We start from the raw sequence: 115,343 nt of genomic DNA on the forward strand, positions 1-115,343 counted from the left end.
TCCAGGCGTGGAAGGGCGAATCCACACCGGGATAGAACGCCAGCACCTTCACGTTCTTCGTGTAGCTGTTCTTGTCCCACGTGGTCATCTCGCCGGGGAAGCGCTGGCCCTGGTGCACTTCGGGCGTCGCCTTCGGCCAGACGAACTTGCCGGTGGCCGGGTCCATGCCATAGTCGACGCCGGGCTTGAGCGGCACCGGGCGGCGCTCGGGCGTGAGGCGCAGCCAGCCCGCGAGCCAGGGATCCTGAACGTTGGGCTCGCCCGGCGTGCCGCTCGCTTGCGGCGCGCTGGCCGCCGCAGCGGTGTGGGCGGCGGCTGCTTCGTCGGCGCTGGCCGTTTGTGCGCTTGCGGCGAACGTCGCGGCCGCGGCCGCGATGAGTGCGAGCGTCGAGCCTCTGGCCAGCACGGCCTTGAGATCTTTCAAATCCTTCGGGTGCCGATGGTGCCAATGTTGCCGACGGCGGATGACTTGCATGTGTGCTCCTTTTATCGTGTGGCGCGGTGCTTGGCGTGGCGCGCGCCCTGAATCAGAATGCGTGACGAATGCCAAGCTGGAAGCCAGACGGATTCTGGCCGGCGTTCGGGTAGGCCTGGAACGTGACCGGATACGGCACGGCCACGTTATGGCGGTTCCAGACGTGCGCGAAGGTCGCGTACAAATCGGTGCGCTTCGAGACGCCGTAGAGATAGCCAACCACGGCGCCCGTCGCGGTGCCCACTTTCACGTTGTTGTCGTCGTGGCGGTGGACCACGCTCGCGTAAAGGCGGTTGCGCCCGTCGATGTTCCAGCGCGCGCCGAGTTGCACGTCCCAGCCCTGCGAACTGAACGCGACATACGGCGGATACGCGTAGTAGCCGTTATAGGTGTGATAGATGAGCGTCGGCTCGAAGCCGCCGAAGCGATAGACGGCCGAGAAATAATTGTCGCGTGACGAATGAATCTCCGACGCGTTGAAGATGTCGCGCGTGTACTGCAGCTCGCTCACGGCGCCGAGGAACACCGGGCCGTTGCGGTAGTCCGCGCCGGTGCTGAGGAAGCGGCCCGCGCGCGTGCCGTCGCCCACGCCCGTGGTGTACATGATGCGGCCAGTGAAGCCGTAGAACGTAGGCGTCTTGTACTGCATCGCATTGTCCACGCGATACGACGCGTAGAAGAACTCCATGTTGTCGACCATACTGAAGTCGGCGGCCCAGCTCGGGTCGGCGTAGCCCGCGATCCAGTACGAAGGCGTGAACTGGCGGCCAAACGTAATCTCGCCCCAGTTGCCCTTGAGCCCGACGAACGACTGACGAAATTGCGCGGACTGCACACCGGTATTCGCGGAGAACATGGGCTCGATCGTGAACACGGCCTTGTTGCCGCCGCCAAGATCCTCCACGCCGCTCAGGTTGAAGCGCGAGTTGTTCAGGCCGCCGCTCGACATGCGCCACACGTTGCCGCCGGAGCCCGAGGAAATCAGATGCTCGATGTTCAGGTCGACGTAACCGGACAGCCAGATGCTCGACTGGGCGTACGCGCCGGCGCTGGCACAGAGTGCGACGCCCGCCACGAATACCTTCTTTTTCATTCGATCTCCAGATGATTATCGTTCTGTGTGTGTGCGCGCAATGGGCTTCGCGCACCGGGCGTCGATGCGCCTCGTCGTCGTCGGTTGCGGCTGCTTTCGGCTTTCGCTGCGAGCGCCGCACCGTTCTGGCTTGCGTCCGTTTGCGTGTGACATCCTTCGTGTATACACAAACGTGAAAAATTATACGGACAGAAAATAATAAATTCGTAGCGTTATTTTTTTATACAAAGCGGCGATTTCGTTATAGCGGGTTCACCCTGATACGCGGCACGCGCACGCGGCGCGGGGGCATGCGCAGCGCGCCGCGCCACGGTTGCGGGCACGGCAAGTGCGAGCCTGCTGCTCGCGCGAACAGGCCGTGGATCGTGAAGGAAAGCGCGCGCATGATGCAGGCGCGCCATGGTGTCTCAACGCGGGGAGACGGCTTGCTCGACGCGCTCGCCATGGAAATGCTGTGCGAGGCTCGCGAGCAGCGCATCGCGCTGCGCGAGCCACGAGGCGGGCGAGCGGCCCGCGACGTGGGGCGTGACGAGCACCTCGGGGTAGGCGAGCAGCGCGGGCGGCACATGGGGCTCGTCTTCGATCACGTCGAGTCCCGCGCCCGCGATTTCGCCTGCGTGCAAGGCGTCGAGCAGCGCCTGCGTGTCGATCACGGAACCGCGCGCGACGTTGATCACGTAGCCGCGCGGCCCCAGCGCGCGCAGCACCGCGCGGTCGATCAAATGACGGGTGGCCGGCCCGCCATGGCATGCGGCGACGAGAAAGTCGCTAGTGGCCGCGAGCTCAACGAGGCTGGCGTAGTAGCGGCCGGGCGCATCCGCATGCGGCGAGCGCCCGTGATAGCCGATCGACATTTGAAAGCCCTGCGCGCGCGCCGCGATCAGCCGGCCGATGCGCCCCATGCCGATGATGCCGAGCGCCGCGCCCGCGAGCGTGGGCCGCGCATCGCGCGAGGCCTGCCATTGCCCGTGCCGCACCGCCTGCGTGAGCGGGGCGTAGCCGCGTGCGAGCGCGAGCATGAGGCCGAACGCATGATCGGCGACGGTGGCCGCATTCGTGCCGGGCGCATGCGCGACGACGATCGCGCGCCGCGCGGCCGCCGCGACATCGACGTTCTCGTAGCCCGCGCCAAACGCGCAGACGATCTCGAGCGCGGGCAATGCGGCCATGCGCGCTTCGTCGAGTCCCGTGGAGCCGTTCGTCACGACGGCGCGCACGGTGTGGGCGCCGTCGTTGCCGGGCAGGCTGCCGTCCGGGTGATAGTCGACCGTGTAGTCGCGGCGCAGCGCGTCCAGCGTCGCATCCGGCAGCGCGATCAGCGCGAGAACTCTGGGCGGCGCGCTCACGGTTGCGCGCCGCCCGGCACGACCTCCTTGACCGCGCCTTTCCAGCCGTTCGCGGTGATGTCGAACACGGTGCCGTCCGGCATGCGGTACTTCACTTCGTAGAACACGTTCGGATCCTGCTCGTGGCGGCCGGTCAGGTAGGTGCCGCCCGCGGCCACGACGCGCGCGGCCGTGGCCTCGACGTCGTCGACCCACATGCCGAAGTGAATCACGCCGCGCACGTCCTTCAGGCCCGCGTAGCCGGGCACCGTCTCGTCCTTGAAGTTCAGCAGCGCGACGTTCATCGTGCCGTCCGTCATGTAGATCCCGCGCATCGCGTTGCCCGCGCGGCGCATGCCGAACGCCTCTTCGAAGAAGCGCGCGGCGGCCTCGGGGTCTTCGACCGAGAGCGCGATATGACGAAGCTTGTCCATGGAAAGTCCTCGCAAAAAGGTGTGGGCGGCGCGCGCCGCCGAGGGAGTTTCCGCGACTGTCGCGCAAATCGGCTCAAAACTTCATTGGGTATACTACGTACGTCTTGTGTATACACAAAAGAATTTTTCTATACCAGAATGACTCCCGTTCGCCGCTCGAGGTCATGCAACGGAGGTCTGGGATGCACGCTGTACGGGAGCCGCTGGGTAATTTGTCTGATGAAATTCGGGAGCGCTTCGCACAGATCGGGCGTATCTGGGGAGGCGACATCAATGCGCATCGCGATTGCGTGATCGAGGCGTACAGCCCGCTCGTCGCGGCGGCGAGCGCGGCCGACAGCACCTGCGAAATCACACGCGACCGTGCTTACGGCCCGCACGCACGCCAGCGCCTCGACGTGTTCGTGCAACCCGCGACGCACGCCCAGGGAGGCGCTGACGTCGTGCTGTTCGTGCACGGCGGCGCGTTCGTGCGCGGCCGCAAGAGCGTGAACGGACTCATTTACGACAACGTGCCGCGCTGGTTCGCGCGCCAGGGCTGCGTGGCCCTCAATGTGGAATATCGGCTCGCGCCCGAAGCGCCATATCCGGCGGGCGCCGAGGATGTTGCCGCCGCGCTCGCGTGGGCGCGTGCGCACGTGGCCGAGTTTGGCGGCGACGCAGGGCGGATCTTTCTGGTCGGCCATTCGGCGGGCGGCGCGCATGTTGCGGCTGTGCTCGGCGATCCATTGCTCGACGCGCAGCGAAAGGCCGGCGCGTACGCGCCGCCGGCGGGCGCCGTGCTGATCAGCGCGCGCCTCGTGGCCGACGTCCTCGCCGACAACCCCAATGCCGCCGGCGTGCGCGCGTACTTCGGCGCAAACGAAGCGGACTATGCGCAGCGCTCGCCGCTCGCGCACGCCGCGCGCATCGACGTGCCGCTGATGATCGTGGTGGCCGAATTCGAGAATCCGTATCTCGACGCCTACGGCGCCGCTTTCTTCGCGCGCGTGGCCGAGGCGCGCCAGCGCGGCAAAAGCGCAGGACAGCGCGCGCAGCCGCTGCGTTTCATGCAGATGGCGCGCCACAACCACACTTCGGTGGTCGCCCATTTCGACTCCGGCGAGACGCTGCTCGGCGACGCGATGCTCGCGTTCTTCCGCTCATGAACGGCCGTCTTCCTCTTTCCATCTTCAGGAGAACAGAATGTCCGCTTTCGCCGCGCCGCGCGTGTTCGCGCCGGTTCTCACGCCGTTCGATGCCACGCTCGCCGTCGACATCCCGCAACTCGTTGCGTACTGCCGCTGGCTAGTCGGGCAGGGCGCGGGTCTCGCGCTATTCGGTACCAACAGCGAGGCCAATTCGCTGAGCGTGGCCGAGCGGCGCGCCGTGCTCGAGCGCGTGTGCGCGGCCGATATCGATCCGGCCCATCTGCTGCCGGGCACGGGCGCATGCGCGCTGCCCGACGCCATCGAGCTCACGCGCCATGCGACGCAGGCAGGCTGCGCCGGCGTGCTGATGCTGCCGCCGCTCTACTACCGGGGCGTGAGCGACGACGGGCTCTTTGCCTACTACTCGGAGGTGATCGAGGCGGTGGGCTCGAACGACTTGCGCGTGCTGCTCTATCACATCCCGCAACTCTCTGGCGTGCCGATCTCTCACGCGCTGATCGAGCGGCTCGTGGCCGCATACCCGCGCACCGTGGTGGGGATCAAGGACAGCTCGGGCGACTGGGCGAACACGGCGGGGCTGCTCGCGCGCTTTCCGGGCTTCAAGGTGTTTCCCGCCTCGGAGGCGCTGCTGGGCCTCGCGCTGCCGCTGGGCGCGGCGGGCTGCATCTCGGCCACGGCGAACCTGCAGCCCGCCGCGATTGCGGAGGTGCTCGCGGCGGCCACGCTGGAGGCACGCAGCGCCTGTGTCGAGCGGGTCTCGACGATCCGGCTCGCGTTGCAGGCGCTGCCGATGATTCCCGCGCTCAAAGCCGTCGTGGCGCATTACTCGGGACATGCCGGCTGGGCGCGTGTGCGGCCGCCGCTCGTGCCGTATGGGGCGCTCGATGCGCGCGCGTTGCTCGCACAACTGCGGGCGCTAGGCTTCGCGATGCCCGCGCTCGCGCAGGCGGCGGCGCGATGAAGACGCGGCGTGCGGGCTGCGCGGGCTCAGGCGCGCTCGCGCTCGCTGCGCTGGCGCTTCAGGCGCCCGAGCACGACGATCGAGAGCCGCGCGGTGTGGTCGCGCATCGCGTTGTAGGCGCGCTCGGGGTTCGAATCGAGGATGGCGGCGACGATCTCGCGGTGCTCGCCGGCCGCCGCCTCGAAGCGCGAGGGCGACGCGGGCTGCGCCGCGCGAAAGCCCGCGAGCCGCTGGCGCTGCACCGCGATGATCGACGCGAGCGACTTGCTCTGTGCGCCCTTGCAGATCAGCTCGTGGAATTCGCGGTTCAGCTGCAGATAGGTGGCTTCGTCGCTGCGCGCGATGGCCGCGTTCATTTCCGTTTCGAGCTCTTCGAGCTGCTTTTTCTCGACGAGGCTCATGCGCTGCGCGCTCAGGCGGCAGCACAGCGCTTCGAGCTCGCACATGGCCTCGAGCATGTCGGCCAGCTCGTCGAGGCTGAATTGCGCCACGACCACGCCCTTGCGCGGCGTGAGCTCGACCATGCCGCGCGCGGCCAACTCGCGCAGCGCCTCGCGGATGGGCGTGCGCGAGGCGTTCAGGCGCTCGGCGAGCACGGCTTCTTCGAGCTTCTGGCCCGGCTCGAGCGTGCCGTCGATGATTTCGTCGAACAGCAGGCGATAAATCTTGGAGGAGAGCGTCGTCATCGTGTCGGTCGTGGGTTGGGCGCCGTAGCCCGGGAAGCGGCCTGGTGCGGAGCTGGAACATTATGCGCCAGCCGCCAGAGCGGCTCAATCGGGCATGCCGGTCGGCCAGCTGGGCTCCAGTGTACGCGGCGGCGGGAGAATGCCCGCTTGGTGTATACCTGAATATTATTAAAAATACACAATGTCATCATTGTATACGAGAAGCGACGATTCGAAGATCAGCCTGACGATTGAACAAGCGAGGACACAAGTGATCTGGTACGCGATTGCAACGTATGAACGGGACGGCCGCACGGCGGCGGGGATCGTGGTGGACGGCGCGCTGTACGACGCCGAGGCGCTGCTCGCGCGCACGGGAGGCGCGAACGCGCCGCTCGACGTCGACACGCTCGTCGCCCACTGGGACGCAACGAGTGCGGCCACGCTGGCGGATCTCGAGCGCGCGGCGCGCGCCGTGGCCGAGGGCACCGCGGGCGTCGCGCCGCAAGTGGGCTACCGGCTGCGGGTGCCGTTCACGCCGCGGCGCATCTTCGCGGCGGCGTCGAACTACTACGAGCACGCGCGCGAAATGGGCACCGAGCTCGCGCCGCGCGAGGAAAGCACGCCTTACATGTTCATGAAGGCCGAAACGAGCGTGGTGCCCACGCTCGCCGACGTCGTGATGCCGGCCGAAGCGCAACGCGTGGACTGGGAGGTGGAACTGGCCGTCGTGATCGGCCGCGGCGGCCGCCACATCGCCGTGGCGGACGCGTTCGAGCACGTCGCGGGCTATACCGTGCTCAACGACGTGAGCGCGCGCGATCTGAACCGCCGCACCGACTATCCGTTCAAACACGACTGGTTTCGCGGCAAGAGTTTCGATACCTTCGGTCCCTTCGGCCCCTGGCTCGTGCCGCGCGCGTGCATTGCCGAGCCGCAGAACCTGCGCATGCGCCTCGCCGTGAACGGCGAAACCATGCAGGACGGCAGCACGTCGGAGATGATCTTCAGCATTGCCGAGCAGATCCACTATCTCTCGTCGATCCTGACGCTGCAGCCCGGCGACGTGATCGCGACCGGCACGCCCACGGGCGTCGGCATGGGCCGCGGCATCTTTCTGAAGCCGGGCGACGTGATGGTGGCGTCGATCGACGGCATCGGCTCGATCGAGAACGCACTCGTGCGCGCCTGAGGCGCGCGCGAGACAGGGCAGCGGGCCCCCCAAATCGGAGGCAGACATGTTTGAGCGGGTAGGCGCGTGCATGCGCGCGCTGGTGCTGGCGGCGGGACTCCTGGCTGTGTCGGGCGCGCAGGCGACCGACACGGTGCGCGTGAACCTCGGCTGGCTGCCGCAGGGCAGCACGGGCGGCATCCTGCTCGCGCAAGCGCAGGGCTATTACCGCGACGCCGGGCTCGACGTGAGCATCATGCGCGGCTACGGCGGCCAGCGCACCGTCAACGAAGTCGACGAAGGGCTGTTCGAGTTCGGCTACGGCGACCCCGTGAGCGTCACGCTGAACCGCGCGCAGGGCGGCCACGCGGTGCTCGTGGGCGCCGTGAACACGCGCTGGCCGGGCGCGATCTGCTATCTCGAGCGGCCCGGCTTCAAGGTGAGCTCGCCGAAGGATCTCGCGGGGCTCACGCTCGGCGGCGGCGGCGCCTCGGCCGTGCAGAACATCGTGCCGGCATGGCTCAGGCAGAACGGCATGGCGCCCGGCGCCATCAAGCTCGTGCGGCTCGATCCGGCCGTGATCAACACGGCGCTGCTGCAAAAGCGCATCGACCTTTCGGAATGCTGGGAGGGCGCGAGCCTGCCCGTGCAGGCCACGATCGCCGAGCGCGCGGGGCAGCGGCTCGGCAAGCTGCTGTATCGCGACTTCGGTCTGGACATGATGGGCAGCGGCCTCGTGACGACCGATACCTATGTCGCGCAGCATGCGGATGTGGTCAAGCGCTTCGTCGATGCGACCTACCGTGGCTATGCGTTCATGCGCGACCATCCGCAGGCCGCCGCCGACGCGATCGCCAGGCAGTATCCGATGCTCGACCGCGCGATCCTGCTGCAGCAGATCGAACAGAGCAACGTGCTGATCGCCGACGACCCCGCGCATCACCGCATGGGCTGGCTGCGGCCCGAGCGCATGGACGCGACCGCGCAGTTCGTCTCGCAGGCATTCGGCCTGAACGGCAAGGTCAAGGCGAGCGACCTCTACACGAACCGCTTCGTGCAATGAACGACAATCGGGCGCGGTGCGCGCGCCCCACAGGAGAGTGGCTATGAACAGCTTGCGTCCCCGGCGCCTCGGACACATGGTGCTGATGGTGCGGGACATTCACCGTTCCGCGCAGTTCTACACCGAGGTATTGGGCCTGAAGGTGTCCGACTGGATCGGCGACCAGATGGTGTTCCTGCGCGCGGGCAGCGATCACCACGACCTCGCGCTCTCGCAGTTGCCCAAGGACAGCCCCGACTTCGACGATCTGCCGCGCTACACGCGCCCGGGCCTCGAGCACTTCTCGTATCTCGTCGAAAGCTACGAGGAGATGGAGCGCTCGGTGCAGGTGCTGCAGTCGCACGGCGTGGAGATCGTGCGCGGGATCGGCCGGCATGGGCCCGGCAACAATCTGTTTCTGGTCTTCAAGGACCCGGACGGCAACAACGTCGAGATCTACTGCGAGATGACGCAGATCGGCGAGCACGATCCGCACGAGCCGCAGGTGTGGGAGCGCACGATCGAATCGTTCGACCAGTACCGGTTCGAGCGCTTCGTCGTGCCGCCGCCGCCGCATCTCGTCGCGCAGAAGGCGGGCGGCGCAGGCAAGCCGGCCGAACCCGCCGCAAGCCAGGGCGCAAGGCCGGAAGCAAGGCAAGAAGCGGCTCGCGACGGCGACGACTGAAACGGAGCGCACATGAAAAGGCTGATCGAAGTGGTGGCGTTCTGGGTGGCGGTAGGTCTCGTCTGGGAGTTCGGAGTGCGCTGGAGCGGCACGCGCGAGTACATCCTGCCGCCGCTCTCGACGATTTTCGCGGCGGGCTGGGCCATGCGCGCGCAACTGCTGGCCGATACGCTCACGACCGCATGGGAAGTGTTCGCGGGCTTCGCGCTCGCGCTCGCGGGCGGACTCGCGCTGGGCTTGCTCGCGAGCCTCTCGCAGATCGCGCGCCGCACGCTGCTGCCGTTCGTGACCGCGCTGCAGAGCATGCCCAAGATCGCGCTCGCGCCGCTGCTGATCGTCTGGTTCGGCTACGGCTTTGCGTCGAAGCTCGCCGCGGCGGTGCTGTTCGCGTTCTTCCCCGTCGTGATCGCGACGATGGGCGGCCTCGCAAGCGTGCCGCAGCATCTCGACGAGCACCTGCGCGCGCTCGGCGCCTCGCCCGCGCGCACGTTCTGGCATCTGCGCCTGCCTGCCGCGCTGCCCGCGCTGATGGACGGCCTGAAAATCGCGATGCCGCTTGCCGTGATCGGCGCGATCGTCGGCGAATTCATCGGCTCGGAGGACGGTCTCGGGCATTTGATCGTGTTCGCGACGTCGAATGCGCAAACGGCGCTATCGTTTGCGGCAATCCTGGTGGTCACGATGCTCGCGATGGCGTTCTACGGCGCCGTCGATCTCGTGTCGCGTGCGGTCTGGTGGAGAGGAGTCACGGTGTGATGGCACTCGTCAATCTGTTGCGCGCCGGCGAGCGCGCGAGCGCGGCCGATGCCGCGGAGCCCGGTGCGCGCAGCGCGCAAAGTGCGCGCGATGAACGCGCGGCCGCGCTCATCGAGGTCCAGCATGCGGGCAAGCACTATGAGGCGCGCGGCGGCGCGCAGGCCTTCAGTGCGCTCGAGGACGTTTCGCTCGAGGTGGGCCAGCGCGAATTCGTCTCGATCCTCGGGCCGAGCGGTTGCGGCAAGAGCACACTCCTGCGCATGATCGCGGGCCTCGCGCCGTGCGACACGGGCAGCATCTGCGTGGGCGGGCGGCGCGTGAGCGAGCCGGGCGAGGACATTGGCGTGGTGTTCCAGACGAGCAACATGTTGCCGTGGCTCACCGTGGGCGCCAATATCCGGCTCGGCGCGAAATTGCGCAAGCTGCCGCGCGCGCAGGTCGAGGCGCGTCTGCCCGCGCTGCTCGACACGCTCGGCCTTGCGCAGTTCGTCGACCGTTATCCGCACGAGCTTTCGGGCGGCATGCGCCAGCGCGCGGCGATTGGCCAGATCCTGCTGCTCGAGCCGCGCGTGATGCTGATGGACGAGCCGTTCGGCGCGCTCGATGCGCTCACGCGCGACCGCCTGAACGTCGAGCTGCTGCGCATCTGGCAGCAAAGCACGCTCACCGTGCTGCTCGTCACGCACAGCATTCACGAGGCCGTCTTTCTCTCGGACCGCGTGCTGGTGATGTCGGCGCGTCCGGGCCGCGTGCAGCACGACGTGAAGATCGACCTGCCGCGTCCGCGCCAGCCCGACCAGACGCGCAGCGACCCGCGCTATGGTCGCTACGTGACCGAACTTTCAAAAATGATGGGCGTGTTTTGAGCGCGGCGCGCCCGCGCACACTCGATGTGAAAACCAGCCATGCCAGTGAATCCCCTCAGTGAGCTCTCCCTGATCCGCCGGCTCAAGCTGAGCCAGCTGATGGTGTTCGAGCGGGTGCTCGAAACCGGTTCGGTCGTGCGCGCCGCGAACGAGATGCGGCTCACGCAGCCCGCCGTGACCAAAGTGATACACGAGCTCGAATCGTGTTTCGACGGCGAACTGTTCTCGCGCTCCAACCGCGGCGTGGTGCCGACCGAGCTCGGGCTGCTGCTCGGCCAGCGCGTGAAGTCGCTGATGGCGGAGCTGCGCTACATGACCGACGAGCTGAACGACTTCCGCCTCGGCACGAGCGGGCACGTGATCGTCGGCACGCTCATTTCGGCTTCGGCGCGGCTCTTGCCGCAAGCCATCGCGAAGCTCAAGGCGCGCGCGCCCAACGTGCTCGTCACCGTGCGCGAGGGCACGCCCGCCCACCTGTTTCCCGCGCTCGCCACCGGCGACGTCGATATCGTGGTGGGCCGCCTGCCCGAGCGCGAGCTGCCGATCGCCAGCGCCTTTCCGCTCACGCACGAAGCGCTGTTCGACGAGTCGCTCTGCGCCGTGATGGGCGGCAAGGGCGGCGCGCCGGTGCCCGAGGGCGTCGTGCACCTGGCGGCGCTGGTGGATTTGCCGTGGATCCTGCCCACGCCCGACTCGCCCGCGCGCCTTGCCGCCGAGCATCTGTTCCGCGCGGCCGGGCTGCCGTTGCCGACCGATATCGTCGAGTCGCTCTCGCTGCTCACGAACATCGGCCTGCTGCTGGAGACGCCGCGCATCGCGCTGATGCCGCGCGTGGCCGCGCGCCAGTTCGCGGACGCGGGCCTGTTGCGCATCCTCGATCTGCCGGAGACGGGGGCGTTTGGCACGATCGGCTTTTCGGTGCGCTCGAACAAGGCCCAGAGCGCCGCGTGCCGCGGCTTCATCGAGTGCCTGCGCGAGGCCGCCGCGGGCTGAAACCCGCGTGGCGGGGCGCGCCGCCCGGTATTCCAGATTGGCATATCGAGCGCCGAATGTTTGATTGTCGCGAGTCGCGCGACTTCCCTAGACTGGTGTGAACACATCAATCGAGCAGGAGGCGTTGTGATTCCAGAAGCATCCGACACCGCGCATGCGCCGCGGCTATTGCGACACTACATCGACGGTGAGTTCGTTGCCAGCACAACGACATTCGACGACTTGAGCCCAGTGGACGGCACGCTCGTCGCACGCGTGTGCGAAGCCGACGCGCAGAGCGTCGGGCGCGCCGTAGAGGCGGCGCGCGCGGCACAGCGCGCGGGCTGGGGCGAGACCACGCCGGCCCAGCGCGCGGCGTGGCTCACGCGCATCGCCGACGGCATCGAAGCGCGCTTCGAGGACTTCGTCGCGGCGGAAGTGGCCGACACGGGCCGCCCGCTTGCGCAGGCGCGCGCGCTCGACGTGGCGCGTGGCGTCGCGAATTTCCGCACTTTCGCCGAGCTGATCCGCAGCGCGCACAGCGAATGCTTCGAGACGCACACGGCGGACGGCGGCCAGTATCTGAACTACGTCACGCGCAAGCCGCTCGGCGTGGTCGGCATCATCTCGCCGTGGAATCTGCCGCTGTTGCTGCTCACGTGGAAGGTCGCGCCCGCGCTCGCGATGGGCAACTGTGTCGTCGCGAAGCCTTCGGAAGAAACGCCGGGCTCGGCGGCGCTGCTGGCCGAGGTGATTCATGAGGCCGGTCTGCCGCGCGGCGTGTTCAACCTGATCCACGGGCACGGCCCGAACGCGGCCGGCGAGTTCCTCACGCGGCACCCGGGCATTTCGGCCATCACGTTCACGGGCGAATCGCGCACGGGCAGCGCCATCATGAAAGCCGTGGCGGACGGCGTGAAGGAGGTGTCGTTCGAGCTGGGCGGCAAGAACGCGGCCGTGGTGTTCGCCGACGCGGACTTCGATGCGGCCGTGGAGGGCGTCCTCAAGTCGAGCTTCACGAACGCGGGGCAGGTGTGCCTGTGCAGCGAGCGCGTGTACGTCGAGCGGCCGATCTTCGAGCGCTTCGTCGCGGCGCTGAAGGCGCGCACCGAAGCGCTGCGCGTGGGCGCGCCCGACGACCCCGCGGCGACGATGGGCCCGCTGATCTCGCGCGGCCATCGCGACAAGGTGCTGTCGTATTTCCGCCTGGCGCTGGAGGAGGGCGCGCAAGTGGTGACGGGCGGCGGCGTGCCGGCATTCGGCGACGCGCGCGATAGCGGCGCATTCGTGCAGCCGACCATCTGGACCGGCCTGCCCGATACGGCGCGCTGCGTGCGCGAGGAGGTCTTCGGGCCGGTGTGCCACCTCGCGCCGTTCGATACGGAGGACGAAGTGATTGGCCGCGTGAACGACAGCGCCTATGGGCTCGCGGCCAGCGTCTGGACCACGCAGCTCGCGCGCGGGCATCGGGTGGCCAGACGCATCGAGACCGGCATCGTGTGGCTCAACGCCTGGTTCGTGCGCGACCTGCGCACGCCGTTCGGCGGCACGAAGCTCTCGGGGATCGGCCGTGAGGGTGGGCGACATTCGCTCGACTTCTATTCGGAACTGATCAACGTCTGCGTGAGGGTGGCATGAGCGCAATCGACCTGAACGCGGCGCACGCGATCGCGCGCCGGCTGCGCGAAGCCGAGGCGTCCGGCATCCCTTGTGCGCCCGTGCGCGGCGACATCGCGGCACTCGGCGGCGACGCGCTCGCGGCCGCCTACGCGGTGCAACGCATCAATACCGGGGAGCGGCTCGCGGCGGGCCGGCGGCTCGTGGGCCGCAAGATCGGGCTGACCTCGAAGGCGGTGCAGGCGCAACTGGGCGTCGCGCAGCCCGACTTCGGCATGCTCTTCGACGACATGGCGATTGCCGACGGCGAACCCATCGCGCTCGCGCGCACGCAGCAGCCGAAGGTGGAAGCCGAGATCGCGCTCGTGCTTGCCGACGACCTGCCGCACGAGCGGCACACGATTGCCGACCTGCTGCGCGCGACGGCCTATGCGTTGCCGGCCATCGAGATCGTAGGCAGCCGGATCGCGGGCTGGGACATCCGTCTCACCGACACCGTGGCGGACAACGCCTCCAGCGGTCTTTTCGTGCTCGGCAACCGGCCCGTGAAGCTCGACGCGTTCGACGCGATCGCCTGCGGCATGGTCCTCGAGCGGCGTGGCGAGCCGGTGAGCGTGGGGGCGGGCGCGGCCTGCCTCGGCAATCCGCTCTACGCGGCGCTCTGGCTCGCCGACACCATGGTGCGCGTGGGCGCGCCGCTCGCGGCGGGCGACATCGTGCTCACGGGGGCGCTCGGGCCCATGGCCGCGGTCGCGCCCGGCGACGTGTTCACCGCGCAGATCGAAGGCCTCGGCAGTGTGAGCGCTTCCTTTACCCTCGAACCGGAATCCGCGTCATGAAAGACAACGACAAGCTGGCGGCCGCCATCATCGGCTCCGGCAATATCGGCACCGACCTGATGATCAAGGTCCTGCGTCACGGCAAGCACCTGCGCATGGGCGCGATGGTCGGCATCGACGCGGCCTCGGACGGCCTCGCACGCGCCGGGCGCCTGGGCGTGCCGGTCACGGCGCAAGGCATCGAAGGGCTCGTGGCGATGCCCGAGTTCGAGGACATCCGCATTGCCTTCGATGCGACCTCGGCCGGCGCGCACGCGCACCATGCGCAAGTGCTGCGCCGCCATGGCGTGCGCGTGATCGACCTCACGCCCGCCGCCACCGGGCCGTTCGTGGTGCCGGTGGTGAACCTGTTCGAGCATCTGGACGCGCCGGACATCAACATGGTCACGTGCGGCGGCCAGGCGACGATTCCCGTCGTCCACGCCATCTCGCGCGTGGCGCCGGTGCACTACGCCGAGATCGTCGCGTCGATCGCGAGCCGCTCGGCGGGGCCGGGCACGCGTGCGAATATCGACGAGTTCACGCAGACGACCGCACGCGCGCTCGAGACCGTGGGCGGCGCCGCGCGCGGCAAGGCGATCATCGTGCTCAATCCGGCCGAGCCGCCGCTCATGATGCGCGACACCATCTACTGCCTGACCGACGAAGACGCCGACACCGGCGCCATTGAGCGCTCGGTGCGCGCGATGGTGGCCGCCGTGGCGAGCTATGTGCCCGGCTACCGGCTCAAGCAGGCCGTGCAGTTCGACCGGCTGCAACTCGATCAGCGGCTGTTCGGCCAGGGTAAGGAGGCGAACTCGCCGGAGGCCCGGGCGAACGGGCGCCGCGCGGGCCTGAAGGTGAGCGTCTTCATCGAAGTGGAGGGCTCGGCGCATTACTTGCCCAGCTACGCGGGCAATCTCGACATCATGACCTCGGCGGCGCTGGCCGCCGCGGAGCAGATCGCGGCAAGCCGCGTGGCGGCATGAAGGGGACGACGGCCATGACCGGAAACACGAAGAAGATTTATATCTCGGACGTGACGCTGCGCGACGGCATGCACGCGATCCGCCATCAGTATTCGCTCGACCAGGCGGTCGCGATCGCGCGCGCGCTCGACGCGGCCGGTGTGGACAGCATCGAGGTCGCGCACGGCGACGGTCTTGCGGGATCGAGCTTCAACTATGGCTTCGGCGCGCATACCGACCTCGAATGGATCGAGGCCGTTGCGGGGGCGGTCGAGCGCGCCCGCGTGGCCACGCTGCTGTTGCCCGGCATCGGCACCGTGCACGACTTGCGCGCCGCGTGGGATGCGGGCGCGCGCACCGTGCGCATCGCGACGCATTGCACCGAGGCCGATGTCGCGAAGCAGCACATCGAATACGCGCGCGAGCTCGGCATGGACACCGTAGGATTCCTGATGATGGCGCACATGACGACGCCCGAGGCACTCGCCGCGCAGGCGAAGCTCATGGAAAGCTACGGCGCGCAATGCGTGTACGTCGTGGATTCGGGCGGCGCGCTCAATATGCACGAAGTGGCTGCGCGCTTCGACGCGATGAAGGCCGTGCTCGACCCCGCGACACAAACGGGCATGCATGCGCATCACAATCTCTCGCTGGGCGTGGCGAATTCGATCGTGGCGCTCGAACACGGCTGCGACCGCATCGATGCATCGCTCACGGGCATGGGGGCGGGCGCGGGCAATGCGCCGCTCGAAGTGTTCGTGGCGGCGGTGGACCGCATGAAGCTCGATCACGGCTGCAACGTGAAGCTGCTCATCGACGCCGCCGACGACATCGTGCGCCCCCTGCAGGAGCGGCCCGTGCGCGTGGACCGCGAGACGCTCGCGCTCGGCTATGCGGGCGTTTATTCGAGCTTCCTGCGCCATGCCGAAGCGGCGGCCGCGAAGCACGGGCTCACGGCGTTCGAGATCCTGGTCGAGCTCGGCCGCCGCCGCATGGTTGGCGGCCAGGAGGACATGATCGTCGACGTCGCGCTCGACCTCGTGAGCGCGCGCAATGCCGCGAAGGAGGCGGCATGAGCGATCTCGATGCCATGGCCGCCCGGCTCGACGCCGCCGCGCGCGACGCCACGCCGATTGCGCAGCTCGCCGAGTTCACACCGGGCGCGAGACTCTCGCTCGACGAAGCGTACGTGGTGCAGCGCGCGTCGATCGAGCGGCGCATCGATCGCGGCGAGATCGCGGTGGGGGTGAAGCTCGGCTTCACGAGCCGCGCGAAGATGCTCCAGATGGGCGTGGACAGCCTGATCTGGGGCTGGCTCACCGATGCGATGCTCGAGGAGGACGGCGGCCGCGTCGCGCTCGAGCGCTTCATCCACCCGCGTGTGGAGCCCGAGGTGTGCTTCCTCACGAGCCGCGACATCGACCGGCCGCTCACGCTGCTCGAAGCCGCGCAGTATCTGGATGCCGCAGCGCCGGCGCTGGAGATCATCGATTCACGCTACCGCGATTTCAAGTTTTCGCTCGAAGACGTGGTGGCCGACAACTGCTCCTCGGCGGGGCTCACGATCGGTCCGTGGACGCGCCGCTTCGACGCGCTCGCCAACGCGGGCGTGCTGATGCGCATGAACGGACGCATCGTGCAAACAGGCTCCACGGCCGCGATCCTCGGCCACCCGCTGCGCTCGGTCGTGCAGGCTTCGCGCCTCGTCGCGCAAAGCGGGCTGGTGCTGCCGGCCGGCTCGCTGATCATGGCGGGCGCCGCCACGGCCGCGCATGCGCTGGCGCCCGACACCCACGTGCACTGCCTCGTCAACGAACTCGGCAGCACCGAATTCACCACCGCATCCACGAACCACAGACTCTCATGATGAACCAACCGACTCCTCAGGCGCGCGTGGTACCCGGCAAGGCCAAACCGCGCGGCCGCTTCCCGCACATCACGCGCGCGGGCGACTTCCTGTTCGTCTCGGGCACGAGCGCGCGGCGGCCCGACAACAGCATCGCGGGCGCCGCCGCCGACGAGCTTGGCGCCGTGACGCTCGACATCCGCGCGCAAACGCGCGCCGTGATCGAGAACATCCGCGACATTCTTCGCAGCGAGGGCGCGGACCTGTCGAACCTCGTCGAAATCTCGTCGTTCCTCGTCAACATGAACGACTTCCTCGGCTACAACGAGATCTATGGCGAGTACTTCGACGAGACCGGGCCCACGCGCACGACCGTGGCCGTGCATCAGCTACCGCATCCGCATCTGCTGATCGAGATGAAAGCGGTGGCGTACTCGCCGAATCGATAAACCCCAGCCGCGTGGAGCGAGGCAGACATGTTGACTTACGGCAGACCGTTCAACTTCCCGCGCTGGATCGACGAGCATGCGCATTTGCTCAAGCCGCCCGTCGGCAACCAGCAGGTATGGCAGGACAGCGACTTCATCGTGACCGTGGTGGGCGGGCCGAATCATCGCACCGACTATCACGACGATCCGCACGAGGAGTTCTTCTACCAGTTGCGCGGCAACGCGTATCTGAACCTGTGGATCGATGGACGCAAGGAGCGTGTCGACCTGCGTGAGGGCGACGTGTTCCTGCTGCCGCCGCATGCCCGGCATTCGCCGCAGCGGCCCGAGGCCGGCAGCGCATGCCTCGTGATCGAGCGGCAACGCGCGCCGGGCATGGTGGACGGCTTCGAGTGGTACTGCGACGCCTGCGGCCACCTCGTGCATCGCGTGGAGGTGCAGCTCAAGAGCATCGTGAACGACCTGCCGCCGCTCTTCGAGGCGTTCTACGCCAGCGAGGCGCAGCGCCGCTGCCCGCAGTGCGGCCAGATTCATCCGGGCAAGGCCGGGTAACCGGCACCGGGTCTGCATGGCGATCCCCCTGGGCGCCGCCGCAGGGGCCGCCGAAGCGTTCCAACCGATCAACAGACAATGACACTTCGAATCGACATGCACTCGCACTTCTTCCCGCCCGTGACGCGGGAAGAGGCCGCCGCCCTCGATGCGCAGCACGCGCCGTGGCTGCGCATCGACGCGGACGGCAAGCAGGGCACCATCATGACCGGCGAGCGCGCATTCCGCCCCGTGCATCGCCCCTTGTGGGACCCGGCGGCGCGGCTCGCGGAGCTGGACGCGCTGGGTGTGGACCAGCAACTGATCTGCGCGACGCCCGTGATGTTCGGCTACCGCCACGACGCGGCCCGCGCGCACGAGTGGGCGGCGCGCATGAACGACCGCGCGCTCGAACTCTGCGCCCACGCACCGGCACGCCTGCTTGCGCTTGCCCAGGTGCCGCTGCAGGACGTCGACCTCGCGTGCCGCGAAGCGACGCGCGCGTGCCGCGCGGGTCATCGCGGCGTGCAGATCGGCAATCACCTCGGGCCGCGCGATCTGGACGACGCCCACCTCGTGACCTTCCTCACGCATTGCGCCAACGAAGGGATTCCCGTGCTCGTGCACCCGTGGGACATGATGACCGACGGCCGCATGAAGAAGTGGATGCTGCCCTGGCTAGTCGCGATGCCGGCGGAGACGCAGTTGAGCATCGTCTCGCTGATTCTCTCGGGCGCGTTCGAGCGCATTCCGAAGACGCTGAAGCTGTGCTTCGCGCATGGCGGCGGCAGCTTTGCCTTCCTGCTCGGGCGCGTGCAGAACGCGTGGGAGCAGCGCGACATCGTGCGCGAGGATTGCCCGCATCCGCCCATCTCCTACCTCGAACGCTTCCACGTGGACAGCGCGGTTTTCGATCCGCGCGCGCTGCAACTGCTCGTGGACACGATGGGGGAGGAACGCGTGATGCTGGGCTCCGATTACCCGTTTCCGCTTGGCGAGCAAAAGATTGGCGACCTGGTGGCGGGGCATCCCACACTCACGGCGAGTGCCAAGGCGAAGATCCTCGGCGGCAATGCGCAACGTTTCTTTGGCTTGACGGAGCCGGTCACAGCAAAGACGCTTTGAAACCCGAGGCGCGGTGTCCTTACTCAGCCAGCCACTTATGCAATATATATTGGAATCCTAAGCAAAATGATCACACGGGAACAGTGCGCCGCGCTAGACGCGGCCGACCCTCTCGCGCATTGCCGCGCACGCTTTAACCTGCCGGCCGATACGATTTACCTCGACGGCAACTCGCTCGGCGCGATGCCCGCGAACGTGCCCGCGCGCATGAAAACCGCGCTCGAGGACGAATGGGCGCACGGCCTGATCCGCTCGTGGAACGACGCCGACTGGTACCCGGCGCCCCAGCGCACCGGCAACAAGATTGCGAAGCTGATTGGCGCGGGACCCGGCGAAGTCATCGTGGCCGATTCGACCTCGGTGAATCTGTTCAAGGTGCTGGTGGCCGCGACGCGCATGCGGGCGGAGCGCCGCGTGATACTCGCCGAACGCACGAACTTCCCGACCGACGTCTATATCGCGTCGAGCGTCGCGCAGATGACGGGATGCGAGCTGCGCTGCGTCGACCCAGAGGAGGTGATGTCCAGCATCGACGACTCGGTGGCGGTCGTCTCGCTCACGCACGTGAACTACAAGAGCGGCAAGCGCTACGACATGGAGGCGGTGACGCGCAAGGCGCACGAAGCGGGCGCACTGATCGTCTGGGACCTGTGCCACTCGGCCGGGGCCATGCCCGTGCATCTGAACGGTTGCGAGGCGGACTTCGCCGTGGGCTGCGGCTACAAGTATCTGAACGGCGGCCCCGGCGCGCCTGCGTACGTGTTCGTCGCGAAGCGTCATCTGGCGGACCTGAATCAGCCGCTCACCGGCTGGCACGGCCATGCGAAGCCGTTCGAGTTCACCCACGACTACGCGCCGCACGCGGGCATCGACCGCATGCTCACGGGCACCGCGCCGCAACTGGGCGTGATTGCGCTGGAGGCCGCGCTCGAGGCGTTCGAAGGCGTCGACCTCGAGGTGTTGCGCGCGAAGAGCGTGGCGCTTGGCAACCTGATGATCGAACTGGCCGACCAGCACCTCGCGGGACTCGGCTGCACGCTTGCCTCGCCGCGCGACGCCGGCCAGCGCGGTAGCCAGGTCTCGCTCGCGCACGCAGAAGGCTACGCGGTCATGCAGGCGCTCATCGCGCGCAAGGTGATTGGCGACTTCCGCGCGCCGGACATTCTGCGTTTCGGCTTCGCGCCGCTTTACGTGCGCTACGCCGACATCTGGGACACAGTCTCGGCGCTCAAGGACATTCTCGAAACATGCGCTTGGGATAACGAAGCATTTCATGCACGTAAATCGGTGACCTGACCCATCCACGGCAGGACGACAGAGGAGACACATGATGACGCAACATAGGGGCTTCGACGCGATCGTCGAACGTGAGAAGGGCTTGCGGCGCGGCCTGTCGACGGCGCAGCTTTCGATGATCGCCATTGGCGGGGCCATTGGGACCGGGCTCTTTCTCGGCAGCGGCTTCGCGATTGGCTTCGCGGGCCCGAGCGTGCTCGTGAGCTATGCGATTGGGGCGCTGATCGCGCTGCTGCTGATGGGGTGTCTGGCTGAGATGACGGTCGCGCATCCCACATCGGGCTCGTTCGGCGCTTATGCCGAGCACTATATCGGGCCATTGGCCGGGTTTCTGGTGCGCTACGCGTACTGGTCGTCGATCGTATTTGCCGTGGGCACGGAAGTCACTGCGATCGCGGTCTACATGAAGTACTGGTTTCCCGCGATCCCGGGCTGGTACTGGATCGTGGGCTTCTCGGCGGCGCTCATCGGCGTCAACATCGTGAGCGTGAAGGTGTTCGGCGCCGTCGAATATCTGTTCTCGATGCTCAAGATTGCTGCCATCGTGGCGTTCATCGTGCTCGGGGCGTGGGTGGTGTTCGGCGCGCCGGCCGGCTCGGGTATTGGGTTCGCTAACTACACCTCGCACGGCGGGTTCTTTCCGAAGGGTGTGTGGGGCATGTGGGTGGCGGTGATCGTCTCGATTTTCAGCTATCTGAGCATTGAGATGATTGCTGTGGCGGCGGGGGAGGCGCAGGATCCGCACCGGGCCGTTACGCGCGCGTTTCGGGCGACTATGGTGCGGCTTGTGTTCTTTTATTTGCTGACGCTTGCGCTGATGCTTGCGATCGTGCCGTGGACGGCTGCGGGCGCTAATGAAAGCCCGTTCGTGAAAGTGATGGCGGCTACGCATGTGCCGGGCGCGGCTGGCGTGATCAACTTCGTGATTCTCGTGGCGGCGCTTTCGGCCATGAACAGTCAGCTCTATATCACTACGCGGATGATGTTCAGTCTTTCGCGTGCGGGTTATGCGCCTGCTCGATTTGGGCAGCTTAGTGCGAACGGTGTGCCGGTGGCTGCGCTGTTGCTCTCGGCTATTGGTATTGCGCTTGCGACGGTGCTCAATGTGATCTATCCCGATGCATCGTTTATGTTGATGATGTCGGTTTCGATGTTTGGTGCCATGTTTACCTGGCTCATGATCTTTGTGACGCATCTGTTTTTTCGTAGAAAGGTTGGCGCGCGCGCGCTGGCATTTCGGATGTGGGGGTATCCGGGGACCTCGGTTGCCGGTGCGGTGCTTATGGGCGCCGCGTTGGTTACGACCGTTTTTACTCGGGAGTTTCGGATGACTTTGATGTGTGGGGTGCCGTTTCTTGTGGTGCTGGCGGTTGCTTACAGGGTTTGGTATCGTGGGCGCGCGTTAGGTGTTCAGCGCGCTGGTGCCGAGGGCGAGGCTGCGCAGGGCGAGGCTGCCCAGGCGTCTGGGAATTGAACGGGCGTTCGGCTCGCTTGCTCATGTTGTTTGGCCTTAACTTGTATTCGCGGCGGGCCGCAGGCGTTGCCCCTGTGCGGGGCGGCACCTACTTTTCTTTGCCGCGGCAAAGAAAAGTAGGCAAAAGAAAGCCGCTCAAACCGCCAGTGTGACGCAGTCCACCACTGCCCTGTATATCGGAGCGGCTCCGGGGCGTCTGTCACCACTCGCCGTTTATCGGAGTGACTAAGGGCTCATTCATCCGGCGGCGCTACGCGCGCCGTGGGGCATAACAAAAACCATTGGGATATACACGTATTCGCAGAACTCCACGTATTCAAATGGAAGCAATCTCGCATATCAGTAGGACGCCGGCATATTCGTCCGGAACCATTCCTGCGCAATTGCCAATGCGCCCGGAACTACTCCCGCGCAATCGCCAGCAGCACGCCCGGTTTTCCTTGCAGACCCTTCCGCCCGCGCGCAGCGCGTGGCGGGAAGAATGAGCCCCTTGTCACCAAGGCGGAGTGTGCGAGGAGACGGATGCTCCGGAGCCGCTCCGATATACGGGCAGTGGGGGACGGCGTCACACTGGCGGTTTGAGCCGCTTTCTTTTGCCTACTTTTCTTTGCGGCTGCAAAGAAAGTAGCCCCGCACAGGGGCAACGCCTGCGGCCCGCCGCGAATACAAGTTAAGGCCACCGTACGGGGGCCCCACGCCAACAACTGGAGGAATCCAAAACACACGCCAGGAAGTGGCGCGCACTACCACCGCACGCCTGCACAGTTAAGCATTGCGCCCAGAAGGCGGCGCCCATTCCGCCATTGCAAGCTGATTACGCTTATACCTCCCAAGCCCCACAACCCCGACCAGGGTAACAAACGAAAGCACCGAAAAGAACGCAGCAAGCGGCAACCACTGCCCGCTAAATCGCTGAGCGAGCATCGTGCCGATCAGGGGCGTGGTGCCACCGGCGATCATCGTACAAAGCTGATAGGCGATCGAGATACCCGAGTAACGCATCCGCGTGGGAAACGCCGGCGTAATAAATCCCGCGATAACCGCATAAATCGCCGACAGCGTGACCACCGCAAACGAGATGCCGGCCACGATCGCCACAGCGTTTTGCGTTTGCACGAGCAGAAACATCGGATACGGCGTGACCATCGAGAGGACGGCCGCACAGCAGAGAAACCGCGTTTCCCCAAAGCGCTGAGCAAGCAATGCGGAAACCGGCTGCGACAGCAACTGAATAATCGTGACAACGAACAGGCAATCGAGAATAAACGACTTCGACATGCCGAGCCAGGCCGTCGCATACGAAATCATGAAGGTGTTGGTGAAAAAGAAGCCCGCCGAGCCGATCGTGGTGGCGGCCGCCGCCAGCAAGATGGGATACCACGCCGTGCGCAGCACTTCCGCCACCGGATACTTTGCGGCGGCATTGGTGTTGCGCACACGCTCGAATTCCGGCGACTCCTTCACGCCGAGCCGGATCGCCATGCCGATCAACAGCAACACGAAGCTCGCCAGAAACGGCAGGCGCCAGCCCCACGAGACGAAGCTCGCGTGATCGAGCGACGTGACGAAGCGAAACGCAAGCAGCGAGAGGATGAGGCCCGCAGGGCTGCCCATCTGAGGAAACGACGCGAAGAACGTCTTGCGCCCGGGCGGCGCATGCTCACTCGCGATCAGCACCGCGCCGCCCCATTCGCCGCCCACGGCGATGCCCTGCAGGATGCGCAGCAAGACGAGCAGGATAGGGGCCCAGATGCCGATCGTCGCGTAACTGGGCAAGAGGCCGATGCCGGTGGTCGCGATCCCCATCAAAAACATCGTCAGCACGAGCATTTTCTTGCGGCCCACGCGGTCGCCGAGGTGGCCGAAGACCGCCCCGCTCAACGGCCGTGCGATGAAGCCGACGAAGAACGTCCCAAACGACGCCATCGTGCTCAGGAAGGGGTCGTGGCTCGGAAAGAAGATTTCGCCGAGCACGAGTGCGGCAGCGGTCGCAAACGTGTAGTAGTCGTAGAACTCGACGGCGGTGCCGATGAATGCCGCAACGGCGGCTCTCACGGGTTGCTGCGTGCTGGAGGCGGCATGAGCCATGGATTGTCCTGTCTATTAGGTGACTGCAAGGTCAGTGCGGGGTGACGACGTTTGCGAAGGTGAGAGACGTTCCGGATTCGGTGGCAAAATTCGGTGCTCAAGGCGTCGGTGATCAACGCACGCGTGTTGCCTTTATCGAAAATCCAAAATAATTCGTCCAATTTTTAATGATTATTCTGAGTATAATTTTCGCGAATACTCCTTGAATGAACGCGTTGTGAGCAAGAACCGACCCGACACCTGGCTGAACGACCGCCTCGACTGGAACCTGCTGCGGACCTTTCTCGCCATCGCGCGCGAGGGCAGCGTGAGCCGCGCGGCCATGCGCCTGCATCTCACGCAACCGGCGGTCAGCCAGGCGCTGCGGCGGCTCGAGGAGCAACTCGACTTGCGGCTCGTCGATCGTCGCGGCCCGCGCATCGAGGTCACGCAGGCGGGCATCGAAGTGCGCAAGATCGCCGAGGACATCTACGGCACCATTTCGCGGCTTTCGCTGGCCGATGTCGATGCCGCTCGCGATATCTCCGGCGCGGTGCGCATTGGCATCGTGAGCGGCGTCGACTTCCCCGCGTATGACGAATTCCTTGCCGAGTTCCACCGCACTTATCCCCGCATCGAATTCGAAAGCCTCGTGATGCGCAGCGCCGACGTCGTCAACAGCCTGCAGCAGAAAACCTTGACGATCGGGCTCTCGCCGCGCCGCGCGCTGCCTGGGCGCGTGGGCGCCCGCGTGTTCCTGCGCCAGCGCTACGCGCTCTTTTGCGGCCGCCATCACACGCTGTTCGGTCGTGACGACCTGAGCGTTGCCGATCTCGCCGGGCAGGCGTTCGTCTCCTTTACCGGCGACAAAGTTGGCGACCCGCTATCGCCGCTCACGATCTTTCGCGACGAAATGGGCTTCACGGGGCGCGTGATTGCTTCGTCTTCGAGCATGGCGGAGGTGAGGCGCTTCATCTTCGCGGGGCTCGGCATCGGCTGCCTGCCGGAGCACGTCGTGCGCGACGACATCGCTCAGGGCCGCTTGCGGCGTCTGCCGCCCGACGAAGGCGTCGCCGATGTCGACGTCTATTTCCTGTGGGCGCAGGACCGCAAGCTGAGCGCGGCAGAGACGGCATTCGTCGATGCGCTGCATGCGTTCATCGACAGGCAGGAGCCGCTCGCCGCCACAGAGGAACCGTGACGGCCGCGCGCGGCACGCCACGCTTGCCTCGCCTCACCGCGCGTGGCGGCTTCGGTCAATAGCCGCGCGCGACGTCCACCACGTTGCCTAGCGGCTCGCCATCGAGCAGGCGCTGCACGTTGTGCGCAATCTGCTCGCCGATCGTGTTGGCGCTGGCGACCGACGCCATGTGTGGCGTGACGATCAGGTTTGGCGCGCGCCACAGCGGATCGTCGGCGGGCAGGGGCTCGACGGGGAAGACATCGACGATGGCGCCGCCGAGCCGGCCGCTTTCGAGCGCGGCCGCGAGATCCGCCACGACGAGATGCTCGCCGCGGCCGACGTGAATCAGCTTGGCGCCGGGCTGCATCTGCGCGAACGTCGCTGCGCCCAGGATGCCGCGCGTTTCGCTCGTGAGCGGGAGCAGGCACACGAGGATGCTGGTGTCCGCAAGAAAGGCTTCGAAGCCGCTTTCGCCCTCGAAGATCTCGATGCCGGGAAGGGCGCGCGGCTGACGCGCCCAGCCGCGCACCGTGAAGCCGAGCCGCTGCAGATCGAGCGCGACCCGGGAGCCGATCTCGCCGAGACCCATGACGCCAACGGTGCACTGCGCCGGATGCGCCTGCGCGGGGCGCAGCCAGCGCGCGTCGCGCTGGTTGCTCATGACGAGGTCGAGCTGGCGGTGGAAATGCAGCACGCCCCACGTGACGAACTCGCTCATTCCGCGCGCGTGCTGCGGATCGACGACGCGGCACAACGGCAGCGCGGGCAACGCGGGATCGGAGAGGATATTGTCGACGCCGGCGGCAATGCTGTGGATGAGGCGCAAATTGGGCATCGCGGCGAGCGCGCCGGGGGGCGGATCCCAGCAGGCGGCGACTTCGGCATGCGCCGCGCCCGGCTCGCCGTGCATGACGACGTTCAGGGCCGGGGCGGCGCGTTGGATCGAGGCGACAAGATGGGACATGTCGAAGCTCTTGCTCAGCAAAGCGATGGTGGTCATGGCAAAACGCGGTGGGCGCGGGCCTGGGCGGCCGTTAGGTCGGTAAGGGGGCAGCGGCGGGTTCGGCAGCGGGGTCAGCAGCGATAGTCCGAGGCGGGATCGTCGATGAGGCGCAGTGCGGCGCGCCAGGCGGTGTTGGTGATCTCGTCGGAGTCGTCGCGCTGGAACTGCTCGGCGGTGCGCCGGCAGACGGCCTCGGGGGGGATGATCAGCTTCGCGCCGCCGGACATCGCCTGGACCTGCGCCTGGCAGGCGCGCTCCAGGAAGTAGATCTCGTGGAACGCCTGGGCCGCGGTTGCGCCGCCTGCCAGCAGACCATGATTGCGCAGGATCATCGCCTTGTGCGGGCCGAGATCGCGCACGAGGCGCTCGCGCTCGTCGAGGTCGAGTGCGATGCCCTCGTAGTCGTGGTAGCCGAGGCGTTCGTAGAACTTCAGCGCGTGCTGGCTGATGGGCAAGAGCCCGTGTTCCTGGGCGGCCACTGCGATGCCTGCGGCAGTGTGCGTATGCACGACGAAATGCAGGTCCTCGCGCGCCATGTGGATGGCCGAGTGAATCGTGAAACCGGCCGCGTTGACGCGAAAGCGGGTGGGGTCGGTTTGTGCGCGTTCGTCGATCACGTTGCCGAGGTGGTCGATTTTCACCAGGTCGGAGGCGCGCATCTCGTGGAACAGGATGCCGTAGCGGTTGATCAGGAAGGTGGGAGTTGCGCCCGGCAGGCGGGCGGAGATGTGCGTGTCGATCATGTCCGTCATGCGGAAATGCGCGACTAGGCGGTATAGGGCGGCCAGGTTTACCCGGGTTTCCCATTCGGTGGGGGCATAGTCGTTGCGCGTGGCGCTTGGGGGCATATCAGCCGGGGATTGCATCTTGATGTCTCCAGTTCGAGTTCGCGGGTTTCAGGCAGGCATCGTAGTGTTCGGTAGGTGGTGACCTGGCGTCAATTCGATTGTGCTAATGCTTTTTATTAGTGGCATGAATGATTGTAGTTTTGGCCCTAACTTGGATTCGCGGCGGGCCGCAGGCGTTGCCCCTGTGCGGGGCGGCACCTACTTTTCTTTGCCGCGGCAAAGAAAAGTAGGCAAAAGAAAGCCGCTCAAACCGCCAGTGTGACGCAGTTCCCCACTGCCCTGTATATCGGAGCGGCTCCGGAGCGTCTGTCACCACGGGGCGTATAGCGGAGTGACTAAGGACTCATTCATCCGGCGGCGCTGCGCGCGCCGTGGGGCATAGCCAAAACCGGTGGGATGCGCGCGTTTTCGTAGGAATCCAGCTTTTTTGATCGGCGGCTCACCTACGCATTCGCCAGCCAGCACTCCCGTGCATTCACCGATCACCACTCCCGTGCATTCACCGATCATCACTCCCGTGAATTCGCCGATCAGTACTCCAGTGCATTCACCGATCAGTATTCCCGCGCATTTACCGGGCGGCACTCCCAACGCATTCGCTCGCCCGGTTTCCCTTGCGGACCCTTCCGCCCGCGCGTAGCGCGTGGCGGGAAGGATGAGCCCTTTGTCACTAAGGCGGAGTGTGCGAGGAGACGGATGCCCCGGAGCCGCTCCGATTTACAAGGCAGTGGGGGACGGCGTCACACTGGCGGTTTAAGCCGCTTTCTTTTGCCTACTTTTCTTTGCGGCTGCAAAGAAAAGTAGGTGCCGCCCCGCACAGGGGCAACGCCTGCGGCCCGCCGCGAAAACAAGTTAAACGACAGATCAACCCAACCGCCGCCCAAGGTGAAACAAGCCCTAAAAGAAGTGATGAATCCCCGTCAGCACAGCAGTCTGCGATCCAGAAGACGAAGCCCCAATCCCCACAGTATCGGCAACGGCTCCAGAGGAAGCCCGCTCAACCATCACATCCATATAGACCTGCGTCCGCTTGGAAAGCGAATAAACATTAGCAACCGTAGCTTGCGTCCACCGCTTGCCGGACAGCGTCATGGTCCACGCACCCGCACCCACCATATAAGCAGGCGTGACCTGGAAATTCACGCCCCCATCGACGGTACGATAGTTCTGCGCGTCACCACGCCGCTCGATCCGCACCTCGGTAACGAGCGCATGCAACTGAAAGCGCCCCCACTGATAACTACCCCCGATCCCCGCATTGCGCACACTGTCCGCCACGAACGGCGCGCCGCCGGCGAGATTGACGCCTTCGAACGCATCGAGCCCGAGCCCACCAGCCAGATTGAGCGTACGGTCGTGATACTCCGACCACGCCGCCGCGAGCTTCAGCGGCCCGTACCCATAGTTCGCGCCAAAGCTGATCGTGCGTCCCGTCGTGCTGCTGCTCGAATTCGTAAAGCCATATAGCGCGCCCACGGTGAGCCCCCAGAACGGCCGGCTGACAAACTTGGCGGTATTGGACAACTCCACGGGCACGGTATTGGCCAGCCCATCCACGTTGCCAGGATGAAACGCGGAGAAATCGCCAAGCGACTGCGCAGTCGAAAGCGGACCAAGCATCTCGAAGTGGAAGTCGGTCTGGCGCCCGAGCGTCACGGTGCCGATATCGTTCTTCGAGAGACCCACATAGGCCTGCCGGTTGAAGAGCGTCCCCGCGCTCGACATCGCGCCACTGATCGTCGAGAAACCCGACTCCAGCTTGAACACCGTCTTCAGTCCCGAGCCCAGATCCTCGGTGCCCGTGAGGCCCCAGCGGTCGGCCTGAAACGTGCCCTGTTCGGAAAAGAACGAGTGCGATCCATGCAGATTGCTGACGTAGCCAACACCCGCATCCAGACTGCCGTACAGCGTGATGCTGCTCTGTGCATATGCACCGGAAATACTGGCAAGACCAAGCGCTGCGCACGCAGGCGCAACCAGACACTTCTTCATTGGGGGTCTCCTCGCTATGCTCTATTGGATGTGCCGGCCCTGGCTGAGCTGGCACGCATTTGCGTTCACTTCAATGTCTGATACAGGATTGCCGCGCCCGAAACGATCGCGAAGGCCATCACGCTGATACGCAAGACCTTGCTGTTCAGGCGCTGGTGCACGTGTTGGCTGACGAAGGCGCCAAGGATGACGGGCGGCACGAGCAGCAGGGCGGAAACGAAGCGGCCTGAGGTGATCTGGCCGGTGAAGCTGAGCAACATGAGTGAGAGGGCCTCGCCGATGGCGAAACACAGCGCGATGGTTGAGCGCAGCGCCGGCGCCCGGTAGTGCTGGAACACCATCGCGAGTGCCGGGCCGCCGATGCCGGTCGCGGTTTCGGTGATGCCGGTTACGGCGCCAGCCGTGATCAGTGCGTTGCGGCCCGGAGCGAATGTTGGCGCGCACAGCGTCGCGACGGCGGCGGCAATCGTCGATGCGCCGATGAACAGGTTCAGATCGTGTGCCGAGATGCGCGAGATGATCCACACGCCGACTAGCGCGCCCGCTGTGCGGCCGACTGTGATCCATAGCGTGCCGTTTGAATCGAGTGCAGGGCGCTCGCGCCACGCGAGATAGATATTGAGCGGGAGCATCAGGATCAAGAGGGAAACGGGCAGGAGGCCCGGGTCGATCAGGCTGATCACGGGCGCGCAGATGAGCGCGAAGCCTACGCCGACGGCGCCTTGAATGAAGGCTGCAATTGCCACGGTTGTGGCGAGAAGGAGGAATACTGTAATGCTCACAGGTTGGTGCTCCTGATTGATTGTTGAGGGGCGGCTCGGCCGCCTGGGTTAACTGATTGGTTTGCTGTTTTTCTTGCTTTCGCGGGTAACTTGTATTCGCGGCGGGCCGCAGGCGTTGCCCCTGTGCGGGGCGGCACCTACTTTTCTTTGCAGCCGCAAAGAAAAGTAGGCAAAAGAAAGCGGCTCAAACCGCTAGTGTGACGCGGTCCCCCACTGCCCTGTATATCGGAGCGGCTCCGGGGCATCCGTCTTCTCGCACACTGCACGTTAGTGACAAAGGGCTCATTCTTCCCGCCACGCGCTACGCGCGGGCGGAAGGGGCTGCAAGGAAAACCGCGCGTGCTGCCTGGCGAATGCGCGAAAATATTGCCGAACGAATACACGGGAGTCCTACTGAAACGTATGCACCTCACTGGTTTTGGTTATGCCCCACGGCGCGCGGAGCGCCGTCGGATGAATGAGCCCTTAGTCACTCCGGCGAACGGCGAGTGGTGACAGACGCCCCGGAGCAGCTCCGATATACAGGGCAGTGGGGGACTGCGTCACACTGGCGGTTTGAGCGGCTTTCTTTTGCCTACTTTTCTTTGCCGCGGCAAAGAAAAGTAGGTGCCGCCCCGCACAGGGGCAACGCCTGCGGCCCGCCGCGAATACAAGTTAAACGCGCAAGTTAAACGCGCAAAGCCAGAGGCACCACGAATCGCAGAATCAACAGCGCACTCAGGACGCCGCCACAGCCGGCGCATTAACCTGAACGCGAGCCGCGGAGGCACCAGAAAAGGATGCTGCATGAACCCTCTGAATAGGCGCCCGCGCCACAACCGCAGCAGCGGCCTCATCAACCTCACGCAAAAATGCGCGCGCATCCCAATCAACCGGCCAGCCGTGCCAAAGCCGCAGGCGTCCCTCAACAAACACCGCATCAATCTGACTACGATTAGCGAGTCTCACGAGCTCCCACTCGAGCTCCCACGACGGCCGCATTTCCGGCACATCGAGATCGACGAGCAAAAAGTCAGCAGCCTTGCCAATCGAGATCTCGCCCGTCAACGCGCCAAGCCGCACGGCATCGGCGCCCCCTCGCAACGCATGATCGACCCACAGCTTGCCAGCACCACACGACGAGTCGCCCGTCGCAAACCCAAACGCAAGCCGCTGCGCGGTCTCGGCCGCATCGAGCAGCCTGAACGCGTCGCTGCGCGTCCCATCGGTCCCCAGCCCAAACCGGATCCCCAGCGCGGCCATCTGCATCGCCGGCGCCACCGCGTTGCCCTTCCACGAACTCGCGACAGGGTTGTAGCTCACAGCCGCGCCCGTATCGCGCAGCAGATTCAACTCGGAGGGCGTGACGAGCGTCGCATGCGCGATCAGCGTCTGCGGCCCCAATGCGCCCGCATGGTGAAGATGCTCGATAGGCCGCATCTTGCGCCCTACAATCGAGCGCTCGACCGATGCAAGATGTTCGTTGGCGTGCGTCTGGAACACGGCGTCAGCCTCGGCGCACAGGGCAGCAACGGTCTGCAGCATGCCGTCGGAGCCCGCTTCGGGTACCGAAATGGCCAGCGACGGATGCACGAGTGCGTGGCCGTCCCAATGCGCAAGATGCGCCTGCGCGCGCGCGACAATGGCACCGCGCTCGCGTGCATCGATATGCCCGCCCAGGTCGTTGCAAATCATGCCGAGCACGCAACGCACGCCCACTTCCTGGGTGGCCGCGGCAATCGTCGAGACGTCGCTGTCCGAGCGCGTGCCGGCGTCGCACACGGTCGTGAAGCCGCCGCGCAGCGCTTCGAGCGCGGCGAGCTTGGTCGATAAGTACAACAGATTGTCGTCGAGGCAATTCTCGAGCGGGACCCAGATGCGGCGGTAGATCTCCGAAGGCTCGCCGAAGGCGAGCGCCTTGCCGAACGACTGCGTGAGGTGATGGTGCGCATCGACGAATCCCGGCATCAGCAGCTTGCCCGGCAACGCGAGCGGCGTCAGCAGCGGGTAGCGCGCGACGAGTTCATCAGCAGGGCCGATGTCGAGGAACCGTCCGTTGGCGACCACCACGGCATGCTCGCGCACCGGGCCATCGGCCAGCAACAAATAATCGGGCAACAGCAGCAGTTCGTCGGCGCACAGTTCGGTGCGCTCGGGAGAATGGGATGAAGCGGCAGTAGTGCGAATTGGCATGATGAATTTGGACTGGATGGGGTTCAGTGGCAGGAAGGGTTTTCATTGACGGCGGCTTCGAGCGCGCTCGCAGGGTGGGTCTCGCGGGGGCGCCAGCGCAGGCTCAGATGCTCGAAGATCAGGTTGACGATCACGGCGGTCAGCGCGCCCATTGCGAGCCCGTTGCCGAGCACGATTTGCAGCGTCGCGGGGAAGCGGCTGTAGAGGCCGGGCACGACGATCGGCAGGATCCCCATCGTCAGCGCGGCGGCAAGCGTGTACATGTTGGCGCGCGAGCGCAGGTCCACCTGGCGCAGCAGGTTGATGCCCATGACGCCGATGATCGAGAACACGATCAGCGCCGTGCCGCCCACGACCGCGGCGGGTATGGCGTTGGCGAGGCGGCTCAATGGCGCGAGCACGGCGATCGCGATCAGCAGCGCGCCGGCCATCGCGGTCACATAGCGCGAGCGGATGCCCGTGGCTTCCACGATGCCGATGTTCTCGCTGCTCGTGATGATCAGCGAGGTGCCGAAGAGTCCGCCGAGCACCGACATGAGCGCGTCGGCGCGGATCGTCTGCGGCACGGTCACGCGCGGGTCGATCTCCTTGCCCACGATTTCGGCGATCGCCACAGTCTGGCCCGTGGCTTCCGCCATCGAGATCACGCTGAAGATCAGCAGCGGCAGCGCGGCGAAGAGGTCGAAATGCGGCATGCCGAAAGGCAACGGCGTAGGCATCGTGAAAACGGCGCCGGGCCACACCTGGGCGAAGCTCATCAAGCCCAGCGCCGAAGCCAGTGCCGCGCCCGCGAGCAGGCCGAGCAGCACGGCGAGCTGCCCGAGCATGCCCTTGAAGAGCTTCGCGAACAGCACGGTGAAGGCGACCGTCGCAAGCGCGAGTCCGATCCCGGCGGGGCTGCCGAATTCGGCGGTGCCCGGGCGGCCGACGATCACGACGCCGTAGATGCGGATCAGGTTGATGGCAACGAGGATCAGCATCGTGCCAATCACGATGCGCGGGAAAAAGCGCAGGCAGCGCCTGAACACGGGCAGCAGCAGGAAGTAGAACAGGCCCGTGAGGATGGTCGCGCCGGCGGCCGTGCGCAGGTCGGTTTGCTGCGCGATCAGGACGAACAGCACCACCGGCGCGCCGCCCGGCACCATGATGAACGGCAGGCGCGCGCCAAAGCGCAACGGGCCGAACGACTGCAGCAGCGTGCCGATTCCGCAGACGAGAAACGTCGCGCTGATCAGGTCGACGGTCAGCGCGGACGCGAGGCCGAGCGCCTTCGCGACCAGAAAGACCGCCGTGATCGGGGACGCCGCCACGACCAGCACGTGCTGCAGGCCGAACAACATCAGTTTGACGAGCGGTAGCCGCTCGTCGACAGCGTGAACCTGCTGGGCTTTCGTCATGACTTCGTGTCTCCATTAGTCGCAGACCGCCTCACGTCTGCGAGGGTGTGTCGTTGTTCTGGAAATCCGGTGCATCTGCAATCGCATCCCAAATCGATTTGGGATACAGCGCGAAAAAATGGGCGGGCGCCCCAAATCGATTTGCTATCGTAGAATGGTGCGTCATTTAGGCACTGTCAAGCTGGATTATTTATCGACCGGGTGGTCGCGATAGCAGGCGAACGAGCCCAGGCGTGCGCTGCGCCTGGGCGCCTCGCGCACCGCCGGGCCGCCGCACGCGCGTGCGAAAATCCGGGACGTATCCGGTGTTCAGCCGGGAATCACAGGGACTCACCAGGAACACAGCAGGGACTCAAGCGAGAGAAACAGCATGCAAAGTCCAGCGCCGCCCAAGCCGCGGCCGACCATTGCCGATGTCGCCCGCGCCGCGGGCGTCTCCACGACCACCGTGTCGCACGCGTTGAACGACAAGGGCTACGTCGATCCGCAAACGCGCCAGCGCGTGAAAGACGTGGCCCGCGAGCTGGGCTACCGCCCGAGCGTGCGCGCGCAACGGCTGCGCACGGGCGAGGCGCGCACCATCGCGCTGATTTCGTCGATGCCGTTCGAGATCGCCGGCGGCGCGTCGCGGCTCGGCTTTCTGATGGAAGTCGCGGCGGTCGCGGCGGCCGCCGCGCTCACGCGCGGGCTCGCGCTGGTGCTCGTGCCGCCCGTGATGGCGGGGCGGCTGCCGCTCGAGCAGCTCGACATCGACGGGGCCATCGTGATCGAGCCTACCGCCGACGATGCGAACGTGACCCATCTTCAGGAGCGCGGCCTGCCCGTCGTGTGTCTCGGGCGCCTGCCCGGCAACGACGCGGTGCCGTATGTCGACATCCACTCGTTCGCCACCACGGCCCTGTTGCTGCGCCATCTGCACGAGCAGGGCAGCCGGCAGATTGCGCTCTTGATCGGCGCGCAGCAGCGCAATTCATACGCCGAGTCGCGCGCGGCCTATGAGCGGTTCTGCGCGGAGCACGGCATGACGCCCGTGATTGCGGTGGCCGACGAAGCGGGCGGCGAGGAGGCGGGCCGCGAGGCGTGCGCGGCGCTATTGCAGCAGCATCCGCAGCTCGACGGGCTGTGCGCGCTGGTCGACGCATTCGCCGTGGGCGCCGTGCAAGGCCTCGCCGATGCCGGCCGGCGCGTGCCCGGCGACGTCAGGATCGCCACCCGCTACGACGGGATTCGCGCACGCAGTTGCCGTCCGCCGCTCACGGCCGTCGATCTTCACCTCGACGAAATGGCATCGCAAGCCGTCGCGTTGCTGTTCGATCATCTGGCCGGCAAGGGCGGGGCACCCTCCGCCACGCCGGCTGATCCTTCGCTGGTGATTCGCGAGTCTTCGGTTGCCGACGCAGGCGACGCATAAGGTTGCGTACGCAACGATATGTACGCGCCTCATTGCAAGGGCATCAACCCGTCGGCATCAACCCATCGACGGCTTGCCGCGTGCGCTGTGCTGCGAAAAGCCCGGCCTGCATGCACGCCGGGCTACCTGCATCACGCGACTTGCACGTGCAGCCATTGAGGCAGCACACCGCCAAACTGGCTCATACCGACCAGCACGATCGCCCCCACCAGCAGCAGCACCAGCGGATTGACACGGGTCTTCAGCAGGATGAAGAGCGAGATCACGGCGATCGCCTTGGCGGGCAGGCCGCCGTTGAGGGTCCTGAGCAGCACCCATCCCGCCGCGAGCATCATGCCTGCTGCGATGGGCCTGAGCCCCCGTTCGAGCGCGAGTTGCCACGTTGCGCCTCGATAGCGGCTCCAGACATGCGTGACGCCGTAGATGAGAAAACCGGTTGGCAGCAGGAGCGCGGCCGTGGCGACCAGCGCGCCCCAGAAGCCGGCGACCTGCCATCCGATCAGCGTGACGAGCAGCGAACCCGGCCCCGGCGCCATGCGGGAAATCGCGAAGTCGGCGGCGAACTGCGCGGGGCTCATCCACGCGTGCACGTCGACCACCTGGCGTTGAATCTCCGCGATGATGGCCTGGCCGCCGCCGATCGTCACGAGCGACAGCGGCGCGAAGATGGCGGCAAGCTGCCCAAGGATGCGCAGGTTCATCGCGCGCTCCTGCGAATCGCCACGTACTCGTGGCCGATGCTGAGCGCGGCGCCAATCACGACCACCCACACGAGCGGCCAGCGCAAGATGCCAATCGTGAGAAAGGTGGCCGCCATCAGTAGCAAGGGCACCCATTGCCGCCGGACCCGCCTCGCGGTGAGCACGCCTATCGAGAGCGACAGCCCGGTGGCCGCGGCGGCGGCCCCCGCGATCAGCACCTTGGTCACCGGATGCACGATCAGGGCGCCGATCAGCGTGCCCATCACCACGATGACGATGGCGGGCGGCACGAGCACGCCCGCCACGGCAACGGCGGCGCCGCGCCAGCCCAGCAGCCTGTGCCCGATCCAGATCGCCATGTTCTTGACGTTGATCCCCGGCAGCGCCTGCGAAAGCGCGAGGCCGTTGAGGAACTCTTCCTCGCCGATCCATTCGCGCTCCTGAACGAATTCGCGCAGCAGCCAGCCGCTGAGGCCGCCGCCGAAGCTGGTCAGGCCGATGCGGCTGAAAATCAGAAAGAGACCCAGCAAGGTTGGGCGTGAATGTGTGGGGGGCGTGGTGTCGGTCACAAAAAAGGCGGCAGTCGCAGAGTGGGGTGAGTGCGCCGATATTGTCGATTGATGACCTTACAATTAGCTTCCTGCCTCTTTCGGCGAGCGGGACCGCATTCGGCCGTGCTCATTGCGTCGGCGCCACTGCGATGAAAGTCCCGATTTTGGAACAGCGGTTTTCCGTTGAAACGCGAGTTTCATTGTCGGCCTCAACCTTTAAAAATCGATCAAAAATCATGTATGGCAACGCGACGTTAGATATCGTCATGCAGCATGAAAATAATTGCGTCACGATGGCGGCAATATCGTTCGCCGGTGAATAAAAGTAATTATCGTTTGCGAGACGGCAGTACACGCCTTGTGTCAGCTCGGGGCTCCTTTCAGTCACTCCCGGAAATCCGCTTCCAACAGGGATTGCGCGTGGTGAGCCGCCAATTGAATATGGAAATTCCGCTGCACCAAACTGGATCAAATTGAGGCAGAAGCCGGGCCGCCCTGAGCATGCTGATTCAGCTAGCCGGGTTTTCCCCTGTGCTGAAAATAACCTGAGCAGCATATTCTGGTTTTCTGTCTCCGATAAGATGTACGGGGGGAACCCATTATCGGGTTGCGGTTGAGTTACGGGGTCGAGCGAAGCAGTGTCTTCGCTTTATCAAAAATGGGTACGCGGCTAGCGGAACCCTAAAACAGCACTGAACAAGCTTGAGAAATGAAGCGACGCTTCAAAACGGTCGTTTGCCGTTTCAACAAGGGGAAGGGCGCGAGAGGTCGCAGGAGCCGCTGGGCCACGCCGGCGGCCCTGGTCGTCCTTTTGCTGTGCTTTCTCTGGACGCGCACGCTCGCGGATTCCCATTCGCCGCATCAGTCCGTGCTGCGTGTGCTCGCCTGGCCCGGCTATGCGGACGACGACTGGGTCCACGCGTTCGAAAAGCGCTTCCACGCCAAAGTCGAAGTCACGCTCGTCGATTCCGATGAAGCGCTGTGGGCCCGCATGCATAGCGCCGCGCCGCCGCCATTCGATGTGCTGGCGGCCAATACCGCCGAGATCGAGCGCTATGCGCACGACGGCATGCTCGCCGCGCTCGACCTCTCGCGCATTCCGAATCGCCAGTGGCAGCAGCCGTATTTTCAGCGGCTCGCCGCCATTCGCGGGCTCGTGGAGGCAGGCCACGCCTACGCGATTCCGTTTACCTATTCGTCGATGGGGCTCATCTACGACCGCAAGCAGATTCCGGATCCGCCGCACTCGATGCGCGCGCTGTGGGATCCGCGCTATCAGGGCAAGGTGCTCGATTTCAACAGCGCGCAGCACAACTTCTCGTTCACCGCGCTGGCGCTCGGCTATCGCGATCCGTTTCACCTGTCGCCCGAGCAGATGCGCACCGTCACGCGCGAGCTCGTGAGCCTGCGGCGCAATCTGCTCACCTATTACACGCTGCCTGAAGAGGCGACCGCGCAGTTCGTCCATCACCACGTGGCGCTGATGTTCGGCAATTACGGCACGCAGCAGGTCGAGCAGTTGCGCCAGGCGGGCGTGGACGTGGGTTACGTCATTCCGGACGAGGGCGCGCTCGCGTGGCTCGATTGCTGGGCGATCACGCGCAACGCGAGCAATCCGGCACTGGCCCACGAGTGGATCAACGCGATGCTGGAGCCGCAGATCGGCAAGCAACTGACGCAACGCGAGGGGCTCGCGAACACGATGACACCGGTATCCGGCGATGCTTCCGGCGCGGGGCCGCATCTCGTCTGGCTGCAGCGCGTCGAGAACGTCGGCGAGCGCGAAGCGCTGTGGCACCGGGTCGAGTCGGGCGACCGGTTGAGGAGCTTTCCGGAATGATCAAGCTCGGTCTGACTTCGAGGCTCTCGCTCCTGCTCGTCTTCGTTGGCGTGCTGGCGTCGGGCGCGACCGGCTATTCCACCTATCGCGCCAATCGCCAGATGCTCATGCACGAAGCGGAGCACAGCCTGCTCACTTCGACGCAGTTGCTGAGCCAGCGTTTCACCGCGGCGCTCGGCGACGTCGCCGACGACGCCCTCGTGCTCGGGACCTTGCCTTCGTCCGAGATCGTCGCGCGGGGCGGTGCGCCCAGTCCCGCCGACGCGAGGCTCAAGCAGGTCTTCCGCGGCTTCATGCAGCACCATCCCGAGTACCTGCAGATACGTCTGATTTCGCGCTCCCATTTCGGCCTCGAGCGCATTCGCGTCGATCGCGGCGCGCAAGGCGTCGAAGTCGTGCCCGACGATCAATTGCAGGAGAAGGGCCAGTTTCCCTATGTGTTCGACACGCTTACGGCGAACGCGGAGCGCGTCTACATCTCGCCGATTGGCTTGAAGGAAGGCCCCAGTCCGGACCCGGGGCAGGAGCAGCCGGTGGTGAGGGTCGGCACGCCGATCGTGGATGAACACGGCGAAAAAGTCGGCGTGCTGGTCATCGACGTCGATCTGACCCAGGTGTTCAAGCGCATCGAGCGCGATCTGCCCGCCGACTACGTGGTGTACATGGCCAACGAGTGGGGCGATTTTCTCGTCCATCCGGATCCGGCCCAGACCTTCGGTTTCGAGCGCGGCCGGCGCGTGCTGATGCAAAAGAGCTTCCCAGCCACCGCGCCGTTGTTTGACGGTGGGCGCACGAGCCTGACGTTCAACGGCTATGCGCACGCGCACGAGCCGCCGGCCGAGGTGTTCGCGTTCGTGCGTTCGCCGTTCGGTCTCGTGGACGGCAACCGCTTCATCGCGCTCGGTCTCGCGCGGCCGCTCACCGACGTGCTCGCGTCCGCCAACGCGCTCGGCGTGCAGATCGTGCGCCTCGTGCTGATCTCGAGCACCCTCGCGATCTTGCTGGCGGTCCTGTTTGCGCGCGCGCTGGCGCGGCCGCTGCGCACGCTCGCGGATGCAGTCACGCATATCTTCGACGAAGACGTCATGGAGCGTTTGCCCGTTGGGCGCTCGGACGAGATTGGCGTGCTCGCGCGCTGCTTCGATCGCATGCGCAGCGAGATCCGCTCCCAGGTCGATGCGCTGCATACGCGGCAGGAGGAGCTGACTCACCTTGCGGGGCACGACACGCTCACGGGCTTGCCGAACCGGATGCGCTTCATGGAGCAACTCGAGCTGGCGATACGGCGCGCGACGGTGAGCGGCGAGACGCTGGCTGTGATGTTCGTCGACCTGAACGGCTTCAAGCAAATCAACGATCAGCTCGGGCACTCGGCCGGCGACCGCACCCTCGTGGTGGTCGCGCAGCGCCTGCGCGCGGCGCTGCGTGGCTCGGATGTCGTCGCCCGCTTCGGCGGCGACGAGTTCGTTATTCTCTTGACCGGTGTGCGAACGCCCGACGCGATACGCGTCACGGCGGCCCGCATCGAGGCGGTGATGGAGACGCCCGTTGCGCTCGGCATCCACCTGATGAGCGTGGGCGTGAGCATCGGCATCAGCGAATTTCCGGCCGACGGCGACCACGCCGAAGCGCTGCTCGCGAAGGCGGATACGGCCATGTACGCCGCCAAGACTTCGGTGGAGTCGCGCTATGTCCGCTATGGGGATCTGGCGGAGCGGCCAGGGGTCGACACGGTCCCGCGCGGCCCATAGGCTGCCAGGGCGGCGTGCTGGCCGGGCCACGAAAACGAGCCACGACAGCAACCCGCGCTCAGGCGAGCCCCACGCACACGGCCACGACGATCGAGCCGATCAGCAGCACGGCGCCCACGGTCTTGCGCTTGTTCAGCTCGGTCCAGAGTAGCACGCCCGTGAGCGAGAGCAGAATCAGCGCGCCCGCGAAGCTGTCGATGAACAGCACCCAGCCGATGCTCATGCCCACGCCCTTGTGCAGATTCGTGAGCGTCGCGAGCAGCGCGTTGTCGTTGCGCTTGAGCGTGAGGTGATCGTTGCCGGCCCAGTACTCGACCGTCACGCTCTCCTGAGGCGACGAGAACATCATCTGCCAATGCTCGGGCTGCACGACTTTGCGATCGCCCCAGGCCACCGTGTGCGCGGGCTCTTTCTGGACGCGACCCATGCGCGCCGGCAGCTTGAGATCGGCTTGCGACCTTAGCCACTTCACCATCTCGCGCGGCGTCTCGGGCGCGGGGCTGGGCACCGCGAGCTCGAGCGTCGAAACCTGCGGCGCGCCAGCCGGGATATGCAGCGGCCCGGCGCGGTGGTTGAGCACGAAGCCCGTGGTGCCGAAAAGCAGGCCGAGCGCCGCGCCCCAGAGCCCCACCCAGCCGTGCACCTTGCGCAGCCACTTGATGAAATTCGCGCGGCGCGAGCGTTTTGTGCGTTCGGTGCGTTCGGTGGACTCGTCGCGTGCTTCGGCATCACGGCGCGTGCGCGGCGCATCGATTTCGGCGGTGCCGGTCAGGCTCATGTTTCGCTCCAGAGTCGCAGAAGATTGTGATAGCAGCCCACGAGGCTGCGGCGCGCGCTGGCGTCGGCGTCGCTGGCGTTCAGCCGCTGGATGGCGGTGTCCATGTCGAACAGCAGCGCGCGTTTGGTGTCGTCGCGCACGAGGCTTTGCACCCAGAAGAAGCTCGCCACGCGCGCGCCGCGCGTGACCGGCTTCACCTGGTGCAGGCTCGTGGCCGGGTAGACGATCAGGTCCCCGGCCGGCAGCTTCACTTCCTGCACGCCATAGGTGTCCTCGACCACGAGCTCGCCGCCGTCGTATTCGTCGGGCGAGGAGAGGAAGAGCGTGACCGACACGTCGGTGCGCAGCTTCAGGCCATTGGGCAGCACGCGCACCGCGCCGTCGACATGGCTGCCGAACGTCATGCCGCCTTCATAGCGGTTGAAGAGCGGCGGATACACCTGGTTGGGCAGCGCCGCGCTGATGAAGAGCGGATGGCGCTCGATGGCCGCGAGCACCACGTCGCCGAGCTCGCGCGCGAGCGGCGTGTGCTCGGCGATCTGCTGATTGCGCTTGACGGGGGCGCCGGACCATCCGGCCGTGGCGCGGCCATCCACCCAGGCTTCGCCTGCGTGGTCGAGCCGCTCGCGCAGCGCGCGCACCTGCTCGGGGGTCAGTACGTTGGGGACGTGGATCAGCATCGTCTGCTTCCCTGGTTCGTTGCGTGTTGCATGGTCACAGCCGGCTGTTTCAGAACCGGTAATCGGCCGTCGCGAGGAACGTGCGGCCGATACCGGGCACCGAACGCCCGCCATCAGATTGAATGAGGGCGTCGTAGTAGAACTTGTTGGTGAGGTTCAACAGGTTCAGGCGCACGTCCCACTTCTTCTCGTGGTACTCGGCCATGGCATCCCAGCGCGTATAGCCGCCCGTCTCCACGTAGTTCGTGTTCGCCGCATAGCGCGAGGACATGTAGGTCGGCCCGCCGCCAATTTCCCAATGCGGCGTGAACGCATAGGTGGTCCACAGCGTGAAGGTGTTGCGCGGCGTGTTGGCCGGCGTGTGCCCCTGGGTGCCGTCGAGCGCCTTGAGCGCCACGCCGTCCATGTACGTGTAGCCCGCGAACACCTGCCACTTGTCGGTGATGTGGCCCGTGGCGCCGGCCTGGAAACCGCGCACGCGAATGTCGCCTTCGAGCGTGTATTCGCCCGTCGAAGTCTGCGTGCGCGCGTTGTCCATCTCCTGCTGGAAGAACGCCGAGGTCACCGAGAGATTGCCGCCGAGCAGGTCCCATTTGCTGCCCACTTCATACGACTTCGTGTGCTCGGGCGCGAGGTTCTGCGTGTTGTTCGTGACCGTGAGCGCCTCGAGCGACGGGTCGAACGAGGTGCCGTACGAGAAGTAATACGACTGCCAGTCGGTGGGCTGCCAGATCGCGCCCGCGCGCACGCTCGTGAAGGTATTGGTCTGGTCCGCATAGGACGGCGCACTGACCGTGTTCGCGATGTGCGCCTGGAAGCGATCCCAGCGCACGCCGCCAATGAGCTTCCAGTGCTCGCCGATCGACATCGTTTCGTTGATGTACGCCGCTATCGAGGTCGCGCCCGATTCCGCGTGATTGCCGACCGTCTGCGTGACGTTCGATGGCGTCGGAATGTAGACGGGATCGATGAGCGAGACGATCGGCAGGTTGTTGCGCGTATAGGCCTGGTTCGTATAGCTGTCGTGGCCGACCTCCACGCCCGCGATGATCTCGTGCTTCAGCAAGCCCGTGTTGAACTTGTATTGCGCCATCGTATCGTTGTAGATCGAGTGGTTCTCGATCACGCGGTCGTGGCTCGCGAGCTTCACATAGAGATCGGCAAGCGGCAGCGTGGTGTAGTTGCCGTTGCTGAGCGCGGTGCTCGACGCGAGCGGGCCGGTGAGCACGGCGCCCGCCGCGGTCTCGCGCGCGTCGGTGAGCGAGTGTGAGAACTGCGTCTGGTTGCTGATCTTGAACTGGCCGCTGAATCTGTGATCGATGCGCGCCTGGACCGTTTGCACGTCCTGGATCGTGCGGTCATCGGTGAGGCCGTAATACGTGCTCTTCGACGGCGCGAACGGATGACCGTTGATCGACTGCACGCCGTAGTCGGGCATATCGTAGTTGTGCTGAATAAGCGCCGAGAGCGTGATTTCCGTGGGCGTGCCGATGCCGAAGCGCAGCTCGGGTGCAAAGCCGTAGTCTTTGTTCTTCATCTCGTCGCGCGTCGAGCCCATCGACTGGCCGAATGCATTCAGGCGGAACGCCGCGTGGTCGCCCAGCGGGCGGTCCACGTCGAGCGTCGTGCGATAGCGGTCGTCGGTGCCGAGCGTGGCCGACACTTCGGTGAGCGGCTTGAGCGTCGCCTGCTTGGTCACCTGATTGATCACGCCGCCCGTCGAGCCGCGTCCGAACAGCATCGAAGAAGGGCCGTAGAGCACTTCGATCGACTCGAGATCGAAGGTGTCGCGATAGTACTGGTTGCGATCGCGAAAGCCGTCGAGGTAGATGTCGTTCTGGGCCGTGAAGCCGCGCAGGTTGATGTTGTTGCCGATCTGCCCGCCTTCCGCGCCGCCGATCGTGATGCCCGGCGCGTTGCGCAGGGCGTCCTGAAACGAGGTGGCGCCTTGCGATTGCATCACCGCCTTGTTGATGACCGTGACGGTTTGAGGAATGTCGCGCAGCGCCGTGGGCGTCTTCGCGCCAACGGTCGACGTTTCTGCCTGGAAGTCCTGAACAGGGGCGTGGCCCGAGACGGCAATCGCGGGCAGGGTGGCGTTATCCGTTGCAGGGCTCCGGCTTGCCGGCGTGGCCTGGGCCTGCTGGGCGGGTGGCGGCGTGACGGCGCCGCCGGAGGCCGCGGCAGGCGCGCTTTGCGCGAGCGCGGACGAAGCAAAAGGTACGGCAAAAGCCAGCGCGAGCGCACTCGCGAGCGGCGTCCTGTTCAACATGGGGTCCCTGTGCAAGGAAAAACCCGGGCGATCGATAGCGCACGAATGGCGCGAAAGGCGCGGGCGGGTTGGCTGGCGGGGCCGCCCCAGATGCACGGGGAAACGACACTAAGCTGGCTGGTTCTGTTTAAAAGCGTCCCGGCAGTTCTGCAGGAATGAGAATCGATATCATTCCATATGCTCTGAAGTCTTTCAATCGGAACGGGGAAATTTCAGCAACATTTCGGGCTTTGGCCGTCATCGCCGTTGTATTAATGAAAATGTAATTATATGAATGGTAAATGTAATTTAAAGCGCTTTCTTCTAATGTATTTGGCGCGGTGCAGCGCAACGCCGGCGGCATCGCTTGTCAGATGAAACGCGCCGCCTATACTTTTTCCATTGCCCTGAAGATGGCTGAGGAGGTGATCACCCGAACGAAAGAAACGATAGACATCTGAGCGCCGGGAAAAAAGCGGTCATGCCGCGAGCGCGCGCTGACGTTTCGCCCGAATGGCGAGCGCAGTGCGATGACGGTGGCATAGGCCGGCCGATGGCAACCCTTAGGGAGGGGCTCCATGATGACCTTGCTCGACCAGGAAATTGCACACATCACTCGCGCGGTGCGGTTCTCTTTGTGCAGACCCGCCGATGAAACTGTCCTGCCGGCCGCGTATTGGCGCCGGCGGCTCAATCAGTTGCTCGCTTCGCAGCACCTGACCAAGGCGCAGCTGGCGGCGATCGACTCGCTGCTGAGCGAACTGGACAGCCATGAGGTTCACAACGCCGCGAGCCGGCGTAGCGGAGGGTATGCGGGGAGCCACTAACGCAAAGCCCGGCCTCGCGGCGCTCAAGCGCTCATCGAACCCAATACGTTCATGATTTCCTCGGCGAGCAGCAGGCTCGCGAGGCCCCGTCCGTGCTTTTCGCGCCGCACGAGCGAGAGCACGTTCTTGCTGAAGGCACGATCGCGAATCTGCCGGTAGGTGAGCACCTCCTGGCGATACTCCTCCGCAATGTCGTACTTGCTGAGAAAGGCAATGCCTTCGCTCGCGGCGGCGAGGCGTTTCATCGTCTCGATCGAATTCGTGCGGAAGGCGGGCTCGACGCTGAGTCCCGCCTCCTCGAAGGTATCGGCAACGATGCCGTGAATCAGCATGGAGCGATCGGCGAAGATGAGCGGATAGGAAGCGCAGTAAGCGAGCGGTATGGACTCCATGCGCGCCAGCGCGTGCTTCGGCGAAATCACGGCGCCGAGGCTCGTGTCCATTTCCCAGAGGCTTTCGAGTTGAGGCGAGGGCGGCAGGTTGAAACCGAGCCCGAGATCGGCCTCGCCGCTCACGAGCGCGTCATGAATCTCGCGCACCGACATCACGCGGATCGAGATCTTGATATGGGGATGATGCGCGCTGAAATTGGCCGCCGCGGTGGAGGCGATGCCGCTCGCGAGGCCCGTTACCGTGGCGATGATGACTTCGCCCTTTTGCAGCGTCTTGAGATTGCGTATCTCGGCTTCGACCTGGCGGTATTCCGACATGGTCTTGCGCACATGGGCCAGCAGGATTTCGCCTGCCGGCGTGGGCCGCAGCCCGCGCGGCAGACGCTCGAACAGGGGCTCGCCAATTTCCTCTTCAAGCAGCAGCACGTGCTTGTTGACGGCGGAGGCCGCGACATGGAGCTTTTCGCCGGCGCCGCGGATGGACCCGCACCTTGCGACCTCATCGATATAGCGCAGCGTTCGTGAATGCAGCATGTCCGCCTGTCTCCGCTGGTTTCTTATGGTCGGCCCATCGTACTCGAAAAGCGTACGCTCCGTGCAAAAAACACTGCTTTTTAGTTACGGTGATTTCGGTTTTCATTACCCCAGTCGCGATCGCCGGCGAGTGGGGTCCGACAAAAAATCAGCCTCGAACTAATTGATGAAAGTGAGACTAGCCATGTACCAGGAAGTCAGCGAGAGAAACGCCAGTGCAGCGGGCCAACGCGACCAGGTCGCCACCCACTACGACCAGGTGAGGGCGATTTTCGACGTGCTCAACGGTAAAAAAGAAGCCGACCTGCTTCTGAAGAACCTGAATATCCTCGATGTCCACAGCGAGACGGTCTATCAAGGATCCATTCTCGTGTACAACAAGCGCATCGTTGCCCTGAATCCCGACGAGACGGCCATCAAGGTGCGCCAGGTATTCGACGGTGAAGGCCTTTATGCCATTCCCGGCCTGATCGACGCGCATATCCATTTCGATGCGCAACTGGCTCATCCGGCGGCGTTTGCCGAAGCCATCGTGCCGTGCGGCACGACCACCATCTTCTCCGAATGCCTCGACTTCGTGAGCGCCGCGGGCGCGGAAGCCGTGGAGGCCACCGAGCAGCTATTCCAGAACCACGAACGCTTGCCTTACCGCGTGTTTGCGTTTGCGCCCGGCAAGAAAACGTCGGTGGCGGTGACCGACGCGCTGTTGAAGATGGACCCGGTGATCGGCCTCGGCGAGCTTGCGCACCTCACCTACAGCAAGGGCAACGACGACGATTTCCGCAAGTCGGCGCTGGGGCGCGCGAAGGCCGGCTTCATGAATACGCACTGGGGCGTGACCACGCTCTCGGACATGATGCTGAACTACATGCCCGCGATTGGTGCGTTTGCGAATCACGATGTCTGGAAGGAAGACGACATCGAAAAGAGCGTCCGTTACGGCCTTCAAACGCAAATCAAATTCGGCGTCGGCAGCAGCGAGGTCATCAAGATCATGTTGCGTGCGATCGTCAAGCGCAAATGGCCCGCCGAGAATTTCCAGCTGTGCGCCGACAACATTTCGGTCGACCGCCTGCTGACCCAGGGCCACATGGACTGGATCGTTTCGCTGTGCGCGGAGATGGGCATCGAGCCGATCAAGGCAATCAAGATGGCCACGCTGTACACGGCGCGCGCCTTCCGCATGGACAACAAGTTCGGCTCGCTGACGCCGGGCCGCTTCGCCGATATCGTGCTGACCGACAGCCTGTCGAAAATCAATCCGCGTTTTGTCTTCAAGGACGGCGAGCTGGTTGCCAAAGATCGCCAGCTCCTCAAGCACGCCGATATCGATTATTCCAGCATGGCGAAAAAGCCGGTTCCCGGTCTTGCCGATTTGACGCCCGAGCAACTGGACCTCGTGCCGCTGGAAATCTCGGCCGACGGCAAAGAGGCGAAGGTGTACCTGTTCGACGTCTATGGCCGCGGGCATGAAAAGTTCTACCAGGAAGTGTGGGTGCCGCTGCGTGACGGCAAAGTCGTCCCGGAACTCGCGGGGACGCGGCTCAACCGCATCTCGGTCGTGCAACGCTATGCCGACGGCAAGCGTCATGTGGTCAACGGCCTGTTCAAGGGCGTGTCTATCGAGCGCGGCGCCGTGGCGACGTTCTGGCCGGCGCCCAAGGCCTACTTCGTCGCGGTCGGAGAGGACAGCGCGGAGATGTGCCATTGCCTGCAGCAGGTGGACAGCTATGTGGGCGGCTGCATCGTCACCGAGGACAAGGCGGTCAAGGCGGTGCTGCCGCTGGACATCTATGGCGTGATGGCCAACATGAGCCTTTCGGAGTTGCTCGCCGCGACCCGCGCCATCGACGCGGCCCTGGAAACGCTCGGCAACCGCAATGAGGGTGAACCCGTGGTCAACAAGCTGCTGACCTTGTTCATCTCGCTGGACCGCTTCGGCTTCATGGTCTAAGGCCGGCGCCGCTGGAGGAGACACGGGTGGACGCCCCAGTATCGGAAGGGGCGTCCAGTACGGCATAAAAGCAGGAAGACAACGAAGGGAACGTCATGGCGCATCACGAAAGGGAAGCTGAAGTCATCGATACCGGCAGCCTGAAACGGCGCTGGGCCACTTACATCATGGGCATTTACATCTTGACCATGGGGATCAGTCTCGCTATCCGGGCGGGCATAGGCATCTCCCCGCAAAGCAGCCTGACCCGGACGATGACCCTCGTGTACAAGCCGCTGAGCCAGGGCACGTACAACTTCATGCTCGAGTTGTTCATGTTGTTCCTGACCTTTCTGGTCTTGCGCAAGGATTTCAAGCCGAAGCACTTTGCGTCGTTGATTCCGGCATTCGTGCTGGCGACGTGCCTCGATCTCAACTTGATGCTGACGCGCTCGATCGGCTTTCAGGACTATCTGCCGAAATTCGCGTTGCTGGCGGGCGCGGATGCCTTGCTCGCCTTCGGCCTGTTCCTGATGATCCGCGCGAATCTTGTGCTCATGCCGATCGACATGTTCGTCAATTCGGTTTTCGAGCGCACGGGATGGCGGTGGGGCGACATCAAGACGGCCTTCGACTGCACGCTGCTGCTCATCAGCGCAACGATCGGCTTCATATTCCTTGGGAAACCTGAATTCATCCGGGAAGGCACCTTCATGAACGCCATTCTGGTTGGACAGTACATCAAGCTCTACTTCTTCCTCTACAAGAAAATGAAGAGCGCCATGACGTCGTATCAGCAACGCGCGCTCGAGCATCGCACGAACTAGCGCCTGCTGCCGAGGGTTCGAAGGTCGCCCGCCCTGGCCGGAGGTGCCGGGGGCGACCCTGCACGCCCCCCGCTGACTCACGAACGTCTGACCACTCGCGAGTCGCGTCTGCCGCCTGGCCGCAAGGCCTGCATCGAATGCCTGATTCGAGGCGTCAATCATGACGCTGGCACGCGCTCGTCCTTTAAATAGCCAAAGAGACCATGCCATGCTGATGCAAAGTGCCGGTATTGCTACGCCCAAAAAAATCTGCAGCGTTGCTGCGACCTTCGCCATGATGCTAATGAGCGCTCACGCCTGCGCACAATCGAGCGTGCAGTTGTACGGGATCGTCGACGCGTGGGCCGGCTACTTGCGGATTCCCGGCCAGTCGGGTGCCGCCGAATTGGGCGGGGGCGGTCTGTCGACCTCGTTCTGGGGATTTCGCGGTCAAGAGGACCTGGGCGGCGGTTATAAGGCCATGTTCGTCGTGGAGGGCTTTTTCCGTCCACAGAATGGCCAGTACGGCTCGTTCAATGGCGACCCGATGTTCTCGCGCAACGCGTATGTGGGCATTGCCTCTCCCTATGGGGCGTTGACGCTGGGGCGCCAAAGCAGCCTGCTCTATTTGCAGTCCGCACAATTCAACCCGTTCTACGCCTCATTCACGTTTTCGCCGACCATCAACCAGCTGTATTCCGCTTTGGGTACGTACCCCGGTTATCGTACCGATCAGGGCATTCCTGGCGGTACATCGTGGAGCAACGCGATCCAGTATGCGACGCCCGATTTCAGCGGCCTGAACGCCCACGTGATGTACGCGTTCGGCAATCAGGCAGGCGACGACGGCGCCAAGAAATTCTCCGCACAGGCAACCTATACGCGAGGCCCGCTCGCGATCGGGGCGACTTACCAATACCTGAATTTCAGCTCCACGCCAGGGGACCTCGGCAACTTGCTGCGCGGCTTCCAAAGCCAGACGGCGCTGCAATTGGGCGCTTCGTACAACCTGAACTTCGTGAAGCTCTATGGCGAATACACCTATACCGGTAACAAGCTGCTCGTCAGCAGTTTTCACGTCAACATGCTGGAGGGCGGCCTGGCCGTGCCGGTGGGGGTGGGCAGCATCCTGGCGGCGTACGCGTGGTCGAGCGACAACAGCAATCTGGACCAGACGCGGCAGACCGCTACGCTGAGCTACGACTATCCGTTCTCCAAACGTACCGATGTCTACGTCGGCTATATGTACGACCACGTTTCCAGGCTCTCTAGCGGGACGACCTGGGGCGCTGGCATTCGAACGCGTTTCTGAAACGAGTTGATGATGAAGATGCATTAACTAGTTCCGAAATGTCGTTTGGCGTTTCATCTCCTGAATCAATACACTCTGTCCCGCGTCGAGACCTGTGCCACCCACAGCCGGCGTTCTTTCGGCCGCAGGGCTTATCGCGGGCGGCCGGCCCCACGATGAAGGCGACACGCACGTCGGCCGGTTCAGTGCGTTCATGCCGCTAGCGGGTGGGAGCAGAACCAGACGTGCGTCGTCCTCTGAGACAAACAAGGAGACAGCGCACGTCATGCGTTCACAACCCGACAATCCATCCCCGAGCTCATCCGGTTCCGGTTCACGATCGAAGGCCCCCAAGCTCCATCGCGGACTGCAGGCGCGCCATCTGCGCATGATCGCCATTGGCGGGTCCATCGGCACGGGCCTGTTCGTTGCCGCGGGCGCCTCCATCTCGCAGGCGGGTCCCGGGGGCGCGATGCTCGCGTACATGGTGATCGGCTTGATGGTCTATTTCCTGATGACGAGTCTCGGCGAGATGGCGGCATTCATGCCCGTGTCGGGATCGTTCGCGGCCTACGGCGCGAAATTCGTCGACGAAGGCTTCGGCTTTGCGATCGGCTGGAACTACTGGTATAGCTGGGCCGTGACCATTGCGGTCGAGCTGGTGGCCGCGCAGCTCGTGATGCACTACTGGTTCCCCAAGATCCCGGGCGTCTGGTGGAGCGCGCTCTTTCTCACGCTGATCTTCGCGCTCAACGCCTTGTCGGTGCGCGGCTTCGGCGAGGCCGAATACTGGTTCGCGTTGATCAAGGTGGTGACGGTCATTGCGTTCATCGGTGTGGGCGTCCTGATGATCTTCGGCATCATGCAGGGCGGCCCCAGCAACGGCTTCGAAAACTTCACGATCAAGGACGCGCCGTTCGTCGGCGGCTGGGCCTCGATGCTCGGCGTCGCGATGATCGCGGGATTCTCGTTCCAGGGCACCGAAATGATCGGCGTGGCCGCGGGCGAGGCGGAAAACCCGAGCACGACCATTCCGCGCGCGGTGAAGCAGATCTTCTGGCGCATCCTGCTGTTCTATGTGCTGGCGATTTTCGTGATCGGCATGATCATTCCCTATACCGATCCGAACCTGCTGAAAAGCGACGTGACCGATATTGGCGTGAGCCCGTTCACGCTGGTGTTCCGTCACGCGGGCCTCGCGTTCGCGGCTGGCGTGATGAACGCGGTCATCCTGACCGCCGTGCTGTCGGCCGGTAATTCGGGCATGTATGCGTCCACCCGGATGCTCTACAATCTGGCGGTCGAAGGCCGCGCACCGAAGCTGTTTGCGAAGGTCTCGGCGGGCGGCGTGCCGCTCAACGCGCTGTACGCAACGACTGCCGTGGGCGCGCTGTGCTTTCTCACGTCGCTCTACGGCGACCAGACGATGTACCTGTGGCTGCTGAATCTCTCGGGCATGGCGGGCTTCATCACGTGGCTCGGTATTGCGATCAGCCACTACCGGTTCCGCAAGGGCTTCCTGAAGCAGGGCTACCGCCTCGAGCAGCTGCCGTACCGGGCCAAGCTGTTCCCGTTCGGCCCGATTCTTGCGGCCGTGCTGTGTTCGGTCGTGACGGTCGGCCAGGACTATCAGGCTTTTCTGGCCGCCAAGATCGACTGGGTGGGGGTGGCCGCGACCTATATTGGCTTGCCGCTGTTCTTCGTGGTCTGGTTTGGCTACGCGATCGTGCGCAAAAGCCGTCTGGTGCGTTACGAAGACATGGAGATCGCCCCTTGGGTCGAGCGCCATGCGAAGAGCCAGTTCGGGACCGCATCGAGCGAGAGCCACGCGGGCTATATGAACGCCCAGCCGAAGGTGGCGCCGGACGCATGATCACGCGCGCCGGACGATGACCATTGCACCGGCGCAGCGCTTTAGTGCTTGCGCCGGTGCATTGCAACAAGGATGCGAGGCGGCTGAGCCGAAGCGCCCGCATCAGATTCACCGTTTTTTTGAAGCCAAATCGCATGCAAAACTTCTACGAATCCACCGTTACTCGCCAGCCTTACCCGCAACTGAGCGGCAAGGTTGACGCGCAGGTCTGCATCATTGGCGGCGGCCTTGCGGGCCTGAACACCGCGCTTGGGCTCGTTGAGCGCGGCGTGCGCGACGTTGTGGTGCTCGATGGCGAGCGCGTCGGCTTTGGCGCATCGGGCCGCAACGGCGGCTTCGTGTTTGGCGGCTACAGTCTCGACAATGGCGACCTGCTCAGCACGCTGGGCGCGGACAAGGCGCGCCATCTGTATGGCCTGACGATTGACGCTGTAGATCTGATTCGCGCGCGCATCGCGCGCTATGGCATCGATTGCGATCTCGTCGACAAGGGCGTCATGCTGGCGAACTGGTTCGACGATCAGTCGAGGCTCGATGGATTGCGCTCGCTGATGAAGCGCGATTTCGGCGTCGAATGGGAGCCGGTGGCGAAGGACGCACTGCGTGCACGGCTGAAGACCGCGCGCTATCACGGCGGGCTCTTTGAACCGAACGCGTTTCATTTCCATCCGCTCAAGTACGTGCTTGGCGTGGCGAATGCCGCGGCGCAGGGTGGCGCGCGCATTTACGAGCAATCGCCGGCACGGTCGATCGAGCGCGAGGGCGCGGGATTCGTTGTGCGCACACCTAATGGCACGGTGACGGCCAAGGATGTGGTATTCGCGTGTGGCGGCTATGCGCGCGGGGTCGTGCAGCGTATCGAGCGCGCGGTTCTGCCGATTGCGACTTATGTGATTGCGACTGAGCCGCTTGGTGCGCGGCTTGCTGATGCGATTGATGCACCTTATGCGGTTTATGACACGCGGTTTGCGTTTGATTATTATCGGCCGCTGAAGGACAGCCGTATTTTGTGGGGTGGGCGTATTTCGGTGCTCGATCGTGGGCCGGAGGCTATTGCGCGGCTGCTCAGGCGCGATCTCGTGCGTGTGTATCCGCAGCTGGCGGATGTGAAGGTCGAGTACGCCTGGGGCGGGTTGATGAGCTATGCGCGGCACAAGATGCCGCAAATCGGGCGCGATGGGGATGGTGTTTGGCACGCTATCGCGTTTGGGGGGCATGGGATGGCGCCTACTACTGTTGCGGGTGAAACGCTTGCTGATGCGCTGGCGATGGGCCAGGCGGTGCCCGAGGGGTTTGGGGCGTTTGGGTTGACTCGGACATTTGGGATCGCTGGGCTTGCTGCTGCGCAGCTTACTTATACTGCGTTTCAAGCGCGTGATGCGATTGCTGCCTATCGGAATTGATATGTGCTTTTTTGCCTTTGGCCTTAACTTGTATTCGCGGCGGGCCGCAGGCGTTGCCCCTGTGCGGGGCGGCACCTACTTTTCTTTGCCGCGGCAAAGAAAAGTAGGCAAAAGAAAGCCGCTCACACCGCCAGTGTGACGCAGTTCACCACTCGACTTTTAGCGGAGCGGCTCCGGGGCGTCTGTCACCACTCGCCGTCAACCGGAGTGACTAAGGGCTCATTCATCCGGCGGCGCTGCGCGCGCCGTGGGGCATAACCAAAACCAGTGGGATGCACGCGTTTTCGTAGGACTCCGGCATATTCGCTCGGTGGCTCGCCCATGCGTTCGCCAGCCAGCACGTCCGTGCATTTACTATTCAGCACTCCGACGCATTTACCGGAAGAACCTCAGCGCATTTTCCGATCAGGACTCCCGTGCATTTGCCGGTCCGCACCTTCGCGCACTTACCGGACGGCACCTCCAGCGCATTCGCCTGCCAGCCCGCTTGGTTTTCCTTGCATACCCTTCCGCCCGCGCGTAGCGCGTGGCGGGAAGGATGAGTCCCTTGTCACTAAGGCGGAGTGTGCGAGGAGACGGATGCTCCGGAGCCGCTCCGATATACAGGGCAGTGGGGGACTGCGTCACACTGGCGGTTTGAGCCGCTTTCTTTTGCCTACTTTTCTTTGCGGCTGCAAAGAAAAGTAGGTGCCGCCCCGCACAGGGGCAACGCCTGCGGCCCGCAGCGAAAACAAGTTAAGGCCAACGGCCAAAAAAACCGGCTAGCGAACCGCGTTCACGGTTCCAAACCAGCATAAGCGCCAGCCTGCTCCAGCAGCCAAATTCGAAATGCCTCAAGCGGTTTCCCATGACTAAACTCCGTAGGATAAACAAGATAATAAGCCGCATCCGAACTGCCATTAACCGCGGCAGCAGGCGATTCAAAGGGAATCACGAGCCCGAGGTGCTTGAGTTGCCCCTCAACAAGAAATCGCGGCACAAGCGCGACCCCAATCCCAGCCGCCGCCCCGGCAGTCAGCATGGTATGCAACTCATACCGAACACCCTGCATCGTGGCATTATCCTCAACCCCCAGCGCAGCAAACCATTGGCTCCACCCATGAGGCCGCGTAGTCGAATGAAGCAACGGATAAGCAAGCAACTCATGCGCCTTCTTGATCGGCTTCTTCAACAGCGCAGGCGAGCAAATCGGCACCACTTCCTCACCAAACAGGTAATCGGAAGTCGTCCCAGGCCAGGTAGGCTTCCCGTAATGAATCGCCGCCTCAAAATGCGACTCATCGAACGAGAAAGTATCCGTCCGCACGCCCATATTGATCCGCACATCGGCATTACGGTCGTTGAAGTCCTTCATGCGCGGAATTAACCACTCGGAAGCAAAGGTCGGCAAGACCGCCAGTTCCAGGTAGCCGCCGCCGCTGCCGTGCGCGACGATCGAGAGCGTGTCCTTGTCGAGATTCTCCAGCGAGCGGCGCACCTGCATGCCGTAAAGCTTGCCCGCGCGCGTCAGCATCACGCGCTGCTTGGCACGCACGAACAGCCGCACGCCAAGGCCCGATTCGAGCGTGGCGATCTGCCGGGACACGGCGCTCTCCGTGAGAAAAAGCTCCTTGGCGGCCTGGGTGAAGCTCTCATGCCGCGCGGCTGCTTCGAAGGCAATCAGCGCGCTCATGTTGGGGAGCCTGAATTTGCGCATGGTAGTTCCAAAAACTCATCGACTGCCAATTTTATGTCACTTTACGGCGGGCGTGGCGTTTTGAATAATTTATCCATGCACTGTATGGGATCGATTCCGTCCCATGCCCCAATTAGCTGGAATTCGCTGTGATCCGGGAGATGGCAATGAGAAATTCGAATGTTGAAAGCCTGTTGCAGGGTTTGCTCGGTGCGCAAAAGACCGATCGTCTCTTTGCGACCCTCAATACCCCCGCGCTGCTGCAGGAATGGGAAGAGGGCGTCGTCACGCGCGCCGAACTGGCCCAGGCGATGAACATGGCATTGTTCGAGGACCTGCTCGAGCGCTCGCCCAATGGCCGCAACTACACCAACGACGCAATCGCGCAGGGTGGTTCGGTGTACTTCGACCATGGCGCGCTGCGCACGGTGCGCTGGGCGCAAAGCGGCGCGCTGCCCCCCGGCGAGGCCGCGTTCACGCGCATCCTGCTGCCGCTCGGCTTCAAGCTCAATGGCCGCTATCCGCTGGACAAGCTCGGCATGACGGGCCGTGCCTATGTTCATGAAGATGCGCCGGACGAGATCGCCCAGTTCTTCGTGAGCGAGCTGCATCCGGAGCGCTTCTCGAAGGCGTTTCAGCAGGCGGTGTCCAATGTGCTGAGCTCCTCGCGCGATCCGCTTACGCCGCTCGCCGTCTCGCAGCTTGCCGAGCTCGCACGCGATGGCTATCTGCCGATCGAAACCGCGCGCGAGCTGCTGCCCGTGATCGTCGGCGCGTTTTCGCGTCAGCACGATGCGCCCAGCGTCAATGACTACGAGGCGCTGTTGGCCGAATCGGCCGAAATGGCGTGGATCTCGACCGAAGGCAATGCGTTCAACCATGCGACCGACCGCGTGGCCGATGTGTTCAAGCTCTCCGACGACGAAAAAGCCAAGGGCCGGCCGATGAAGCCGGACGTCGAGCGCTCGCGCTCGGGTCGCGTGTTCCAGACCGCCTATCGCGCCGATATCGTGCTGCGCGAGCTGCGCCAGAACGATGGCGCCATCGTGATGCGTGAAGTGCCGGGCTCGTTCTATGAATTCATCACGCGCAAGCGCACCTTCAATCAGGCCACGCGCCAGTGGGAAACCGATCTGCGCTTCGACGCGGGCAACGCCACCGGCATCTTCAAGATGACCGCCAACACCGCCAATACCGCTGCGGCCGGGAAGTAAAGTGAAAGCCGCCACACCGTTTCAGGCCAGCGAGCCGTTGCTGCAAGGCGTTCAAGCCGATCTCCACCGCACGCTGCGCGGCGAAGTCCGGTTCGACGCGGGCTCCAAGGCGCTCTACGCCTCGGATGCTTCGAACTACCGGCAAATCCCGCTGGGCGTCGTGGTCCCCGCCGACGTGGAGGACCTCGTTGCCGCGGTGGCCGTGTGCCAGCGCCACGACGTGCCGTTCCTGACGCGTGGCGGCGGTACCTCGCAAAACGGTCAGTGCGTGAACGTGGCGGTGGTGGCGGACGCCAGCAAGTATGTGAACCGCGTGGTTGCCGTGGACCCGGTCGCGAGGACCGCGATCGTGGAGCCCGGCGTCATTTGCGACTCGCTGCGCGATGCCGCCGAAGTCCACGGTCTCACGTTCGCGCCCGATCCGGCCACGCACAGCCGCTGCACGCTCGGCGGCATGATCGCGAATAACTCGTGCGGCGCGCATTCGGTCATGGCGGGCAAGACGGCCGAGAACGTCGAGGCGCTGGAGGTCCTGACCTACGACGGCGCGCGCTTCTGGGCCGGCCCGACCAGCGAAGGTGAGCTGGACGCGATCATTGCCGAAGGCGGCCGTCGCGGCGAGATCTATCGGCGCCTGCGCGAGTTGCGCGATCGCTACGCGGACTACATTCGCCGCGAGTTTCCGCAAATCAAGCGCCGCGTCTCGGGCTTCAATCTCGATCAGTTGCTGCCGGAGAACGGCTTCAACGTCGCGCGCGCGCTCGTGGGCACCGAAGGCACGTGCGCGATCACGCTGCAGGCCAAGGTGCGGCTCGTGCATAGCCCGGCATGCCGCGTGCTGCTCCTGCTCGGCTTCAAGGACATCTACGTGGCGGCCGATGCCGTCCCGCACTTCACGCGCTTCAATCCCATCGCCATCGAGGGCCTCGATCGCGGCATCGTGCGCGGTCTGCAGGCGCGCGGCCTCAAGAGCGAGGAAATCGCGCTGCTGCCGCGCGGCGACGCGTGGGTCGTGCTCGAGTTCGGCGCGGATTCGATGGAGGACGCGACACGTCAGGCCAAAGCGGCGGAGCGCCATTTCCTCGCGGGCGAGGCGGGCCCGGACGTGACGGGCTTCGTCGTCACGGAGAAAGTGCAGCAGCAGAAGATCTGGTCGATTCGCGAGACGGGTGCATCGGCAGTCGCGCTCTCGATCGATCCCAACAAGCCCGACCCGATGGTGGGCTGGGAAGACGCCGCCGTCGATCCCGAGCGGCTGGGCGACTATCTGCGCAATTTTCAGGCTCTCGTTGACCGCTACGGTTACGAGACCTGCCTGTACGGCCATTTCGGCGATGGCTGCGTTCACGCGCGCATTACCTTCGATATCCGCACGCCCGAAGGTGTCCTCAAATGGCGAGGATTCCTGCGCGAAGCGGCGCAGCTCGTGGTGGACTTCGGCGGTTCGCTCTCGGGCGAACATGGCGACGGGCAAGCCAAGGCGGAATTCCTGCCGATCATGTACGGCCCCGAGATCATGCAGGCGATGGAGGAGTTCAAGGCGATCTGGGACCCGGCGAATCGCCTGAACCCCGGCAAGGTCGTCAACGCCTACCGGGCCGACGAGAATCTGCGCATGGGGCCGTCGTACAAGAGCGTCAAGCTCACGACGAAGCTGACCTTCGAAAGCCCCGAGGGCGACGGCATGCAGCGCGCGGTCGAGCGCTGCATCGGTATGGGCAAGTGCCGGTCGCTCGACGGCGGCACGATGTGCCCGAGCTTTCGCGCCACCCGCGAGGAGCGCTTCTCCACGCGTGGCCGCGCGCATCTGTTCTGGGAAATGCTGCAGGGCGAGGTCATCAAGGACGGCTGGAATAGCCAGGAAGTCAAGGAGGCGCTCGACGCATGCCTCGCCTGCAAGGGCTGCAAGTCCGATTGCCCGACGCATACCGACATGGCCTCGTACAAGGCCGAGTTTCTGTCGCACTACTATGAAAATCATCGCCGACCGCGCCAGGCGATGTTCATGGGGAGAATCGGACAATGGGCACCTTGGGCGAGCCGTTTCCCGCGGCTGGCGAACTTCGCGATGTCTGCGCCTCCGCTGGCCCGCATCGGCAAATGGGTCGCGGGCGTGGCCGCGCAGCGCGAGCTGCCGGCTTTCGCGCCGAAGACGTTCAGGGCGTCGCACGGTAAAAAGCGTGCGGCACCGGGTGCCGTGAGGAAGGCCCCTCGCCAGAAGGTGATCCTCTGGGTCGACACCTTCAACGATCATTTCTCGCCGCAGGTTGCGGCGGCCGCGATGGAGGTGCTGGAGCGCATCGGCTATGACGTGGTGCTGCCGCGCAAGCGTCTGTGCTGCGGACGGCCGCTCTACGATTACGGCCTGCTCGATGAGGCGCGGGCGCTGCTGTCCGGCATCGTCGAAGAGCTCGCCGACGAAGTCCGCAGCGGCGTGCCCGTGGTCGGGCTCGAGCCGGGCTGTCTCTCGGTGTTCAAGGACGAGTTGCTCAAGCAACTCCCGAATAACGACATTGCACGGCGGCTTTCGCAACAGAGCTTCCTCTTTTCGGATTTCGTGGCGCAAGCGCAATTCGAATGGCCGGCGCTCGATGCGGATGTGATGGTGCACGGGCATTGTCATCAAAAGTCGCTGTTCGGCATGAAGGGCGAAACCGCCTTGCTGGGCAAGCTGGGCGTGCGCTGGACGCTGCTCGACACCGGCTGTTGCGGCATGGCCGGCTCGTTCGGCTTCAACGCCGACCACTACGATTTGTCGATGAAGATCGGCGAGGACAAGCTTTTGCCACTCGTGCGGCAAGCGCCGCGCGAGACGCTGGTCGTGACCAATGGCTTCAGTTGCCGCGAGCAGATCGCGCAGGGCGCCGGACGTCACACGCTGCATATCGCGGAGCTTGCATTGCGCGCGCTCGCACAAGGGAAATCAGGGCAACTCGAACGTGTGTCCGCATGCGCTGAGGCAACGGCGTAAGCGCCGCCGATCGAGCCAGGCATTCGGTAACGTCAAAATTTCGAATCAGAATTATCAAGAGGTCATAGCATGAAAGCATCGAGCATACTCAAGGAACTCGGCATCGCCCATCTGGCGGAAGCCGGCGATATCGCCGTTCATTCGCCGATCGACGGCGCACTGATTGGCCGCGTTTCGAGCGAGCCGGCCGCCAACGTCGATGCATTGCTCGACAAGGCACAGGCCGCATTCAAGGTCTGGCGCAACGTGCCGGCGCCCCGCCGCGGCGAACTTGTGCGCATCCTCGGCAACAAGCTGCGCGAGAAGAAGCAGGCGCTCGGCAGCATCATCACGCTCGAAACCGGCAAGATCCTTCAGGAAGGCCTGGGCGAAGTCCAGGAAATGATCGACATCTGCGATTTCGCCGTGGGTCTCTCGCGCCAGCTTTACGGCCTGACCATTGCATCGGAGCGGCCCGGCCATCGCATGGCGGAAACGTGGCACCCGATGGGCGTGTGCACGGTCATCTCCGCATTCAATTTCCCGGCGGCGGTGTGGTCGTGGAATGCCGCGCTCGCGCTCATTTGCGGCAATGCCGTGATCTGGAAGCCTTCGGAAAAGACGCCGCTCACCGCGCTCGCGGTTGAAGGCATCCTCCAGGAAGCGCTCAAGGAGTTCGGCGATGCACCCGAAGGGCTGACGATTCTGATCAACGGCCGGCGCGAAGTCGGCGAAAAGCTCGTCGCCGATCCGCGCTCGAACATCGTCAGCGCGACCGGCAGCACGGAGATGGGCCGCGCCGTCGGCATCGAAGTGGCGCGCCGTTTCGGCCGCTCGATTCTCGAGCTCGGCGGCAACAATGCCGGTATCGTTTCGAATACCGCGAACCTCGAGCTCGCGCTGCGCGGCATTCTCTTCTCGGCCGTCGGCACGGCAGGCCAGCGCTGCACGACGTTGCGCCGGCTGTTCGTGCACGAGAGCATTTACGACAAGACGGTCGAGCGCCTCAAGACACTTTATGGCAAGGTGTCGATCGGCAATCCGCTGGAGCAGGGCACGCTGATGGGCCCGCTCATCGACGAGCAGTCGTTCGGCCGCATGCAGGCCGCGCTGGAGCAGGCGAAGGCCGAAGGCGGAAAGGTGTTCGGCGGCGAGCGCCACATCGTGAGCGGCAACGAGCACGGCTTCTACGTGCGTCCCGCGATTGTCGAGATGCCGTCGCAAACGGACATCGTGCTCACGGAAACCTTCGCGCCGATTCTCTACGTGCTCAAGTACAGCGATTTCGACGCGGCCATCGAGGCCAACAACGCCGCTCACCACGGTCTCTCGTCGTGCGTGTTCACGACCGACCTGCGTGAAAGCGAGCGCTTCCTTTCGGCCAGCGGCAGCGATTGCGGTATTGCGAACGTGAACATCGGCCCGAGCGGTGCCGAGATCGGCGGCGCGTTCGGCGGCGAAAAGGAAACGGGCGGCGGTCGCGAATCGGGCTCCGATGCGTGGAAGGGCTATATGCGCCGCGCGACCAACACGGTGAACTACTCGTCGGCGTTGCCGCTCGCGCAGGGCATCGATTTCAACATCGACTGAAATCGCCAGGCACTGCTTCTTAATGTAGTTCGCACCGTCCGGAGTTTTTGCGCCGGACGGGGCACAGCCCCTGTTTCGACCCACTGCGCTTTCCGACCTCTCTCGAGCGACGCCATGTACGAGTTCACTTCCCCGTTTCAGCAGCCCTCGGGCTCCCCGATTCGCGAGCTTTTCAAGTATCTCAGCGAGCCGGGCATGATTTCGTTCGCGGGCGGATACCCGGCCAGCGATCTGTTCGATGTCGAGGGCCTGCGCCTCGCCGGGGAGCGCGCTTACGCGAGCGCGGTTCAGTGCCTCCAATATGGGCCGACCGATGGTCTCGCGACATTGAAGCGTCAAATCGTCGATCTGATGAGCCGGCGCGGCGCATCGTGCGAAGCCGACGAGGTCGTGGCGACCACGGGCTCGCAGCAGGGGCTCGATTTGCTGCTGCGTGTGCTCGTCGAGCCGGGCGACGTCGTGCTTACCGAGGAACCGGCCTACCCGGCGACGCTGCAGGCGTTCAGATTGCAGCGCGCGCGCATCGTGGCCGTTCCCACCGACGCGCACGGGATTCGGGTGGACGAGCTTGCGGCGCTGCTGGAATCGGGCGCGTGCGGCAAGCCGAGCCTGTTGTACACGGTGCCGACCTTTGCCAATCCCACCGGCGCGACGCTGGCCGCCGAACGCCGTCGCGCGCTGCTCGCGCTGGCGGTCAAGTACCGTTTCGTGGTGATCGAAGACGATCCCTATGGCGACTTGCGCTTTGCCGGCACGCCGTTGCGTTCGCTGCTCGCCGAGGCGGAGCAGGTGGACGGCGCGCGCAACTGGGTCGTGCATTTCGCGAGCCTTTCCAAGATCGTGGCACCGGGCCTGCGCGTGGGCTGGATGGTTGGCCCGCGCGAAATCATGAGGCGCTGCGTGATCGCCAAGCAGACGGTCGATCTGTGCAGTTCGCCGTGGACCCAGGCGGTCGCGGCCGAATACCTCGCGGCTGGCGCGCTCGAGCAGCATCTGCCGAAAATCACGGCGGCCTATGGCGTGAAATGCCGCGAACTGTGCTCGGCGTTGCGCGAGCAGTTGGGGGACGCCATCGAGTTTCAGCAGCCTGAAGGCGGCATGTTCGTGTGGGCCCGACTGCCGGGAATCGACGCATCGGACTTGCTCGCGCGGGCGATCGAGCAGAAAGTCATCTTCGTGCCGGGCAAGGCGTTTTACGCCGATGCCGCGGATCGTGCCGCGTTGCGGCTCTCGTTTGCCGCCCCGGATGTGGAAGCGATCAGGGAAGGCGCGCGTCGAATGAAGCGGGCGTACGAGCAAGCGAAGGGATAGACGGCGCGCGATGTGCGTGCGCCGGAAAACGCAAAGGCGCTTCGTTCGCGATGAACGAAGCGCTTTTTTTTTGCTGATGCGCGGGTGCTAGCGCGCCAAGTGCGGCTTCAGTTACCCCTGTGCCATGCCTCGTACAAATCTTGTCCCTCTTCGCGCGCGCGGTGGTGGACGAGCCGATGACCGTGCGCGCGCCACCACGGCGCGTGCAATCGCACAGCCCCTGCATCACTCCCGCCACGTTTACACAGAATTCTAAGATGATTAACATATAATTACACCTTGACCGGGCCGGAGGCTCGTCGTGCTGGGTGACGGGCATAGCGGGGGAAGGGGCATGATTGATGTGGATGTTCCATTGCTGACGCACGAAAGCAAGTGGATACGCTTGCGCGACGCGTGCGGCGAGCGCGGGCTCGTTGCCGTGGGCGTTGGCCCGGCAGGCGGGCGCGGGTTCCAGTTACTTGACCGCTTTGCGGCGCTGGGCGACCAGCTCGATGCCGCGGGCGTGAACCTCGTCTTCGTCTATCCGGCGCAATCCGCCCGCCACGTCCAGGATCCCCTTTCCGCGCTAGCCGCGCGCTACAGGGGCAAGCCTTGCCTCCTGCTCGACATGGCCGGCGTGTTCTTCGGCCACGCATTGCCGCCTCAAGCGCTGCGCGTCAAGCGTTTCGACCGGCAGATGACCTGCATCGAGACGGTCACGATTAGCGCGCGAGAAGCCGGCTGGGATGTATCGCTAGGCGAGTTCCTCGCTAGCGCGCTTGTATAATTTGATTAACCTGTCCGGACCCGAAAGACCTGCGTGATGGAAACCAAAAGCGCCCGACTGACGATTCTGATCGACCCCGCAAAGAAGGCGGCATTTGAAGAGCTGTGCGCCGCACAGGATCTGACCTCTTCACAAGTCGTCCGTCAATTGATTCGCGATTACCTCGCGCAGCATGGCGTGACCTACAAGACGAAGAGCACCGTTGGGCCGCGCACGCGCCGGTAAGTCCGATCAAGTCCGCACCGCGCGGCTTGCTGAACCTGAAACGCCGGTTGCCGAGGCCGCGACGCACACGCGGCGTACCCGACCATCCGTCGACAATCACCGTAACAACCGCCTTCAACAGGCGTGAGAATTGACCATGAACGCATTACCCCCGTGCCCGCAGTGCCATTCCGAATTCGTGTATGAAGACGGTGCCGCCTATATTTGCCCGGAATGCGGCCACGAATGGACCGTGGGCGCCGAGGCCGCGACGGCGGAGCCTGCCGCAAAGGTCTATCGCGATTCGGCGGGCAATATTTTGCAGGACGGCGATACGGTCACTGTCATCAAGGACCTGAAATTAAAGGGTTCAGGCGGCGTGATCAAGATGGGCACCAAGGTGAAAAACATTCGCCTCGTCGATAGCGATCACGACATCGACTGCAAAGTGGATGGCTTTGGCGCGATGAGCCTGAAATCGGAGTTCGTCAAAAAGGCGTGACCGGCGTTCGGGTTTTCCGGTCAGCTGTGGCAATCACCATTTGCAAAAGGATGGATCAAGATGAGTCACGTTCCCGGACAACCCGCTTCTCACGTAGCCATCGCGCGCGCCGACTTCGGCCGCGTTTCGGTTTTGTTCGGCGCGAAGAACGGCAAATACCCCGACGGTAACCAGGTGCTCATTCGCGGCTCGGACACGCGCGCCGCCTTCGACACGCCGCTGGTCTCGAACCACATCGGCGCCGAGTTCGACGCGACCGAGCTGGTGGTCATGGGGCACGTGCATGAAGATCATATGGCCGGACTGCACCGCATTCCTCGCGCCGCCGTCCATGTGCATGAAGCCGATTTGCCGGCCATCCGCAGCTGGGACGGCATGCTCGCCGCCTATGGCACGGGCGTGAAGGACGTTGGGGCGTTGCAGGCGATGCTCGAGCGCGACTTCTTCTATGCGCCAAGGCCGGACGCGCAAGGCTACGTGGACGGCGCGTGCTGGGAACTCGGTCAGTCGCGCATTCGCGCCTTCCATCTGCCGGGTCACACCGCCGGCCACTGTGTCTTGCTGGTCGAGCCCGAGGGCGTGGCCTTTACGGGTGACATCGATCTGACTGGCTTCGGGCCTTACTATGGCGATAGCTGTTCGAGCCTGCGCGATTTCCGCCACAGCCTGGCGCGGCTGCCCGATATTCCGGCGAAAGTCTGGGTCACCTCGCATCACCGGGGCGTGTACACCGACCGCGAGCATTTCTTGCGCGATCTCGCCGCGTTTGCCGCCAGGATCGACGAACGCGAACAGCGGCTGCTGGCATGGCTGAAGGAGTCGCCCAAGACGCTGGAGCAACTGGTCGAGCAAAGGCTGCTGTATCCACCCGGCTATGAAAACCCGTGGGTGGTCTCGGCCGAGACGCGGACCATTTCGCAGCATCTGGCTGAACTTGTGGCCGATGGCCGGGTCAAGGTGGATGAGGAGGGTGTCTACCGGCTCGCATGAAAGCGGGTAGGCAGAGGCCCCAAACAAACGCCAGAAAACGCCAGAAAAACGTCAAAGAAATCGTGCCGATCTCCAGAACGCGCCGCAACCTGACTCTCGGATTTCCCCTTCTGCTGGGCATGGCTGGCATGAGCGCCATGAGCCGCCCGGCACGCGCAGCCGAATCGCCCTTTGCCGACCTCGAGCGCCGCAACGGCGGCCGCCTCGGCGTGTTCGCCATCGACACCGGATCGGGCCGCACGCTGGCCTGGCGCGCCGATGAGCGCTTTCTCATGTGCAGCACCTTCAAGGGTTTGCTCGCGGCGCAGATCCTCGCGCGCATCGATGCCGGGCAAGAGCACGCGGAGCGGCAGGTGCGCTATACGGAGCAGGACCTGATCTTCACGTCGCCGGTGACCAAGGCCCATGTCGCGCACGGCGCGATGACGGTGGGCGCGCTGTGCCAGGCGGCCGTGGAGGTGAGCGACAACACCGCGGCCATCCTCCTCATGCGCAGCGCGGGCGGCCCGCAGGGCCTCACGCAATTCGTGCGCGGTCTTGGCGACAGCGTGACCCTTTCCGATCGCTACGAGCCCCACTCGAACCAGTACAGCGGCGCGCTCGACACCACGACGCCGCGCGCCATCGCGCAATCGGCCCGCAAGATCCTGCTTGGCAACGTGCTGAGCGCGCAGTCGCGCCAGCAGCTAGAAGACTGGATGATTGCGTCGACGCCGGGGCGCGCGCGTATTCGGGCCGCCTTGCCCGCCGACTGGCGCGCGGGTGACCGGCCCGGCACGAGCGTCGAGCGCGAAACGAACGACTACGCGATCGTGCGCCCGCCAGGCCGCGCGCCGCTCGTCGTCGCGGCGTACTACGACGCGCCGGGCCTCGATATGGCGCGCCGCGAGGACGTCTTGCGCGATGCCGGAGTCGAGTTCGTGAAGTGGGCGAGCACGAGCGCGTGATGCAGCACGTACAGCAGGGACAGCGCAATGCGCGGATCGATCTGCTGCGCGGCGTCTCGATCCTTCTGGTGCTGTTTCATCACTTCAACATTGCCTACCGCCTGAACGACACGAGCCTTGCGGCGCTATTCGGCTGGGACGCCGTGCACGCGGTCGCCCGCAACGGCAATTACGGCGTGACGATGTTCTTCGTGATCTCGGGATTTTTGATCACGTCGAATGCCGAGCGGCGTTGGTCCTCCATCGAACACGTGAATTGCCGCGCGTTCTATGCGATGCGATTCGCGCGCATCGCGCCTTGCCTGCTCTTGCTGCTCGCCCTCGTCAATCTGTTTGCCGCGATGGGCGTGGCGATCTTCCAGAACCGCGCCCCGGCTGGCGTGGCCGTTTCGTTCTGGAGCGTGAATCTCGCCTCGCTCACGTTCTGGATGAATGTGCTGATCGGCAAATTCGGCTGGGTGAACTATGCGCTCGGCGTGCTGTGGTCGCTCTCGGTCGAGGAAGTGTTTTATCTGTCGTTTCCTGTCCTCTGTGTCGTGCTGCGCCGCGAATCGCGGCTGTTCGTGTTGCTTGCCGTCATGGTCGCCTTGGGGCCGTGGTATCGCTTCACGCATCAGGACGACGAAGGCGGCTTCCTCTACGCGTATTTCGCGTGCTTCGACGGCATCGCGATCGGCTGCGCCACGGCGCTGATCGCAAAGCGCGTCGCGCTGGGCGGGCGCGTGGCCGCATGGTTACAAGTGCTCGTTGTCGGCGCGATGGCCTGGCTCTATCTCTATCGGCCGATTGGCGAGACGCACGTTTTCGGCGTCACCGCGATGGCGCTCGGTACGGCTGTCCTGCTGCTGGCTGCGAACCAGTGGCAGGGCGCGCCAGTGGGGCGTCGATGGGCGAAGGGCATCGAATGGTTCGGATGCCTGAGCTACGAGCTTTATCTGTTTCATCTCGTGGTGCTCGGCTGGCTGCGCACGGCATGGCCGCCGCAAGGGGCAGCGGGCGACGGCAAGCTGCTGCTGCTTGCCGGCTTCCTGGCGCTGTCTGCCGTGCTGAGTGCGACCGTGGCGTGGTGCTATGCCGAGCCGCTCAATCGCTGGCTGCGCAGGCGGCTGTACGCGGCGCCGGCGATTCCGCGCACCGCCGCCGAGCGCTCACTCCAGTAGTTCCCTGACACCTTCCGCAGCGGCACGGCGCAGCGCCTCCAGATCAAGGCCGGGAATCTCGCCGTCCTCCACTACTACGCGCCCATTGACGATGTTGTAGCGCACGCGCACCGGCTCGCCCGCCGCAACGGGCGCGACCGCGAGGTCGTGGAAGCCGTCGAAGCGCAGCGCGTTGAGGTCGTAGAGCACGAGGTCGGCGGCCTGGCCGGGCGCGAGCGTGCCTACGTCACCGAGGCCCAGCACGCGCGCGCCGCCGGCCGTGCCCCAATGGATGACTTCTTCGACCGTAGTGGCCGCGGCGCCATGCGCGGCCCGATGCACGAGCCACGCGAAGTTCGCCTCGTGGGTCATGCTGCCCGATTCGTTGGACGCCACGCCGTCGACGGCCAGCGAAACGGGCACGCCCGCATCGGCCATGCGCGGCGCGGGCGCGATGCCGCTGCCGAGGCGCGCGTTGCTGACCGGGCAATGCGCGCAGCCCGTGCCGGTCTCGGCCAGCATCGCGATCTCCGAAGGTTCGAGATGCACGAGATGCGCGAACCAGACGTCGGGGCCGAGCCAGCCGTGGTCGGCCACGAACTCCACCGGCAGCTTGCCAAAGCGCTCGCGGCAGAAGTCGACATAGCGCGTGGTTTCCGAGAGGTGCGTATGCAGCCGCAGCCCGAGGCCACGTGCGGCGCGCGCCAGCTCCGGCAGCAGTTCGGGCGGCAGGGAGAATGTCGGCGTGGTGGGCGCGACCACCACGCGCCGCATCGAGGCGGCGCCGCCGTCGTGATAGCGCGCCTTGAGGCGCTCGATGTCGGCGAGCATCTGGTCGAGCGTCTCCGGCTCGAGCGCCGTCTTCGAGAAGCCCGGATGATCGCCCGCGGCTTGCAGCGCGCCGCCACGGCACAGCACGAAGCGCAAGCCGAATGCGGCGGCTTCCTCGAACAGCAGATCGCCGGTCTCGACGCTGCCGTGCGCGTGGTACAGATAGTGATGATCGGCGCACGTCGTCACGCCCGAAAGCAGCATTTCCGCGAGGCCGAGCCGCGCCGCCGTGCGTGCGAGCTCGGGCGTGAAGCGCGCGAGACGCGGATACGGCACGGCGGCGAGCCAGTCCTGCAGATCGGCATTGATGCCGGAAGGCACGGCCTTGAGCAGGTTCTGGAACAGGTGATGGTGCGTGTTGACCCACCCCGGATAGACGACGCAGTCGCGCGCATCGATCACGCGCTCGTTGGGCCGGGGCGCGAGATTGGGGGCGATCGACTCGATCCGGCCGTTCGCGATCCGCAGATCGACCTGGCCGAGGCGCGCTTGCTCACCCGCGCGCCCGCTCATGACGGCGGCGGGATTGCGGATCAGTATCGATTGGGTTGGCTCGTTCACGATCAGGCATCCTCAATAATTTCGATGAAGGGAAATGCGGGTGAATCTCGAACCGGCGCGCGTCAGTCGCGCGCCATCGTCGCGCAGGCCGCGTCGGCGTGATCCTCCTGAACGCGCTCGGCGGGACGCACGCCGTTCAGCACCGCGTTGAGCACGACCGAAACGAGGCACGCGAGCACGACGCCGCTATGGAGGAAGGGCTGCGTCCACGCGGGCATATGCCCGAACACCTGAGGCGCCATGACCGGGATCAGCGCCGTTGCAATCGTGAAGCCCACGATCAGCACGTTGTAGCGGTTGCCTTCGAAATCGACTTTCGCGAGCGTCTGCACGCCGGCCGCGACCACCACGCCGAACATCGCGATACCGGCGCCGCCGAGCGCGGCCGAAGGCGTCGCGGCCACGATGGCGCCGAACTTGGGCACGAGCGCCACGGCGCACATCAGCACGCCGCTCACCGCGACGATCCAGCGGCTGCGCACGCCGGTGAGGATCACGAGTCCCACGTTCTCCATGAACGCGATGAACGGGAACGCGGCGAACATGCCGGCAATCGCGCTGGCCACGCCGTTGGCGCGCAGGCCGCGCACGACGTCTTCCTCGCTCACCTCCTTGTCGACGATGTCGCCGATCGCCACGAACAGGCCCATCGATTCGACCATCTGCACGATCATCACGACCGCCATGGTGGCGATGGCCACGATCGAGAACACCGGCGTGCCGAAGTAGAACGGCACGGGCAGCGTGAACCAGGGCGTGGCGGCGACGTTGGTGTAATGGCCCATGCCGAGCGCGATGGCGAGCCCGGTGCCCACGACGAGCCCGATCAGCACCGAGAGATTGCGCACGAACGGTGTGCCGAAGCGGTTGACGCCGAGAATCACGGCTGCGACGAGCAGCGTGACGCCGAGAAACGGCAGCGAGCCGAAGTCGTGCCTGGCGACGTCGCCGCCGCCCACCCATTGATACGCGACCGGAAAGAGCTGCAGCCCGATCACGGTGACGATGCAGCCGGTCACGACGGGCGGGAAGAAGCGGCGCAGCCGGCCGACGAGCGGCGCAGCGAACGCCGTGAACACGCCCGCGCCAATTACCGCGCCGCACACGCCCGTGAAGCCGATGCCCGGCGTGAGGCCGATGGCGATCACCGGCCCGACGCTGCTGAACGCGACGCCCTGCAGGATCGGCAGCCGCACGCCGAGCTTCCAGACGCCCACGGTTTGAAAGATCGTCGAGATGCCGGAGCAGAACAGCGCGGTGCTTATGAGGACCGTGGTGTCCGCGGGCGACATCTTGAGCGCCGAGGCGACGATCAACGGCACGGCGATCGCGCCGATATAGGCCACCAGCATGTGTTGCATGCCGAGCGTGAGCATCTGGCGCCAGGGCAGGACCCGATCGACGGGGTGTGAGGCAGTGTTCATGACGTGTCTCCTGATTATCGTGTCCGGCCGGTGCTGTGCCGGCCGGTTACTTCGGACTTCTATTCAGGCATCTGTTCAAGGCTGCGTTGGGTTTCTGACTCTGCTACGTGCTCGCTGGCGTATTCACACCTCGACTGGCGTGGCCAGGCACGCGTGGAAGCCCGCGGTCAACGCGGCGCGGTCGAGATCGCGGCCAATGAAGACGATGCGCGAGGTGCGCGGCTCGCTGCCCCACGCTTGCGCGGCGCTCAGCTCGATCACGCCGTGCACGCCTTGCAGCACGTAGCGCTGCGCGCGGTCTTGCACCGCGAGAATGCCTTTCATGCGGAAGAGGTTCGTGGCGTTATGCTCGCGCAAGGTGGCCAGCCAGCCTTCGAGCACGTCGAGATCGACTTCCGCTTCGACTTCGATGCCGACCGAGGAAACCGTCTCGTCGTGGCGGTGGTCGTCGTGCGCATGGAGCGCATCGCCGTCATGCCCATCGTGCTCCTCGTGCTCCTCGTGCCCATCGTGATCATGCTCGTGCGCGTCGTGGCTTTCGTGCCCGTGATCGTCGGCATGCAGACCGTCGCTTTCCACGAGAATCTGCGCAAAGTCGCTCGCACCCACGCCCAGAATCTTGCCCAGATCGATCTGCGCATAGCTCGACGTGACGATGCCTGCGGTCTCGTTCAGGCTGCGCAGGCGCTGCGTGAGCGCATCCACGGCGGCCTCGTCCACGAGATCGACCTTGTTGATGACGATGCGGTCCGCGCAGACGATCTGGTCGACGGCCTGGTTGTCGCTGCCGTCGAGCACGAGGTCGTCCAGATGCGCGCCAATATGTTTCGCGTCGACCATCGTCACCACCGCGTCGAGCGCGACCTGCTTCGCGATCGGATCGTCGAGGAAGAAGGTTTGCGCGACCGGATACGGGTCGGCAAGCCCGCTCGTCTCCACGATGATGTGGTCGAGCCGCTCGGGGCGCTCGACCAGCATGCGCACGATGCGCACGAGATCCTCGCGCACCGCACCCACGCAGCAGACGCAGCCGTTGGTCATCTCGTAGATCTCCTCGGTGGATTCGAGCACTAGGCCGCCGTCGATGCCGATCTCGCCGAACTCGTTTTCGATCACCGCGATCTTGCGGCCATGCTTCTCGCGCAGGATGTAGTTGAGCAGCGTGGTCTTGCCCGCGCCGAGGAAGCCGGTCAGCACGGTGACCGGAATCTTTTCCACGTCGTGATGGGTCGTGTGAATGTGCGTCATGGTGCGTCTCCGTTTAGCGTGATGAACGTGATGAATGCGATTAGGCCAGGATCAGGGTCGGGTTCAGGCGCTCGCCAGGGCGGGCTCCTTCCAGCGGTGCACGGTGCGGCTGTCGAGGTCGAACAGGTCGAGCACGCGTCCGAGCGTATGCGCGACCATCTCGTCGAGCGTGGCGGGCTGCGCGTAGAACGCGGGCACCGGCGGCGCGACGATCGCGCCCATCTCGGTCACGGCGGCCATATTGCGCAAATGCGTGAGCGTGTAGGGCGTTTCGCGCGCGAGCAGCACGAGGCGGCGGCGCTCCTTGAGCGTGACGTCGGCGGCGCGCGCGATGAGCCCCGAGGAGAGACCCGTGGCGATCTCCGCGAGCGACTTCATCGAGCAGGGCGCCACGATCATGCCCAGCGTGCGAAACGAGCCGCTCGAGATGGGCGCGGCGAGGTCGTCGCAGCGGTAGAGCGCGCTCGCGAGCGCGGCCACATCGGCGAGCTTGTAGTCGGTCTCGTGCGCCATCGTCAGCAGCGCGCCGCGCGAGACGATCGCGTGCGTTTCGATCTCGAGCTCACGCAAGAGCGCGAGCAGGCGCATGCCGTAGACGAAGCCCGAGGCCCCGCTGATGCCCACTACGATGCGTCGCGTGCCGGCCGTGCCCATGGTGCTCATCGTGCCGCTCCCGCGAGGTTCGCGACGAGCTGCTCCGCGCGCCGCATCGCGTCGTCGCTCACGCGCGCGCGCACGCCGTCGAAGCGCGAGCCGCGCGTGGCGTCGATGCCCATGCGCGAGGTAGTGCCGTCCGATGCCGACGACGGATCGAGCGCGCTGCCCGGCAGGCCGTCGACGACGAACAGGTCGCGGTGCGGCTGGAAATGCGTGGCGATGGCCCAGAGGACCTGGGCGTCGTCCGTGATGTCGACGTCGGCGTCCACGGCAACGACGTTCTTCAGATACGGGTCCCAGCCGAGCAGCGCGAGCATGACCTGGCGGGCCTCGCCGTCGCGCGACTGGTTCAGCGCGACGTAGCAGTGAAAGTGCGTGCCCGAATTCGGGTAATGAATCGCGGTCACGGCCGGAAAGCGCGCCTTGAGCTTTTCGCTCATCTCGGCTTCGCGCGGCAGCCGCGCGAGCGTGAGGTGCTCCGCGTAAGGTCCGCCGACCACGTCGATGAGCCAGGCGTCGTCGCGGCGCAGCATCGTCTCCACGCGCAGCACGTTATTGGTCGAGCGGTCCGACGAATAGCCGGTGAATTCGCCGAACGGGCCTTCTTCGGCATGCTCGTTCGCGTCGATCGTGCCTTCGAGCACGAACTCGGCGGCGGCCGGCACGCCAATGCCATAGCGCGGCGTGCGCACGAGCTCGAGTGGCGCGCCGAAGAGGCCGCCCGCGAGGGCGCGCTCGTCCGCGCCATAGGGCAGGCGCGCGGCGGCGGCGAGCATGAAGAGCGGATGCGCGCCGATCACCATCGCGACCTTGAGCGTATCGCCGCGTGCCTGCGCCGTTTGCAGCATGCGCCAGAGATGGCCGCGCGAATGCAGGCTCGTCGCAAGCGCGTTCCTCGCATGCGGCATCGAGCGGTGGTAGCTCATGTTGGCGACGCCCGTCACCGGGTCTTCGGCCACGATGACGGCGTTCGTGACATAGGGGCCGCGATCGGTCTCGAAGTGGCGGATCATTGGCACCGTGGCGAGATCGACGGCGTCGCCTTCCGTCACGTTATCGAGGATGGGGCCGTGCGAGACGATGCGCGGCGCGAGCGGCGCATTCGCGCGCCGCTGCCAGGCATCGAAGAGTTCAGTGGGCGCGACGCCGAAGAGGCGCCCGATGCGCGTGCGCGAGGCAAACACATTGGTCACGAGCGGCGTGGCGAGTCCTTCTACACGCTCGCAAAAGAGCATGTCATGGCGGCCGCGCGCGGCGAGCGCGACCACGAGCGCGGTCACGTCCTGGTCCGCGGACAGCGGCTGCGCCGGCACGAACACGTCGTCGGGATAGCGTTCGCGATAGGCTTGCGCGAAGCCGTGGAAGTCCTGGGTCGCGCAAAGAGAGCGGGCGGTCATGAGGCACTCCGTCGAGGGCGGGTCGAACCGCGCGGGCGGGCCGCGCGGTTCTCGCGTTGTTGCTACGTGTGTTACCAGGTACTAACGCGGTGTCACAGATAGGTGGACTTGAGCCGCTTTTCGGCCTCCGCGAGATCCTTCGGCGGCCGCGTGGTATCGATGCCTACGAGGCGGGCGATGTTGTTGCCCATGTAGTCCTCGAGCCCGTCCTCGTCCAGATCCATGCCTTGCGGCGCCGGCCCGCAGAGCATTTCCAGCTCGCGCAGCCACATGCCGGGCTCGTTGGGCGGCGAATCGGTGCCGAACACGATCTTGTTGCGCGGCAGCTCGCGTGCGAACTCGACGATGCGCGCCTGATAGCACCAGCCCGATTCGCAATAGACGTTGGGCGTGTCCATCGCCATCCAGAAGGCCTCGAACGAGTAGTTGCCACCCGTCTGGATTCCGAAATGTCCGATGATGAAATTGACCATCGGAAATTCGCGGATGATGGGGTAGAACATCGTCGGGATCGTGTACGGACCGTCGCCCGTGTGGATCAGCACGACGGTGTTGTACTTCGCGCAGACCTTCATGGCCGGGCGCAGCCAGTCGAGCGCGCGGTCGGGCCGGTAGCCGTGCATGTTCGCGTGCAGCTTCACCATCTTGAAGCCGTACTCGCGAATGTGAAACTCCAGCTCGGCGGCGCCGTTTTCCGGGCCCCAGCGCGGGTTGTAGGTGAAATTGCCGATGAAGCGGTCCGGGTACTTCTGCGTGAGCTCGGCGATATACGCCATATAGTCGCGAATGCCTTCGCGGCCGCGCCGGTTGCCGTCGCGATAGCCGGTGTTGCCGGGCGGCGGCTGGATGAAGCCCATGTCGATGCGGCGCGGCTTGCCGTTGATGATATAAGGGCCGTCCATCATCTTGAGCAGACGCTCGCCGGTGAAGGGCTCACCGGTGTGGCGCCAGGCTTCGTCGACGAGATTGGTCGGGTGCAGATGCGTATCGATGATCATGCGGTGCTCCGTGTTCGGAATGTCGGGGCGCGTGTTGATGTCGCTTCGCTCAGGCGGCGAGACGCGCCTGCGCTTCGGCCACGCTGCGGGGGGCGGGCGTGGGCTCGAGGCCGATCATGCGGGCGGTGTTGTTGCCCAGATAGTCTTCGAGCGTGTCCTCGTCGAGATTGAGACCTTGCGGCGGCTCGAAGCAGAGCACTTCGAGCAGGCGCAGCCACATGCCGGGCTCATTGGGCGGGGTATCGGAGCCGAACAGGATCTTGTGCTTGGGCAGCACCTTGGCGAACTCCACGATGCGCGACTGCAGGCACCAGCCCGACTCGCAATAGACGTTGGGCAGGTCCATGGCGAGCTGGAACGGCTCGAAGCAGTACACGCCACCGGTTTGCACACCGAAGTGGGCCATGATGAAGTTGACGGTGGGAAACTCCTTGATCATCGGCACCCACTCGGTGGGAATGCTGTACGGGCCGTCGCCGGTGTGCAGCTTGACGAGCACGCCGAGCTCGGCGCACTTTTGCAGCGCGGGGCGCAGCCAGTCGAGCGCGCGATCGGGGCGGTACGCGTGCATGTTGGCCTGGAACTGGACCATCTTGAAGCCGAGCTTGCGCACGTAATGGTCGATGGCGTTGACGCCGTTTTGCACGCCGCAGCGCGGGTTGTACACGAAGCAGCCGATGAAGCGGTCCGGGTACTTCTGCACCATCTCGACCGTGTAGGCCATATAGGCGTCGATCGATTCGGAGCCCGACTGCACGCCGTCGGTCCAGGTGTAGATGGTGTTGCCTTGCGGCGGCTGGATGAAGGCCTTGTCGACGCGGCGTGGCTTGCCATTGATGAGGAACGGGCCGTTCATGGTTTGAATGAGGCGCTCGCCCGTGAACGGGGGCCCGTCGTGGCGCCATGCGAGGTCGACGAGATTCGTCGGATAACAGCTGGTGTCGATGATCATGGACTCGATCTCCTTGAGAGGAACTGGTGAAGCCAGTTGCCGGGTCGCGGGCAGGCACGTCGCCGAACGCGGCCGAATCGACGGGATCCGGTCGGATCATGCGGCCCTTTGCAAGGCGCACAATGGAAACCATTGCTGCAATTGCGCCTTCCCCTCGCCGGCATCGAGTGACACCTACACGTGCACTGCTGCTTGCGACGCAGTTTCACAAGACACAAGGGCTCTGTACAATATTTTTTGCCCTCGATCTTGATACGTTTCCGATATGGACACCCCATGGATCTGCGTCTTTTGCGTTACTTCGCGGTGCTTGCCGACGAACTCCATTTCGGCCGCGCAGCCGCGCGGCTGCACATTTCGCAGCCTCCGCTGAGCCAGCAGATCCGCCTGCTCGAGGAGGAGTTGGGCACGGCGCTGTTCATTCGCTCGCAGCACCGGGTCGAGCTCACCGAGGCAGGGAAAACACTGAGCAAGCAGGTGCCGCTGATCTTCGCGCAGTTCGAGCGCGCGATCGATTTGACGCGTTGTGCGGGCCGTGGCGAGGTGGGGAATCTGGCGGTGGGGATCATCAGCTCGGCGATGGTGGCGCCTATACCGCGTGCGCTGCGCACGTTTGCGAGCCGGCATCCGCAGGTGCGCTGGACGCTGCATGAGATGACGCCTGCGGAGCAGATTGCGGCGTTAAAGGAGAAGCGGCTCGATGTCTGCTTCTTTCGGTTGTATCAGGATGATCCTGAGATTCGTAGCGAGGCGATCGGGCGGGATACGGCGATTGCGGCGCTGCCGACCGATCATCGGCTGGCGGGGCGGGAGGCCATTGCTTTGAGCGAGCTGGCGGACGAGCGGTTTATTTCGTTTGGGTTGCGGCAGTCGCAGCTAGCGCGGTTTTTGCAGGATGCTTGTGTTAGGGCGCAGTTTACGCCTCGTATCGAGTATGAGGTTGTTGAGGTGCATACGTTGCTATCGCTCGTTAGGGAAGGGATTGGGGTGGCGTTGGTGCCGGCCTCTGCGCGGCAGATTTCTACGGGGGGTGTCGCGTTTGTGAGGCTGGATGAGCCTGATCTTGAAGTGTCGCTACATGCGAGGTATCGTGCGGATGACACCTCGCCGGTGTTGCATGCCTTTCTCGATACCCTGCGGGAGGTGGCCGCTGATTTGCAGCGTGCCGGTGGCTCTGAGAGCGCTTTGAGCGCAACTAGCTCGCGCTAAGGGCTCGATTGAGATCGCGTTTGTTGGGGCTCTCAGAGCCTTTGGCCTTAACTTGGATTCGCGGCGGGCCGCAGGCGTTGCCCCTGTGCGGGGCGGCACCTACTTTTCTTTGCCGCGGCAAAGAAAAGTAGGCAAAAGAAAGCCGCTCAAACCGCCAGTGTGACGCAGTTCACCACTGCCCTGTATATCGGAGCGGCTCCGGAGCGTCTGCCATCACTTGCTACATGCCGGAGTGACTAAGGGCTCATTCATCCGGCGGCGCTACGCGCGCCGTGGGGCATAACCAAAAGCGGGGGATGTACGCGTTTTCGTAGGACTCCATCGTATTCAATCGGCGGACCGCCCATGAATTCGCCAGCCAGCATGCCCGTGCATTCACTAGTCAGCACCCCGATGCATTTACCGGAAGAACCTCAGCGCATTTTCCGATCAGCACTCCAGTGCATTTGCCGGTCCGCACCTTCGCGTACTTATCGGACGGCACCCCCAGCGCACTCGCCGGCCCGCCCGCCTGGTTTTCCTTGCAGACCCTTCCGCCCGCGCGTAGCGCGCGGCGGGAAGGATGAGCCCCTTGTCACTGAGGCGGAGTGTGCGGGAAGACGGATGCCCCGGAGCCGCTCCGATATACAGGGCAGTGGTGAACTGCGTCACACTGGCGGTGTGAGCCGCTTTCTTTTGCCTACTTTTCTTTGCGGCTGCAAAGAAAAGTAGGTGCCGCCCCGCACAGGGGCAACGCCTGCGGCCCGCCGCGAAAACAAGTTAAGGCCAACGCGGCAGCGCTCCCCACCAAAATATCGGGCAACCGCCAATCAGCCGAGCGTGAGAGCGGCCAGCTCGCGAATAGCCTCCACAATAGGCGCCACGAGCGCGGCCCTCTCTCGCGGCCAGACCGCATAGAGGTTGTAATGAGTGGGCAACTCGACCTCATTGAGCACCACAATGCGCCCATCGCGGCGCGCATCAGCCGCAAGCAACCCCCGCGCAAGTCCCGCACCTAACCCCGACCCAATTGCAGCCACTAGCCCGGCCGCATTATCCAGCACTACAACCGTATCGGGCTCCACGCCCGCCAAACCGGCTTCCTCCAACCAGGGAATCCACGACCGCTTCGTGTACCCGAGCAACGGCAGCCCCAACACCTGCTCAGGCGCGAGCGGCAGCGCCATCCCATGACGCTCGATCAACTCAGGCGCAGCCATAGCCGCCAACCGGTCATGGCAAACGAGCGCGCTATCCACCCCTTCCCATTCCCCATACCCATAGCGCAGCGCAAGATCGACATGCTCGAACGCAAAACGGTCATAACGCGGCGCAGAAAGCACAGTGAGCGACACGCCCTCGAGCGCGCCCACCAGCGCAGGCAAACGCGACGGAAACCATCCCTGCATGAGCTCGGGATCGACATCGAGCGTAATCGAAGGCCCGGCGGGCCGCCCCTTGACCGTCGAGATCGCACGGTCGATCTGCTCGAGCCCGTCCGAGAGCTGATTCGCGAACAGCGTGCCCGCGTCCGTGAGCGTCACACGGCCGCCCACGCGCGCGAACAGCGGCTGGCCAATGAAATCTTCGAGCGAGCGGATCTGCTGGCTGATCGCACTGTGCGTAAGGGAGAGCTGGCGCGCGGCGCTCGAAAAGCTGCCGACCCGCGCCGCCTGCAAAAAGGCCTGCATCGACTGGATCGAGGGGTAACGCTTGAGCATGTGTTAGTCCGGCTTACAGGGGTTCGACGAAATGATCGCTGGCAGGGCGCACCGCGGATTCCAATAATGCAGACGTGCCGAGGACGCGGTTTTGCCTGTCCAAAGCGGAAACAATACGGGAGACAGCGCGTGATTGCGATTGTGGTGAACGATACCCGGCATACGATCGACGATGTGCCGGACGACATGCCCCTGCTCTGGGTCCTGCGCGACCGCCTCAAGCTCACCGGCACGAAGTTCGGTTGCGGCAAGGGCCTGTGTGGCGCGTGCACCGTGCATCTGGAGGGCGAGGCGGTGCGCTCGTGCGTGCTGCCAGCGGTCGCGGTGGACGGCCGGCGCATCACGACCATCGAAGGTCTGTCGCGCGATGGGCGTCATCCGCTCCAGCTTGCGTGGATTGCCGAGGACGTGCCGCAATGCGGCTACTGCCAGTCGGGCCAGCTGATGCAGGCGGCGGCGCTGCTCGCGCACAATGGCGCCCCCGACGATGCCACGATCGTTTCGACGATGTCGGGCAATGTCTGCCGCTGCGGCACGTATGGGCGCATTCATCGCGCGATCAAACGCGCCGCCGCGCGCGACCCCGCACTGAACGCGGTCTCCACCGCCACGCCGGATCACGCCGGCAAGGAGGCCTGAATGCGCCACGATCGTTCGGCCGCTTCTCACGATTCCCACGGCGCGGCGCGCCGCCGTTTTCTGAAGCAGGGCTCCGCGCTGCTGGCTTCCGGTCTCGCGGTCGGGTTCATGCTGCCCGATGCCCATGCCACGGCCGCGAGTTCGCCGGGTTCTTCGGCCAGCGGCGATCCGCATCCGCAGCCCGGCGAGTTCGAGCCCAACGCGTGGGTGCGCGTGCTGCCCGACGATACGGTCAAGCTCGTCGTGCACAAGCACGATTCCGGCACGGGTACGCACACGGCGCTCGCGGCGGTGGTGGCCGAGGAGCTCGACGTCGATCCGTTTCGCGTGGAGGTCATCACGCCCGAGGATCCGTTCTTCCCGCAGTACATTCATCCGCTCTGGAAGGTGTTTTCGACGGGCGGCAGCACGAGCGTCGCGCTCGAATACGAGCGCTTGCGCCGCGCGGGCGCGACCGCGCGCGTGATGCTGGTCGAGGCCGCCGCCCAGCAGTGGGGCGTGCCGGCCTCGGCCTGCGCGACCGATAACGGCTATGTGACCCATGCCGCGAGCGCTCGGCGCGCGAGCTACGGTTCGCTCGCCACGCGCGCCGCGAAGCTGCCCGCTCCCAAGGACGTCGCGCTCAAGCCGCCAGGCCAGTTCAAATATGTGGGCAAGCTGCGCAAGAAGCGCGACGCCGCCCAGAAGACCAACGGCAGCTTTGCGTACAGCATCGACGTTTCGCTGCCCGGCATGCGCGTGGCCGTGGTCACGCGCGCGCCCATGATCGATGGCCGCGTGCGCAGTGTCGATGCGAAGGCGGCGCTAGCGATCCCCGGCGTGCGCGAGGTGCTGCAGATTCCCGCGCGCCCCGACGTGCTCGGCGGCAATCAGGCGGGCGTGGCCGTGCTCGCGGACGATTACTGGAGCGCCCATCGCGGCCAGGCCGCGCTGCATATCGAATGGGAAGACAGCCCCTTCGAGTCGTTCGACAGCAGCACGCTCGCGGCGCGGCAGGCCGCGTGGCTCGACGACCCCTCCGCGCGCGTGGTGCCGACGATCCAGGACGGCGACGCCAGCGTGGTCCATGCGTCCGGCTCAAAGACAATCGAGGGTTCGTACTCGATGCCTTACAAGGCCGCGAATCCGATGGAGCCGATCAACGTGACGGCCTGGGCCAGAAATGGCGGCATCGAATACTGGGGCGGGTTGCAGGTGCCCTCTACCGCGCTGGAGGCGGCGGAAGTCATCGGTAGTATTCCTGAGCATCGTGTGACGCTGCACGAGCTCGTTTCAGGCGGCAGCTTCGGCGCGCGCGAGTCGAAGTACTGGCTCTTCGAAGTCACGTGGCTCACGCTCAAGACCGGAAAGCCCGTCAAGCTGATGAACAGCCGCGAGGACGAGATGCGCGCGCTGTTCTATCACGCAGCGAGCCATCACCGTGCGCGGGCCGTGATCGATGCGCAGGGCCAGCTGGCCTCGCTGGAGCTGCGCGCGGTCGCGCCGGCTTCGCCCGAGCAGTGGGAGCCGGGCTACCTCGAACGCGCGGACCGCATGGACTACAGCACGACCGAAGCCATCACGAAGTGGGAGTTCGCCTATAGCGCGCCGCATCGCGACATCGGCTGGGTGCGCCACGAAACCGGCGTGCCGACGGGCTGGTATCGCGCCGTGAGCTACATCCCGAACGTGTTCGCCGTGGAGTCGATCATGGACGAGGCCGCGCACGGCGCGGGCCGCGATCCGCTGGAGTTCCGCGTCGCGCATATGCGCGAGCGGCCGCGCCACGTCGCGGTGCTGCGCGAAGCGGCGCAGCGGGCCGGCTGGGGGCAGGCGTTGCCGGCGGGCACGGCGCTCGGCATCTCGACCAACCAGGCCTACGACAGCTACATCGCCGTGATCGCGCGCGTCGCGCGCAAGGGCGACTCAGTCGTCGTCGAGAAGCTCACCTGCGTGGCCGATTGCGGTCTCGCGGTATCGCCCGCCGGCGTCGAGGAGCAGCTCTATGGCGGCCTGATGTGGGGCCTCGGCCATGCCACGCGCGATCGCATCGAGATCCGCAACGGCCGCGTGCAGCAGAGCAACTTCGACACCTACCCCGTGATCCGGATGAGCGATATGCCGGACATCGACATTCAAATCGTGCAGGGCGATGTGAGCAAGCCGGGTGGCGTCGGGGAGCTGGCGAGCCCTTCGGTGGCGCCAGCAATCGCCAATGCGGTGTTCCGCTTGACGGGCACGCGTTTGCGCGAGACGCCGTTCGATCTGCAAATGCACGCCTAGGGCCGCGCGCATTTCGCGGGGAAGCGAGTAACGGGTTCGCGGATCAATGCAGGCCGCTCGTCGTGGCTGGCGCCGCCGCGTTTTGCAGTGGCGCCGAAAAGCTCCGCCCGTCGACATCGGTCACTTGCAAGGTTTTCGCGCGGGCAAGCGGCGCCGCTGCGGAGGTGGGCGCGGGCAACGTGATGGTCGACTCGGCTCCCATGGCCGCACGCCAGCCGAACGACCCCGGACCGAACCGGTTATAGGCGTAGTCGTTCTCGAACGCGCTCTTCGGCATCATCGAGAGCGTGGCTGCGTCCCACTGCGCGACGGGGCTGCCGAGTGCATCCAGCAGCGCGGCTCTCACGACATGAACCGGGGCCTCGGGCGTGCCGGCATCCAGCGCGATGTGAAAGCGCACGCCCGCGTTCGGCAACAGCGCAGCATCGGTCAGTGTCAGGTGATGCACGGTCGGGCTGACCGGGCCGCTGTGGAAAGGCGACAGGACAGAGCCGCGGAAATAGCTATAGGTCCCAACAACGAACACGATCGTAAAGGACAGTACCGCCAGCGCGAGCTTGCGAAAGGCCGTATCGGACAGCGGCAACGCCGCGCAGCCAGAAGCCCAGCGAAACCCGGGGTTCGTTGCGCGTTGTGGTTTGCGGCGCAACAGGACGTTGTCGAGCGACCAGGCGCCGCCGCCGGCCAGCAGCAATGTCGCCCCCATCGCCAGATTGCAGGACGCCATGGTCCATTCGTCGATGCAGGTCGCGCCCTGCCAGCCGAACATCAGCATCAGCAGAACCGAGAAGCCCATCGACGCGAGCGCGGCGGCGCGCGTGAAGAGACCCAGGATCAGCAGAAGTCCGACGATCAGCTCCGCCGCGCTAAACAGGATCACCCCTGCATACAGCGCGTAGAAGTGATGGAGCAGGAAACTGATGACGTGTCCCATCCCCAGCAGCGCACCCGGCATGGCCGTCTGGAACTTGTTGGCCATCCAGTGGCCGGCATGCGGATCGAGCTTGCTCGGCGCATAGATGAAGCGGCGCGAGCCTCCGCCCCAATAAATGAAGCCCTGAATGATCCGCACTGGGGCGAGCGAGATGGCCGCAATGCGCCATGCGCGCTGGTCCCAGACACTCGCGGCGCGTTCGTGTTCAATCGGCTGCATGGTTATCGTATTCATGGAAACGTCTCCGAACAGGGGTTGGAATGTGACAGGAGGCGATGGACGCCCGCGCGCGAGTTTCGCTATCCGGCCTGTGCGGGCTTGCGCTCGAGCGCCGGGGCACGCGGCAATGGACGACGCAGCGGGGTCACGTTCTCGGGCCTCGTCATTTGCGCGATAGGCTCTGTCGCAATTAGCTGGCGGGCAGGGTCCTTCGGCGCGCCGGACGAGAGCAACTCAGCCAGCGCTTGCACACTGTGGCGAGGAACGGCGTCGCGTCTGAGCGCGATGCGCGCCTGCCGTGCCTGTGCTGCCGCAATGGGCAATGCGCGCAGGCCGTGGTCGCGCCGCGGATCGAAGGCGAGGTCGGCGATGATCCCGACGCCGAGCCCGAGACCGACACAGGCCTTCACCGTCTCCGCGTCGCAGGCACGCACGGCGACGTCGAGTTTCAGGCCGGTGGAGCTCAATAGCGCTCCCTGGCCGAACATTTCGTCTTCGACGACGAGCTTTTCCGCGGCAATCTCGGCGAACTCGACGCGTGGCCGCCTCGCCAGTGGATGGCTTGCCGCGAAAATGGCCATGGGGTTCAAGCTGGCACACGGGAAGCTCATCAGCAGGTCGTCGTCCGGCAAATCGGCCGTCGTCAAGGCGAGGTCCGCACTGCCATCGCGCGCCATCTCGATCGCCTGCGCGGGCGTGACCGGCATCACCGCAACCGCCATCTTCGGAAACCGCGAGCGCCAGTCGGCGATCGCCTGCGGGAGCCAGTAGCGTGCCAGCGTATGAGTCGTCGCAATGACCAGCTCGCCCTGATCCTGCATCGCGTAGTCGAGCCGCACACGCCTGAGTGCGTCCACCTCGCCCATGATTCGCTCGGCCGCTGCCACGACGAGCTTGCCTTGTGCGGTGACGGCGCGCAGCCGCTTGCCGTGGCGAGAGAAGATCTCGATGCCCAGTTCATCCTCGAGCTCGATGATGGCCTTTGAAATGCCCGGTTGGGACGTGTACAGAGACCTCGCGGCAGCCGTCAGATTGAGATTCTGGCGTACCGCCTCGCGTATGAAACGGAGTTGATGCAGGTTCACGAAGGGCTTCTCCGATGCAGTCGCGGCAAATCTGCCATGCGGGTGGGCGTACCGGGTAGCGCCCGCTGTCAAAGAGATTCAGCCGGGGTTGGCGCGGTACGCGTGGAACCCGTACTGTTCGAATATCGCGAGCGCGGCGGGCGAGCGGATGAATGCGAGCCACTGCTTCGCGGCCTCGGGATGCGGCGCATGCGCTGCAAGCGCGCCCGCATAGATCGCGGTCACGTTGTCCTGCGCGGGAATGCTCACATCTTCGATCGGGTGGCCCGCCTGTTCCTGAAATACCGCTTCGGACTGCCAGGTCATGCCGGCCTGAACCTTGCCCGACATGATCCATAGCGGCGTCTGCCGGTGATGGATATGGGTGAGCAGCGTCGATCCATCCGCGACCTTCGCACCGTAGACGGTGTTGACGAGCGCGCTTCCGCCCGCATGTTCGAGCGAAGCTTTGATCTGCCGCGCGACGCCTTCGAAGGCCGGGTTAGGCATGGCGAGCCGCAGGCCGGGCCTGGCCAGATCGGCCAGCCCGGCAATGTGCTCCGGATTCCCTTTCGCGACCATGATCGTCAGCGTGTTCGTGACATAGGGCACCGCGGGCGCAGTCAGCCGACCCGCCTGAATCTCCTTCTGCACGGCCTTGAGTCCCGCCAGGTACACGTCGGGCTTCGCAGTCCACGTCATGTTGCCAACGGTGATTGTGCCGTCAGCCTCCATTTGCTTCGCCAGCAGACCCGGTGGAATCGTCTCCCAGTAGACGCGCCCCTTGTATTGCGGATAACGTGTCTCGAACATCTTCACGAGCGGCGCCATGGCGAAAAAGTAGTTGCCGCCGACGTACAGCGAGAGCGCGGCGTGAAACGGGTCGCCGTGAAAGTCGGCCAGATTGTCGGCATCGGGTTCGGTGAAGTCGAGGCCGCGCTCCGTGCGATCGTTGTTGGCGCCGTGTTGCCATGGTGGAGAGAGGGCTTCGTTTTTTACCGCACCCGATGTGTCGTGCGTGGGCATGCTCTGCCCGTGGGCGAGCCCGAAGGCCATGACGCCAACGGTGCACGTGATGAGCGCGGAGCGCTTCATGTGCTTGGGGATCAACATCCTGTGGACTCCTGTGTTCGGTCAATGCAGGTTCACAGCGGCATCAATGCATAGCCTTGCTGCTGCAGCGTCGTGATGGTGGTGAGCGCCGAGAGCGCGAGTGTGATGCGCGAATCGATCCAGTCGTAGGCGAAATGATGTTCTGCCACCGCCTGGCCGCAAACCGCTATCGTCACGCCGGCCTTTTTCAAGGCGTCGATCAACGGCAGATTGGGATTGGCCACGCCAAAGGCGGCGCGATAATGCGCGTCGTCGAGCGCGAGCGGGGTGGCCGCGCCGTAGGCGACGGCAACGAACTTCAGCTTGTCGAGCGGCACGCCCGCCGCAACATAGAGATTCACGGTGCGCGCCACGTGGTCCAGCGCGGGATCGACTTTGTCGGGCTGCGCAGGCGCCTGGGTCAATGCGAAGACGACCTTGTAGACCTGACCCGGCTGTGGCCTGAATGCACCGTTCGGGAGGTCATGCATTTTTCCGTAATGCTCGATGGTCGGCGTGGTCCAGAAGTTCGGGGCATCGGCGGGCGCGGCGCAGGCCGGGACGGCTGCGATGCCGACCAATGCAGCCGCAGCCCAAATCTTGAATTGAAGGACTGCGAAAGTTCTACGAGCAGGTGAGCGTGTCATAGTTGAAATCCGACGGAGAGGGAAGGTCGCTCGCACGTCGCCGATTCACGGCGCGGCTGCAGCGGTTCGGCCGATAACGTTCAGATTTGCCCCATTGCGTATTGCACGACGAGGCTGCTGACCGAAACGGCCACCCAAACGCCCAGTCCAAGGACGATCGGGCGTACGCCCGTGGCTGCCATCTGGCGCAGATTCGACGAAAGGCCAATCGCCGTCAACGCGAGAATGATCATGAATTCGGCCGCACAGTGAATGGCGGGCTGCGCGGCCTCGGGAATCACGCCGGCCGTCCGCAAGCCCGACGCAACCAGAAACCACAGGATGAACCATGGGAATATGCGTGCGAGCCGGAAGTTTCCGGCTCCCTTGCGCTTTGCGCGGCCCGCGGCGAGGAGCGCGAGCACGAGGCAGATGGGCATGATCAGCGTGGCCCGCGTGAGCTTGACGATCGTGGCGAAGTCGCCGGCCTCCTTGCTGTAGCTGTATCCGGCCGCCACCACAGAGGAGGTGTCGTTGATCGCCGTGCCCGCCCACATGCCAAAGCCGGCATTGGAGAGATGGAGCCAGTGGCCAAGCACGGGGAACAGGAGCACGGCGACAACGTTGAACAGAAAGATGGTGGAAATGGCAAACGCCGTCTCGTGAGCCTCGGGCTCGACGATCGGGGAGACCGCCGCGATGGCTGAGCCGCCGCAGATCGCGGTGCCAATGCCAATCAGCAAGGTGAGGCGATCGCCCACGCCGAGCAGGCGGCCGACGATCCACGCGGCGAGTGCGGCGGTCGTGACCGTGACGGTCGTGACGGCCAGCGAATCGAGCCCGGTGTGGGCAACCTGAGCCAGGCTGAGCCCCGCGCCAAGCGCAATGATCGACCATTGCAGAACGTGCTTCGCGGCAAAGCGGATGCCCGGTTCAAACGATGCGCCAGGCGCAAACAGATGGCGCGCGAGTATCCCGAAGACAATGCCGAACACCGGGCCGCCGATCAACGGGACATCGCGGCCGGCCAGCAATGCAGCGATTGCAATACCGGTGGTGAGGACGAGGCCGGCCCAGGGCCTGGGGCGATCGGGTAAGAGCGCAATGGCGGGGGTTTGGGTAGACATGGCCGAATCGAGTGAATGGATAGGCCAAGTCTAGAGACCTCACAACGATCGGAAAAATCGTTATGTTTGATGATATATATCGAACTGCCTTATGATTTCATCCCGCTTACGATGGGGGATTCGCAGGTATTGACGCTTGCGCGGGAAAAGCGGCTTCTTCAAGCCGGCTTCTTGACCTCGGTATCGCGAGGCGCGAGTTCGTGACCTTCACGGGTCCGGGGAGACATGAAAAGCAGCGGTTTGCCCGTTGCCTTGTCGATCAGCGACGAGTGCTGCTCGCCGCGCGCGAACAGGTGGCGCTCGCCCCACTGCTGAAGCGCGACGATCACCGGAAACAGCGTTTCCCCTTTGGCCGTCAATACGTACTCCTGATAGGCCGTGCCATCCGATGCCGGGCGCGTTTCAAGGATGCCCTCTTCGACGAGACTGGCCAGGCGTCCGGACAGAATGTTGCGCGCCACGCCCAGATTGCGCTGGATGTCGCCGAAGCGGTAAATCCCGTCGAAGACATCGCGCAGGATCAAGAGCGACCACCGGTCGCCAATCACGTCTACCGAGCGCGCGACGGGGCAGGTCTCCTTGTTGGTCGATTTTTGGCGTGTCATGGCAATTCCTCTTGACGAGATCCCCGGACGAAAAGTGGCGTCTCGTGTAGTTGCATTTTAAAACTAGTCCGCCTATGATTCAATCAGTTTCATTTTGCAACTAGGTTGGATGCCATGGATACGGAACCCATAGAGCTTGCTTTGTCTGTCGAACCTGGCGAGGTGATCTCACGAGTGGACATGCCGGGCGGCCTCGTCTTGCTGTTCGCGGCTGCCAGCGGCATGAGCGTCGCCAACGTGTATTACGCGCAACCGCTGCTCGATGCGCTGGCACATGATTTTGGCATTGGCCGTGCCGCCGTCGGAGGCGTCATCACGGCTACGCAGGCCGGTTGCGCATTGGCGTTGCTGCTGCTCGTGCCCTTGGGCGACAGGGTGGAGCGGCGCCGCCTGATGATCGCGCAACTGCTGGCGCTGGTTGGCGCGCTGGCCGTGGTGAGCCTCGCGCGGTCCGTGCCGGTATTGCTCGCCGGCATGCTGGCTGTTGGCATGTTGGGCACGGCGATGACACAGGGGCTGATCGCCTATGCGGCCGCTGCCGCCGCGCCGCATGAGCGGGGGCGCGTGGTCGGCGCGGCGGGCAGCGGCGTGTTCATCGGCCTCTTGCTGTCGCGCGTGTTCGCGGGCGGCGTAAGCGACTTGTTCGGCTGGCGCGGTGTCTACGTCTGTTCCGCTGCCATCATGCTGGCGTTTGCCGTGCCGTTATGGCGGCGGCTGCCGCGCCTTGCTAGCGCGCCCAGCGCGCTCAGCTATCCGAGCCTGATTGTCACGATGCTGGCGCTGTTACGCGCGGACCGCGTGCTGCAAATCCGTGGCATGCTCGCGCTACTGATGTTCGCGACCTTCAACATCTTCTGGAGCGCGCTGGTGCTGCCGTTGAGCGCGCCGCCTTACCATTTTTCTCACACCGCGATTGGTGCTTTCGGGCTGGCCGGTGCGGTGGGTGCGCTCGCCGCGGCGCGCGCCGGGCGATGGGCCGACCGGGGCTGGAGTCAACGCACCAGTGCTGCCGCGCTGGCGGCGTTGTTGCTGGCCTGGTGGCCGCTGTCAATGCTCGAGCACTCACTGTGGGCGTTGCTGCCCGGTATCGTGCTGCTCGATCTGGGTGGCCAGGCCCTGCACGTGACCAATCAAAGCCTGATTTTTCGCAGTAGCGCGCACATGCATAGCCGGTTGGTCAGCCTCTATATGCTTTTCTACGCAGTGGGGAGCGGGCTCGGCGCGATTGGCACGACGCTCATCTACGCCAGGGCTGGATGGCACGGGGTGTGTGTGCTGGGTGCAACGACCAGTTTGTTAGCGCTGGCGTTCTGGGCCGTCACCGTGCGGAGCATGTCGAATGCGGACGCGCACGTGACGTCCGGGTGGAAAGCTGAAACGGGAGGCGTGAATGGATGAATTGACCTTGCTGGCCGATGCCGATGCGCGCGGCCTGCGCTACCTGGAAGGGAACGCCACCCGGCGGGTTTTCCCGTCCGACGAGGCGATCGCGGCGCTCGATGCGCTCGACGAGCGGCTGCCCGCGCACGGCTTGCCGGCTGAGCAAACGCTCGAGTTGCTCGATCGCATTGGATCGCCGGCCACCACGGCGTCCAACGGACCACGCTATTTCGGTTTCGTGATCGGCGCTGCGCTGCCTGCCGCGGCCGCTGTGGAACGGCTCATGCTCGCGTGGGACCAGTGTGCGTCGACGTTCGACAATTCGCCGGTCTCAGCCACGGTGGAGCGCGTCGCGGGGCGCTGGGTGCTCGACGCCCTCGATCTGCCGCGCGAGAGCGCAGTGGGGTTCGGCACGAGCGCGACGGCCTGCACGCTCGGCGCGCTTGCGTCCGCACGGCGCGCGCTGCTGGCGCGCCAGGGCTGGGATTTCGACCGTCAGGGGTTGATTGGCGCGCCCGAAATCAAGGTCGTGGTCTCCGAACTGGTTCACATCACGGTGAAAAAGGCGCTGCGCATACTGGGCTTCGGATTGGACCGAATCGTCTACGCCCCGGTCGACGCCCAGGGCCGTGTGGATCCCGCACGGCTGCCGCTGCTCGATGAGCGCACGATCCTCTGCCTGCAGGCGGGAGAAGTGAATACCGGCGCATTCGATCCCTTCGCGCAGATCATCCCCCGCGCGCGGCAGGCGGGCGCCTGGGTGCATGTCGATGGCGCCTTCGGGCTGTGGGCGCGTGCGTCGTCGCTGGTTGCGTTGACGGCGGGCATCGAAGAGGCCGATAGCTGGACGACCGATGCGCACAAGTGGCTGAACACACCATACGACTGCGCGATGGTCATTTGCCGCAATGCACAAGCGCTGGCGGAGGCGATGAACAGTGACGCCGCCTATATGTCCGCGAGCGCGGACGCGCAGAAGAACCTGACGCTGGAGTTTTCGCGCCGTGCCCGCGGGATTCCTGTCTGGGCGGCGCTGCGCACGCTGGGGCGTGCTGGCGTGGCGGAGCTGGTCGAGCGGCACCACGCTTGCGCACAGTGGATAGGGCGGGCACTCGCGCGCCTCGGCTTCGAGGTGCTCAACCCTGTGGTGCTCAACCAGGTCTTGTTTCGCTGTGCTACGGATGAGCAGACGCTAGCGCTGCGCGGCGCAGTGCAGGCCTCCGGTGAGACGTGGTTCGGCGGCACGACGTGGCAGGGCCGGCCCGCGCTGCGGATCAGCGTTTCGTCATGGCGTACTCAGGTTGAGGACGTGCAGGCGCTCGTGCAACTGCTCGCGAGGCTGCGCGAGACGAAAGAGGAGGGCTGACGGGCCGAAGCGGGCAGCATGATCGCAGCGTCACAGCGCTTTGCTGCACCGCACCGTCGCTCGAACCTTGCATGCCTCTAAAGTTTGCGTGTCCGTTGCCGTCAATCAGGGCATGGCGTGCGAATATCCGAAACCTCCCGAGAACCAATCGATCTGGGCCGAAGCGCGGGCACTGGAGGCCAGCATTCGTGCGATCAGGCGGGCGCAGGGCAAGAAGAATCCCGAGGATTTTCCGCCGCGCAGCCCCGAATGCCTGGCCGCCATGAACGAATTCGTGCGCGATGTCTGCCGCGCGCTCGAAATCGATCCCGACACGCTCGGCGACGCTGACGACGACGCCGACGACCTGTACGGCGCAGGCGCGGCCGGATAGCGCCCGGCGCGGCGGGCGCGGCCGGCGCGATTACGCGCGCGCCGGCGTGCCGCTTTCTACTTCCGCGAGACGCTCGACCGCTGCGGGCGTCAATCCCAACTCGCTCTTCAACGCGGCCCAGCCGTCCGGCGTGACCTGAACGGCGCGCGAGGATGGCGTGCGCCGCAACCAGCCCCGGGCGCACAGCACGGTCAGGAACCGCACGCCAAGCGGGCCGGCAAGGTGATGCTGGCGCTCGGTCCAGTCGAGGCATTGCCGTGCGATGCCGTGGCGACCCGGCTTGAGCGTCGCCACATCGAGCCCGAGATTGCCGAACCAGGCCGCGCCGGCTGAGGTCACATCGAGCCTGCGCTCGTCGCCCAGCGCGAGATAGCCGCGCTCCATCAGGCATTGCGTCACGGCCACGCCAATCTGACCGGCGAGGTGATCGTAGCAACAGCGGGCGAAGCGCAGCTTTTGCGCTTCGCCGCCCAATGGCTTGCGGCGGACGCTGCGGCTCGCGCTGATGGCCGCCAGGCCTTCGAGCACCTCCGCCACGCGCGGGTCCGCGAGCCGGTAATAGCGGTGACGCCCTTCCTTTTCGACCGCGAGCAGGCCGCCGTCCAGCAGCTTCGCGAGGTGGCTGCTGGCCGTCTGCGCGGTCACGCCCGCGGCAAACGCGAGTTCGCCGGCCGGCCGTGCGCGGCCGTCGGCCAGCGCCATCAGCATGGCGGCGCGCGCGGCGTCGGCGATCAGAAATGCGGTGGAAGACAGATTGGGTGAAAGGTTCATCGTAGCCCCCGGAACTCGACGCCAGCATATCGCCAATCGGCGCGCGCATGCTTCGACAGGCATCGAAGCATCGGTCCACGGCGATCTTCGATACTGGTGACGGTCAGCCAGGTCGACCGACCATCGCAAAGGGAGCCCGCGTGTGGACAAGCGCATGAAGAGCCGGATGAACGGCGGCATCGACAACCGCAGTGACAAACGCAATAGCAATAGCAACCGCATCGTCGGCACCGCGCAGCAACGCTGGGTGCTGCTGGCAACGTGCCTGAGCTACGTGATCGTCATTCTGGACACGTCCATCGTGAATCTCGCGCTCGAGCGCATTGGGCTCGATCTGGCGGGCAGTGTGTCGGGCTTGCAGTGGGTCCTGAACGCCTACACGCTGACTTTCGCGAGCCTCCTGTTGACGGGCGGCACGCTCGGTGACCGGCTTGGCGCGCGCAATGTCTATATCGCCGGCCTTGCCTGCTTCACGGTGGCGTCGGCGCTGTGCGCCTGCGCGCCCGGCCTGCCGATGCTGATAGCGGCGCGCAGCTTGCAAGGTGGGGGCGCCGCGCTGCTGGTGCCCGCTTCCATGACGCTCATCAGCCATACGTGGACGGGCTCGCGCGAACGCGCAGCGGTGTTCGGCTTGTGGGCGGGGCTGGGCGGCATTGCGATGGCGTCGGGGCCGCTGCTCGGCGGCATTCTCGTCGGTTTCACAGGCTGGCGCAGCATTTTTCTGGCGAACGTGCCGATCTGCTTGGCGGCCGTGGTCCTGACCTTGCGTGTGGGGCACGCCGCCCCCTTCGCAAGGGACGGGGCCGCTGCGCGCAAGTTCGATTTCGCGGGCCAGGCTGCGGGCATTGCGGCACTGGGGCTGCTCAACGTGCTCGTCATCGACGTACCCGCGTACGGCTGGCAGCCGCCGCTTGCCGCCGGCGCGCTCGCGGCGGGCGTGATCTTCGTCGTCATTGAAACGGTGCGTGCGCAACCGATGCTGCCGATGAACCTGTTTCGCCAGCCAGTCTTTGCAGGAGGGGTTTTCGTGTCGATGGTCTCGGCGTTCACGTTCTACGGACTGCTTTTCGAACTGAGCCTGCTGTTGCAGCGGCAACAGGGTTATACGCCGATGCAGGCGGGCCTCGCGTTCCTGCCGCTGACGCTGCCGGTTCCGGTGGGGAGTCTGCTCTCGAAGCGCGCGCTCGGCTGGCTCGGGGCGAAGCGCCTCGTGACCGGCGCCTGCCTGCTGTCCGCCGCGGGATTTCTCGGTCTTGCGGGCGTTGGCGCGGCGGCCCCGTATGCGCTGCTCGCGCTGCCATTGCCGGCGATCGGCCTGGCCGCGAGCCTGATCACGCCGGCGACGACGGCCACGCTCATGTCGGCGGTGGAGGATCGCCGCGCCGGCATTGCGGCGGGCGTGCTGAACGCGGCACGCCAGGTTGGCGCGGCGCTTGGCGTGGCGTGGTGCGGAACGCTGCTTTCCACGAGTCACGCGATTGCACGGGGCATGCACATGAGCGCCATGGTGGCCGGCGCGCTATCGATCGCGGCCGCGGTGGTCTGGTGGCATGGGGCCGCCGAACGGGCGGCAGCGCGTCAATCAATGGGCCGGCGTGTCAACGATTGACCTGCCACGCGCTCAGACGCCATTGGACGTTTCGACCAGCAGGCCCATGTCCTTCACTTCGATCTTGCCGTAGCGCAGTTCGATGACACCCATTTTCGCCAACCCCTGCAGCTCCTTGTTGAGGGTCGTGCGGCTGACGCCGAGCATCATGGCGATGTTGTCCTGCGACGTGCCGATGACCGGATGATCGCTCCTCGACTGCGTGAGGTCGCCACGGGCAAGCATGAGCAGACGGCGCGCGACCCGCGTGCGCGTGCTTCGCAATGCGATGTCGGCGAGCAGCCCGAACACGCCCAGCAGCCGTCTTGCCTCCATCACGGCGATGGCCTGCGCGAAGGCGGCGTTCTGCATCATCGCTTCAAAGTCCTCCGCACTGACCACCACCAGCTCGGTATCTTCCATTGCCACGGTTGTCGTAGTCCGCGGGTGCCGTGCCAGCAGCATCACCTCGCCGAACCAGTTGCCGGGCTCGATGATGGTCAGAATCGCCTCGTTGCCATCGGGGTGAATCACGAAGAACTTGATCGCCCCTTTGGCGACGCCAAAAAAACCGTCCCGTGATTCCTTGAATGAATCGCCTTGCCGGAACAGCACTTCGCCCTGCGCGAGGCGCAGCGGCCGGGCACAGGCCAGCAGCGCGTCGGCTACCTCTCTGGGCAGACTTCCAAACCACGGATTGTCGAAAAAGACTTGCATGGTGAACAGGTATCGGTATTAGCCCTGAATCGACAAGATTTGAACAGTCTTATCGGTTTGACTTCAGCATCATGCAGTGACCGGGCCACACACGCAAGCCGTTGCGCACGCCCGCACTTCACCACCGATCCATTTCCAACCTGGCCCATATCGTATGCCTCAGAAAATGACCTGGTTGCTGATTGCCGTCGCCATAGCCGGATTCGCCATGGCCGAAATCATCAGCAAACGCTATCGCGACACCGTCCATGCCACCAGCAACGACACCAAGCTCGAGCTACTGATGTCCCTGAGCTTGCTGGTGTTCACGCAGCCGCTCATCGTGCTGGTGACCGATGCGCTCTGCCAGCGTTTCGCGCCTCACCTTCGCAATGCCTGGTCCACGCTCCCCTGGTGGGCAATGGTCGCCATCCTCCTCGTGGGCGACGACATGATGCAGTACTGGTGGCACCGAATCTCGCATTCCGCGCTGCTTTGGCCGCTGCATCGCGCCCATCACTCCGCGTCTTATATGAGCATCCGCATCACGTACCGGAACAACTTTTTCTACTACCTGATGATGCCGGGCCTATGGGTTGGCGCGGTGACGCTGTACCTGGGCTTCGGTACCGTCTACGCCGCCTATGTCGTCGTCAAGCTCGCGGTCATTCTGGGCGCGCACTGCGCCTGGGCGTGGGATGCGCCGCTATACCGGATCCGTGCGTTGCACCCGCTCATGTGGATCGTCGAGCGCACGATCTCCACGCCGGCCACGCATCGCGCGCATCACGCGATCACCAATGTGGATGGCATCGGCCACTACAAGGGCAATTTCGGCAATCTGCTGTTTTTCTGGGACGTACTGTTTGGCACTGCTCATATTACGCGGCAGTACCCTGCGGAAGTGGGCTTGCGCGACGATCAGTTGTTCGGGGCGGAGCGCTGGAATCACCAGATGTTCTATCCGCTGTGTCAGTCCAGCCGCGAATACAGCGCGCTGAAATTCGGCGGCCAGATCTATAGCGACGAATCAGCCGTCGAGATGTCGCTTGACGGGGCTGCGGACTCCACCCGCTGAGCCACGCACGCAAGCATCGACGCAGGAATCACTACTTGTCCAAAGAGAGTTGGAGTTTGCATGAGCAAGGTACTGGAAGGAAAGCGCATTGTCGTGACCGGTGGCTTCGGTGCGCTCGGCATCGCAGTCGGGAACGTGCTGGAAGAGGCAGGTGCGAAGGTCGCGCTCGTCGATAAAGCATCAGAGCCAACCGGTTTGAAGGAGGGCGTAGCGAGCTGGGGCGGCGTCGATCTAACCAATGCCGCCGCAACGAGAGCGTGTTTGACAGCGGTGGCCGAGCGGCTGGACGGGCTCGATGGCCTCGTCAACGTCGCGGGTGGCTTCGTCTGGGAAACGGTCGAAGGCGGCGATGTCGAAACCTGGGACCGCATGTATGCGCTCAACGTGCGCAGCGCGCTGTCCGCTTCGCAGGCCGCGCTGCCGCACCTGCTGCAGCGCGGCGCCGGGCGCATCGTCAACGTGGGCGCGCTCGCGGCCAGCCAGGCGCGCACCGGGATGGGGGCCTATGCGGCGTCGAAAGCGGGCGTCGCACGGCTGACCGAAGCGATGGCCGAGGAGTTCAAGGACCGCGGCATCACGGTCAATGCCGTGCTTCCCAGCATCATCGACACGGCCGCCAACCGCGCCGCCATGCCGGACGAAGACGCGACTCGCTGGGTAGACGCCGCGGCACTCGCGCGCGTGATCGTCTTTCTGCAGTCGGAGGCCGCATCGCCCATTACGGGCGCGCTCATTCCCGTCAGGGGACGCGTCTGATAGTCCACTAAAAGCGGTATAGAGACATAGGAGACATGCATGCGTTTGTTCGTTACGGGCGTTCTCGGAAGTTCACTCGTTCTTGCCGCCGGCAATGCCGCCGCGGCGGATTCGAGCGTCATGTTGTACGGCGTGGCCGATACGTTTATGCAGTACCTCGACAACGGGGGCGCGCACGCCTTTTCGGAACGAAGCGGCGGGTCGAGCGGCTCGTTGTTCGGCTTGAAGGGAACGGAAGATCTGGGCGGCGGACTCGCGGCCCAATTCGATCTCGAAGGAGGCTACAACATCAACAATGGCACGCTGTTCGCCGATACGACGTCGCTTTTCTATCGTCAGGCGTGGGTCGGGCTGACCAGCGAGAGATTCGGCTCGCTCACGTTTGGCCGCCAGTACGTGCCGAGCTTCAGAGTCCTGTATCCGACCGATCCATTTCGCCTGAATGAAGTGTTGTCTCCGATGTCGGCCAACGTGCTGGCGGTCGACCGCAATACCTTATCGACACAATCCGGAAATGGGCGCGCAAGCAATTCGATCCTCTATCAATCGCCCAATTTGAATGGTGTGCAGCTATACGGCATGTACGCGTTTTCGGCCACGGTCACGCAACCCACGCCATCGACGGGCGGCAACATGTTGAACGTGGGGGCGAGTTATACGGGCTACGGACTGTACGCAGGCATGTCCTACGTCAATCAACATTCTGGAGAGCAAACCATTGCGGGATTGCCCGGCCCGCTGAGTCTGCTGGGAACGGAGCATTTCATCGGGGCTCTCGCCTACCGGATCGGGATCGTGAACCTGCAGTTCAACTACACCTACCAGCGCGCGGACAGTCCACCCGCCCGATCGCTGGCGGCGCTGCTCGGGACCTTCCATTCCAGCAGCACGGCCGAGCTGGGCGCCACGATCCAGGCCAGCTCGGCCGACGTGATCGAAATCGCGTTCACCGAGCGGGACGTGCGCGGCGTGCACGACAACGCACCGGGCGTCGAGGTGGGCGTCGATCACTCGCTGTCGAAGCGGACGAGCCTCTATGCGCGCGCCGGCTATATCAAGAACAACGGCAGCTCGACAGTTAGCTGGCCGGGCATCACCGTTAGCGCGCCGGGCACCAAACAGATTCTGGCCGGGATAGGCATGACCCACCGGTTCTGAGTGGCGACGTGGGGCATGCCCACGGCGAGCGCGGCAATGCGCGACCAGAGCGAAGCGAATAGCGCTTGTCATTGCGGCTGCCACGGCGCCGCGATGACGGCTGTGGCCGTCACGGGCGTGTGGCTTCCACCGCCGTCAACGAAGCGGTATTGGCTCGGCGAAACGTCGAACGTCGCTGGCGCGGCAAGGAGGCCCGCCACATTGCCCAGACTCCCAACGGGCCACACATGATGGTCCGATGGACGAGCGGGGGCTAAACAGCCTCCGCTCGAAAACCTGCTGTTTCCAGAGGTTTTCTGCTCGAGCAACTACAGCGGACTACCCGGCTGCACGGCACACGGGCTTAGTGCCCATGCGCCTCGCGAAATCCGGCGTCCTGGTCGAGTTGCTGAGCGGGGGTGTCGACGTGGAATCCTGCTGAGACTAAATACAGGACGCCAGCGAAAGGCCAGGAAAAGGTGGCCAGCGAGAAGCAAAGCCAGCATGCATCCTGTGGCGAGTACGCCTGGAGTGCCCAGACAAGGCACGCAGCTGGCAACAGTAGCAGACACAGCGCCGACCGATTCAGAAAAGCGGCGACCCTTGCATTCTTTAGCGTCTCAGCTTGCATGCCTGGCTCCATAGGGAATGGCACTGAGACATAGAGTCGCACGGCGACCGTTGCACGAACACTCGGTAGATTCCCTTACAAACGCCCATCCGAATGGCGTTCATGCTCGAACATTCGAATGGTGAGCAGACCTGCACACTTCCGGCAGAGCGGCACGGGTGAAGGGACGGCGGCTGGCCGTATGCCGGACGCATCCCGGGATCAGTACAGGCCCTGATTTTTTCTGCAGATCCGATCGCCAATCAAACCCACTGTTTGTCGCGAGCCCGTATTTTCGGCATGTTTCCGTTATTGCGGCGCACCATCTCATCGACTGGGCCTTTGCTGCGCGTGCGCTGATTCAAGCAGTCGCGTGTGTTGCCGTGAATCGGTGTCATCTGGTCGCCCACTGATTTTCACTTATTAAAAATAGACAGGAATACGAATGTTGTGTGGGCAACGTATTAATTGAGTACGATGAAGCCCACGATTTTGCGGCGTTTTGGGGCGGGACCGCGCTCACGACCATCGCCGATTTGCCGCGAAACAGGGACGTTACAGATCCGTCACGCCCGGCGACCCGCCGATTGATCTTCACGGCGAAGTAGTCCATATTCAAGATGCATATTTCGACCACGACTCAACGATTCACGGTGTCCGACACCGTTTTTCACGACGTCGCCATCTGCTGCAATACGCCTTGAGGCAGCGGCAGCCGATCCAAACCATCGAAGCCGTAGCATTTCCAATGCGCAATGAACCTGGCCAAGGCAGCTCGGGCCCGCAGCAGTGTTCCAGTTGTGGGGCGCCGCTCAAAGGGCCATTGAATTTCTGTCCCCACTGCGGCACGAGCCAGCTGGGCGCATCGTCTCGCGAGGCGATGAGGGCCGCTCGTCCCTACGAGGACCACGGGGCGCGCCACGGACGTCTGTACCTTTACGCGTTCGGCTGTGTGGCCGCATGCGTGTTTTTTGTCAGCGCTTATGTGCACTCGCATCATCATGCGCGGGAAATGGCGGCGGAACCCCAGGTTGCCCAAGGGGCCGTGCTCGGGACGCAAAAAGAACCGGTGATGCTAGCGGTGAAGGAGCCCGCAAACGCAGTGGCGGACGCGTCCGCTCACGACGCCGAGCCGCCCGGGCCCATGCCGACTCCGGTGGCCGTACCCATGCCGCCGCCCGAGACCGTGCCGCCTCCTGTGACCGAGGCCGTGGCGGCGCCTCCGCGCACGGAAGCGGCCCAGCAGGACGCCGCATCGTTCCAGAGTCTGCGTGACGAACAGGCTGCTGGCATGAAGCGCGAGGTGAACGCGCACGCCGACGTCGCGCGCAATCTTGCCATTGCGCGAGTCAGTCTCGACAAGAACAATCTCGGCCCGGCCCGCAGGTCCATCATGACCGCGCTGACCGAACAGCCCGGCAACGGGGCGGCGCGGCAAATGCATGCCGAACTGGTCTCCCGCGAGCAGGAGCGCGACGCGCTGCTTGGCTACGCACGCCTGTGCGCGCGCCAGGCGGATTGGGTTTGCGCGTGGCAGAACGCGGGCCATGCGCTGACCATCGACGCGTCGAACAGCGAAGCGAGGAACCTGCTCTCGCACGCCATGGCCGAGCAGAACGCAAGAGGTGAAAAGGCGTTCGATCCGAGCCTGGATCCCCAGTAGCTGCTTTCCCCGCGAGCCCGATCGATTCAAGCCGCCTTCAATGGTCAGGTGATTGGCGCGCGCTCTCTGATATTCAAGTTGATTGGCAATGCTTAATAAATGGTGCCGCGCCCAGCCGAACGAATGAGTTCTGTCAAGCAGCGGATTGGGTTCCGTGTCTTGATCTGGCACTGCCACGGTCTCATGGTATTTTCCCGACGCGGACCTGCGATACGATACGTCTTCGCCGCGACAGCGCGATTGATGCCTTAATAAAAGGCTTCAATAATTTTTCAATTTACTTTCGTTTTCAGGGCGTCGTTTCGAACATCCTGATTCATCGTCCTTTTCCACCAGGCCCGATCTCATGCTCAGCCCCCTCGCGTTATTCGGGATCTTGGTCGTGTCCTGCACGATGAGCGTGGCCATCCTGGGTTCGCTGCGCCGCACCGCGGTGCCGGGCGTAGTCCGCTGGTGCGCGGCCTATGCGCTCCTGGCCGTGGCTTCGTCGGCGGTGTTGTTCGCCGGCGACCGGCCGCGTCCGTTGGCGATCGTCTGCATTTCGTTCATCACGATCGTGGCGGTGGCGGTGCTGCTGCAGGGCACGCGCCAGTTCTTCGGCATGCAGCCCACGCGGCGCGCCGAGTCCGCCGCATTCGCCGCTGCCTTCGCCGCGATGGTGTACTTCACGTGCGTCTTGCCGAGCATCGAGGCGAGGGTCGTTTGCCTGTCCGTCGTGCTGGCCTACGGACGGATCGCCGTGGGGACCCTGGCGCTGCGTCACGCGCGGCATGCGGGTGCACGCTATGCTGCGCGATTCGTCGCGGTGTCGGCCTGGCTCGGCGCATTGAGCCACCTTGCGCGGGCCGGCGCGGTGGTCTTCGGCCTCGTGCCGCCGGTCACGTTCGTGCAGCCGTCGCCGTGGAACATCGTGTTGCTCGGCCTCGCGATCGTCTCGTCGCCATGCATGTCGATCGGCATGGTCATGCTGGCGCACGATCAATTGGTCCGAAGAATGGAACGGCTCGCGACGATCGACGAACTCACGGGCGCGCTCATGCGCCGCGCGTTCATGGAGAAAGCGGGGGCCCGGCTTGCCGAAGCGCGGGAGACCGGCACGGCGCTCTCCATCGCCATTCTCGACATCGACAATTTCAAGTCCATCAACGACAGCTTCGGCCACGCCGTTGGTGACCGGACGCTGACGCATTTCGGCTCGGTGGTGCTGGGCCAGATGCGCGGCTGCGATCTGTTCGGGCGTCTGGGCGGCGAGGAGTTCGCGATTCTTTTCGCTGGCACGCGAAAGAGCGACGCGGCGGCGTTGACGAACGCGCTGCGGCTCGCGCTGGAGCGCGTGCCCGACGACGGCGTGCGCTGCACGTTCAGCGCCGGCGTCGAGCGGATCACGCCGGCGGACACGCTGGAAGGCGCGATGGCGCGCGCCGACGCGGCGCTTTACCTGGCGAAGGCGATGGGGCGCAACCGCGTCGTCACGGCTTCGGAAGTCGATGTGCCCGGTATCGCGGCGCCGCGCTAAAGCCGTGCCAATGCAGCGATGACCGCGGGGCCGGTCATTTGAAAACGCCCGTGCGCTGCGTGGCTTCCGGATGCTGCCGCGTCTCGCGCAGCGAAAGCGGGTGCCACAGACGCGCTCCGCCTTCGATACCGCGCTCGTTCGGCACGGTCGCCACGTCAGGCGGCAGGTCGAAAGTGAGCCGCGCCGCGTTGCCGCCGCCAATCCACAACTTGTCGTAGTGCACGAGCGATTCGAGAATGCCGATGACTTTCTCGACGCGCCGGTTCCAGCGTTTGTTGCCGACCTTGCGGCGCGCCGCATCGCCGATATATTCGTCGTACGCGTGCTTTTTGCTGACCGGATGATGGGCGAGTTCGAGGTGCGGCATCAATTCGCCGTCGCGGAACATCGCCGTGCCCGCGCCCGTGCCGAGCGTCAGGACGAATTCGAGGCCCTTTCCCTCGATGGCGGCGAAGCCCTGCATTTCCGCATCGTTGATCAGGCGCACCGAAGGGTTGCCGAGGCGCTCGCCGAGCATCTGCGCGAGCGGCACGTTGCTCCAGCCTTCCACGCCGAGATGCGGCGCCGTGAGCACGTGGTTGTCGCGCACGAAGCCAGGAAAGCCGATCGACACATGGGTGGGCGGATACTGCTCGACCAGCGGCTTGACGAGCGCATCGAGCGTGTCGACGAGCAAGTCAGGCGGGCACGGATGCGGCGTCTGAACGCGCACGCGATCGGTGCGCATGGCGCCGTTCGCGTCGATGATCGCGGCCTTCAGCCCAGTGCCGCCTATGTCGATGGCGAGAATGTTCTCGATGCGGCGTGCTGCGGGCGCGCGATTCCGGGTGCTCCTCTTCGTGCTGGCTGGCGTCTTCGCCGATGTGTTTGCCTGGGTGTTTTTCGCCGCGCTTGTTGTTCTGGCCACTCGATCCTCCGTTGGTCTTGCATGCAGTGCGATGGTGTTCGCGCTGGTTTGGTTAGTTCAGCTTTTTTTGGGTTCGCCAGGTGTGAGCGCGCGCCACGCGCGGCCATCCTGCGCGAGCAGCGCCTCGGCTTCGGCCGGGCCTTCGCTGCCCGCCGCGTACGCCTGCACGCGCACCGCCGCGCCGTCTCCCGGATGCAGCACGCCGTCCACCGCGGCCCATGCCGTTTCGATGCTGTCGGCGCGCTGAAAGAGCGTCTGGTCGCCGAGCATGCAGTCATAGAGCAGCGTTTCGTAGCCGATGTTCGCCTGCTCCGTGAAGAAGTCATCGTAATCGAACGACGACTGCACCGCGCCGATCTGCATGACCGGCCCCGGCGTCTTCACGTTGAAATCGAAGCTCGTGCCGTGCGTGGGATCGATGCGCAGTGTCAGCACGTTGGGCGTCAGCGCGTCGACGGGCGTATCGCGGAACAGGCGAAACGGCACGCGCCTGAGCTGCACCGAGATCTCCGTGTGCCGCGCGGCCAGCCGCTTGCCGGTGCGCAAATAGAACGGCACGCCCGCCCAGCGCCAGTTGTCGACATGCACGCGGGCGGCGGCATACGTGGGCGTCTGGCTGTCTTTCGCGACGTCGGGCTCGTCGCGGTAGGCCACGCCCGCCGGCCCCGTGCCGTATTGCCCGAACACCACGTCGCCGGGCGTGAGCGGCTTGATCGCATCGAAGACCTCGGCCTTCTTGTTGCGCACCGCTTCGGCGTCGAACGAATTGGGCGGCTCCATCGCCACCATGCAGAGCAACTGGAACAGATGGTTCGGCACCATGTCGCGGAACGCGCCGGTCTGCTCATAGAAGCGCCCGCGGCCTTCCACGCCGATCACCTCCGAAGCCGTGATCTGCACGCTGTCGATATATTCGCGGCGCCAGATGGGCTCGAACATCGCGTTGGCGAAACGGATGGCGAGGATGCTTTGGACCGTGTCCTTGCCGAGAAAATGGTCGATGCGATAAATCTGCGATTCATCGGCGAAGCTCAGGATATGCTGGTTCAGATCGCGCGCCGAGGCGAGGTCGGCGCCAAACGGCTTTTCGATCACGACACGGCGGAACGGACCGCCTCCGTTGGCGTCTTGCTTGAGCAGCCCGGCCTTGCCCAGACGCTCGACGATCGGCTTGAAGAAGCGCGCGCCCACCGCGAGATAGAACACCACATTGCCTTGCGCGTCGCCGCCGAGTTGCTGGGCGAGGCGCTGGTACGTATCGTCGTCCTCGAATTCGCCGGCCATATAGTGGAGCCGCTGTGCGACCCAGTTCCACGCGTGATCGTCGAGTTTGCCGGCGTGGAAGGTGCTGGCCTTGTCGGCCGCAAACTTCTGCAGCGCGTCGTGCAGACCCTCGCGCCATTGCCCGGTCTCGTGCTCGCCGTGATTGACGCCGATGATCTTCATGCCATCGTCGAGCAGGCCATCGACGGCAAGGTTGTACAGTGCCGGCATCAGCAGGCGTTTGGTGAGGTCGCCGCCCGCGCCGAAGATCACGAGCGTGCAGGGCGGGGCCGGGTGCTTGCCGGCCGCCGAGGAAGGCGCGCCGTGCGGATGCGAGGCCAGCCTCGCGTTGGCCGGCGGATTGGGGGATGCGCTGGTGGGCTGAGTTGTCGACATGATTTCGCTTTGGTGGAACGGAATCACTCCGGATAGCAAGAGCGATACCTTGAATGACTCGATCTGCGGGCTCGCAGTTCAATTCGGCGAAGCAGGGGCGTTGCCACGCGCTGGCGCACATTCAATGAAGGTATTTTGTAATCTCTCTCACACATGGCGAATTCAACCGGAATCCAGGCACTCGTGTTCGACGTCTTCGGGACGGTCGTCGATTGGCGAAGCGGCGTCGCGCGCGAGGCGCAAGCGTTTCTGAACCGGCACGCGCCGGGCCTCGACCCCTTCGAATTCGCGGATGCGTGGCGGCGCGAATACTCGCCCGCCATGGAAGAAGTGCGCAGCGGGCGCAGGCCGTACGTGCGGCTCGACGTGCTGCACCGCGAGAATCTCGTCAAAGTCCTGAACCGGCTTGGGATCACCGGGATTCCCGAGGCGCAGATCGATGCGCTCAATCTGGCCTGGCACCGCCTGGATCCGTGGCCCGATGCCGTCGAGGCGCTTTATCGCCTGAAGCAGCGCTTTATCATCGCGCCGCTGTCGAACGGCAATATTCGACTGATGGTGGATATCGCCAAACGCGCCGACTTGCCATGGGACGCGATTCTTGGCGCCGAGGTGGTACGCGCTTATAAGCCGTCGCCGCAGGTCTACAGCGAGACAGTGGAGATTCTCGGGCTCGAACCGGCCGAACTGTGCCTCGTCGCGGCCCATAACGGCGATCTGGCCGCCGCGCGCCGGCTGGGTTTATCGACGGCATTTGTCGCGCGCCCCACCGAACACGGCGCGCACCAGACGACGGATCTCAAAGCCGAGCAGGCATGGGATTTTGTTGTGGACGATCTACTGCAACTCGCCGGGCAACTCGGTTGCACACGTTAGCCACAGTATTCATTCAAGGAGATGCGGCCCCGCTTTCAGGGCCGATGGCATTCATCTGAGGGTCGTTAAGCCAGGGTTAAGCCTGGGCTGAATAGAATCGTAAGGTATTCATTCAGAGTGCGTTCACTCAGGAGATTGCCAATGAATTCCCCAGCCAGGCATGCAGTAGACCACGCGCTTAGCAAGGTTCCCGAGCTGACGCTCGGGTTCTGGATCGTAAAAATTGCCGCAACCACGCTCGGCGAGACAGGCGGCGACTGGGTCACGATGTCGTTGAACCTCGGTTATCTCGTCGGCACGCTGATCTTCCTCGCCGCTTTCGTCGTGCTGGTCGCGGCCCAGGTTCGCGCGCGCCAGTTCCACGCGTACCTGTACTGGGCCACGATCGTGGCAACGACCACGCTCGGCACGACGCTGGCTGACTTCTGCGACCGCTCGCTCGGGCTCGGCTACCCGGGCGGCGTGGCCATCATTGTCGTTCTCCTCGCTGCCAGCCTCGCGATCTGGTATCGCGTGGGAGGAACGGTTTCGATCGAAAGTGTCGCGACCGTACGCGTAGAGTGGTTCTACTGGACGACGATTCTGTTCTCGCAGACGCTGGGCACCGCGCTAGGCGACTGGGTTGCCGGCGACGACCGCGGCGGCCTCGGGCTCGGCTACGAAATGGGCGCGGCGATCTTCGGGGCGGGGCTCGTGGTGGTGGGCTTGCTTTGGCTGTCGCGTCGCGTTTCGCGCACGGCGCTCTTCTGGGCCGCATTCGTGCTGACGCGCCCGCTCGGCGCAACGCTCGGCGATCTGCTCGACAAGCCGCTCGCACAGGGCGGTCTGGAGTTCAGCCGCTTCTACGCCTCGGGCATTTTGTTCGCGTTCATGCTCGCTTGCATCATGCTGATCCCGCAACGCGCGGCGCGGCGTACGTCGGCAGTGTGACGCGCGCCTTCGCAGGAAGGGCTGCGCGGTACCGGCCTGTGGAGGGAGATATGCAAACGTTGCAGCAGGAGATTCGAGTCGACGACGTGACGCTTGGCGGGACGCTCGAGATCCCGGACGCGGCCCGGGCCATGGTCGTGTTCGCCCATGGCAGCGGCAGCAGCCGGTTCAGTCCGCGCAACCGGCAGGTGGCCGCGGGCCTGCATCGCGCGGGCTTCGCGACGCTGCTGTTCGATCTGCTGACGCCCGAGGAGCAGCGGCACGACAGCATCGGCGCCGCGTATCGTTTCGATATCGCGCTGCTGGCGCGCCGCCTGGGCGGCACGCTGACGTGGCTCGCGGCACGGCCGGACCTCGCGGCGCTGCCGTTGGGACTCTTCGGTGCGAGCACGGGCGCCGCGGCCGCGCTCGTTGCAGGGGCGCAGGCGCCTCGCGTGGGCGCCATCGTGTCGAGGGGCGGGCGGCCGGATCTTGCGGGCCCCGCGCTCGCTTGTGTCGCGGCGCCGACCTTGTTGATCGTCGGCGGGCTCGACGAGACGGTGATCGGCTTGAACCGCAAGGCCGCTGGACAGATGAGCTGCGAGCATCGCATCGAGATCGTGCCTGGCGCGACCCATCTCTTCGAAGAGCCGGGGACGCTCGAACAAGTGACGCGCCTCGCAGTGGACTGGTTCGTGCGCTGGCTGATTGCCGCGTCTTGAACTCCATCGTTCTGCGAGCCTGTGAATTATCAAGGTATCCGAAGCGTTATCGCGCACGCAGGCGCAGAGACGGCCACGCTCATTCGAGCGGGAAGCCGCCCTCGAACGATTCGCGCAGGAATTCGATGAAACGCGCGACCGCGCGCGGAACGTGCACCCCATACGGGCGCACCACGTACAGCTGCGAGGCGAACGTACCCACGGGCCGCCAGTCGGTCATCAGCACGACGAGCTTGCGCGCCTGCAACGCCGAATGGGCGGTGAAGTCCGGCAACAACGCGATACCGAGATGCTCGAGCGCGGCGTCGCGCAACGCCTCGCTGTTGTTGGCCGCGAGCGGGCCGTTCACGGTCACGCTCACGCGCGGTTGCCCGGCGCGGCGACCGGCCTTCTCGAACGACCACACGCCCGAGCCCGTCGCGCGCGGGTAGTAGAGGCAGTCGTGCGCCGCAAGATCGGCCGGTATCTTCGGCATGCCGTGCTTCTTCAGGTACGTGGGCGTCGCGGCAATCACCGAGTGAACGTCGCAAAGCTTCCACGCCACATGCGTTTCCGGCACTTGCGCGCTATGGCGGATCGCGAGGTCGAAGCCCTCACTGGCGATCGAGGTGAGCCGGTCCGAGAGCTCGAGCTGCACGCGTACCTCGGGGTTCGCGCGTGCGAACTGCGCGAGACGCGGCACGAGCTGCTGGCGCGAGAATGCGACGGGCGCCGTGACGCGCACGGTCCCGCGCGGGACTTCGGCCAGCTCGCGCACGCTCGCGAAGCTTGCCGCGATGCGCTCGAATTGCTCGCGCGTTTCTTCCACCAGCCGTTGCCCGGCTTCGGTGAAGCGCACGCTGCGCGTGGTGCGCTGCACGAGCGCGACGCCGGCCACGCGCTCCAGTTCGGCAATGCGCTGGCTCATGGCCGCCTTGCTCACGCCCAGGCGCGCCGCGGCCGCCGTGTAGCTGCCCTGGGACGCGAGCACGTTCAGCCAGTGCAGATGCATCCAGAGCGCCTCGACTTTCTGCGTATCCATGCGAGCGTTTCCTGCCATTCGAACCGGGAAAATGATGCCGATGATAGCATCGCGCGCCGCCGATTTTTTATCGATGGCGATGGGGATTGTTCGCCTGCTGGAACAATCGGCGGATGAACAGTCGGCCTGGGTCCGGCCGGGTGCGACGGCCGCCGAATGTGCACACGAAAAGCGCCCGCGCCCCCGGCGCGCGTGGACTCAACGATCGTCTCCGTCTGGTACTAACGCGCCCGATTTTTGTATGTCGATACTCATTTCACGCCGTGCCTGGCGATTCGAAAGAATCCCTCTGACGATGCACGATCGGCGTGCACAGACACGAATACGGCGCCACGGATCTGGAGACCGCTCATGAACCGCGATAGATTGCAGAAATGGCCGTACCGCTTAGCCCGCGCGCTGCGCTGCGCCACGGCGTTCGCGCTTGCCGCGCTAGGCTGTGCCGTGATCCAGCCCGCCCAGGCGCAGGAAAAGGAGGTGACCATTGCCTACCAGCAGATCGTGGACCCGTGGGTCGTCGCCATCGCCGACGGCTCCATCGAAAAGGCCACGGGCTACAAGATCCACTGGCGGCAGTTCGAATCGGGTGCGAAAGTGGCCACGGCGATGGCCTCGGGCGACGTGAAGATCGGCGTGATCGGCTCGAGCCCGCTGGCCGCGGCGGTGAGCCAGGGCGTCGACCTGCAACTGTTCTGGATTCTCGACAACATCAACAACGCCGAGGCCATGGTCGTGCGCAACGGCTCGGGCATCACGAAGCCGGCCGATCTCAAGGGCAAGACGATAGGCGTGCCGTTCGTCTCCACCACCCACTATCACACGATGTTCGCACTGCAGCATTGGGGCATCGACCCGTCGAACGTGAAGATCCTCAATATGCAGCCCAACCAGATCGTTGCGGCCTGGGACCGCGGCGATATCGACGCCGCTTACGTGTGGGATCCGGCGCTCGCGGAACTGAAGAAGAGCGGCAAAGTGCTCATCACCTCGGGCGACCTCTCGAAGCTCGGCAAGCCCACGTTCGACGGCATCGCGGTGGATCGCAAGTGGGGCGAGGAGCACAAGGATTTCATGGCGAAGTTCGTGCGGGCGATTGCCGATGCGGATGCCCAGTATCGCGCGCACACGGCGCAATGGACGCCCAGCTCGCCGCAGGCGGCCGCGATCGCAAAGATGATCGGCGGCACGCCCGCCGACGTGCCGGCCTCGCTCTCGCTCTACGCGTTCCCGACGATCGAGGAGCAGGCCTCGGCGCAATGGCTGGGCGGCGGCGAGACGAGCCGCGCGGCGTTCGCGCTCAAGGATACGTCTGCATTCCTGAAGAATCAGAAGCAGATTGGCGACACGCTGCCCGACTATGCGAAGTTCGTGACGCCGGCCTACGCCGAAGCGGCCATGAAGCTCCGATAAACCCGCCGCTGGCCGCCGCGCATGCGGCGGCGCTTCACTGAGGAAAGCGAGGAGAGATCATGGAAACCATGACCGTCAAGGACGTTAGCGTGATGTTCCCGGGACGCGCCCGCGGGCAGACCGTGCATGCGCTCGACCGAATTAATCTGACCATTCATTCTGGCGACTTCGTCGTGGCGCTGGGCGCCTCGGGCTGCGGGAAGACCACGCTGCTCTCGCTGATGGCGGGCTTCATCGCCCCGAGCGAAGGCCAGCTGCTGCTCGGCGGCGAGCCCATTGCGGGGCCCGGATCGGACCGCGGCGTCGTGTTCCAGAAGCACGCGCTGCTGCCGTGGCTGAACGTGATCGACAACGTGGAGTTCGGCTTGAAGCTGCAGGGCGTGGGCAAGGCGAAGCGCCACGAGATTGCGGTGCGCAATCTTGCGCTCGTGGGCTTGCAGGACTTCCAGAAACATATGATCTATCAGCTTTCGGGCGGCATGCAGCAGCGCGTGGGCATTGCCCGCGCGCTCACCTGCGATCCGGCGATGCTGCTGATGGACGAGCCCATGGCCGCGCTCGACGCGCTCACGCGCGAGACCATTCAGGAGCTGCTGCTCGACGTCTGGCGCGATACCAACAAGATGTTCTTCTTCATCACCCACAGCGTGGAGGAGGCGCTGTTCCTCGCGAGCCGGCTGATTGTCATGTCGCCGCGTCCGGGCCGCATCACGCATACCTACGAACTGGATTTCAACCGGCGCTTTCTCGCCACGCGCGATGCACGCGCGATCAAGTCCAGCCCCGATTTCATCGAGATGCGCGAGCGCGTGCTCAGCATCATTTACGGCGACGAGAGAATGCACGACGCCGAAGCCGAGGTCTCTCATGGCTAGTCTGAAATCGCTTCACATCATGCACGCACGGCCGGCCCAACCGGGCGACACGTATCAGCCGCCGCGCAAACCGGGGCGCGGAGCCCGCCTGCTCGCAAAGCGCCCCGTGCGGCCCGGCGACACGTTCGGCGTGCCCGGCCAGGGCAGCAGCGCGTTGACGAGCCTCGTGACGATTGCGGCGCTGCTCGGCCTCTGGTTCGCGGCCACCTACTGGCACTGGGTCAAGCCGCTGTTCTTGCCTTCGCCGCAGGCGGTCTACAACAAGTTCATCTTCGTCGCCACCCAGGGCTTCGCGAACTCGACGCTGGCGGAGCATACGGGCATCAGCTTGCTGCGCGTGTTCGGCGCCTTCGCGCTCGCCTGCGTGACCGCGATTCCGGTGGGCGTGATGATGGGCGTCTCGCGCTTCGCGCGCGGCGTGTTCGATCCGCCCATCGAGTTCTATCGCCCGCTGCCGCCGCTCGCGTATCTGCCGCTCATCATCATCTGGTTCGGCATTGGCGAGTTCTCGAAGATCCTGCTGATCTACCTGGCGATCTTCGCGCCGCTCGCGATTGCCGCGCGCGCCGGCGTGCGTTCGGTCTCGATCGAGCAGATTCACGCGGCGTATTCGATGGGCGCTACGCGTACTCAGGTGGTCTGGCATGTGATCCTGAAGTCCGCGCTGCCGGAAATCTTCACGGGCATGCGCATCGGCATCGGGGTAGGCTGGACGACGTTGGTGGCCGCGGAAATGGTGGCATCGACGAGCGGCCTCGGCTTCATGGTGCTCAACGCCGCGGAGTTCCTGTCGAGCGATGTCGTGATCATGGGCATCATCGTGATCGGGTTCTTCGCGCTGTGCTTCGATATGCTGATGCGGTATATCGAACGCGTGGCGGTGCCCTGGAAGGGTAGGGTTTAATCGGCGAATTAGGGAGCAAGACGGGTGTCTGCGGCGGCGCATGAAAAGCGCCGCCGCATTGCTATTTCTTTTCCGTTCTGGCGTGAGTCTTCACGCGCAGAACGTTTTTGCATTTGCATTGATGGCGTGCCGCAGGACGAACTCGATACAGTTTTCCAAAGCGCCGCGGATAATGTCGGATAGTGAATAAATTACCGACTTGTTTTCTGTTTCTCAACGCGCGACTGGCGCTTTCGATGCCAGGATCCTCCTGCGCTGGATCAAGGATAATCGCCACCCCAAGTGGTAGCATTCTCCGATAACGATCTGAATCAGGAAAGTATTCCATCTTCAATAAAAGCGTCGTGGCGATGTTTGGGCATCGTCACGGTGTGTTGATATTTTATCCTGTATTTTTTCTGAATTATAGATAATTCATTTTTAATGTCGGTGTGATATCAATATTAAATCTGCAAACTAATTATTTCGTATAGCGTAATTAATAAAACCGGGGAGCAGACCGTGAACTACCTATCCCTCCGGCGTGTTTTCGCTGGCGCGCTGCCTTCACAGGATAACCGCCCGTTCCGGATGTACTGGCGCAGTTCGCAGAAGGACCTGGCCGGTCTGCTGTTCATCCAGCGGCTCGATATTCGTGAGGATCTGTGCGGAGGCATTGAGGGCCGCCTTTCCTGCATTTCCACCACGGTGGGCGCACCGCTCGAGATGTTTCTCGGCCAGCCGGTAACGGTCCAGCTGGTCACCGACGAAGGCGCGCTGCATTCGATCAGCGCGATCGTCACAGATGCCCATGAGGGTGAATCCGACGGATCGCTCGCAACCTACCAGCTGGTGATCCGTGACGCGCTGTCGATCATGGAGCGGCGCATCAATACGCGCATATTTCGCGCAAAAAGCGTCGTCGATATTATCCAGACGCTCGTGGAGGAATGGCGCCGCAGAAGCACCACGCTTGGTGGAACGTTTAATGTCGATATATCGAATCTGGACACGTCGAAATATCCCGCGCGCGAGCAGACGCTCCAGTTCGATGAATCGGACGCGGATTTTGTCCGCCGCCTGTGCCGCCGTGAAGGGATTGCATGGTTTATCCGCGCTGGCGACAGCCGCGATAATACCGATCTCGCGAAGTGGCCGTTCCACACCCTGGTGCTGTTCGACAACGCCGTCAAGCTCAGGGAAGCGGACGTGGGCACCGTCGTCTGGCACCCCGATGCGGCTACCGGAACGCGCGATGCCATCACGCACCTGACGATGGGGCGCCAACTGGTGTCGGGCTCGATGCGGCGGGCGAGCTGGGACTTCAAGCCCGGCATGGTCAGCCTGGTGGGCGCGACGACACGCGTCGACCAGGGGCCGGCGGGCAATGATCTCGCAGCCCTGCTGTCCGATGTCCGGATCGATTCTCCCCATTTCGCCGATACCCCGGACGACTACGAGCGGATCGGCTTCGCGCGGCTGTGGTCGCACGGGGCGCGCTCGACCCGTGTCAACGGCGCGAGCGGCGTGCGTGACCTCGAGGTTGGCTTCTGGATCAGGGTCTCGGGGCATCCGGAGCTGGATCAGTTGCCGCAACTGCAGCGTCGCATCGTCATCACGTCGCTGCATCACACCGGCGAGAACAACCTGCCCAAGGACCTGAACGAGCGCGCGCAGGCGCTCTTCACGGCCAGCCGATGGCCGTCCGTGAGCGCGCCGCTGTCGGTCGATACGCTGGCGCGTCCAACGGCGTTCGACGGCTCGACCGCGAGCCGCTACGAGAACACGTTTAGCGGCGTGCCGCGCGGCACGCCGCTGGCGCCCGTCTACGATCCGCGCGTGGACCTGCCGCGCGTGTATCCAGTGACCGGCAAGGTGGTCGCGCCCGATGGCGAGCAGGTCCACACCGACGAATACGGGCGGCACAAGGTGCAGATCCAGGGGCTCGCCAGCGCCGACCACGAGCACGCCAGCGGCGCGGGCACGAGCGGCACGCCGGCGGACAGTGCGTGGGTGCGGATGCTGTCGGGCTGGGCGGGCGACTGCTTCGGCCAGCAGGCGCCGCTGCGAGCCGGCATGGAGGTCTTGCTGGACTTCGCGAACGGCGATCCCGACAGGATGTATATCGCAGGCGTGCTCAGTAATGGCCAAAACATGCCGGCGACGTTCAGCCGTACCGGCACTCTGCCGGGCAACCGCTACCTCTCGGGCATGCGCTCACGCGAAATCAACGGCAGGCGGTACAACCAGCTGCGCCTGGACGATACGCCGGCGCAGATCAGTGCGCAGCTGGCGAGCGAGCATGCGGCGTCGGAGCTGAACCTGGGGCACCTCACGCATCCACGCGAGAACGGACAGGGCGCGAAGCGCGGTGAGGGCGCGGAGCTGGCCACGGATGCCGCCGCGGCGCTGCGGGCCGCGCAGGGCATCCTGCTGACGACTTACGCGCGTACGCAGGCGAGCGGGGACCAGCTCGACCGGCAGGAACTGCTGCAGCTGCTTGGCGAATGCACGGAACTGTTCAAGGCGCTTGGAGACTATGCCGGACAACACGGCGGACAGGCGGCCGATACAAGTGGCCAGACGGCCGTTGCGGACGCATTCAAAAGCTGGTCGCCTGGCGTCGGGAGTTCGGAGAACGGGGCGGCCGCGCCGGCCGATGGATCGCAGGCGTTGATGGCGTTCGGTGCGCAGGCGGGCTCGGTGAATGTCACGCCGAGGACGCATGTGACCTATGCGGGCGAGAACATCGATCAGGTGGCGCGTCAGCACGTGCAGGTCGCCAGCGGCGAGCGGATCAGCCTTCAGGGCGGCCACGGCGTGGCGATGTTCGCGCAGGCCGACGGCATTTCGGTAATCGCTAACCACGGCAAGCTCACCACGGCGAGCCAGTCTGACGACACGCAGATCCATTCCGCGAAAGACCTTCAGCTCACGGCCGCCGACGGCAAGCTCGTGGGCACGGCGAGCGACCAGGTGGTGTTCGCCACGACGGGCGGCGCTTACCTGAAGCTGCATGGCCAGAACATCGAGCTTGGCTGCCCGGGCAGCTTTACCGTCAAGGCGGCCGGTCATACGTGGGGCGGCCCGGCGAGCATGGCCACCGACATGCCGAACTTCAGCGACTCGCAGCTTGGCCGGGTCCCACAGCTTGTGCGCGCAACGGACGGCCAGTCTGCCATGGGCTATCAGGGGGCGGTGCAGGCCGCCGCTGGTGAAATCGCCCAGGGGCAGACCGACGGCTCGGGCCAGTTGCCAAAAATCAATGGCAACCGGTTCCAGTCGCTCGTGGCGAAATTTTTCCGGCAAGAGACGTAAATCAAAACGGAGTCCGGACATGAGTGCTTCTCCAGATCCATCGCTCGTGGAGGTCGGCAGCGTAGAAGGGATGACATTATTCAATTCGGACACGCCGCTCATCTGCGTCCTGCGGATGCCGCTACCGGGCATTGTGATCTTCGTGCATGGCGTGAACTCCGAAGGGGAGTGGTTCGACGCTGCAGAGAAAGGCCTGTGTCGCGGCCTGAACGCACGGCTGGGCCGCAACGACGACCAGATGGCCTATACCGGCACCTGCGCCGGCCAGCTTACGCCGGTCAGCTATATCGACAGCCTCACCGCCGATGGGTATATCAATCCGAAGATGACGTCCAAAACCTACATCAACCCGGACCCGTCGTTTTCGCCGGTGATCCACTTCCGCTGGGGCTACAAGGCCAACCAGGACGAACTCAAGCGGTACGGCACCAACATCTTCCTGAACGAGCAGAACTACTGGGGCGGCGGCCCGTTCGCCAATGGCACGTCGAGCCTGCCGGATCTGTGGCACGAAGGCCTGAACGACCGGCTGTTCCTGTGGCTCACCGCGCAGCACATGAATCCGGTGGCCTCGCGCACCGTGTATGCCTGCCCGCCGCGTGCCTACGGGGTGCTGGCGGCCCTGCGGCTTGCGAATCTGATCAGGACGATCCGCAGCAAGCAGCCTGACGCGGCAATCACGGTGGTCTGCCACAGCCAGGGCAACATGGTCGGGATCGCCGCCGCGTTCCTGGGTGACCGCCTCCCGGCGGTGAAGCTCCCGAAGGGTAGCAGCCTGCCACCCGAGACCGGCCGCTGCGTGGCGGATACCTATGTGCTGTGCAATCCGCCGTACAGTCTCGTCCCCAGCAACGCCATGGATAGCTGGGCGCAGCGCGGCATTGGCGACCGGGACGGCAACCACGGGCGTGAGAGCTATGTCGCGCGCGCCGAAACGCTCAAGGCGTATTTCGACATCCTGCGCGAGCGGGCGGCGCTCGAGCCGGATCCTTCGCGGCTCGATCCGGAGATGGCCAATACGCGCACCTCGGCAAGCGGCGGGCAAGCGTACAACGCGGCCGACGACCGCGCGGCGCACGGCCTGAACGGCAAGACGTATGGGCGCGTCACGCTGTACTGCTGCCCGCACGACCAGGTGATTTCCGTGACGACCGTGCAGGGCCTGGGCTGGCGCGGCATGAGTGACAAGGAGCGCGCCGACACGAACGCCGACGGCGTGCTCACGCAGCGGGTATTTGCTTCGGGCCACGAGGTGGGCAGGACGGGCGAGTACTACCGGTACTGGGATGACGACTGGCGCAAGGATCGGAACCGGAAAGAAGGCTTCTGGTATCCGCCCTCGCCGCTGGCCCGATTCTCGCTCGAGCGCGGGCTGGAGGCGCGCCCGAGGAATCCGGTTGCGCAACTCACGACGCTGGCCACCGCGCCGGTGTTCTACCTGTTCAACCTGCTCACGCGCGTTCCGTTGAATGCCAGCCCGGACAAGGACTGGAAAGTCCTGGTCAATGCGCCGGCGCTTCCGGCGGCATTCACGCCACGGTCGATCCGCTATGGCGGGGTGTCGTCGGTCTCGGACGGAAGTGCCGAAAGCGATTTCAACGAGGGCTACGATCCGCCGGCGGACGCGCGCGACGCGAGCAAGGGCAACGGCGGCAAGGCGACCAACCCGGCTGATCCCTACGACAGCCATCCCGGGCAGGGGCTGGGAACGGAGCAGACCGAAGCGTCGCGGCGCTACGAGGATCACGCGACGCTGCGCATGCTGGCGCGGCGCGAGGACCGGCCCGGCTGGGTCGACGGTCAGGGCAAGGTGGTTGGCGAGGACGATGCGTCGCATGCCAGCGCGGACTACACCGGGTGGCACAACGAGCAGATCACGAAGATCTTGACGCAGGGCGTCGACAGCAACGCGACGAACCATTCGACGATCCTGACCAATGCGGAGCACGCGGAAAAGGCGCTGGCGTACGACGTGGCGATCGGGCGGTGCGATATCTCGGCGGAAGATCTCGAGACGCTACGCAAGGCAGCTGACTGGCGGTTTGGCGACGGATTGCCGGTTGACGATCCGAACGGGCGGTTCGCAGAGTACTTTCAGTACGGCCAGATGAACAATGTCTCACTGGATAAATGGACAAAAATCGATCGTGATGCCAGCAGACCGGACAAGATCCACGACAAACGGGACGGCAATTTCCTGCTGGCCGTGGGAGGGTTGCTATGACGTGGCTGCTCTCGACCTGGCCACGCCGGCTTGGACTGGCGATCGGCGTGGCAGTGCTGGTCGCGGCGTGGATGCTGACGAGCATAAACAACGAAACAGGAGTGCTGACAATGGGAGCGATGATGAAGCGGTTGTTGCTGGCGCCGTGCCTGATAGGGTTCGCGGTGTTCATGTTTGCAACGGCATTCGTTATGCCAGACGCCACGGCGGCCACGCCGGGAGCGGGCGCGACGCCGGTGGATGCTGCCGGCAAGCCGTTCCTCGCCCAGGTTGTGGGCCTTGAATGGCTCAACCCGCTGCAACGCCGCGACTATCCAACCGAATGGCAGACGCTGTGGACGCTGGGGCTCGCGAAACCGAACCGCAATGACGACATGGTGCGGACCGATCCAAAGAGTTTTACGTCGTTGCAGCCCGTGGCCATTGTTGCGGACGGAGACCATGGAAAAGAAACGTTCGAGGGATTCCACAAGAAGTACGTCACCAAGCTGCTCCTGCTGTTCCGTGACCGCTATGCAATGAATCCGTCCTACTTCTACACGGTCGCGCCGTCAAGCAAGCGCAAGTGGCGCGAACTCGCCGGCATTCACGTCGAGTACGCAATCCCAGCCGGCAGGCTCGATCCCGTCAAGGCACGGGACTACCTGCAGCAGAAGATCATCTACAACTTCAGCATCGGGCACAAACAGTTCACAGACCTGTGGTCGAAAGACACTCCACCAGACGTTCACGTGACGCCGGGTGGCCCGAATGCCGGCTTCACCTCGCTGAACGCGGCGCTCGACTACCTGCAATCGCACCCGACCGAGACCGTCTGGGTGATGAACTGGGATGCACCGAGCTTCCCGCCGAACGACGAGCAGATGAACGAAAACATGGCGCTGCTGATCCTGGCGGGCCCCGGACTGGACACCGGGCGCGACCCGCTGGCCTGGATCGGCCGTGCCGCGAGCGCGAGTGTCGACGACTTCGAGGTGAAGGCCGGCACGACGCGCACCGTGCAGGCGTGGCAAAGCGCGATCGAGGCGGCAGCGCGCAACGCGAACGTGCCGGTGACCGACATCCAGTACGTGATCCACGATGCCGGACGGGGCAGCGAGGCCGCCTCCGAGCGGGTCGGCGCACTCGGCCGCACGCTGACGGTCACGCTGCCGGAGTTCGAGTACCTGAAGCAGACCTTTAACACGCCGGCGCTGCTTGGCGAGATGGGCGCGGGCACGGCGCTGACCGCCGTGGTGCTGGCGATCGGCCGGGCCAATCACCTGGGCGGCAACACGCTCGTCACGGGCACCACCGATCCGAAGCACCTGACGGCCGTCGTGGTTGTGCCGCCTGAGAAGCTCATTGCAATCGACCCCGAGAAGGACTGGTTCCGCGCGCGCGGCGAGAACAATGCGTACCTGCCGTGGTGGGGGCGTCTGCGTGGCAAGACGTACCCGATCCAAGGCTACACCGAATGAAGATCAGTCTATGCGCGGAATTGGCTGAAGTCTGAAAAGGCCCAACCCCGCGCTCTGGAAAACATGAAGGTTGACAAAGCCCAGGTTCCCCACTTGGGCTTTGTTGTTTAATGGCCGCCATGCTTGAAAAGCCGCCCCCCACAGTCCGAAATCACGAGGGGCACGAGCAGAGAACGCCGGCCACGCGGCAAGCATTGTGATGGTGAGTTCGCCCGATGCCGGCAGCAAGGCCGCGAACGAGCAGAACTGTCGATTAGGTCCGATCGGGGGGCGCCAGCCCGCACACCCGACAAACGATCAGCAAAGGGAGAAGCAAACATGCGAGGCGTCATCCGTGTTGGCGATTCGACATCGCACGGGGGCAAGGTGACAACCGGACGGGAGAACTCGACCGTCATGGGTCGCGAGGTCGCCTGCGTCGGGGATGAGTGCACATGTCCGATAGACGGGCACGATCACTGCGTGATCATCGAAGGCGACAAAAACGTCCAGATCGAAGGCCGCGCGGTTGCCTTCGATGGCCATAAAACCTCGTGCGGCGCAACGCTGATTTCCAGCGTGGCGTCATCTGGCCTGGCCTGACGGGGACCGTACCTCCAGGCCACTGCCACCCGAACCGCAGGCAAAGGCATTTGCATCAGCCTGATAAAAAAGTAGTCATCCTTATCAATCCAGAGCTACGATGGACGATCTGATTTCATCCTACGAGCGGGAACTCGGCCAGCTACGCGCTTCGCTTGCCGAATTTGCCGAGCGGTATCCCAAGGTCGCCGCGCGCTTGTCGATCTCCGGCCAGCGCTCGGAAGATCCACAGGTCGAGCGGATGATCGAGGCCGCAGCACTGCTCAACGCGCGCATCACCGCGCGTCTCGAAGACGACGTCCCCGAATTCACGAAGCCGTTGCTCGAAGTGGCCTACCCTGAATATCTGCGTCCGTTTCCATCTTGCACGATTGCTTGTTTCGAAAGCAGCGAGAAGATCGAGCAGTTGACGAAACCGGCGGTCATCGAGCGACGCGCCAAACTGGTGATCCCGATCGAGACCGACTCCGAGACCGAGGCCAAGACCAGGACCGAGGCCAAAACCGTGGCCGAGAACGAGACCAACGCCGACGACGCCACG

Annotated in this window: 100 protein-coding genes (2 of these 100 cut by a window edge); 61 read left to right on the top strand and 39 right to left on the bottom strand. The window is 64.7% G+C overall.

Annotated features, from left to right (window positions below):
• The 4 genes from E1956_RS27230 to E1956_RS27245 all read right to left on the bottom strand — a co-directional run.
• Positions 1-475 carry the start of an LVIVD repeat-containing protein gene (locus E1956_RS27230; RefSeq protein WP_232072023.1) on the bottom strand. 1,388 nt of this gene lie to the left of the window's left edge, so only the first 475 of its 1,863 coding nucleotides appear in the window; its start codon is at positions 473-475; the stop codon falls past the left edge of the window.
• 52 nt (positions 476-527) lie between these two features.
• Positions 528-1,568: a porin gene (locus E1956_RS27235; RefSeq protein ID WP_134755086.1), complete on the bottom strand. Its 1,041-nt coding sequence runs from the start codon at positions 1,566-1,568 to the stop codon at positions 528-530.
• 407 nt (positions 1,569-1,975) lie between these two features.
• Positions 1,976-2,914 carry a 2-hydroxyacid dehydrogenase gene (locus E1956_RS27240; RefSeq protein ID WP_134755088.1) on the bottom strand — a complete coding sequence of 313 codons (939 nt, stop codon included), beginning with the start codon at positions 2,912-2,914 and terminating at the stop codon, positions 1,976-1,978.
• Positions 2,911-3,327, bottom strand: coding sequence for a VOC family protein (locus E1956_RS27245; protein ID WP_134755093.1), 417 nt, complete (start codon positions 3,325-3,327; stop codon positions 2,911-2,913). The genes E1956_RS27240 and E1956_RS27245 overlap by 4 nt, the downstream gene beginning before the upstream one ends.
• Before the next feature lie 182 nt (positions 3,328-3,509).
• On the opposite strand from E1956_RS27245, the gene E1956_RS27250 reads away from it, so the two are divergent.
• Together E1956_RS27250 and E1956_RS27255 are read left to right on the top strand one after the other, a co-directional pair.
• A complete protein-coding gene (locus E1956_RS27250) occupies positions 3,510-4,475 on the top strand; it encodes an alpha/beta hydrolase (protein ID WP_134755095.1) in 966 nt (321 codons plus the stop codon).
• 37 nt (positions 4,476-4,512) lie between these two features.
• On the top strand, positions 4,513-5,439 hold the full coding sequence (locus E1956_RS27255; RefSeq protein ID WP_134755097.1) for a dihydrodipicolinate synthase family protein: 927 nt from the start codon (positions 4,513-4,515) through the stop codon (positions 5,437-5,439).
• Between the two features lie 26 nt (positions 5,440-5,465).
• Here E1956_RS27255 and E1956_RS27260 read toward each other — a convergent pair whose 3' ends face one another.
• Entirely contained in the window at positions 5,466-6,125 is a 660-nt protein-coding gene (locus E1956_RS27260) for a GntR family transcriptional regulator (RefSeq protein ID WP_028222386.1), read from the bottom strand.
• Positions 6,126-6,375: 250 nt separating this feature from the next.
• Here E1956_RS27260 and E1956_RS27265 point away from each other — a divergent pair, with 250 nt between their 5' ends.
• The 16 genes from E1956_RS27265 to E1956_RS27340 all read left to right on the top strand — a co-directional run bounded on the left by E1956_RS27265 (position 6,376) and on the right by E1956_RS27340 (position 21,720).
• Positions 6,376-7,296, top strand: coding sequence for a fumarylacetoacetate hydrolase family protein (locus E1956_RS27265; RefSeq protein ID WP_134757825.1), 921 nt, complete (start codon positions 6,376-6,378; stop codon positions 7,294-7,296).
• Between the two features lie 46 nt (positions 7,297-7,342).
• Positions 7,343-8,338 (top strand): ABC transporter substrate-binding protein, encoded by a 996-nt coding sequence (locus E1956_RS27270; protein ID WP_134755099.1) that lies wholly within the window; start codon positions 7,343-7,345, stop codon positions 8,336-8,338.
• A gap of 43 nt (positions 8,339-8,381) precedes the next feature.
• The gene (locus E1956_RS27275) at positions 8,382-9,002 is read left to right on the top strand and encodes a VOC family protein (protein ID WP_134755101.1); all 621 of its coding nucleotides are present in this window, start codon (positions 8,382-8,384) and stop codon (positions 9,000-9,002) included.
• A gap of 12 nt (positions 9,003-9,014) precedes the next feature.
• Positions 9,015-9,758: an ABC transporter permease gene (locus E1956_RS27280; protein ID WP_134755103.1), complete on the top strand. Its 744-nt coding sequence runs from the start codon at positions 9,015-9,017 to the stop codon at positions 9,756-9,758.
• Positions 9,758-10,624 carry an ABC transporter ATP-binding protein gene (locus tag E1956_RS27285; RefSeq protein WP_134755105.1) on the top strand — a complete coding sequence of 289 codons (867 nt, stop codon included), beginning with the start codon at positions 9,758-9,760 and terminating at the stop codon, positions 10,622-10,624. The genes E1956_RS27280 and E1956_RS27285 overlap by 1 nt, the downstream gene beginning before the upstream one ends.
• Positions 10,625-10,663: 39 nt before the next feature.
• On the top strand, positions 10,664-11,617 hold the full coding sequence (locus E1956_RS27290; protein ID WP_028222392.1) for a LysR family transcriptional regulator: 954 nt from the start codon (positions 10,664-10,666) through the stop codon (positions 11,615-11,617).
• A 126-nt stretch (positions 11,618-11,743) separates the two neighbouring features.
• Positions 11,744-13,234: a 2-hydroxymuconic semialdehyde dehydrogenase gene (locus tag E1956_RS27295; protein WP_134755107.1), complete on the top strand. Its 1,491-nt coding sequence runs from the start codon at positions 11,744-11,746 to the stop codon at positions 13,232-13,234.
• The gene (locus E1956_RS27300; protein ID WP_134755109.1) at positions 13,231-14,052 is read left to right on the top strand and encodes a 2-keto-4-pentenoate hydratase; all 822 of its coding nucleotides are present in this window, start codon (positions 13,231-13,233) and stop codon (positions 14,050-14,052) included. The genes E1956_RS27295 and E1956_RS27300 overlap by 4 nt, the downstream gene beginning before the upstream one ends.
• Positions 14,049-15,020 carry an acetaldehyde dehydrogenase (acetylating) gene (locus tag E1956_RS27305; RefSeq protein WP_134755111.1) on the top strand — a complete coding sequence of 324 codons (972 nt, stop codon included), beginning with the start codon at positions 14,049-14,051 and terminating at the stop codon, positions 15,018-15,020. Before E1956_RS27300 ends, E1956_RS27305 begins: the two co-directional genes overlap by 4 nt.
• 14 nt (positions 15,021-15,034) lie before the next feature.
• On the top strand, positions 15,035-16,075 hold the full coding sequence (gene dmpG / locus E1956_RS27310; protein ID WP_134755113.1) for a 4-hydroxy-2-oxovalerate aldolase: 1,041 nt from the start codon (positions 15,035-15,037) through the stop codon (positions 16,073-16,075).
• Positions 16,072-16,866 (top strand): 2-keto-4-pentenoate hydratase, encoded by a 795-nt coding sequence (locus E1956_RS27315; protein WP_134755115.1) that lies wholly within the window; start codon positions 16,072-16,074, stop codon positions 16,864-16,866. Before dmpG ends, E1956_RS27315 begins: the two co-directional genes overlap by 4 nt.
• Positions 16,863-17,294, top strand: coding sequence for a RidA family protein (locus E1956_RS27320; protein WP_418789315.1), 432 nt, complete (start codon positions 16,863-16,865; stop codon positions 17,292-17,294). Before E1956_RS27315 ends, E1956_RS27320 begins: the two co-directional genes overlap by 4 nt.
• 27 nt (positions 17,295-17,321) lie before the next feature.
• Positions 17,322-17,846 (top strand): 3-hydroxyanthranilate 3,4-dioxygenase, encoded by a 525-nt coding sequence (locus E1956_RS27325; protein ID WP_134755117.1) that lies wholly within the window; start codon positions 17,322-17,324, stop codon positions 17,844-17,846.
• A 78-nt stretch (positions 17,847-17,924) separates the two neighbouring features.
• Positions 17,925-18,950, top strand: a complete 1,026-nt coding sequence (locus E1956_RS27330; protein ID WP_134755119.1) for an amidohydrolase family protein — start codon at positions 17,925-17,927, stop codon at positions 18,948-18,950.
• Positions 18,951-19,016: 66 nt separating this feature from the next.
• Positions 19,017-20,246 carry a kynureninase gene (kynU, locus tag E1956_RS27335; protein WP_134755121.1) on the top strand — a complete coding sequence of 410 codons (1,230 nt, stop codon included), beginning with the start codon at positions 19,017-19,019 and terminating at the stop codon, positions 20,244-20,246.
• Positions 20,247-20,277: 31 nt separating this feature from the next.
• Positions 20,278-21,720 carry an amino acid permease gene (locus E1956_RS27340; protein ID WP_418789316.1) on the top strand — a complete coding sequence of 481 codons (1,443 nt, stop codon included), beginning with the start codon at positions 20,278-20,280 and terminating at the stop codon, positions 21,718-21,720.
• 765 nt (positions 21,721-22,485) lie between these two features.
• On the opposite strand, the gene E1956_RS27345 is transcribed toward E1956_RS27340, so the two are convergent.
• A complete protein-coding gene (locus tag E1956_RS27345) occupies positions 22,486-23,808 on the bottom strand; it encodes an MFS transporter (protein ID WP_134755123.1) in 1,323 nt (440 codons plus the stop codon).
• Between the two features lie 217 nt (positions 23,809-24,025).
• Here E1956_RS27345 and E1956_RS27350 point away from each other — a divergent pair, with 217 nt between their 5' ends.
• Positions 24,026-24,988 (top strand): LysR family transcriptional regulator, encoded by a 963-nt coding sequence (locus E1956_RS27350; RefSeq protein ID WP_134755125.1) that lies wholly within the window; start codon positions 24,026-24,028, stop codon positions 24,986-24,988.
• Between the two features lie 55 nt (positions 24,989-25,043).
• Here E1956_RS27350 and E1956_RS27355 read toward each other — a convergent pair whose 3' ends face one another.
• From E1956_RS27355 to E1956_RS27380, 6 genes are all read right to left on the bottom strand, one after another.
• Positions 25,044-25,970, bottom strand: a complete 927-nt coding sequence (locus E1956_RS27355) for a 2-hydroxyacid dehydrogenase (protein WP_167760138.1) — start codon at positions 25,968-25,970, stop codon at positions 25,044-25,046.
• A gap of 74 nt (positions 25,971-26,044) precedes the next feature.
• Positions 26,045-26,839, bottom strand: coding sequence for a class II aldolase/adducin family protein (locus E1956_RS27360; RefSeq protein ID WP_134755127.1), 795 nt, complete (start codon positions 26,837-26,839; stop codon positions 26,045-26,047).
• Positions 26,840-27,718: 879 nt separating this feature from the next.
• Positions 27,719-28,813, bottom strand: a complete 1,095-nt coding sequence (locus tag E1956_RS27365) for a porin (protein WP_134755129.1) — start codon at positions 28,811-28,813, stop codon at positions 27,719-27,721.
• 65 nt (positions 28,814-28,878) lie between these two features.
• Positions 28,879-29,595 carry a sulfite exporter TauE/SafE family protein gene (locus E1956_RS27370; RefSeq protein WP_134755131.1) on the bottom strand — a complete coding sequence of 239 codons (717 nt, stop codon included), beginning with the start codon at positions 29,593-29,595 and terminating at the stop codon, positions 28,879-28,881.
• A gap of 717 nt (positions 29,596-30,312) precedes the next feature.
• Positions 30,313-31,767, bottom strand: coding sequence for an amidohydrolase family protein (locus E1956_RS27375; protein WP_134755133.1), 1,455 nt, complete (start codon positions 31,765-31,767; stop codon positions 30,313-30,315).
• Positions 31,768-31,790: 23 nt separating this feature from the next.
• Complete coding sequence (locus E1956_RS27380) at positions 31,791-33,164, bottom strand: uracil-xanthine permease family protein (RefSeq protein ID WP_134755135.1); 1,374 nt, start codon at positions 33,162-33,164, stop codon at positions 31,791-31,793.
• A gap of 370 nt (positions 33,165-33,534) precedes the next feature.
• Between E1956_RS27380 and E1956_RS27385 the strand changes: the two genes are divergently transcribed.
• Complete coding sequence (locus E1956_RS27385) at positions 33,535-34,575, top strand: LacI family DNA-binding transcriptional regulator (RefSeq protein ID WP_134755137.1); 1,041 nt, start codon at positions 33,535-33,537, stop codon at positions 34,573-34,575.
• A 131-nt stretch (positions 34,576-34,706) separates the two neighbouring features.
• On the opposite strand, the gene E1956_RS27390 is transcribed toward E1956_RS27385, so the two are convergent.
• From E1956_RS27390 to E1956_RS27400, 3 genes are all read right to left on the bottom strand, one after another.
• Positions 34,707-35,276, bottom strand: a complete 570-nt coding sequence (locus E1956_RS27390) for a chromate transporter (RefSeq protein WP_134755139.1) — start codon at positions 35,274-35,276, stop codon at positions 34,707-34,709.
• Positions 35,273-35,806: a chromate transporter gene (locus tag E1956_RS27395; RefSeq protein ID WP_232072025.1), complete on the bottom strand. Its 534-nt coding sequence runs from the start codon at positions 35,804-35,806 to the stop codon at positions 35,273-35,275. Before E1956_RS27395 ends, E1956_RS27390 begins: the two co-directional genes overlap by 4 nt.
• 148 nt (positions 35,807-35,954) lie before the next feature.
• The gene (locus E1956_RS27400; RefSeq protein WP_134755143.1) at positions 35,955-36,383 is read right to left on the bottom strand and encodes a hypothetical protein; all 429 of its coding nucleotides are present in this window, start codon (positions 36,381-36,383) and stop codon (positions 35,955-35,957) included.
• A gap of 153 nt (positions 36,384-36,536) precedes the next feature.
• On the opposite strand from E1956_RS27400, the gene E1956_RS27405 reads away from it, so the two are divergent.
• Entirely contained in the window at positions 36,537-37,667 is a 1,131-nt protein-coding gene (locus E1956_RS27405) for an ABC transporter substrate-binding protein (protein WP_134755145.1), read from the top strand.
• Positions 37,664-39,418 carry a sensor domain-containing diguanylate cyclase gene (locus E1956_RS27410; RefSeq protein ID WP_134755147.1) on the top strand — a complete coding sequence of 585 codons (1,755 nt, stop codon included), beginning with the start codon at positions 37,664-37,666 and terminating at the stop codon, positions 39,416-39,418. The genes E1956_RS27405 and E1956_RS27410 overlap by 4 nt, the downstream gene beginning before the upstream one ends.
• Before the next feature lie 58 nt (positions 39,419-39,476).
• Here the strand turns inward: E1956_RS27410 and E1956_RS27415 are convergent, their stop codons facing one another.
• From E1956_RS27415 to E1956_RS27425, 3 genes are read right to left on the bottom strand one after another with little or no spacing between them, the layout of a single operon-like run.
• A complete protein-coding gene (locus tag E1956_RS27415; RefSeq protein ID WP_134755150.1) occupies positions 39,477-40,196 on the bottom strand; it encodes a PepSY-associated TM helix domain-containing protein in 720 nt (239 codons plus the stop codon).
• Positions 40,193-40,876, bottom strand: coding sequence for a Fe2+-dependent dioxygenase (locus E1956_RS27420; protein ID WP_134755152.1), 684 nt, complete (start codon positions 40,874-40,876; stop codon positions 40,193-40,195). The genes E1956_RS27415 and E1956_RS27420 overlap by 4 nt, the downstream gene beginning before the upstream one ends.
• A 49-nt stretch (positions 40,877-40,925) precedes the next feature.
• Entirely contained in the window at positions 40,926-43,148 is a 2,223-nt protein-coding gene (locus E1956_RS27425; protein ID WP_134755154.1) for a TonB-dependent receptor, read from the bottom strand.
• Positions 43,149-43,705: 557 nt separating this feature from the next.
• Here E1956_RS27425 and E1956_RS27430 point away from each other — a divergent pair.
• Entirely contained in the window at positions 43,706-43,954 is a 249-nt protein-coding gene (locus E1956_RS27430) for a hypothetical protein (protein ID WP_134755156.1), read from the top strand.
• A 23-nt stretch (positions 43,955-43,977) separates the two neighbouring features.
• Here E1956_RS27430 and E1956_RS27435 read toward each other — a convergent pair whose 3' ends face one another.
• Positions 43,978-44,880 (bottom strand): LysR family transcriptional regulator, encoded by a 903-nt coding sequence (locus E1956_RS27435; protein WP_134755158.1) that lies wholly within the window; start codon positions 44,878-44,880, stop codon positions 43,978-43,980.
• Between the two features lie 166 nt (positions 44,881-45,046).
• Here E1956_RS27435 and E1956_RS27440 point away from each other — a divergent pair, with 166 nt between their 5' ends.
• From E1956_RS27440 to E1956_RS27460, 5 genes are all read left to right on the top strand, one after another.
• Positions 45,047-46,834, top strand: a complete 1,788-nt coding sequence (locus E1956_RS27440) for an adenine deaminase C-terminal domain-containing protein (RefSeq protein ID WP_134755160.1) — start codon at positions 45,047-45,049, stop codon at positions 46,832-46,834.
• Positions 46,835-46,929: 95 nt separating this feature from the next.
• Positions 46,930-47,640: a YczE/YyaS/YitT family protein gene (locus E1956_RS27445; RefSeq protein WP_134755162.1), complete on the top strand. Its 711-nt coding sequence runs from the start codon at positions 46,930-46,932 to the stop codon at positions 47,638-47,640.
• Between the two features lie 208 nt (positions 47,641-47,848).
• Complete coding sequence (locus tag E1956_RS27450) at positions 47,849-48,931, top strand: porin (protein ID WP_418789336.1); 1,083 nt, start codon at positions 47,849-47,851, stop codon at positions 48,929-48,931.
• Between the two features lie 265 nt (positions 48,932-49,196).
• Positions 49,197-50,783, top strand: a complete 1,587-nt coding sequence (locus E1956_RS27455; protein ID WP_134755164.1) for an amino acid permease — start codon at positions 49,197-49,199, stop codon at positions 50,781-50,783.
• A gap of 134 nt (positions 50,784-50,917) precedes the next feature.
• Complete coding sequence (locus E1956_RS27460) at positions 50,918-52,186, top strand: NAD(P)/FAD-dependent oxidoreductase (RefSeq protein ID WP_134755166.1); 1,269 nt, start codon at positions 50,918-50,920, stop codon at positions 52,184-52,186.
• A gap of 775 nt (positions 52,187-52,961) precedes the next feature.
• Here E1956_RS27460 and E1956_RS27465 read toward each other — a convergent pair.
• Positions 52,962-53,882 carry a LysR substrate-binding domain-containing protein gene (locus E1956_RS27465; protein WP_134755168.1) on the bottom strand — a complete coding sequence of 307 codons (921 nt, stop codon included), beginning with the start codon at positions 53,880-53,882 and terminating at the stop codon, positions 52,962-52,964.
• A gap of 146 nt (positions 53,883-54,028) precedes the next feature.
• On the opposite strand from E1956_RS27465, the gene E1956_RS27470 reads away from it, so the two are divergent.
• From E1956_RS27470 to E1956_RS27515, 10 genes are all read left to right on the top strand, one after another.
• A complete protein-coding gene (locus E1956_RS27470) occupies positions 54,029-55,075 on the top strand; it encodes a DUF1338 domain-containing protein (RefSeq protein WP_134755170.1) in 1,047 nt (348 codons plus the stop codon).
• Between the two features lies 1 nt (position 55,076).
• The gene (locus E1956_RS27475) at positions 55,077-58,046 is read left to right on the top strand and encodes an FAD-binding and (Fe-S)-binding domain-containing protein (protein ID WP_134755172.1); all 2,970 of its coding nucleotides are present in this window, start codon (positions 55,077-55,079) and stop codon (positions 58,044-58,046) included.
• A gap of 69 nt (positions 58,047-58,115) precedes the next feature.
• A complete protein-coding gene (gene amaB / locus E1956_RS27480) occupies positions 58,116-59,615 on the top strand; it encodes an L-piperidine-6-carboxylate dehydrogenase (protein WP_134755174.1) in 1,500 nt (499 codons plus the stop codon).
• A gap of 114 nt (positions 59,616-59,729) precedes the next feature.
• Entirely contained in the window at positions 59,730-60,926 is a 1,197-nt protein-coding gene (locus E1956_RS27485; RefSeq protein ID WP_134755176.1) for an aminotransferase-like domain-containing protein, read from the top strand.
• A gap of 334 nt (positions 60,927-61,260) precedes the next feature.
• Positions 61,261-61,695: a hypothetical protein gene (locus E1956_RS27490; protein WP_134755178.1), complete on the top strand. Its 435-nt coding sequence runs from the start codon at positions 61,261-61,263 to the stop codon at positions 61,693-61,695.
• Positions 61,696-61,731: 36 nt separating this feature from the next.
• Complete coding sequence (locus E1956_RS27495) at positions 61,732-61,920, top strand: ribbon-helix-helix protein, CopG family (RefSeq protein ID WP_134755180.1); 189 nt, start codon at positions 61,732-61,734, stop codon at positions 61,918-61,920.
• Between the two features lie 136 nt (positions 61,921-62,056).
• A complete protein-coding gene (locus E1956_RS27500; RefSeq protein ID WP_134757835.1) occupies positions 62,057-62,401 on the top strand; it encodes a zinc ribbon domain-containing protein YjdM in 345 nt (114 codons plus the stop codon).
• A gap of 60 nt (positions 62,402-62,461) precedes the next feature.
• On the top strand, positions 62,462-63,391 hold the full coding sequence (locus tag E1956_RS27505; RefSeq protein WP_134755183.1) for an MBL fold metallo-hydrolase: 930 nt from the start codon (positions 62,462-62,464) through the stop codon (positions 63,389-63,391).
• A 137-nt stretch (positions 63,392-63,528) separates the two neighbouring features.
• Complete coding sequence (gene bla, locus E1956_RS27510; protein ID WP_232072027.1) at positions 63,529-64,338, top strand: class A beta-lactamase; 810 nt, start codon at positions 63,529-63,531, stop codon at positions 64,336-64,338.
• A complete protein-coding gene (locus E1956_RS27515; protein WP_134755187.1) occupies positions 64,338-65,498 on the top strand; it encodes an acyltransferase family protein in 1,161 nt (386 codons plus the stop codon). The genes bla and E1956_RS27515 overlap by 1 nt, the downstream gene beginning before the upstream one ends.
• Here the strand turns inward: E1956_RS27515 and E1956_RS27520 are convergent.
• The 7 genes from E1956_RS27520 to E1956_RS27550 all read right to left on the bottom strand — a co-directional run bounded on the left by E1956_RS27520 (position 65,487) and on the right by E1956_RS27550 (position 73,545).
• Positions 65,487-66,821, bottom strand: a complete 1,335-nt coding sequence (locus tag E1956_RS27520; RefSeq protein WP_418789338.1) for an amidohydrolase family protein — start codon at positions 66,819-66,821, stop codon at positions 65,487-65,489. The two genes, E1956_RS27515 and E1956_RS27520, sit on opposite strands and share 12 nt — an antisense overlap.
• 110 nt (positions 66,822-66,931) lie before the next feature.
• A complete protein-coding gene (locus E1956_RS27525) occupies positions 66,932-68,293 on the bottom strand; it encodes a nucleobase:cation symporter-2 family protein (RefSeq protein ID WP_134755192.1) in 1,362 nt (453 codons plus the stop codon).
• 123 nt (positions 68,294-68,416) lie between these two features.
• Positions 68,417-69,541, bottom strand: a complete 1,125-nt coding sequence (locus tag E1956_RS27530; protein WP_134755194.1) for a CobW family GTP-binding protein — start codon at positions 69,539-69,541, stop codon at positions 68,417-68,419.
• Positions 69,542-69,604: 63 nt separating this feature from the next.
• On the bottom strand, positions 69,605-70,195 hold the full coding sequence (locus E1956_RS27535; RefSeq protein WP_134757837.1) for a UbiX family flavin prenyltransferase: 591 nt from the start codon (positions 70,193-70,195) through the stop codon (positions 69,605-69,607).
• Between the two features lie 5 nt (positions 70,196-70,200).
• Positions 70,201-71,595 carry a UbiD family decarboxylase gene (locus E1956_RS27540; protein ID WP_134755196.1) on the bottom strand — a complete coding sequence of 465 codons (1,395 nt, stop codon included), beginning with the start codon at positions 71,593-71,595 and terminating at the stop codon, positions 70,201-70,203.
• A 92-nt stretch (positions 71,596-71,687) separates the two neighbouring features.
• A complete protein-coding gene (locus E1956_RS27545; protein ID WP_134755198.1) occupies positions 71,688-72,593 on the bottom strand; it encodes an amidohydrolase family protein in 906 nt (301 codons plus the stop codon).
• A gap of 49 nt (positions 72,594-72,642) precedes the next feature.
• The gene (locus tag E1956_RS27550) at positions 72,643-73,545 is read right to left on the bottom strand and encodes an amidohydrolase family protein (RefSeq protein WP_028222882.1); all 903 of its coding nucleotides are present in this window, start codon (positions 73,543-73,545) and stop codon (positions 72,643-72,645) included.
• Positions 73,546-73,821: 276 nt separating this feature from the next.
• Here E1956_RS27550 and E1956_RS27555 point away from each other — a divergent pair, with 276 nt between their 5' ends.
• A complete protein-coding gene (locus E1956_RS27555) occupies positions 73,822-74,754 on the top strand; it encodes a LysR substrate-binding domain-containing protein (protein WP_134755200.1) in 933 nt (310 codons plus the stop codon).
• 809 nt (positions 74,755-75,563) lie between these two features.
• Here E1956_RS27555 and E1956_RS27560 read toward each other — a convergent pair.
• Complete coding sequence (locus E1956_RS27560; RefSeq protein WP_134755202.1) at positions 75,564-76,454, bottom strand: LysR substrate-binding domain-containing protein; 891 nt, start codon at positions 76,452-76,454, stop codon at positions 75,564-75,566.
• 129 nt (positions 76,455-76,583) lie between these two features.
• Here E1956_RS27560 and E1956_RS27565 point away from each other — a divergent pair, with 129 nt between their 5' ends.
• Positions 76,584-77,093 carry a (2Fe-2S)-binding protein gene (locus E1956_RS27565; protein ID WP_134755204.1) on the top strand — a complete coding sequence of 170 codons (510 nt, stop codon included), beginning with the start codon at positions 76,584-76,586 and terminating at the stop codon, positions 77,091-77,093.
• Entirely contained in the window at positions 77,094-79,355 is a 2,262-nt protein-coding gene (locus tag E1956_RS27570) for a xanthine dehydrogenase family protein molybdopterin-binding subunit (protein ID WP_134755206.1), read from the top strand.
• Positions 79,356-79,398: 43 nt separating this feature from the next.
• On the opposite strand, the gene E1956_RS27575 is transcribed toward E1956_RS27570, so the two are convergent.
• The 6 genes from E1956_RS27575 to E1956_RS27600 form a co-directional block, all read right to left on the bottom strand.
• Positions 79,399-80,523: a TQO small subunit DoxD gene (locus tag E1956_RS27575; protein WP_134755209.1), complete on the bottom strand. Its 1,125-nt coding sequence runs from the start codon at positions 80,521-80,523 to the stop codon at positions 79,399-79,401.
• A 65-nt stretch (positions 80,524-80,588) separates the two neighbouring features.
• The gene (locus E1956_RS27580; protein ID WP_134755211.1) at positions 80,589-81,593 is read right to left on the bottom strand and encodes a LysR substrate-binding domain-containing protein; all 1,005 of its coding nucleotides are present in this window, start codon (positions 81,591-81,593) and stop codon (positions 80,589-80,591) included.
• Between the two features lie 78 nt (positions 81,594-81,671).
• Entirely contained in the window at positions 81,672-82,685 is a 1,014-nt protein-coding gene (locus E1956_RS27585; RefSeq protein WP_418789317.1) for a substrate-binding domain-containing protein, read from the bottom strand.
• Positions 82,686-82,717: 32 nt separating this feature from the next.
• Complete coding sequence (locus E1956_RS27590; RefSeq protein WP_197732951.1) at positions 82,718-83,245, bottom strand: DsrE family protein; 528 nt, start codon at positions 83,243-83,245, stop codon at positions 82,718-82,720.
• 146 nt (positions 83,246-83,391) lie between these two features.
• On the bottom strand, positions 83,392-84,417 hold the full coding sequence (locus E1956_RS27595) for a YeiH family protein (protein WP_134755215.1): 1,026 nt from the start codon (positions 84,415-84,417) through the stop codon (positions 83,392-83,394).
• A gap of 158 nt (positions 84,418-84,575) precedes the next feature.
• Positions 84,576-85,022, bottom strand: a complete 447-nt coding sequence (locus tag E1956_RS27600) for a winged helix-turn-helix transcriptional regulator (protein ID WP_134755217.1) — start codon at positions 85,020-85,022, stop codon at positions 84,576-84,578.
• A 180-nt stretch (positions 85,023-85,202) separates the two neighbouring features.
• Here E1956_RS27600 and E1956_RS27605 point away from each other — a divergent pair, with 180 nt between their 5' ends.
• Genes E1956_RS27605 through E1956_RS27615 form a run of 3 tightly spaced genes read left to right on the top strand, consistent with a single transcriptional unit; the run spans position 85,203 to position 88,141 of the window.
• Entirely contained in the window at positions 85,203-86,420 is a 1,218-nt protein-coding gene (locus tag E1956_RS27605; protein ID WP_134757841.1) for an MFS transporter, read from the top strand.
• Entirely contained in the window at positions 86,413-87,768 is a 1,356-nt protein-coding gene (locus tag E1956_RS27610) for a pyridoxal phosphate-dependent decarboxylase family protein (RefSeq protein ID WP_134755219.1), read from the top strand. Before E1956_RS27605 ends, E1956_RS27610 begins: the two co-directional genes overlap by 8 nt.
• Before the next feature lie 40 nt (positions 87,769-87,808).
• Complete coding sequence (locus E1956_RS27615) at positions 87,809-88,141, top strand: hypothetical protein (protein WP_232072029.1); 333 nt, start codon at positions 87,809-87,811, stop codon at positions 88,139-88,141.
• A 30-nt stretch (positions 88,142-88,171) separates the two neighbouring features.
• Here E1956_RS27615 and E1956_RS27620 read toward each other — a convergent pair whose 3' ends face one another.
• Positions 88,172-88,912 carry an ArsR/SmtB family transcription factor gene (locus E1956_RS27620; protein WP_134755221.1) on the bottom strand — a complete coding sequence of 247 codons (741 nt, stop codon included), beginning with the start codon at positions 88,910-88,912 and terminating at the stop codon, positions 88,172-88,174.
• A 154-nt stretch (positions 88,913-89,066) separates the two neighbouring features.
• Here E1956_RS27620 and E1956_RS27625 point away from each other — a divergent pair, with 154 nt between their 5' ends.
• Positions 89,067-90,521: an MFS transporter gene (locus E1956_RS27625; protein ID WP_232072031.1), complete on the top strand. Its 1,455-nt coding sequence runs from the start codon at positions 89,067-89,069 to the stop codon at positions 90,519-90,521.
• 12 nt (positions 90,522-90,533) lie between these two features.
• Here the strand turns inward: E1956_RS27625 and E1956_RS27630 are convergent, their stop codons facing one another.
• Complete coding sequence (locus tag E1956_RS27630; protein ID WP_134755223.1) at positions 90,534-91,217, bottom strand: Crp/Fnr family transcriptional regulator; 684 nt, start codon at positions 91,215-91,217, stop codon at positions 90,534-90,536.
• Between the two features lie 154 nt (positions 91,218-91,371).
• Here E1956_RS27630 and E1956_RS27635 point away from each other — a divergent pair, with 154 nt between their 5' ends.
• The 5 genes from E1956_RS27635 to E1956_RS27660 all read left to right on the top strand — a co-directional run bounded on the left by E1956_RS27635 (position 91,372) and on the right by E1956_RS27660 (position 97,956).
• Positions 91,372-92,274, top strand: coding sequence for a sterol desaturase family protein (locus E1956_RS27635; RefSeq protein WP_134757847.1), 903 nt, complete (start codon positions 91,372-91,374; stop codon positions 92,272-92,274).
• Between the two features lie 60 nt (positions 92,275-92,334).
• Entirely contained in the window at positions 92,335-93,030 is a 696-nt protein-coding gene (locus E1956_RS27640; protein WP_134755225.1) for an SDR family NAD(P)-dependent oxidoreductase, read from the top strand.
• Positions 93,031-93,069: 39 nt separating this feature from the next.
• Positions 93,070-94,188: a porin gene (locus E1956_RS27645; RefSeq protein ID WP_134755227.1), complete on the top strand. Its 1,119-nt coding sequence runs from the start codon at positions 93,070-93,072 to the stop codon at positions 94,186-94,188.
• Positions 94,189-95,657: 1,469 nt separating this feature from the next.
• A complete protein-coding gene (locus tag E1956_RS27655; RefSeq protein WP_134755231.1) occupies positions 95,658-96,440 on the top strand; it encodes a hypothetical protein in 783 nt (260 codons plus the stop codon).
• 382 nt (positions 96,441-96,822) lie between these two features.
• Complete coding sequence (locus E1956_RS27660; protein WP_232072033.1) at positions 96,823-97,956, top strand: GGDEF domain-containing protein; 1,134 nt, start codon at positions 96,823-96,825, stop codon at positions 97,954-97,956.
• Between the two features lie 34 nt (positions 97,957-97,990).
• On the opposite strand, the gene E1956_RS27665 is transcribed toward E1956_RS27660, so the two are convergent.
• Positions 97,991-98,755 (bottom strand): ROK family protein, encoded by a 765-nt coding sequence (locus E1956_RS27665; RefSeq protein WP_232072182.1) that lies wholly within the window; start codon positions 98,753-98,755, stop codon positions 97,991-97,993.
• A 165-nt stretch (positions 98,756-98,920) separates the two neighbouring features.
• Positions 98,921-100,522 carry a glucose-6-phosphate dehydrogenase gene (gene zwf, locus E1956_RS27670; protein WP_134755238.1) on the bottom strand — a complete coding sequence of 534 codons (1,602 nt, stop codon included), beginning with the start codon at positions 100,520-100,522 and terminating at the stop codon, positions 98,921-98,923.
• A gap of 153 nt (positions 100,523-100,675) precedes the next feature.
• Between zwf and E1956_RS27675 the strand changes: the two genes are divergently transcribed.
• From E1956_RS27675 to E1956_RS27685, 3 genes are all read left to right on the top strand, one after another.
• Positions 100,676-101,398: a haloacid dehalogenase type II gene (locus E1956_RS27675; RefSeq protein WP_134755240.1), complete on the top strand. Its 723-nt coding sequence runs from the start codon at positions 100,676-100,678 to the stop codon at positions 101,396-101,398.
• Positions 101,399-101,539: 141 nt separating this feature from the next.
• Complete coding sequence (locus E1956_RS27680) at positions 101,540-102,328, top strand: COG4705 family protein (RefSeq protein ID WP_134755243.1); 789 nt, start codon at positions 101,540-101,542, stop codon at positions 102,326-102,328.
• A gap of 50 nt (positions 102,329-102,378) precedes the next feature.
• The gene (locus tag E1956_RS27685; RefSeq protein WP_134755245.1) at positions 102,379-103,029 is read left to right on the top strand and encodes a dienelactone hydrolase family protein; all 651 of its coding nucleotides are present in this window, start codon (positions 102,379-102,381) and stop codon (positions 103,027-103,029) included.
• A gap of 79 nt (positions 103,030-103,108) precedes the next feature.
• Here E1956_RS27685 and E1956_RS27690 read toward each other — a convergent pair whose 3' ends face one another.
• Positions 103,109-104,050 carry a LysR family transcriptional regulator gene (locus E1956_RS27690; RefSeq protein WP_134755247.1) on the bottom strand — a complete coding sequence of 314 codons (942 nt, stop codon included), beginning with the start codon at positions 104,048-104,050 and terminating at the stop codon, positions 103,109-103,111.
• 351 nt (positions 104,051-104,401) lie between these two features.
• On the opposite strand from E1956_RS27690, the gene tauA reads away from it, so the two are divergent.
• The 8 genes from tauA to tssF all read left to right on the top strand — a co-directional run.
• Positions 104,402-105,460, top strand: a complete 1,059-nt coding sequence (tauA, locus tag E1956_RS27695) for a taurine ABC transporter substrate-binding protein (protein ID WP_134755249.1) — start codon at positions 104,402-104,404, stop codon at positions 105,458-105,460.
• Positions 105,461-105,519: 59 nt separating this feature from the next.
• Positions 105,520-106,335, top strand: coding sequence for a taurine ABC transporter ATP-binding protein (locus E1956_RS27700; RefSeq protein ID WP_134755251.1), 816 nt, complete (start codon positions 105,520-105,522; stop codon positions 106,333-106,335).
• Positions 106,328-107,239, top strand: a complete 912-nt coding sequence (locus E1956_RS27705; protein WP_134755253.1) for an ABC transporter permease subunit — start codon at positions 106,328-106,330, stop codon at positions 107,237-107,239. Before E1956_RS27700 ends, E1956_RS27705 begins: the two co-directional genes overlap by 8 nt.
• Before the next feature lie 570 nt (positions 107,240-107,809).
• Complete coding sequence (locus E1956_RS27710; RefSeq protein WP_134757849.1) at positions 107,810-110,536, top strand: type VI secretion system Vgr family protein; 2,727 nt, start codon at positions 107,810-107,812, stop codon at positions 110,534-110,536.
• 19 nt (positions 110,537-110,555) lie between these two features.
• A complete protein-coding gene (locus tag E1956_RS27715) occupies positions 110,556-112,760 on the top strand; it encodes a T6SS effector phospholipase Tle3 domain-containing protein (protein WP_134755255.1) in 2,205 nt (734 codons plus the stop codon).
• Positions 112,757-114,220: a virulence factor gene (locus E1956_RS27720; protein WP_134755257.1), complete on the top strand. Its 1,464-nt coding sequence runs from the start codon at positions 112,757-112,759 to the stop codon at positions 114,218-114,220. The genes E1956_RS27715 and E1956_RS27720 overlap by 4 nt, the downstream gene beginning before the upstream one ends.
• Positions 114,221-114,538: 318 nt before the next feature.
• Positions 114,539-114,802, top strand: a complete 264-nt coding sequence (locus tag E1956_RS27725; protein WP_134755259.1) for a PAAR domain-containing protein — start codon at positions 114,539-114,541, stop codon at positions 114,800-114,802.
• Between the two features lie 100 nt (positions 114,803-114,902).
• Positions 114,903-115,343, top strand: the 5' portion of a protein-coding gene (gene tssF / locus E1956_RS27730; RefSeq protein WP_134755261.1) for a type VI secretion system baseplate subunit TssF. It continues 1,494 nt past the right edge of the window; the window shows 441 of its 1,935 coding nt (coding positions 1-441); the start codon lies at positions 114,903-114,905; its stop codon lies off the right edge, out of view.

Origin of the sequence: Paraburkholderia pallida (genome assembly GCF_004524855.1) — a bacterium.
GTDB lineage: Bacteria > Pseudomonadota > Gammaproteobacteria > Burkholderiales > Burkholderiaceae > Paraburkholderia > Paraburkholderia oxyphila.

Excerpts from the sequence above, each read along its gene's own strand:
- E1956_RS27460 (WP_134755166.1), top strand. The coding sequence starts at position 50,918 with ATGCAAAACTTCTACGAATCCACCGTTACTCGCCAGCCTTACCCGCAA.
- E1956_RS27545 (WP_134755198.1), bottom strand. The coding sequence starts at position 72,593 with ATGATCATCGATACGCATCTGCACCCGACCAATCTCGTCGACGAAGCC.
- E1956_RS27270 (WP_134755099.1), top strand. The coding sequence starts at position 7,343 with ATGTTTGAGCGGGTAGGCGCGTGCATGCGCGCGCTGGTGCTGGCGGCG.
- E1956_RS27620 (WP_134755221.1), bottom strand. The coding sequence starts at position 88,912 with ATGAACCTTTCACCCAATCTGTCTTCCACCGCATTTCTGATCGCCGAC.
- E1956_RS27550 (WP_028222882.1), bottom strand. The coding sequence starts at position 73,545 with ATGATCATCGACACCAGCTGTTATCCGACGAATCTCGTCGACCTCGCA.
- E1956_RS27275 (WP_134755101.1), top strand. The coding sequence starts at position 8,382 with ATGAACAGCTTGCGTCCCCGGCGCCTCGGACACATGGTGCTGATGGTG.
- E1956_RS27415 (WP_134755150.1), bottom strand. The coding sequence starts at position 40,196 with ATGAGCCTGACCGGCACCGCCGAAATCGATGCGCCGCGCACGCGCCGT.
- E1956_RS27635 (WP_134757847.1), top strand. The coding sequence starts at position 91,372 with ATGCCTCAGAAAATGACCTGGTTGCTGATTGCCGTCGCCATAGCCGGA.
- E1956_RS27675 (WP_134755240.1), top strand. The coding sequence starts at position 100,676 with ATGGCGAATTCAACCGGAATCCAGGCACTCGTGTTCGACGTCTTCGGG.
- E1956_RS27520 (WP_418789338.1), bottom strand. The coding sequence starts at position 66,821 with ATGAGCGGGCGCGCGGGTGAGCAAGCGCGCCTCGGCCAGGTCGATCTG.
- E1956_RS27325 (WP_134755117.1), top strand. The coding sequence starts at position 17,322 with ATGTTGACTTACGGCAGACCGTTCAACTTCCCGCGCTGGATCGACGAG.
- E1956_RS27235 (WP_134755086.1), bottom strand. The coding sequence starts at position 1,568 with ATGAAAAAGAAGGTATTCGTGGCGGGCGTCGCACTCTGTGCCAGCGCC.
- E1956_RS27705 (WP_134755253.1), top strand. The coding sequence starts at position 106,328 with ATGGCTAGTCTGAAATCGCTTCACATCATGCACGCACGGCCGGCCCAA.
- E1956_RS27540 (WP_134755196.1), bottom strand. The coding sequence starts at position 71,595 with ATGACCGCCCGCTCTCTTTGCGCGACCCAGGACTTCCACGGCTTCGCG.
- E1956_RS27410 (WP_134755147.1), top strand. The coding sequence starts at position 37,664 with ATGATCAAGCTCGGTCTGACTTCGAGGCTCTCGCTCCTGCTCGTCTTC.
- E1956_RS27720 (WP_134755257.1), top strand. The coding sequence starts at position 112,757 with ATGACGTGGCTGCTCTCGACCTGGCCACGCCGGCTTGGACTGGCGATC.
- E1956_RS27725 (WP_134755259.1), top strand. The coding sequence starts at position 114,539 with ATGCGAGGCGTCATCCGTGTTGGCGATTCGACATCGCACGGGGGCAAG.
- E1956_RS27380 (WP_134755135.1), bottom strand. The coding sequence starts at position 33,164 with ATGACGAAAGCCCAGCAGGTTCACGCTGTCGACGAGCGGCTACCGCTC.
- E1956_RS27685 (WP_134755245.1), top strand. The coding sequence starts at position 102,379 with ATGCAAACGTTGCAGCAGGAGATTCGAGTCGACGACGTGACGCTTGGC.
- E1956_RS27535 (WP_134757837.1), bottom strand. The coding sequence starts at position 70,195 with ATGGGCACGGCCGGCACGCGACGCATCGTAGTGGGCATCAGCGGGGCC.
- E1956_RS27400 (WP_134755143.1), bottom strand. The coding sequence starts at position 36,383 with ATGCTGCTCAGGTTATTTTCAGCACAGGGGAAAACCCGGCTAGCTGAA.
- E1956_RS27385 (WP_134755137.1), top strand. The coding sequence starts at position 33,535 with ATGCAAAGTCCAGCGCCGCCCAAGCCGCGGCCGACCATTGCCGATGTC.
- E1956_RS27595 (WP_134755215.1), bottom strand. The coding sequence starts at position 84,417 with ATGTCTACCCAAACCCCCGCCATTGCGCTCTTACCCGATCGCCCCAGG.
- E1956_RS27585 (WP_418789317.1), bottom strand. The coding sequence starts at position 82,685 with ATGTTGATCCCCAAGCACATGAAGCGCTCCGCGCTCATCACGTGCACC.
- kynU (WP_134755121.1), top strand. The coding sequence starts at position 19,017 with ATGATCACACGGGAACAGTGCGCCGCGCTAGACGCGGCCGACCCTCTC.
- E1956_RS27700 (WP_134755251.1), top strand. The coding sequence starts at position 105,520 with ATGGAAACCATGACCGTCAAGGACGTTAGCGTGATGTTCCCGGGACGC.
- E1956_RS27320 (WP_418789315.1), top strand. The coding sequence starts at position 16,863 with ATGATGAACCAACCGACTCCTCAGGCGCGCGTGGTACCCGGCAAGGCC.
- E1956_RS27285 (WP_134755105.1), top strand. The coding sequence starts at position 9,758 with ATGGCACTCGTCAATCTGTTGCGCGCCGGCGAGCGCGCGAGCGCGGCC.
- E1956_RS27555 (WP_134755200.1), top strand. The coding sequence starts at position 73,822 with ATGGATCTGCGTCTTTTGCGTTACTTCGCGGTGCTTGCCGACGAACTC.
- E1956_RS27560 (WP_134755202.1), bottom strand. The coding sequence starts at position 76,454 with ATGCTCAAGCGTTACCCCTCGATCCAGTCGATGCAGGCCTTTTTGCAG.
- E1956_RS27455 (WP_134755164.1), top strand. The coding sequence starts at position 49,197 with ATGCGTTCACAACCCGACAATCCATCCCCGAGCTCATCCGGTTCCGGT.
- E1956_RS27435 (WP_134755158.1), bottom strand. The coding sequence starts at position 44,880 with ATGCTGCATTCACGAACGCTGCGCTATATCGATGAGGTCGCAAGGTGC.
- E1956_RS27290 (WP_028222392.1), top strand. The coding sequence starts at position 10,664 with ATGCCAGTGAATCCCCTCAGTGAGCTCTCCCTGATCCGCCGGCTCAAG.
- E1956_RS27610 (WP_134755219.1), top strand. The coding sequence starts at position 86,413 with ATGGATGAATTGACCTTGCTGGCCGATGCCGATGCGCGCGGCCTGCGC.
- E1956_RS27690 (WP_134755247.1), bottom strand. The coding sequence starts at position 104,050 with ATGGATACGCAGAAAGTCGAGGCGCTCTGGATGCATCTGCACTGGCTG.
- E1956_RS27680 (WP_134755243.1), top strand. The coding sequence starts at position 101,540 with ATGAATTCCCCAGCCAGGCATGCAGTAGACCACGCGCTTAGCAAGGTT.
- E1956_RS27640 (WP_134755225.1), top strand. The coding sequence starts at position 92,335 with ATGAGCAAGGTACTGGAAGGAAAGCGCATTGTCGTGACCGGTGGCTTC.
- E1956_RS27245 (WP_134755093.1), bottom strand. The coding sequence starts at position 3,327 with ATGGACAAGCTTCGTCATATCGCGCTCTCGGTCGAAGACCCCGAGGCC.
- E1956_RS27255 (WP_134755097.1), top strand. The coding sequence starts at position 4,513 with ATGTCCGCTTTCGCCGCGCCGCGCGTGTTCGCGCCGGTTCTCACGCCG.
- E1956_RS27465 (WP_134755168.1), bottom strand. The coding sequence starts at position 53,882 with ATGCGCAAATTCAGGCTCCCCAACATGAGCGCGCTGATTGCCTTCGAA.
- E1956_RS27715 (WP_134755255.1), top strand. The coding sequence starts at position 110,556 with ATGAGTGCTTCTCCAGATCCATCGCTCGTGGAGGTCGGCAGCGTAGAA.
- E1956_RS27260 (WP_028222386.1), bottom strand. The coding sequence starts at position 6,125 with ATGACGACGCTCTCCTCCAAGATTTATCGCCTGCTGTTCGACGAAATC.
- E1956_RS27345 (WP_134755123.1), bottom strand. The coding sequence starts at position 23,808 with ATGGCTCATGCCGCCTCCAGCACGCAGCAACCCGTGAGAGCCGCCGTT.
- E1956_RS27360 (WP_134755127.1), bottom strand. The coding sequence starts at position 26,839 with ATGCAATCCCCGGCTGATATGCCCCCAAGCGCCACGCGCAACGACTAT.
- E1956_RS27340 (WP_418789316.1), top strand. The coding sequence starts at position 20,278 with ATGATGACGCAACATAGGGGCTTCGACGCGATCGTCGAACGTGAGAAG.
- amaB (WP_134755174.1), top strand. The coding sequence starts at position 58,116 with ATGAAAGCATCGAGCATACTCAAGGAACTCGGCATCGCCCATCTGGCG.
- E1956_RS27490 (WP_134755178.1), top strand. The coding sequence starts at position 61,261 with ATGATTGATGTGGATGTTCCATTGCTGACGCACGAAAGCAAGTGGATA.
- E1956_RS27355 (WP_167760138.1), bottom strand. The coding sequence starts at position 25,970 with ATGACCACCATCGCTTTGCTGAGCAAGAGCTTCGACATGTCCCATCTT.
- E1956_RS27605 (WP_134757841.1), top strand. The coding sequence starts at position 85,203 with ATGCCGGGCGGCCTCGTCTTGCTGTTCGCGGCTGCCAGCGGCATGAGC.
- E1956_RS27485 (WP_134755176.1), top strand. The coding sequence starts at position 59,730 with ATGTACGAGTTCACTTCCCCGTTTCAGCAGCCCTCGGGCTCCCCGATT.
- E1956_RS27630 (WP_134755223.1), bottom strand. The coding sequence starts at position 91,217 with ATGCAAGTCTTTTTCGACAATCCGTGGTTTGGAAGTCTGCCCAGAGAG.
- E1956_RS27420 (WP_134755152.1), bottom strand. The coding sequence starts at position 40,876 with ATGCTGATCCACGTCCCCAACGTACTGACCCCCGAGCAGGTGCGCGCG.
- zwf (WP_134755238.1), bottom strand. The coding sequence starts at position 100,522 with ATGTCGACAACTCAGCCCACCAGCGCATCCCCCAATCCGCCGGCCAAC.
- E1956_RS27330 (WP_134755119.1), top strand. The coding sequence starts at position 17,925 with ATGACACTTCGAATCGACATGCACTCGCACTTCTTCCCGCCCGTGACG.
- E1956_RS27390 (WP_134755139.1), bottom strand. The coding sequence starts at position 35,276 with ATGAACCTGCGCATCCTTGGGCAGCTTGCCGCCATCTTCGCGCCGCTG.
- E1956_RS27530 (WP_134755194.1), bottom strand. The coding sequence starts at position 69,541 with ATGACGCACATTCACACGACCCATCACGACGTGGAAAAGATTCCGGTC.
- E1956_RS27250 (WP_134755095.1), top strand. The coding sequence starts at position 3,510 with ATGCACGCTGTACGGGAGCCGCTGGGTAATTTGTCTGATGAAATTCGG.
- E1956_RS27450 (WP_418789336.1), top strand. The coding sequence starts at position 47,849 with ATGCTGATGCAAAGTGCCGGTATTGCTACGCCCAAAAAAATCTGCAGC.
- E1956_RS27365 (WP_134755129.1), bottom strand. The coding sequence starts at position 28,813 with ATGAAGAAGTGTCTGGTTGCGCCTGCGTGCGCAGCGCTTGGTCTTGCC.
- E1956_RS27505 (WP_134755183.1), top strand. The coding sequence starts at position 62,462 with ATGAGTCACGTTCCCGGACAACCCGCTTCTCACGTAGCCATCGCGCGC.
- E1956_RS27645 (WP_134755227.1), top strand. The coding sequence starts at position 93,070 with ATGCGTTTGTTCGTTACGGGCGTTCTCGGAAGTTCACTCGTTCTTGCC.
- E1956_RS27445 (WP_134755162.1), top strand. The coding sequence starts at position 46,930 with ATGGCGCATCACGAAAGGGAAGCTGAAGTCATCGATACCGGCAGCCTG.
- E1956_RS27470 (WP_134755170.1), top strand. The coding sequence starts at position 54,029 with ATGAGAAATTCGAATGTTGAAAGCCTGTTGCAGGGTTTGCTCGGTGCG.
- tauA (WP_134755249.1), top strand. The coding sequence starts at position 104,402 with ATGAACCGCGATAGATTGCAGAAATGGCCGTACCGCTTAGCCCGCGCG.
- E1956_RS27600 (WP_134755217.1), bottom strand. The coding sequence starts at position 85,022 with ATGACACGCCAAAAATCGACCAACAAGGAGACCTGCCCCGTCGCGCGC.
- E1956_RS27515 (WP_134755187.1), top strand. The coding sequence starts at position 64,338 with ATGCAGCACGTACAGCAGGGACAGCGCAATGCGCGGATCGATCTGCTG.
- E1956_RS27495 (WP_134755180.1), top strand. The coding sequence starts at position 61,732 with ATGGAAACCAAAAGCGCCCGACTGACGATTCTGATCGACCCCGCAAAG.
- E1956_RS27375 (WP_134755133.1), bottom strand. The coding sequence starts at position 31,767 with ATGCCAATTCGCACTACTGCCGCTTCATCCCATTCTCCCGAGCGCACC.
- E1956_RS27440 (WP_134755160.1), top strand. The coding sequence starts at position 45,047 with ATGAAAGTGAGACTAGCCATGTACCAGGAAGTCAGCGAGAGAAACGCC.
- E1956_RS27280 (WP_134755103.1), top strand. The coding sequence starts at position 9,015 with ATGAAAAGGCTGATCGAAGTGGTGGCGTTCTGGGTGGCGGTAGGTCTC.
- E1956_RS27570 (WP_134755206.1), top strand. The coding sequence starts at position 77,094 with ATGCGCCACGATCGTTCGGCCGCTTCTCACGATTCCCACGGCGCGGCG.
- E1956_RS27315 (WP_134755115.1), top strand. The coding sequence starts at position 16,072 with ATGAGCGATCTCGATGCCATGGCCGCCCGGCTCGACGCCGCCGCGCGC.
- E1956_RS27430 (WP_134755156.1), top strand. The coding sequence starts at position 43,706 with ATGATGACCTTGCTCGACCAGGAAATTGCACACATCACTCGCGCGGTG.
- dmpG (WP_134755113.1), top strand. The coding sequence starts at position 15,035 with ATGACCGGAAACACGAAGAAGATTTATATCTCGGACGTGACGCTGCGC.
- E1956_RS27405 (WP_134755145.1), top strand. The coding sequence starts at position 36,537 with ATGAAGCGACGCTTCAAAACGGTCGTTTGCCGTTTCAACAAGGGGAAG.
- bla (WP_232072027.1), top strand. The coding sequence starts at position 63,529 with ATGAGCCGCCCGGCACGCGCAGCCGAATCGCCCTTTGCCGACCTCGAG.
- E1956_RS27575 (WP_134755209.1), bottom strand. The coding sequence starts at position 80,523 with ATGAATACGATAACCATGCAGCCGATTGAACACGAACGCGCCGCGAGT.
- E1956_RS27655 (WP_134755231.1), top strand. The coding sequence starts at position 95,658 with ATGAGGGCCGCTCGTCCCTACGAGGACCACGGGGCGCGCCACGGACGT.
- E1956_RS27300 (WP_134755109.1), top strand. The coding sequence starts at position 13,231 with ATGAGCGCAATCGACCTGAACGCGGCGCACGCGATCGCGCGCCGGCTG.
- E1956_RS27500 (WP_134757835.1), top strand. The coding sequence starts at position 62,057 with ATGAACGCATTACCCCCGTGCCCGCAGTGCCATTCCGAATTCGTGTAT.
- E1956_RS27305 (WP_134755111.1), top strand. The coding sequence starts at position 14,049 with ATGAAAGACAACGACAAGCTGGCGGCCGCCATCATCGGCTCCGGCAAT.
- E1956_RS27525 (WP_134755192.1), bottom strand. The coding sequence starts at position 68,293 with ATGAACACTGCCTCACACCCCGTCGATCGGGTCCTGCCCTGGCGCCAG.
- E1956_RS27710 (WP_134757849.1), top strand. The coding sequence starts at position 107,810 with ATGTACTGGCGCAGTTCGCAGAAGGACCTGGCCGGTCTGCTGTTCATC.
- E1956_RS27625 (WP_232072031.1), top strand. The coding sequence starts at position 89,067 with ATGAAGAGCCGGATGAACGGCGGCATCGACAACCGCAGTGACAAACGC.
- E1956_RS27425 (WP_134755154.1), bottom strand. The coding sequence starts at position 43,148 with ATGTTGAACAGGACGCCGCTCGCGAGTGCGCTCGCGCTGGCTTTTGCC.